The organism is Achromobacter sp. Marseille-Q4954 (assembly GCF_943737025.1).
Taxonomy (GTDB): domain Bacteria; phylum Pseudomonadota; class Gammaproteobacteria; order Burkholderiales; family Burkholderiaceae_B; genus Achromobacter; species Achromobacter bronchisepticus_A.
Genome location: NZ_CALSFQ010000001.1, coordinates 1 through 114,982 on the forward strand (window position 1 = coordinate 1; position 114,982 = coordinate 114,982).

The following is a 114,982-nucleotide window of genomic DNA, read 5'->3' on the forward strand; positions in this document are numbered from 1 at the left end:
CCATCACCATCGACACGATCGCGGGCGACGGCATCGTCAACGCCGAAGAAGCGGGCAAGGACATCGCTGTCACCGGTAAGGTCGGCGGCGACGTCAAGGTCGGCGACACCGTCACCCTGACCGTCAATGGCAAGGAGTTCACCGGCCAGGTCACGACTCGGCCCGACGGCTCGCTAGGCTACAGCATCAATGTTCCTGGATCGGACCTGGCCGCCGACAGCAATGTCCACGCCACCGTCACAGCCACGGACAATGCCGGCAACAGCAAGACTGCCAATGCCGACAAGCCGTACAGCGTCGACACGGCCCCTGAAGCTGCTGGCAGCACCATTACGGGCAAGGAAGATACTGCGCTTGCCATCAAGTGGAATGACTTCAAGGTCACCGACGACTCCCCCGAATCCCGCCTGGGTGTCAAGATCACCGGCTTGCCGGCTAATGGCACGCTCCAGTATCAGAACGCATCCGGGAATTGGGTTTCGGTGACCCAAGGACAGACCATCAGCAAGGCCGATATCGACAGCGGTAAGTTGCGCTTCGTCCCCGCTGCCAACGAATCCGGTGCCGATGGCTACAACAAGCCGGGCGTGGGCAACATGCATGACGACTACGCTCACATCAAGTTCCTGCCGGTCGACGGGCAGAACACCGGACGGGAAACCACGTTGACGGTGGACATCAACCCTGCCGCCGATGCGCCCACCATCAGCCTGAATCTGGGCAAGCCCGAGCAAACCACTACCGGTACCGTGATCGTCGTCGACGGCGGCGCTTCGGGCTCCGGGTTCACGGTGGAGAACGGCAAGGTCACTGCCGGCAGCGGCTCGAAGATCTGGACGAGCGCGACCGAGAACGGCGGAAATCTCAACGGCAGCGCCAACGTGCGCGACATCTTCGTCCTGGGTGACGCCAGCGGCCACCTTACCAATGCCACGCGCCCGAAGAGTATCGATGGTAACGGTTCCAAGCTCAGTGATGCCAAGGACTACATCTACCTCGGCCTGCCGAAGGGCAACTACACCATCACCTATGCCAGCGATCATCGCGCCACCGGTGGCGGGTATGACGGCGTCATGATCACGGACAAGGAGACAGGCGTCACCTTTGGACCGATCAACAACATTGAAGACATAGTCTTTGGCGACGGCAGCTCTTTCAGCAACGACGGTAGTACTGTCGTCCAGAACGTGCTTACCGGCTATGAGACCTACGATGTGCAAATAGCGGTCGAACTGACGGACAAGGATGGCAGCGAATCCCTGTCTCCGGTCACTCTCACCGGTTTCCCCGCGGGCGTGACGTTCAATCACGGCCAATCTGACGGCAAGGGCGGCTGGACCATTAACCAGCAGGACCTGGGTACGCTGAAGATGACGGTGCCGCTGGGTACTGGTAGTTTCGACCTGCATGCCAAGGTGACCTCCACGGAGAGCGTGGGCGGAGACAGTGCCACGGTCGACACGGAAATCGGTGTTACCTCCTACAACGTGCTCACGGGTTCGACCTACAACGACACTTTGACGGGATCCGACGGCAACGACATCATCATCGCCGACACGCAGGGTCTCCAGATCGTCCAAGGACAGAACTACAACCTGGCCTTCATGGTGGACACCTCAGGCAGTATGGGCGACCAGGCCGTGGCGGACGCCCGCGCATCGCTCATCACCGTGTTCCAGGCGCTCATCGACAGCGCAAAGCAGGGCAATGCGGGCAAGGTGAACGTGTTCCTGCTCGACTTTGACTCGGGCCTGAAAGCCAACATCGGTGTGGACCTGAAGGACCCGCAAGCGCTCACCAAGCTCATGGCTGTCCTCGACTCGATGCAGTCCGGAGGCGGGACGAACTATGAAGCAGCGTTCCAGGCGGCCACCAACTGGTTCAATGGATCCCAGGCGACTGGCAACACGAATGCGAAGAACCTGACCTACTTCATTACCGACGGCAAGCCGACGTTCCACTACTCGACGAATGGCACTGGCGACCCGACCGTCTACAACGGTTCGAAGCTCAGTTCCTTCCTGACGAACTACAAGATGGGCGACGTCGTCTCACGCTGGGGCACGACCATTATTGACAAGGACGGCCACGTCTATGCAGATAGCGGCTGGAACCGTAGCATCGTTGGTGTCATGACCATCGATGAGAATGGCCGGTATGTCTATCGCCCGCTGGGCGGCACTGGTTCCTCCACGAGCGGCGATACGCTGAGTGACTCCAACAAGGCCTATGCCGAACTCGCGACCAAATCCACGGTTGAAGCCATCGGTTTGGGCAAGGAACTGAATACCACCGACCTGAAGAACTTCGACAGCGACGGCAATGTCCTGGCCAACCTCGATCCTTCCGACTTGGCCGGAGCGATTTTGGGCACCAAGAACGTACTGCCTTCCGGCGCCGACACCATCGACGGCGGCACTGGTCACGACATTCTGTTTGGCGATGCCCTTAGTTTCGGCAGCCACGGCAATGGTGTATCCGGGTTGGAAGCGTATGTCGCAGCCCAGCTCGGCAAGAACGTGACCGATGTCACCAACCAGGATCTCCATCAGTACATCACGCAGCACAGTGCTGAGTTCGACAAGTCCAGCACGTCCGACGGCAACGACGTCCTCAGGGGCGGCGCTGGCAACGACATACTGTTCGGCATGGGTGGAGACGACAAACTGTATGGCGGCGAAGGCAATGACGTGCTGTATGGCGGCACAGGCAACGACCTGCTGGTCGGCGGCAAGGGCAATGACACCCTCATCGGCGGCGCAGGCAGCGACACGTTCAAGTGGGAACTCAACGACCAGGGCACAGTAAGCGCTCCGAGCGTGGACACGATCAAGGACTTCTCCATCCTGAAGCCGGCTGATGGCGGAGACATCCTCGATCTGAAGGAACTGCTGCAAGGCGAGAAGGACGGCACCTTGACGCAGTACCTGCATTTCACCAAGGACCCCGCCAATAGCAACAACACGGTCATCGAAATCAACACCCAGGGCAAGATTGCCAGCCAAGGTGCGGATCAGAAGATCGTGCTGGAAAATGTGGACCTGACCAACGGCGGCAAGCTCGCCACCGACCAGGCGATCATCAACGACCTGTTGCAGAAAGGGAAGTTGAACATCGACCACAGCTAAGCAGTAGCTACAGCCAGGCAGTACTTGCAGGGAAGGCCGACGACGGCCTTCCCTGCTTTGCATTGCGCACTTCTCGCCAGGCGTCTGGAACAACCAGAAAGTACATCTGAGTCAAACGCCTCTGTCACGCGGAATCCGTCCTGACTGGCCTTGCAAGCAACGGCTGGGAATTCTTAACCCTATCAACATCAACAGTATCGGGCCGAAGCAGCGCCCTCTAGTATCTGGCCATCTTGGACAACCCTTTGAAAGGGGGCCAACATGGTCAGAACTTCTTCCGCGATCGTCAACGAAATCTCCGGTCGCGCGTGGCTGCGCAACAGCGACGGATCCCTGACGGAACTCCATCAAGGCAGCAAGGTCCCCGCCGGCAGCGACGTCGTCACTGCGTCGGGCGCCACGGTTTCCCTCCAAGTCGGGAATGGCGTGCCGATCGTCATCGGCGAAGACCGCGAGTTCGCGCTCACCAGCGACGTCGCCGGCGCCCTGGCCGATCCATCCGAAGCCGCGGTGGCCTTGCCCTCGGGAACCGACTCCGAACGCCTGCTGGCGGCATTGGACGACGGCCGCGCCCCCTTCGATGAACTGGACCCTACCGCGGCCGTCACGGCCGGTGGCGATACCAGCAGCAACAGCTTTGTCCGGCTGGCCCGCATTCTTGAAACCACCAATCCGCTGGAACAGTCCTACTCTCCGCTCGGCCGCGGGGACGATATCCTGCCCCGCGTGCACAGTGTCGCTGCGGCCGGCTTAGACGACGAGACCTCCACGCCGCCCGTCGTCGGCGGCAACAGCGGCACCGGTTCCACCACCATTTCCGGCACGTCAGGGATCGACGCCCAGACCGGCGTGCGCTATGACGTCTCCATCCATTTCTCCGATCCGGGGGTGGATGGAGGCAGAGTCGGGGACCGCTGCCAACACCAGAAGCAGGCACCACGGCCCCGGCGACTACCTGTACCAGTTCGTTCTCAACGATGGCACCTCGACCAATAGTGAACTGCGCGTAGATATCGACAGTATCCGCACTTGGACCCCGCGCACCCCTGGCAACAAATCGGGACGTGCTGGCAGCGATGTTGGCCGCACGGGAAACTCGCAACTCGTACAGGATCCCTCAGACCTGGAAGCGGCGCTGGCCGGGGGCAATACCACCAACGAACCGGCTCCGCTCGGCAACGACGCCATCCTCGGTGGTGACGGCTTGGACATTCTTTTCGGCGACGCGATCAACACCGATCTCCTGCCCTGGGGCGTCAACGGCAACTCACCCAAACCGGCCGATCTGGCAGACGGGTCCGGTCTGGAAGCGCTCGATCAATTCCTATTTTTGAAGTATGGCGTCCAGCCCGCCGACGCCGATCTACACAAGTTCATCTCGGACAACCGCGCGCTTTTCGACGTGCAGGGCGATACGCGTGGCGGCAACGATGAACTGCATGGCGGCGCGGGCAACGACATTATCTACGGCCAGGGCGGAAGCGACCTACTCCACGGCGACGAGGGCAACGACGTCCTGTCTGGCGGCACCGGCAACGACACGCTGTTTGGCGATGCCGGCAACGATCTTTTGCTTAGGGGCAAGGACAACGACATCCGTTACGGCGGTTCGGGCAGTGACACGTTCAAGTGGGCGCTCGACGACCAAGGCGCCGCAGGCACGCCGGCCGTCGACACGATCAAGGACTTCTCGATCCTGAAGCCCGCCGAAGGCCGCGACGTTCTGGATCTACAGGGGTTGCTGGTCGGCGAGGATGACGGATCACTGGTCCGGTATCTCAATTTTCACAAGGAAGGCAACGATACGGTCATCGACGTGAGTACCCGGGCAAGCTGGGCACACTGGGCGCCGACCAGAAGATCGTGCCGGAGAACGTCGACCTCACCCACGATGCCTACGGCCAGTTCATGAACAACTAGGCCATCATCAACGACTTGCTGCAGAAGGGTAAGCTGAACGTTGACCACGGCTAAGCAGCAAGCCCCAAAAAGGCTCGCAATGGCCTTCTCGGCATGATGCCCTTTCCATCAAGTCGCTACGCTTTTGCTTAGCACTATTAGTATTGGCAGTATCGAGCGGCAGCGGCCCCCACTAGTATCGAACCATCTTGGACAACGCTCTTGATCGGGACCAACATGGCCAACACTCCCGCCGCAATCGTCAACGAAATCTCCGGTCGCGCATGGATACGCAATAGCGACGGTTCCCTGACCGAACTGCATCAAGGCAGCAAAGTCGCGGTCGGCAGTGACGTCGTCACAGCCTCGGGTGCCACGGTTTCCCTGCATATTGAAAACGGCATGCCTATCGTCATCGGCGAAGACCGCAACGTCGCGCTGACCAGCGAAATGACCGGCATTCTGGATGATGCGTCGGAAGCGGCGGTAGCGCCGCCCGCTGGCACCGACTCCGACCGATTGTTGGCCGCACTGCAAGACGGCCGCGACCTGTTCGACGAACTCGATCCCACCGCCGCCGTCGTGGCAGGTGGCGGTGGTGGAGGCGGCAGCAGCTTTGTCCGACTGGCTCGCCTTCTTGAAACCACCAGTCCGCTCGATCTGGCCTACTCGAATCCCGCACGCGATGAAGCAGTCTTGCCACGCATGTCCAGCATTGGCCCCGTCAATGGCGACGACCAGGCGCCCACTCCCGTCAGCGTCAACCATGCCCCCACCGCGCGGGACGATGCGAGGCAAGGCGATCAAAACGGCCAGGTACGCGGCAACCTGCTCTCGAACGACTCAGACCCGGACGGCGATCACCTGACGATAGCGTCGGTAGGTAGCCGGCCCATGACCGCGGACGGCATTTCAATCGCGGGCAGCAATGGCGGCACCTTCGCAGTCCTGCCTGACGGTAGCTATGTCTTCACGCCGGGAAACGAGTTTGACCGCCTGGCCGCAGGCGAAACCGCCACCAGCACCATTTCGTACACCATCACGGATCCCAGCGGCGCCACCTCCACGGCAACAGCCGTCGTGACGATCACCGGCACCAACGACGGGCCAGTCTCCACTGCCATTTCCGATATCTCCAGCCTGGACGCTCAGACCCACGTGAGCTATGACATCTCCGGCCGCTTCTCGGATCCGGACGCGAGCGACAAGCTTACCTACACCGCAACCGGTTTGCCGCCCGGCCTGAGCATCGATCCGCGCACCGGCATCATTAACGGTGATATCGATCCTTCGGCGTCGCAAGGCGGCAGTATCGGCGTATACAACGTCACCATCACCGCCACAGACCCCTCTGGCGCGACAACCTCGCAGAAGTTCGACTGGGCCATTGCCAATCCCGCCCCCCTGGCGGCTGGCGACTCGGGCGCTGTCAGCGAGGACTCGACTCTCGACGTCGGTGCTCAAAACGGCGTGTTGGCAAACGACAACGACCCAGACGGCGACGCACTTGTCGTTTCGCAAGTGAACGGCAACACAGCCGACGTAGGCGCCGCCATCGCGGGCTCCCACGGCGGCACGTTCACACTGAACGCCGATGGCTCCTACCGCTTCGACCCAGGCTCTGCCTTTCAACACCTCGGCGTCGGCGAGAAAGCCTACAGTTCGATCACTTATACCGTCTCCGATGGCGAGGGCGGTACCAGCTCGGCCGTCTTGACCGTTGAAATCACGGGCGCCAACGACGCGCCGATCCTCCAGGCACACGACAACCAGGTGTTAGAGGACCACGCGGCATCCGGCAACGTGCTCATCGGGGCAATCGATGTCGACAACGACGCGCTGACTGTCACAACGTTCACCCTCAATGGCACAACGTACTCCGCCGGCATCACTGCGTACATGGAGGGCGTGGGCTCAATCCTCGTGAAAGCCGACGGCAATTATGTGTTCACACCGGACGCAAACTGGAACGGAAATGTCCCGCAGATCACGTACACCGTGACGGACGGCACGCTCACGACCTCATCCACCTTGAACGTTCGAGTTCTGTCCGTCAACGATGCCCCGGTATCGCAAGACGCCTCTGGCAACGTCGTGGCAGGCGGCCGCTACACGTTCAGTCTGAATGACTTCCCATTCTCCGACCCAGGGGAGGGACAATCGATGAAGTCGGTGATTATCGACTCTCTACCCCAACACGGTCGGCTGCTCTTGAATGGCAAAGCGATTGTGCAAGGACAAGAAATCAGCACTGAAGATCTGGCCAGCGGAAAGTTAGTGTTCCAACCCGACGCTGTGACCTTCGACGGAAACAATACTTCATCGTCCTTCGACTTTCGCGTCAGAGATAACGGTGGCACTTCCAACGGAGGCGACGACCTATCCCATCAGCAGACATTCAAAATCAACGTAGGCCAGCTCATCGTCGGTGGCGACGACGATTACAACCGAGCCCAGATCATCGACAATTGGTACGGCGGAGACGGCAATGACGTGATACTAGGCGACCACGGAGGCATGCTCGGCCTTCCCCCTCCTCCCCCAAAACCTGCTGACTTTTGGATTTCTCAAGGCCGAGAAGCTGAGGCCGGCGACTTGCCAGGCCATGTACTGGCCTTGCCGGACACAGATTGGATCTCCGGAGGAAAGGGTTCAGACATCCTGTTCGGCGATGCGATCAACACCGATCAGTTACCCTGGGGCATCGATGGCAATCCCGCCAGACCTGAAGGTCTGCACGACGGGTTGGGCCTGGAGGCGCTCAAGCAATTCTTGTTTCTGAAGGTTGGCGTGCCGCCTACGGATGTAGATCTGCACAAGTTCATCTCGGAAAACCATGAAATCCTAGAAGTGCATGGAGATACGCGCGGTAGTTTCGATATCCTACACGGCGGCGATGGCGACGACATCCTCTACGGCCAAGGTAGCCACGACACCTTGTACGGTGGCAATGGCCGCGACATCCTGTCGGGCGGCACAGGCAACGACTATCTCGAAGGCGATGCAGGCAGTGATGTTCTGATAGGTGGCATGGGTAATGACCTCATGTACGGCGACGGCAATGGCGTCCGATATGACGACAACAGCGACACGTTCAAGTGGGGACTCAATGACCAGGGCACCACGGACGCCCCTGCTGTGGATAGGATCATGGACTTCTCGATTCAAAAGCAAGCCGACGGCGGCGACATTCTTGATTTGCAGGAACTACTCGTCGGCGAAAACGACGGCAACCTAACCAACTACCTGGGCTTCCGCAAGGAAGACAACGACACGGTCATCGATGTGAACACCCACGGCCAGCTGGGTACCCAGGGCGCGGACCAAAAGATCGTGCTGGCAAACGTGGATCTCACCCACGATACCTACGGCCAGTCCATGAGCAACCAGGCCATCATCAATGACCTGCTGCAGAAAGGTAAGCTAACCGTCGACCACGCCTGAGCAATAGCTCCCGGGAAGATCCGCAACGGATCTTCCCGCCCCCGCATGACGCATTTTTTCCCAGGGCGCGTCTAAGATGCCCGGAAAAATGTGAAAATCCGTTTCATGCCATCGTCCCGCCGTTTCCGCCGCACGCTGAATCTGTGCCGATTGGCTTTGCTATGCCTGGCTTGCGGCTGGGGCGGAAGTTCCGCCCTGGAAGTGAATGCCGACCGGCTGCAAAGCTTGTCGGCCAGTCGCTATGGCGCAAAAGGCTCCAAGGCGGTATCGGAATGGCTGCAATTGATGCGCAGTCCCCCCCCCGCCCAGGAAAGAGGCGCGCTGACACAGGCCAATGATTTCTGGAACCGCTCCCTGATGTCCGGCGAGGACATCACCATCTGGAAACAGGCCGATTACTGGGCCACGCCGTTAGAATCGCTGGGCAGGGGCGCCGGCGACTGTGAAGACTACGTCATCGGCAAGTACTTCACGCTGCTGGCGCTGGGCGTGCCGGCCAACAAGCTGCGATTCATCTATGTCCGCGCGCGCATCGGCGGCGCGGCCAGCAGCACCCAGATCGCCCACATGGTGCTGGGTTATTACGAAACCCCCAATGCCGTGCCGCTGGTGCTGGACAACCTGATCTCGACCATTTTGCCCGCCACGCAGCGTCGCGACCTGACGCCGGTATTCAGTTTCAATGCCGACGGCGTCTACGTGGACGGCAAGCCCGCCGCGCCGGTCGACCGTCTCAGCCGCTGGCGTGATCTACTTCAACGCATGGAACGGGAAGGCGTGCGCCCCTGATGTCCGGAAATAAGACTATGTCCATACTTCGACAGCTATTGCTCAGCGTTACCCTCGCCATCGGCGTCATCCTGCTGGGCACGCTCGCGCTCAGCGTGAATTCCGCTCGGGAGTACCTGTCCGGCCAACTGCAGGTGCAGAGCACGGACGCCGCCGTGTCGTTGGCGCTGTCGCTCTCGCAGCCAGCGAACAACGACCCGGTCGTGCAAGAGCTGCTGGTGTCGGCGCTGTATGACGGCGGGCATTTCTCGCTGGTGCGCTTGAGCGATCCGGAAGGCAAGGTTCTGATCGAACGGAAATCCACGGCCACCGCGGCGTCGGTTCCGGCCTGGTTTCAGGCGCTGGCCCCCTTGACTACGCAATCGGCCAGCCATGCCGTCAGCGATGGCTGGCGCCAGATCGGCGAGGTCACACTGATCGCCAACGACGCCTATGCATGGGAAGCCCTGTGGCGCAGCAGCCTCAAGATGATCGCCCTGGTGGTGGGCGCCGGCATCCTGTGGGCCGTGTTCGCCTTCATGCTGGTGGGCTGGATCAAGAACCGCCTGCTGCGTGAAATCAGCGACCACGTGCGCAGTATCGGCCAGGACTCCCCGACGGAACAGGTCGAGGCGCGCGTGCCTGAACTGTCCGGGGTGGTGCAGGCGCTGAACCAGACCCGCGAACGCATCCATGCCAGCGTCGAAGAACAGAACGCCAAGATCGAGTCGCTGGAGCTGGAGCTGAACCAGGATCCGGTCACGGGCCTGCCGAACCGCAAGTACTTCGTCAACGAGTTCCGCCGCGCGCTGGAGGCCCCTGCCCTCACAAGCGGCCGTGGCATCGACGGCGGCCACGTTCTGGTGTTCCGCCAACGCGACCTGGCGGACCTGAATCGCCATATGCCGCGCGAGTTCATCGACCAATGGCTGCGCACGGCTTGCGAGCGCATCCGCGGCACGCTCAAGAGCATGCACGTGGCCTCGCCCCTGCTGGCCCGCCTGAACGGCTCGGATTTCGCCTTGCTGCTGCCGGGCTGCGCGGCGCCCCAGGCCATGATGGTGGCCGAGCAGGTGCGCGCCGACCTGCACGCGTCCCGCATTCCCGTGGGCGAAGGACATCTGTGCCGCTGGGCGCAGGCCATGACCGACTATGGCCACGGCAGCCAGGCCGGGCCGGTGCTTGCACGCCTGGATTTCGGCTTGATGCGGGCGGAAAGCGCCGGCAACGACCATGTCGTGATCGCCGGAGCGACCGACATGCAGTCGCCTTCGGAATCGGGTGAACGCGCCTGGAAGGACGCGATCCAATCCGCTCTGGAAGAACATTGTTTCGAGCTGGCCACGGAAGACCTGCGAGCCACCGACGGCAGCACCGTCCGTACCGAAGCGATGCTGATGCTGCGGACCGCGGCCGACCAGGTGCCGATCCCCGCCACGCTGTTCATCCCGCCGGCCGTGCGCCTGGATCTGGTGGCTGATTGCGACCTGGAAGCCGTGAGCCTGGGGCTGGACTGGCTGGCCGCCAACCCGGGCGAACTGGCTGTGCGGGTGGCCCTGCCCTCGTTGCGAGGCCAGAAGTTCTTCCGCCAGTTGGCCCTGCTGCTGACCGAACACCGGCCTCTGGCGCGCCGTCTGTACCTGGAAATCGACGCGCACGGCCTGGTGGAATGCCACGAGCAGATCGCCACGCTGGCCCGCGTCGCATCGGAGTTCGGCACGCATATCGGCGTGCGCCGCCTGGCTCAGCAGTTCGGCGCAGTTGCGCAGCTGCACACCCTGCCCTTGTCGTACGTGAAACTGGGCGGCGGTTTCGTCGGCGGCATGTCGCAAAGCCCCGGCAGCCAACAGTTGACGGCATCGGTGCTGGAAACCGCGCGCGGCTTGAAGATAGCGGTCTATGCCGAAGATGTGCCGGATGCCGAAACGCAGCGCATCCTGGCCAGGCTGGGCATCGCTGTCATGCGCGGTCCCGGCGTCAGGACAGCCGCGTCATAAGGCAGCGATTCAAGAGGCGGCCGTAAAAATCACGGCCGCCGCAGCCGCCTTAGCGGGCGGCTTTACCCTTGGACTGTTCGTACAGCGGCAGCACCTGCTGGGCTGCGGCCTGCAGATCGCTGATGCGCGATGCGGCAGACGGGTGGGTCGACAGGATTTCAGGCGGCGCGCTGCCCTGATCTGCCGCGCCCATCTTCTGCCACAGCGTCACGGCGGCGCGCGGATCGTATCCCGCCCTGGCCGCCAGCTCCACACCCATGCGGTCTGCTTCGGTTTCGTGCGTGCGGCTGTTGGGCAGCGTGAACATGACGCTGGTGAACTGTTCGCCCAGGTCGGACGCCGCGGAAGACCCGGTGGCGATCGCCAGCACCGACAACCCCAGGTTGGTGGCCATCTGCTGGGATACGCGCTCGCGCGCATGCTCCCGCAAGGCGTGCGAAATCTCATGGCCCAGCACCGCCGCCAGCTCATCGTCCGTGGGTTTGATCTTGGCCAGCAAGCCCGTGTAGACCGCAATCTTGCCGCCCGGCATGCACCAGGCGTTGATCTCGTTGCTGGACAACACATGCACTTCCCATTTCCAGTTGGCGGCGTCAGGCCGGAAGACTCCTGCCTGCGCGATCAGCCGCTGGGAAATGGTGCGGACCCGCGCCACCTGTTGAGGGTCGCGGTCCAGCAGGCCCTTGGCTTGCGCCTGCTTGAGTATGTCGGCGTACTGCTGGGTCGCCTCTTGTTCCAGCGCCTGCGAAGGCACCATGCTGGACATGTACTGGGTCCGGTTGACGCCGATGGCGCCCGACTGCGTGGTATTCATGCCGGTGCAGCCCGCCAGGGCCGCCAGCGCGAGCGCCGCGCCCGCGTTGCGCAGCAGATGACGTTTCCGGTTCATGACGGACCTCCCAGACAATTCGAAGAGCAACAGCGTATCAGACTACCGGATCGCCGCACTGGCCGCGGTGGCGCAAGGCATGATCGATCAAGACCAGCGCCAGCATCGCTTCGGCGATGGGCGTGGCGCGGATGCCGACGCAAGGATCATGACGGCCCAGCGTCTGCACCATGACCGGGTCGTTGGCGCGGTTCACGGAGCGGCGCTCGACCCGGATACTGGAGGTCGGCTTGATGGCCAGCGAAACGGTGACTGGCTGGCCAGTGGAAATGCCGCCCAACACTCCGCCCGCGTTATTGGTCAGGAAACCGTCCGGGGTAATTTCGTCGCCGTGCTCCGAGCCTCGTTGAGCGATGCTGTCAAAACCCGCTCCGATCGACACGCCCTTCACGGCATTCAGGCCCATCATCACGTGTGCGATGTCGGCGTCCAGGCGGTCGTAGATCGGTTCGCCCCAGCCCGCGGACAGGTTCTCGGCCACGACCTCGATCCGGGCGCCCACGGAGTCGCCGTCGCGGCGCAACTGGTCCATGTAGGCTTCCAGTTCGGGAACGACCGCGGCGTTTGGCGCATAGAACGGATTATTGGGAACGTCGTCCCAGGAAACGAAGGGGATGGCGATGGGGCCAAGCTGGCTCATGTAGCCGCGCACCTTGACGCCGTATTGTTCCGCCAGCCATTTCTTGGCGATGGCGCCTGCCGCCACGGTCGGCGCCGTCAAGCGCGCGGAGGAACGGCCGCCCCCGCGCGGGTCGCGCACGCCGAACTTGCGCCAGTAGGCGTAATCGGCATGGCCCGGACGGAAGGTATCGGCAATATTGGAGTAGTCCTTGCTGCGCGCATCCGTGTTGCGGATAAGCAGACCGATGGGCGTACCCGTCGTCACTCCCTCGTAGACGCCCGACAGGATTTCCACCTGATCTGCTTCCTGGCGCTGCGTGACGTGACGTGACGTGCCAGGACGGCGGCGGTCCAATTCGAGCTGAATGTCGGAAGCGTCCAGCGACAGTCCCGGAGGACAGCCGTCCACGACGCAACCGATGGCCGGCCCGTGGGATTCGCCGAAATTGGTGACGGTAAAGAGGGTACCTAGGGTATTGCCGGGCATAGGGAGTCAACAGGTGGGGTTTGCAAGCAACCCCGATTATGACACCGCCGAGGCCAAAGCCTGGATTTCGGACGCCGGCGCGGGGCGTCCCAACAGGAAACCTTGCATCACCCGGCATCCCAGGGACTTCAGGATCTCGCGCTGCCCCTCGGTTTCGACGCCTTCGGCCACCACCGGCAGATGCATCGCCTGGCACAGGCCGAACAGCGCCGAGACCACTTCGCGGCTGCCGGCATCGGATTCCAGCGCGGAGATGAAGCTGCGGTCGATCTTGACCCAGTCGATCGGCAGGCAACGCAGATGGTTCAGACTGGAATAGCCGCAGCCGAAATCGTCCAACGCCACGCCGATGCCCATCGCACGCAGCGTGTTCAGGATCTTCACATGCCGTTCGTAATGCAGGATGAAGAGGGATTCCGTGATCTCCAGCACCAGCTTGCGCGGGGCCAGGTTTGCGGCCGCAAGCGCATTCGACACGAGTTCGACCAAGCCATCTTCGTTCATCTGCTTGACCGACAGGTTTACGTGCACGCGCCAGGTCGCCGGCCATAGCGCCGCCTGGGTACACGCCCGCTCCAATATCCAGGCTCCCAACGGCACGATCAGGCCGCTGCGCTCGGCCAATTCGATGGTCACCGCGGGCGAGACGCTGCCGAGCACGGGGTGATGCCAGCGCAGCAGCGCCTCGCAGCCCTGCACCATGCCGGTGCCGCTGTCACAGACCGGCTGGTAATACAGTTCGAACTGATCCATGTCCGGCGTGGTCAGCGCCAGCCGCAGGTCGTTTTCCAGCCCCTGCTGGTCGCGCTGGCGCGCCAGCATGCGGAAATCAAACAAGTTCCAGCCTGGGCCGCCGCGCTCCTTCAGCGGCAGCAGGGCCACCTGGACACAGCGCTGCAGTTCTTCCACGCTGCGGCCGTGCTCGGGATACAAGGCGGCGCCGACGCGGAACATGGCCATCAGCGGACGTCCGCCCAGCTCGTAGGGTACGCTCAGGGCTTCCAGCAGCTTGGCCGACACCTGGGCCGCCCCCGCCTCATCCACGTCGGGTGCGCAGACCGTGAAAGCATCCGCCCCCGAACGCGCCACCATGCCGCCCATCGACCGGCAGATCAACCCCAGGCGATTGGCCACCTGCACCAGCAGGGCTTGATCTTCGCCCGCGCGCAACATGGCGCTGATCTCGGCATATTGCTCGAAGCTCACCAGGAAGAACGCGCCGCGGCGCGAGCGGCCCTCTGCATTGTTGAGCCAGGCGCGGGCGCGCCGGTGCAATTCCTGCTGATTCAGGACACCGGTCAGTTCATCGCGCGTCAGGCGTTGACGCAGCAGGCGTTCCCTGCGTACGAAGACCCAGCATATCGCTACAAGTGCGCCCGCAAGCGTCAGGCACAGTGCGAGCAGGTAACTCTCACGCACGAAGCCCCCTATCCATAAGCCCCTGGCGTTGCGGTTCGAAAGGGAACCCAAGGACTGTAACATTTTTTAAAATATGCATTATTTTCGCAAAAAACGCCACACTTCAGAGGCAACGCACCTCTTTTCCCTGTATTCCTACGGTTACTTTGGTTGCTCACGGAGGGCTTCGGGATGAGCCACGGCAGACTGGCGCCGGCCCTCGCGCCATGCTCGCCTACTACTTACGACAGCTACACCCGAAAAATTAATACACCGTGTCTCGATAGTTGTCATTCAAAATCAGACAGCTTCGAAATAATTGCACAGCTTGGCCCCTTACGGCACGAATTTAGTAATATTCGGCACGTTCTGTGACATGTAGAATTGCTGTACCACTGATGTATTAGTGACTCGTATCACACCCGTATCCAGGCCCTCTAGCGCTGATCGCGATCCGACGCCATTCCATCCGGACAACTGGCAGTCCTCAGTTCAGGCCACGCAATGGCCAGGAAGGGAACCTCCAAATACATGTCCACTTTCCGCCGGCTCCTTTTCTTCACTGCCCTCCTGATCGGCCTGGTTCTGCTCGGCGCACAGACGGTGGGGATGCTGGCCGCGCACCGCTATCTGAGCGCGCAGTTGGCGCAGCAGAGCGACGACGGCGCCAACGCGCTGGCCTGGGCCTTGTCGCATGCGACTGCCACCCCCGATGAACGGACTGCGCTGGCGGATGAAATGTTCGCGGGAGGGGACTATGCGCTGGTGCGCATCACGGACGACAGGGGCGCGCCCGTCATCGAGCGCCAAACGCCGCAAACCGATCCGCAGACCAGAGAGTACGATTGGCGTGACGCCTGGCTGAACATGGTCGCCCCCGTCGTATCGCGGCCCTACTCGGCCCCGGACGGCAGTTCACGAGGTGTCGTGACCGTACAAGCGGATTCGCGGACTGCTCGCGATACGCTATGGCAAGGCGGCGTGCGGGTCCTCGGATTGATGCTGGCCGCGGGCCTGCTATGGGTCCTGTTCTCCGTGAACCTGGCGCGGCGGATTGAAGCTCGCACCTCGCGCGACATCTGTGAGCGCGTGCGCGCGCTGGCGCCGGGCAACCGCAACACATTGAACGGCGCCTGCGAACTGGCGGGCGTCGACCAGGCGCTGGTGGACGCGCAACGCATAGTCGCCGCCACGGTCCAGGAACAGAATGCGCGGATCGAATCGCTACAGAGCGAAATCTACAGGGATCCCGTCACCCGGCTGCACAACCGCAAGTATTTTGTCGACCAGTTCAGATTGGCGCTGGCGGACAAGGACCCTGACGCGGGCGGCCATCTGCTGATGTTCCGGCAACGCGACTTGGCGCAGATCAACCGGCATCTCTCGCGCGCCTTCACGGACCAGTGGCTGCGCTCGTCTTCCGACCGGCTGCGCAAGCTGGTCGCTGAATTCGGCGGTCCGGGAGCCATGCTCGCGCGCATCAGCGGTTCGGATTTTGCGCTGCTGCTGCCCCGCGCCTCGGCGCCTCAAGCCAGCCTGCTGGCCGAGCGGGTGCGGCGCGAACTGCGCTCGCTGCGCGTGCCCATGGACAAGCACGAATCCTGCCGCTGGGCCTTGGCGATGGCCTCCTACGCGCCAGGAGACGGCATGAGCGACACGCTGGCGCGGCTGGACCACGCCCTGATGTGCGCCGAAAGCGCCGACGACGACCAGATCGCCCCGGCCAGCCGCGCGCCGGACAGCACGCACATCGGCGAATACAGCTGGCACGACGCGCTGGTCACCGCGCTCGAACAGCACAGGTTCTCCTTGTCCGTGCAGCCTCTGCACGATCTTTCCGGCAGCCTGCTGCACCAGGAAGCCAGCCTGACCCTGCACGACACCAGCGACGCGGATCCCGTGCCGGCTACGATCTTCATGCCTCCCGCCGTCCGCCTCGGCCTGTCCGCAGAATGCGACATACAAGCCATCCGCCTGGGGCTGGACTGGCTGTACGCGCGCCCCGGCGCGCTGGCAGTGCCAATTTCGCTGGCATCGATCGCCCAGCCTTCGTTCCAGTCCAGGCTCCAACGCATGCTGGCCGACCGCCCCGCCCTGAGCGCGCGCCTGATCGTTGAAATCGACGCGGCGGCCCTGGCCGCGCAGGGAACCGACTTGCACCCGCTTTGCGACATCGTCGTGGCTGCAGGCGCCCGCGTCGGCGTAAGCCGACTGTCATACCAGTTCGGCGCCATCGAGCACCTGCACGAATTCCCCTTGTCCTATCTGAAGCTATGTGGCGGCTTCATCACCGGCCTGCTTCACAGCCCGGGCAGCCAACACCTCGCCGCCACGGTGGTGGCCACGGCGGCCGCACTGAATATCGCGGTCTACGCCGAGGACGTGCCAGACATTGCCACGCAGAATGTCCTGGCGGGCCTGGGCGTGCATGCCATGCGCGGGCCTGTCGTAAACTCCGCCCAGGCGCATGATCTCGCGCCTGCTCATCCATGGGTTTCCAGTTGACGGAAGGCATGCTGCTTCGCATCTGTTGGCTTTTTCGCGCTCTCTGGCCGTCCCGCCTGCGGCGCACCGGTAACGCCTCCGCGGTTCGGCAAGCCATGCTGCCTCGCGGGGGGATGCTGCTATGCGCCCTGCTCGGTCCCGACGCGGCCCTGGCCTACGGCATGGGCGTTTCACACGAAGACCTGCATCTGGGCCTGACCGCCGGTGTCGCCACGGCCTGTGCCGTAGCCTGCGCGGTCACATGGGCGGCCACCCGCAATGCCATTTTCGGCGCGGGACTGGCCTTCATGTTGGTCGAGGGAGTGTTCCGCTCCATACCCGCGCTGTTGCCGGCGGCGGCGCTACAGGCCGGCTCCTATGCCGCCCTGCTGGCGCTCACTGCACCAATCCTAAAAGAAACAGCCGCCGACAAGCTGGCGACAGCCTGCCGCTGGGCCAGCCTGGCCCTGATGATAGTGGCGATACTGGCGTTGATCCTCGCGTACGACCCAGGCAACGGTGTCATGTCCGCCGCGATCGCCGGGGCCTGCGCCATCGCCAGTCTGCCGCTGGCCACCTGGCTCATGGTCCGCGCCGCCAGCCCGTCGCCAGCAAGAGCGGTCGCGCTGACCTTGGCCGGCGCCTATGGCATCTCGGCCTGGTTGCTGGGGCAGGACGCCTGGCAGCCGCAGGCCGCAGCGGGAACGTTCGCCGAATTGGCGCGGTTGCTGCTGGTGTCGAGCGCCTTGATCCTGCTGGCGATCAATCAACAGGGCCACCCGCAACAGGGATCGAAACGCAAAGACCACGAACACACCGACGCGGAACACCTGGCCCAGGGCGAGCTGCGGCTGGCCGAACTGGCCGGCGCGCTGGATACGCAGCGCCAGATGAACGCACTGATCTCGCACGAACTGCGCGCGCCGCTTGCCACCGTCAGCGCGGCAGCCCAGTCCCTGGACATGATACTTGCCGAGAGCGGCGAGGCCGTGGACAACCGCTTGGCGCGCATACATCGGTCGGTCACCCGCATGACCGAACTCATGGATCAGCTGCTGAACCAGGACAGGCTGGGCGAACAGGCCTGGACGCCGCGCGGAGAGCAAACGGACATGGCGGATCTGGTGCTCGATGTCGTCACCGCCATGCAGCCCGACACCGCGCATGCGCTGATGGTGCAAGCCAGCGCCTCCTTGCCGGTCTACTGCGACCGCCCGCTGACCAGCGTGGTGGTGCGCAACCTGATTCACAATGCCATCAAATATTCGCCGGCGAATGAGCCCGTGCGCATAGAAACCGGTGAAGCCCGGGTGGGAGCCATTCCCATGGCGTGGGTCGCCGTCACCGACCGCGGCCCGGGCATAGGCTTGGAGGAGCAAGCCAAGATCTTCGAGCCACATTTCCGGCGTACGGCGCACCGCGAAACCCAGGGCATGGGTATCGGACTCTACCTGGCCCGGCGCATCTGCGAGAACCAGGGCGGCACACTGACCGTGGAAAGCGAAGTCGGCGTGGGCACGCGTTTCGTCGTCACCCTGCCCGCCAGCGCTCCGGCGGCTTGACCGCCCCTGGCGTCTTCAGGCCGCGAACACGTAACCCTGGCCGCGCACCGACAACACGGGCAGCTTCAGGCCCGCGCTTTGCGCCTTGGCGCGCAAACGGCTGACCAGCACGTCGATACGGCGCAATTCAAAGCCGCCCGGGCTGTCCGGCAGGAACAATTCCGCCAGGACCTGACGGCTGACCGCGCTGCCGGCGGCATCCATCAGGGCGACCAGGAAGGTCCGTTCCTGAGCGCTCAGGTGCAGCGAGGCGCCATCGGGCGCAACCAGGATCCAGCCTCCGTCCTGCAGAGACCACGACGTGTCGGCGGTGGCGCGCGTTTCCGCATCCACCGGCCGCGGAGCCTTCGCCAGGCGCATCCGGCGTGCCAAACTGCGGATGACGGAACTGAGTTCCAGCAGGTCCACAGGCTTGGTCATGTAGACATCGGCGCCGCCTTCCAGGCCGCGCACCCGGTCTTCCAGCGCGCTACGGCCTGTCAGCATGACGATACCGACGGGGCTGAGGGCGCGCAGGCGGGTCGCCACGGAGAAACCGTCTTCCCCGGGCAGGTGGGCGTCAAGAATGACGATGTCGCAGGGCTGTTCCTGCAACCGACGATAAAACGCCGCGGCATTATCACAGGCGAATGCCACCCGGAAACCATAGCCACCCAAGCCTAACGCCAACTCCTCCCGGAAGTCGGCGTCATCCTCAAGCAGACCGATACACAGCAAACCATCTGCGCCAGCCATATTTAGAGTGCTTTATTTTGAAGATTATCGACAAATGCCCCGCGGACGCAGCGTCCCGGGTATTCCGTTGGCGACAATCTTACGTCTTTTACAATGGAAACGAATGATTGCAAGGAAAAAAACTGCGATATTCCTTGTCCAAACGGTTATTTTCCCGTAAATCGCAGGAAAATCGCTTTCGCAAATGTCCCAGTTGTACGGCTGGCGGCCGGTTTCAAGACGAACAACTGACCTCCAGACTGCCCGCCCAATCCGGCGGTAAACCCGCATACCGCTCATATCCCCGCTGGGCCTCGTAGGGGTTGCGCAACAGCTTCATCAAGGTATCGATCTCGCTGGCGTCGCCCGTCTTGGCCGCCCGGATCGCCTCTTCCGCCAGGTGATTGCGCAGCACGTAGAGCGGATTCACGCGATTCATGCCGGCGGTTACATCCTGCATCAGCCGGCCGTCCTGTGCGTGCCGCGCCATCAGGCGATCCAGCCAAGCTCCTGCCGCGGGCCGGTCGATGAACAGGTCTTCGAACGCGCTGCGCTGGCCGGACAAGGCATCGGCAAGGCGACGCCAGGTCAACGTGAAGTCAGCCTGATTGGCGTCCATCAGCTTGAGCAGGTCGTCCAGCAGCGGTTCATCGGCCGGCGTCCAGGCGGCCAGCCCCAGCTTGGCGCCCATGCGGTCATGGAAGGCGCGCGTGAAGACCGGCTCGAATTCATCCAGGACGGCCCGCAGGCCTTCCACATCCTGCGCCAGCGTGTGCAGGCTGCCGCCCAGGCGATAAAGGTTCCAGAGAGCGACGGACGGCTGGCGGTTCCAGGAATAGCGCCCTTCCGAGTCCGAGTGATTACAGATATGGCCCAGCCGGAAACCATCCATGAAACCGTAGGGACCATAATCCAACGTCAGTCCCAGTATGGACATATTGTCGGTATTCATCACGCCATGGCAGAAGCCCACCGCCTGCCAGTCCGCCATCAGCAGCGCCGTGCGCCGGGTGACGGCACGCAGCAGGTTGATATAGGGCAGCGCCTCGTTCGAGGACTCGCCCGTTCCGGCTTCCCTGCATTCCGGGTAATAACGGTCTATGACGTAGTCCGCCAGCGTCTTCAGCATATCGGGCTGGCGCCGCGAGGACCAATGCTCGAAAGAGCCGAAGCGCACGAAACTGGGTGACATGCGCGTCACGATGGCGGCTGTTTCCACCGTTTCCCGCATGACCGGGTCGTCGGAAACCACCAGCGCCAGCGCCCGCGTCGTGGGCACGCCCAGCCCATGCATGGCCTCGCTGGCCAGGTACTCGCGCACCGACGAACGCAACACCGCGCGGCCATCGCCCATGCGCGAATACGGCGTCATGCCCGAACCCTTGAGCTGCAACTCCCAACTGCCCCGCGGCCCCTCGACCTCGCCCAACAGATGGGCGCGGCCATCGCCCAACTGGCCGGCCCAGACGCCGAACTGATGGCCGCTGTAGACCGCCGCCAGGGTGTCGCCGCCCGGCAGCGGCTGGGCCCCGGAAAACACGCTCAGGAACTCGGGCGTGGACAGGAGCGACGGGTCCAGGCCGATCAGTTCCGCCGCCTCCGCGTTACCGTGCAGCAGGCGCGGATTGTTCAAGGCCTGGGGCGCAAGCCGGGTATAAAAGGCCGCAGGCAAGGCGGCAAACGAGTTGACGACGCGCAGGTCGGACAGCGTACGGGCGCTCATGCGCGTTGCCTCCTGGCAGCCCGCTTGGCGGGCCGCACGTAGAAAATGGCGCTAAAAAAGAAAATGGCCGACAGCAGGATCTCTCCCCAGGCCATCAATACGGACAGCGGAGCCGGATCCGACATGGCCCGCACCGCCCCCTCCATCAGGTAGAGCAGCGACAGCATCGACGCCCACTGGTAGGTATAGAGATTGCCGCGCAGGATGCCGCGCAGCGGAAACGCCAGCGGCAGGGCCTTGAGCAGCATCCAGGAACCGCCCGGCCGCAACGGCGCCACCACGGTCTCCCAGGTGACGCAAAGCACGATCAGGGCGAACAGCGAAACCGAGGCCAACAGGCGCAAACGGGGGTTGAGTTCAGGGTTCATGCTGCTATTATCGCCTGATGAATCGCCCTGCCGAGCCTGCCGCCACGACGCCGGCGGCCACCGAGCACTCGACCTCGCGCTCTTCATGGATCGCGAGGGCCGGACGTGTTGTGCGCTTCAGCGCCGAACGCGCCAGCGAAGAGAAACTGCTGCAAGTCGCGTCCAGCCTCACCTTCACGACCGTCCTGGCCATCGTGCCGATGCTGGCCGTGGTTCTGTCGCTGTTCACCGCCTTCCCGGTATTCCAGGAATTCCGCGTCGCGCTCGAGGATTTCCTGACCAACAGCCTGATGCCGCCGTCCGTGTCGGACAACATCATGGACTACCTGAACCAGTTCGCGCGCCAGGCTTCGCGCCTGACCGCCATCGGCGGCGCGTTCCTGCTGATCACCTCGCTGTTGCTGATCATGACGATCGACAAGGCGTTCAACGACATCTGGCACGTGACGCGCCAACGTCCGCTGCGGCAGCGCGCGCTGGTGTACTGGGCCATCATCACGCTAGGACCGGTCGTGGCCGGCGCCAGTCTTTGGGCGACCTCGTTCGTGGCTCGCGAATCGCTGGGGCTGGTCCGGGACGTGCCCGAAGCCGTCAGCGTCGCGGTGTCGTTCATCCCGCTGGTGTTGACCGCGCTCGGTTTTGCCGCGCTGTTCGTCATGGTCCCGAACCGCGAGGTGCTCTGGCGCGATGCCCTGGTCGGGGGCTGCGTGACCGCGATCGTGCTGGAAATCATGAAGTCGGCTTTCGCCTACTACCTGACCCGCTTCCCCACCTACACCATTATTTACGGCGCATTCGCCACCCTGCCCATCTTCCTGCTCTGGATCTACCTGTCATGGTTGGCCGTGCTGCTGGGAGCGATCCTGGCGTCGAGCGCACCGCTGATCCGCCTGGGCCGCTGGGAAATCAACCGCTATCCCGGCGCTCCCTTCGTGGACGCCGTGGATGCGCTGCGCACGCTGCGCCAGGCGCAGACGGCGAATCCGCCAGGCCTGCCCGCCAATCTGCTGGCCGCGCAATTGCGCCTGCACCAGGACGAACTGAACGAAGTCCTGGAAACACTGGCTGAAATGGGCTTGGCGACGCGCAGTCCCGAAGGCCTCTGGGTTCTGACTTGCGACGCCCGCAAAACCTCGATGGAACCCGTGGTGGACAGTTTTCTGCTGGACCGCGGCCAGCCCCGGGTCCGCAATGACCCGGAAATATTGCGAGTCGCATCGGCCGTGATTTCCCAGCAAAATGCGCCCACGCTGGAAGAAGTCTGCGGAGAAGCGCAAAATACCGAAAATGGAATCGCTCCCGTGCTGCAGCTGGAAGCGAAAAAAAATTAGCAAATAGGATCAGGGCGCAGTCCGCCCAGGAGGAACCGATGTTGAAGGTCAGCGAGATTTTGCGCGTCAAGGGCGATACGCTCTATACGGCGTCGCCCGACATGCCTGTGTCCCAGGCCGTGCAAACAATGAGCGAGCAGGACATAGGCTCGCTGGTGATCATGGAATTCGGGACGCTGACCGGCATGCTCACGTTCCGCGAGATCATCCGCCACATGCATGCGCATGGCGGCGCCGGCGACACCACCATCCGCTCCATCATGGACGATGCCCCGGTCAGCGTGTCCCCAAACACCAGCGCCGACGAAGTGCAGCGCCTGATGCTCGAAAAACACGCGCGCTACATCCCGGTCATGGATGGCCCCACCTTGATGGGCGTCATTTCGTTCTACGACATGGCCCAGGCCATCGTCGCGGCCCAGCAGTTCGAAAACAACATGCTGAAGGCCTATATCCGCGACTGGCCCACGGAAAGCGCCGAACCGGCCAAGTCCTGAGCCCGCGGCCAGCGCTGCTGGCCCCCAGTCAAACCCCAGCCGGCGCCGCTTCGATCGCGGCGCCGCGCATATCCGGCGCATGCCGCTGGCTGCGCCAGGCGTCATAGATCAGTTCAGGGTTGTTCGCGGCCAGCAACGCCGGATCGGACAACATGCGACGCCAACGGCGCGCACCGGACTGGCCGTTCACCAGCCCCAGCATGGGCCGCGTCATCACCCGCAAGGGTACGCCCCGCGCGACCTGCCGCGTTGCGTATCCCATCATCGCGTCCACCACCTGCGCATCACTGGGCAACCGCAGCGACGGCCATAGCTGCAGAGACACCTCGGACAGCACCCGCGGCGTGTGCCAGGCAGCCCGGCCCAGCATGACACCATCGAAGTCGCCCGCGGCGCGCACGGACTGCTCGGCGTCGGCCAGACCGCCGTTGAGCACGAACGTGCAATCCGGAAAGTCGCGCTTCAATTGGCGCACCACGTCATAGCGCAGGGGCGGAATCTCGCGGTTGTCCTTGGGCGTCAGACCCTTCAGTACCGCATTGCGGGCATGGGCGATGAACACCCGGCAGCCGGTGTCGTAGATCTTGCCGACGAAATCACGGACAAACGCGTAGGACTCGTCATAATCCAGGCCAAGCCGGTGTTTGACGGTGACCGGGATATCCACGGCGTCCTGCATGGCCTTCATGCAATCGGCCACCAGGGCCGGTTCCGCCATCAGGCAGGCGCCGAACGCGCCCTTCTGCACCCGTTCCGACGGGCAACCGCAATTCAGGTTGATCTCGTCGTAACCCCATTTTTTGCCCAGCCTGGCCGAATGCGCCAGCGCGTCGGGTTCGCTGCCGCCCAATTGCAGGGCCACGGGATGCTCGGCCTCGTCAAAGTCCAGGTGCCGCTCGACATTGCCGTGCAGCAACGCGCCGGTGGTAATCATTTCCGTGTACAAGCGTGCGCGCGGCGCCAGCAGCCGGTGGAAATAACGGCAATGGCGGTCGGTCACATCGATCATCGGGGCGACGCACAGCCGCCAGTCGGGGGAGTCCAAGAATCACTCTACAAAACAAGGGGATGCGGTATTTTACGGTGCTTGGCGGCTTTGTGTCTGGCAGGCGGCTGCGTCCGCTCCGCCGGATGGCGGACGGACTGATCCGCCATGTGGTCTAAAATTGCGCCGCCGCAGCCGAAACAGGCTTGCACGCGCGCCCGTCCACCCGCCCGTCAACCCCTAAATCCCGCACATCAATGGCCGTATTCACCCCTGTCTCCGAAGACGACGCTCGCGCCCTACTGGCGCATTTCGATCTGGGCGAGTTTGTCTCGCTTCGGGGGATTACGGCGGGTATCGAGAATACCAACTACTTCCTGTACACGACCCGCGGCGAGTATGTGCTGACGCTGTTCGAGGTGCTGACGCAGGCCCAACTGCCGTTCTACATCGAACTGATGTACCACCTGGCCGAGCGCGGCATTCCCGTGCCCCGGCCCCAGACGCTGCGCGACGGCACCCGCCTGACCACCCTGCACGGCAAGCCCTGCGCCATTGTTTCGCGCCTGCCGGGCGGCTACGAACCCGCGCCCGGCGCCGCCCATTGCGCCCTGGCCGGCGCCACGCTGGCCCGCGCCCACCTGGCCGGACGCGACTTTCCGCTGCACCAGCCCAACCTGCGCGGACTGTCCTGGTGGCTGGAAACGGCCCCCAAGGTCATGCCCTTCCTGGAACCGGCGCAGGCTCAGCTGCTGTCGTCAGAGCTGGCCGACCAGCAAGCCGCCGCCGCGACGCCGGCCTGGCAGGCATTGCAGACCGGTCCGGCCCACTGCGACCTGTTCCGGGACAACGTCCTGTTCGCCGGCACCTTCGAGGATCCGCTCATGGGCGGCATCATCGACTTCTACTTCGCCGGCTGCGACACCTGGCTGTTCGACGTGGCGGTAAGCGTCAACGACTGGTGCATCGAACGCGACACCGGCGAATTCGTGCCCGAACTGGTCGAGTCCTGGCTGGCGGCCTATGCGGCCGTGCGCCCGTTCACCGATGCGGAACGCGAGGCCTGGCCGCTGATGCTGCGCGCCGCCGCGCTGCGCTTCTGGATATCGCGCCTGTACGACTTTTTCCTGCCGCGGCCGGCTCAGACCCTCAAACCGCACGACCCCCGGCATTTCGAAAGAGTGTTGCAAGCGCGCCACCGCCCGGGCCTGCCAATATTGCCGTAACCGTTGCTCCCCCCATAATGGGGCTAGAACGTCCCTTTTTGAGAGATCACCCCCTTTAAAGAGCCATGCAAGCAGCATTCCTCCCCGCGACATCCGGCTGGCAATGGGTCCGAGACGGTTTCCGTCTGTTCCGCAAGCAACCACTGGCCATGTTCACCTGGGCCATGGCCATCAGCCTCCTGGTCATCTTCGCCACGGCGACGCCGCCGGTCGGCCCCATATTGGTGGTGGCGCTGATGCCCATCATCACGCTGATGACGCTATCGGCGTGCAAGCACGTCGAAGCCGACCGCATCATGCTGCCCTCGATGTGGGCCAAGCCGCTCAAGCAGCCCGGCGTGTTCCGGAAACTGTTCCTGATGGGGTTGCTGTATGCAGCGCTCTGCATTGCGACCGGCCTGATCATCTTCCTGCCGTTCACGGACGCGATGGTCGAAGGCATGCGCATTGCCTCCGTGGAAAAGTCCATGGAACCCATCCTGTCTGCCATGGCCGTTCCGCTGACCTTGTTCGCGATCGTGTACGTCATAATCGCCGCACTATTCTGGCACGCTCCCGTCCTGGTCGCCTGGCATGGGCTGCGGCTGATCCAGGCCCTGTTCTTCTCCGGCATCGCCTGCTGGCGCAACAAACTGCCTTTCCTGGTCTACGGCGCCACCTGGATCCTGGTGTTTCTTTTCATTGACCTCTGCGCCGGCCTCCTGGTCGCCATCGGTCTGTCACCCCAGCTTGCCGGCACGCTGCAGATTCCGTTCAATATCGCCGCGGGTGGCGTGCTGTACTGCAGCTTCTATCCTGCCTATACCTCCGTGTTCGGTATCGAGAACGCCAGCGCGCATCTCGACGACGGCAACGGCGCCCAGGCATGACGCCACGCGGCAGGGCGCCAGCGCCCTGCGCACCGCAAGCACCCTTCCCTGCCGCGATATGAATGCCACGTCGATGGCATAGCGCATGCCAAAGGTATGCACCGCGGCGCAAGGCATCAACAAGATGCCGGACCGCGGCCCAGGCGGCTTGCGTCCCAGCAGGCCCCGCGCGCGGCCGTAGCAGCTGGCGACTTTGAGCAGCCTGAGTCCGCTGCGCGGCGCCGGCGGCTGGCCGCCAGTCATTGCACGCTCTGCAGCAATTGCACCATCACAGGAAAGGCCAGCACGATGAACGTGCAGGGGAAGATGCAGCCGATCAGCGGCAGCAGCATCTTTACCGGAGCCTGCATCGCCAGCTGTTCCGCCCGCACGTGGCGATCGCTGCGGGCTTGCGCCGCCTGTGCGCGCAACACTGGCCCCAGGCTTATCCCGAGAGCTTCGGCCTGCGCCAGGGCGGCCGCCCAGTTGCGCGCAAGCGGGCTATTGCTGCGTTCCGCCAAGGCCTTGATCGCCGCGGTCCTGGAGACTCCCGCACGCATCTCCGCCAATGCGTCGGCCAGGGCATCCCGCAGTATGCCCTCCGGCCCGCTCTGGGCTGCCATCTGCAATGCCCCGTGCACGCTCAGCCCCGCCTCCACGCACAAAGTCATCATGTCGAACACGAAAGGCAAGTCGCGTTCGATGCTGCGCCGCCGGTTGCGGCCCAGACTGCGCAGCCAAAGCCCGGGCGCGGTGCCTGCCGCCAGCGCGGACGCTACCATCCAAGGAATCCACTCCCAGGTCTGCGATTGCGCCAGAAGGATGGCTGCCGCCGCCGTCACCCCTCCGGCAGCCGCGGCCGCACTCCAGCACAGCGCCGCGACATGCGCGTAGCTGATGCCGGCGGGCAATGCCGCCCGCTCGATGGCGCGGGTCAGCCGTATGCGCCAACGCCAGGAACATAGAGGCCCCGCCACGGGCGCCACCGCCGAAATCCAGGGCCAGGCCGCTCGCCACCACCAAGGCAAGGCAGACGAAGCGCCCTCGCCATCCAACGACAATGGCTTCAAAACCACCCACGCCAGCCATCCCGCGGCCAGCGCGGCCGTCAACAGGCTCAAGTACAGCCACATCGCATCTGCTCCCGTCAGATATCGATCCGGACAATGCGCCGGATCAGCAGCATGCCCGCGGTCTCCAGTACCGCCACGATGGCCAACACGCCCCAACCCACGGGCGTATGCCACAGCAAGCCCATGATTTCCGGCTCCAGGCGGTCGAGCACGGCAAGCAGCAGCAAAGGCAAAGCCCCCACGATCCAGGCCTGCATGCGTCCTTGCGAGGTCAGCGCCTGCAGCTTCGCCTGCAACTGCAGGCGGGCGCGCAAGGTCTGCGCGATACTCTCCAGCGCCTCCGCCAGGTTGCCGCCCGTCTGCGCCGCAATGCGCATGGCCGCTACGACGAGCGCGGTCGAATCGGCCGGCATGCGGCCACGCAGGTTCTCAAGCGCGCTGTCCCATGGCACTCCCATGCGCTGTTCACGCAACATCAGGCCCAACTCCTGAGCCAAGGGCGCGCTGCTCTGCTCGACGACATGGCGCAGGCCTGTGGTCAATGCCACCCCCGCGCGCAAGGCAGAGGCGAGCATCAACAGCGCCATCGGCAGTTGTTGCTCGAACCGCCGGGCACGCCGGCGCCGCAACGCATTCACCAACGTCCGAGGCAGGTGCGAAGCAAGCGCCGCAGCGACGGTGGCGACAAAGCCGCTGCCCGTCGCGGCGAAGGCCAGTGCCGCCGCCATCGCCGCGCAAGCCACCGCGCCTGCCCACAATTGGGCTGGGTCTATGAACAAAAACACCTCGCTCAGACGCAGGCCCGCCTCCTGCGTGTAGACCTCGCGGTAGCGGCGCAGCGCCGGCGCAAACCAGTGTTGAGCACGCCACGCCAGTAGCAGCACGCATACCATGGCGGCCCCCGCAGATAGCCAGATCATGCCGTTCCTTGCGCAAAGACAGCGGTCCCCGGCGCCGCCTGCTCGGTGTTGGAGAACCAGGCGGGATCGAAGGCCTCCTCGACCTGCGTCCATTCGCGCATGAAGCCGGGCAAGGCCCCGCAGCCGGTGAAGCCGCGCACGCGGTCGTAGCGGAACAGATCCTGGAGCTGTATGCGTCCGCTTTCCATGCCCGTGATCTCCGCTATCGACGTCACGACGCGGCGCCCGTCGCCCAGCCTCGCCTGCTGCACCACGATGTCCACGCTGGCTGCGATATGTTCGCGCACCGCAACCAGAGGCAGATCGAGTCCCGCCATCAGAATCATCGATTCCAGGCGCCCCAGCGCGTCGCGCGGCGAGTTGGCATGCAGCGTCGTCAGGGAGCCTTCGTGCCCGGTGTTCATGGCGGTCAACATGTCGAATGCCTCCGCCCCGCGGCACTCGCCCACGACGATCCGGTCTGGCCGCATGCGCAATGCGTTGCGCACGAGCTCGCGAATGTCGATGCGTCCGCGCCCCTCCTGGTTGGCCGGACGCGCCTCCAGCGCCACCAGATGATCGTGGTTCAGGCGCAGCTCCGCCGCATCCTCGATGGTCACCACGCGCTCACCGTCGGGAATCTCGTTGGACAGGATGTTGAGCAACGTCGTCTTTCCCGCCCCGGTGCCTCCGGATACCACCAGATTCCTGCGCATCCTCACGCAGAGCGCCAGGAATTGCGCCATGGCGCCGCTCAGCGAACCCGCAGAGATCAGATCGGACATTCCGGGGCGCCGCTGCGGAAACTTGCGTATGGTCAGGCTGGCGCCCCTGAGAGCGACCGGCGGAATGATGGCGTGCACCCGGGACCCGTCAGCCAGGCGCGCATCCACCATGGGAGAACTTTCGTCGATGCGTCGCCCCAGGGGCGTGACGATGCGCTCGATGACCCAGCGCAGCGATTGCTCGCTGGTAAAGATCGCCTGATGGCGCGACAAGCGGCCGGCACGTTCGACATAGATCTCGTCGTGGCGGTTGACCATGATCTCTGTGATGTCGGCAGCGGCGAGCAAGGGCTCCAGCGGCCCCAGGCCGACCGCTTCGTCGAGCACCTCGCGGCAAAGCGCGGCCCGGTCCGCCCCGGGCGGCAAGTCGGTGTCCGTGGCGACGATGTGCGTCAACAGCCGTTCGGCCTCGGCGCGCAGCATGCTGTCGCTCATGCCCGCCACGTCAAGGCGGCGCAGATCCAGCGCCGCCAGCAGCGCCGCGTGCAGGCGCCGGCGCTCCTGCAGCGGATTTGGCAGCGGCAGCACCGGCATAGGCACTGGCATCGAAGCCGCGGGCAACATCGGCGATTCCTGCACGGCAGCCGTGTCGCGAGCCGCGCCGCCAGCCGCCGCGCCGTCCGATCCCCCGGCGCGCTCCGGGACGTCCGCTAACGACATCCGCAGCCGGCAGGGCCCGATCAGTATTTCGTCGTCGGGCAACACCGGCGCGTGGCGCACGATCCGCGTCCCGTTCACCAGGGTTCCGCCCAACGTGCCCAGGTCTTCGAGCACGATCCCGACCGCTTCGCGCGACAGACGGGCGTGCTGGCGCCCCACCCTCCAGTTCACGATGCGCACGCCGCAATGCGCGCCCCTTCCGATCAACACGGGAGCAGCCACCGTGGATCTGTGCACGGAGGCGTCCTCGAACATCATTTCCACGTCGATCATGGCCGAGTCTCCGAAGAAAAAATCGGCGCGCCGTCTTGCGGCGAGCCCCACTGCGAACCGGCGCCGGCGTGGGCATCCCACCCTGCCGCGGCAGGCACGGCGGTGCCCAGGCGAGGCGGCACGGGAAAAGCCGCTTCAAGTACGCCACGTCCTCGCCGCACCCGGTCTGCCATGGCGGGCTCGGCCTGCGTAATGAGTTTGGGCGTCACGAATATGGCGAGTTCGGTTTCCCGCAATTGATAGCGCCGGGACGAAAACAAGGCTCCCAGGACCGGGATGTCTTTCAGCCATGGCAGACCGTCGCTGGTCTCGTCCCGCTCGCGCGACAGGAAGCCACCGATGACCAGGGTATCGCCGGAGCGCACGTTGAACTCGGTGGATGCGCGGCGCGTGCGCAACGCCGGTCCGCCCGGCACGCTCAGCGCGTTGTCCACCGAACTCGCTTCTACCTCGATCAAGGATCGGATGACCCCGTTGCGGTCGATGCGAGGGGTGATCCTGAGCATGACGCCATAGGGCTTGAACATCGTGGTCGAGTTGCCGCGCGTGTCGGTCGACGCGTAGGGAACCTCTCCACCGGCCAGGAAGGTGGCGCTGGCCCCGCTGCGCGCAAGCAGTTGAGGTTGAGCCAGCATGACGGCCTCCCCGCTTTGCGCCAACATCGCTATCCGGGACGACAGCAACGCATTGACGCCGAAATAGCCAGCCGCCGAAGAGACCGGACCCACTGTTTCTATGATCCCTTCGCCCGGACGGTTCATCCGCCCCCGCGACCCCGCATCCCAGGCCAGGCCAGCGTTGATGCCGCCTTGGGACAGCCCGTCCCAGCGCACGCCCAGATCCCTCAGCCTTGAGGTGGGGATTTCCACGACCTGCACATCCAGCTGCACCATGCGGTCCCAGCCCACTTGCCCGGTAAAGTCCAGTACGGCGGGATAGCGGTCCGCCAGGGCCGTGATGCGCAATCGATCATCGTCGGACAGGTCGTCGCCTTCGATCAGGATGCGGCCGCCCACCTCGGTACTGCGCGCGCCGGGGATGCGGGCAAGCAAGGCCTCGACCTCCGCGCGCAGACGCGGCGCTCCGGCCGGCACGACCCTCAGTTCATAGGCCTTGGCGCGCCCGCCATTCGCCCAGACGTGCAGGGACGAAACACCCTCGGCACGGGCAAAGACCACGACCTCGCGCCCTTCGGCCTCGATGGCGCCGATTACCTGGCCATTGCCTATCGCCACGCGCTTGACCCCGGGGTGCGACAGAATCCGCGTTTCACCCACCTGAAGTTCGATTGCCTCATCCTCCGCGCGCACTGCGGGACTGGCCAGCCAGAGCACGCAGGCAAGCATCCTGACGACGACGCGTCTCATGGCCGCTCCCGTTGAAGTCGAGCCGCGACTGCACTTTCCACATCCATTGCTCCTGCGCCTGCCGAGGGGTCCAGCCTGTCTCCGTACAGGATGGCCACACCCGGCGCATTCCGGGGTTCCTGGTCCAGTCCGACCAGCGAGGCAAGGTCGCCCTGCGCTGCACCGCTGACCACTGCGGCATCGTCGCGATGGCGCAACATCGCTGTCAGCGCCCCGCTCTGCCGCGCCGCCACGAATCGCATGGCCTCATCCGGCGTTGCGGCCAAGGTGATATTGCCGCCCTTGCTTTCACCCTCGGCGTCGCCCCCCACCATCAGCACACGCATGCCTTGCAAGAGAGGCACCGTCAGCTCCCGCTGCCGATGCGAAAAACTCACGTAGATATCGATGGCATCGCCCACGCGCAATACATCCGCCAAGCCGCCCAGGTCCGTCGCCGCCACCGTCAGCGCGCGTTGCCCGCTGCGCAAGCGGGACGCCAAGGCAGGGGCCGGAGGACTGAACGTCAAGTGTCCCCGCAGCAAGGGCTCGCCATTGGCGACATCGGCGAGCAAGGTGGCGCCAAGCAGGCTGGAAAGATCCAGGGGATCGATGCTGGCCCGGGACACCCAAGGCTGCGGAATCTCGCGCACGGCCAGGTGCACCTCTTCGAGTTGCGTGCCAGCGGGCAGGTCGTACGCCGCGACCAGCCGGCTGACCATCGGCGTGCGCGCCTCCGCCTCCAGCGCCTGGACCCGCTGCTGCACGTGTTCCCGCACCGCCCACGCGGATACCAGACCCGCGATCAGCGCAATGGCATACACGCCCATTCGGCGCAGGCGCGGCACGACCTGGGTGATCCAGTGCGTCATGGCGCTCTTCCGCTGACCAGAAGCCCGCTGCCGCCGTCCAACGGCACCAGCGACAGCCGCATGCGCGAGCCAGAGCGGACCCACCAATGCGCCGAATCCTCGGAGACGGGCAGGCGACGCCAGCCGTTCTGAAGCAGACGCTCCTCCAGCTGCGCAGCCAACTGTCCCGGGGGCTGCGCATATTGCCAGATTCGCTCGGAAACGCGCACGCCCTCCTCCGTCAAAGCAACGTCCAATCTGAGACGCCCCCCGGCGGGCAGCCAGGCAGGGGTAGCGCTGTCAGGCGCAGCCAGCAGGCTGACCGCTGAAATGCTTCCGGCTGTCCGACGCGAGCCCAGGCCTTCAAGGTGGACGACCCATTGCTCCTGCCCCACCTGCCCCGAGAGGATGGCCTGGCCGGAAAACACGTTGAGATTGGCCAAGGCCGGCTGCTGGGCGGACAGATAGCGGATCAGCTCCGGCGTGCTGAGCGGCGCATCGAATACCAACACGCGCGCCGGGATTCCATGCAGCCAGATGCTCTCCGCCAACAATCCGCGACGCGAACCTGCCGGAAGACGCAATGCCTCCAGCGCAGCAACGCCTGGCCGGTTTCTGCCGCCGCCCCCGAACTCCCCGCCGCCCGTCGCAAGATCCTGAGCTGCCGCGACATTGCGCCCCCCTACCGCCGCGACAGCCAGGGCGCCGGCCATCAATAGGCGCAGCGTCTTTGCCATGGCCAAGTTTCGCCGGCCGTCTTCCCTCTGCAGGGCCGAACCGGCAAGAGACGCAGACCAGCGCAGTCCGATCATTTGCCCGCTCCCTTGCGGCTGACCAGCCGCTCCCCAGGCACCACATCCGCCCATTCGGACAACCAGTCCAGCGACAGGCCGGGCCTGCGCCAGGGTCCGTCCAGGCGATCGACAACAGGTTTCAAGCGTCGGGCCTCGGCCAACGAGGCGCGTTCCGCCCTGTTCCAGGATGTAGGCGCCCGGCCGATCCTGCGCTGCGTGTCGGCATCGCCGTGCGCATAGCCGGCGCCGCTTGCCACATGCGTGCGGCGGGCGATGCGCAACCAGGCCGCGCTATCCCGATCGAAGCGCGCAGCGCTTGCCGTTACCGACAGCAGTTTCAGATCCGCGCCGAACCATTCGTCCTGCAAGGCCTTGACCTGTGCCGGCGCGATACCCGATAACGCGCTGGCCCTGCCCGAGAGCGCCATGCCGCCGGGTACGGACGAATTCCGCACGGGTTGTCCCAAGGCGCCGGCCATCGCGGTCTTGCGGCTGGCCTGCGCCATTTCCTGCGCCGTGAACTGCAATCCGCCAATCCAGGACGCTGCCCAAAGCAGCAGGGCCAGCAGCGGCAGCATCAGCAACGCTTCGACCAGAGCCTGCCCTTGCTGGCGCGCGGGAATCCGGTTCATGGCGCCCGCCTTGCCTGCGCGGCCTCTGCGGCGCTGACGGCGGACAAGCGCGCCTGCCAGTAAGGGCGAAAAAGCGTGGCAAGTTCATCACGGCCATCGGCCCGCCGTTCCGGCCGCGCAAAGTAGGTTTCCGCCGCAGAAGTGACGGTGACGGCGTCTTCCGGTCCCAGCGCGGCATAACGGAACGCCCCCAAGGGCGTGCGGACTGCGCTGTCGCCATTCGTGGTTTTCAAGGATGAACCGGCAAGCCCGACGGCCACCGCGAAACGCAGGGGACTGCTGCTGCGTGGCAAGGCGATGTCGCGATAAGCTGGCAGACCCCGCCCCGGCCAGCGCTGAACGGCTGCCATGGCGTACGAGTTGGCCAACGGATTGGTGACGTCGTCGAGCAGGTCCCATCTGGCCAACAGCTCCACCCAGCGCCAGAAATCCTGCTCGGAAAAATCGAACGGCGGCTCTTCCACGTACGTCAAGCCTTCGGGCGCCTTGATCTTCTGGCCTTGCGCCGTGCCCCAGCCCATGGCGTATTCGCGGAAGTAGCAGCCTCTCCAGCGATTGAAACGCAGCGCATGGTAGGACTGGGTATCGAGAGCGCCCCACCGTCCATCCGGCCCCAACCAGGTGGAACCCCGGCGCCGCAACTCGTGGCGATACAAAGGGCATAGCGGATGCACCATCCACGGATTGCGGCGCGTGGCGCTGCGGCGGTCGAGAAAGCCATAGCGTGCCGCCGCTTGCTCGACGGCCGGCCGCAAACCCGCCTCGCGTGTGGCCAGACGACGCCCCACGAACCCAGGCCATTCATCGGTCAACAGCCGCAGGCTTGCGCCCCGGACATGCGCAACATCGACGCCCGGCGACGGACCATCGTCCGACAGATTGGCAAACAGCACCTTCTTCATGATGCGCTCACGCGAAGCCGCCAAACCTGCGACAGCGGACGCCGCGGCAGCCTCCAGGACCTGGTGAACCACCCTGTCATGCTCGCCAAACGCGGACGCGAGTCTCTGCTCGGCCTCGGGCACGGCCCGCACCGTTTGGTAGGCTGCCCCCACATCGGGGCCGAACAACATGGCGATCAGGCCCGCGGGCGGATTGCGCCGATCGCGCTGCGACTGCATGGTGCGGGCATACTGCGCCGATGCAGCCAGCGTGACCAGATGCGCCATGGCGACCTGATGCGCGATCTGTGTGCGGTTGATATAGGCCAGGGCGTTGAGCGCGCGCGCTTGCTCCAGCGCCCCGCTGTAGGCGGCCGCGTCCGCGGCATGCGTCAGCCGCTGCCGCGCTCCCACGGTTTGCCCCAAGTTGTACAGCACGACCAGGGACATGCCTCCCACCGCGGCCATCAACAGGCCCAGGACCAGCGCCTGGCCGCGCTGGTGGGCAAGCGGTGCGCAAGAACGCGTGTTCACTTCGCATCCGTGGCATTGCCGGTGAAGGATTTGAGTGAACGGGCCTTGGTCTGCGCCGCCGCCTTTTGCGCCGCCTGTTGTGCCGCGCGGCTCTGCGCGCCGCCGTCTTCGCCGGCCAGTTCACGCGCCATGGCGGCGGTCTGCGATCGCACCACCTGGCCGAAGTACTGATACACCGCGATGGCCGCCACCGCGACCAAAGCCACGACCACCACGTATTCCGTCATACCCTGTCCCGACTGACGCTTGCGCAACCCTGACATATCCGTTCTCCGGCACTGTGAAGACAGGCTTCAGTGTCGGCGTCCGCCCCCGGCGTCGCTATTCGCGGATGCCGAGGCGGATAAAGTGATCACGGGTTCGTTGACAGTTCACGGACAGCAGCGGCCGGCGCAGGCTGGCCGCCGCGCAAAACGACATGAATCTTGTAACCCTTTAATATTCAAGGGTTTTCCCTATTGCCCGACCTATGGCTCAGCAGTAGATTTGAGTTGCCGGGCTGTCTGACACCCATCGCGTGCGAAGCCGGGCAGGAGCGCCTCAGACTCACCTTGAGCTGGGGCGCTCTTCCATTTTGCGGCGCGCAAATGCTCGTCCCTCAGGGCAACAGTTCCGACGCGCCCCGCCTCTACAAGGCGCTAGGCGACCCGCAACACCCCATTGTCGATAACGATTGCGTCGCGCTCGACGACCTTCGCCCGGAAGGAGCCGTCCTCCCAGACGTCTATGCTCAGCGTCTCGCCGGGGTACATCGGCCCGGAAAACCGCAGCGACACGGAACGCACCGCCCCATTGCCCGCAGGCTGCAGCTGCTTGGCGACGGTGTGAGACACCAGGCCAAACGTGCACAGGCCGTGCAGTATGGGGCGGGGAAAGCCGGCTGCCTGGGCGACCTGCGGATCGCAGTGCAGCGGGTTGTAGTCGCCGTTGAGGCGATACACCAACGCCTGCTCGGGCCGGGTGCGCGCCTGCACGGTCCAGTCCGGCGGCCCGTCGGGCATGGCGTGCGCTGGGCGCGCCAGCCTGCCGGCATTCGCCATGCCGCCATCGCCCCTGAGCACGTGGGTGGCGGAAGTCCGCGCGATGAGCAGTCCCGTACCGGTATCCGTCAAGGTTTTCTCGGAATACAGCAACAGGCCCTTCTCGCCCTTGTCGACAACCTCCACCACGCGGGTCTTGCCTGTCAGTTCGCCGGCGGCGGGTATGGGATGGAACAGTTCCATTCCCTGCTCGCCGTGCAGCAAGCGCACCGTATCGGCCCCGATATCGGGCGCATCCAGCCAGAAGCCCGGATAGCCAAGCACCACGGCCATGTAGGGCAGCACGAGCGGATCGTGCCGCCTGCCCACATAGGCCAGGTCGGACTCATTCACGGGATCCTGCCCCAGGCCCACCGATAGCGCGTACAGCATGACATCCCGCTCGGTGTAGCGCTGCCTGATTTCCGGCAGTTCATAGTTCAACAGTTGTTCATGGCTCAAGCGCATGACGTTCCTCTCCTTGGTCCCGAAAACACATCCATGACCATGGCGTCCGGGTCAGATCGGATCCCAGCTCATCACGTCGGGCGAGCGCTCCAGCGGATAGAAGTGCTTCTGCATCGCCGGAATGGCGACCTCGGCAATGCGCTGCGGCGTCCAGCCTTCGCTGAAGTGCACGGAACGCATGGGACGTGGTTGGCTCATCAACATGATCTCGTTGGCGCGCACCGCGAATATCTGACCGCTGACCTCTCGCGCGGCATCGCTGAGCAAGTACACGGCCATCGGCGCAATCTTGCCGGCCTCCATCTTCTTGAGTTTTTCCACGCGGTCCCGCTGCTGCGGCGTATCGGTGGGGATGGAACTGGTCATGCGGCTCCAGGCTGACGGGGCGATGCAGTTGGAGCGCACGCCATAGCGGCCCATGTCCAGCGCAATCATCTTGGACAAGGCCACGATGCCCAGCTTGGCCGCTCCGTAGTTGGCCTGGCCGTAGTTGCCGATCAGCCCCGACGTCGAGGTCATGTGCACCATCGCGCCGCTCTCCTGTTCGCGGAAGTACGTGGCCGCCGCCCTGCTGACGAAGAATGTGCCATCCAGATGCACCGCAATGACGGCCCGCCATTCTTCCTCGCTCATCTTGTGAAAGGAGCGGTCGCGCAGGTTGCCCGCGTTGTTGACCACGCCATCGATGCGTCCGAAGTGATCCATGGCGCACTGGATGATGGCGTTGGCGGACGCGTGCGTCGCGACCGAATCGAAGTTGGCGACGGCCGTCCCGCCCGCGCCGCGGATCTCGGCAACGACTGCGTCCGCGGGCGCCACTGCGGCCGACAGGTCATCGCCATTGAGCGCAACCCCGATATCGTTGACCACGACCTTGGCGCCCTCGGCCGCCAGTTGCAAAGCGATCTCGCGGCCGATGCCGCCTCCGGCTCCGGTCACCACCGCCACCTTGCCTTCCATCATGCGTTCCATGCCCATGTCTCCTCAAAACGGGCCCGCCGGCTGTCTGCGGCAGGCCCAATGCTGTCGATTGCCTACTCGGTCGTTACGTTGGCGCGGCGCACCACCTCGGCCCACTTCCTGCCCTCGCTGCCGATAAAGGCGGCGAACTCCGCGGGCGTATCGGGATTGGGCACCGCTCCCTGGTCGCGGATCTGCTTCTGCATGTCGGGTGTCTGGATGATGGCGACCACCTGCTTGTTGATCTCCGACACGACGTCGTCCGGCGTCTTCGCGGGCGCCCACAGGCCGAACCACGACACGACCTCGTAGCCGGGCACGCCCGCCTCCGCCACAGTGGGCACATCGGGTAGCTGGTCACTGCGCTGAGCCGAGGTCACTGCCAGCACCTTCAGCCGGCCCGCCTTGATGTGCGGTAGCGCCGAAGGCAGGTTGTCGAAAATCATGGAGATCTGGCCGCCCAGCAGATCCGTCACTGCCGGCGTGCTGCCCTTGTAGGGCACGTGCACCATGTCGACGCCGGTCATCATCTTGAACGTCTCGCCTGACATGTGCAGCGTGCTTCCGTGTCCGGAAGAGCCAAAGGTGAGCTTGCCCGGGTGGGCGCGGCCGTAGGCGATCAGCTCCTTCACGGTGTCGTACGGCGCGTTCTTGGGCACCACCAGGGCGTTCGGCACCATGGCGGTACGCGTGATCGGCGCGAAGTCCTTGATCGCATCGTAGGGCATGGATTTGTAGAGACTGGGGTTGATGGCGTGCGTGCCTATCGTGCCCATCACCAGCGTGTAGCCGTCCGGCGCCGCGCGCGCCACTTGCGCGGTGCCGATGTTGCCGCCCGCGCCGGGCTTGTTCTCGACCACCACGGAAACGCCCCAGCGTTCACTCAGGCGCTGGCCTATCACGCGCGCCAGGATATCGGTCGTGCCGCCCGCCGAGAACGGCACGTTTATCGTCACCGGCTTGTTGGGAAAGCCCTGCGCCGTCTGCGCGCCCGCCGCGCCAGCACCCAGCAGGGCCGCCAGTCCCAGCAATGCCAGGAACTTCAGGGGACGCTTGCGCGCAGAAGCTGCGGGCGCGTCTTTTTTGATTGTCTTGAACATAGTCTCCTCGCTCTTTTATCCAGGTTCAGAGGCGGTCCGCCTCAATCCAGCACAGCAAGATCCTGCCCTTCCTCCACTTCATCGCCAACCGCCACCAGAATCTTGGCGATACGGCCTGCTGCCTCGCTTTCCACGGGAATCTCCATCTTCATGGACTCGACCTTGAAGGCCTCGTCGCCCGTCTGAATCCGTGCGCCCTCTTCCACGCAACACGCGACCACGCGGCCCGCGACGTTGGAGACGATTTTTTTCATGCCAGCTCCTTTACCGACTCTGTTGAAATCACTGCCTGCAAGCCGTCGACGGTCATCGTGCCGGCCTGGAACCGCTCCGACGCGAGCACCTGAAGCATCATCGGAATGTTGGTCTTGATGCCCTCTACCCGCATGCTGCCCAGTGCACCGCTCAACTCCCGGATCGCGGCAGCGCGATCGCCTGCATGCGCGATGACTTTCGCCACCATGGGGTCGTAGTGGCTGGAAACCCGGTTGCCCTGCGCGTAGCCTGTTTCTATCCGTAGGCCTGGGCGGGAGGGCGGTAACTCGAACGTTTTCAGGACGCCGGGCGAAGGCAGGAAACGCACGGGATCCTCGGCATACACGCGCGCCTCGATGGCATGCCCCGCCACGGCCGGTTGCCTGCCGATCACCGACGACAGCTTTTCGCCCGCAGCCAGGCGGATCTGCGCCTGCACGATGTCCACGCCGGTGACCGCTTCCGAGATGGCGTGCTCGACCTGCAGGCGCGTGTTGACCTCGAGGAACGAAAAGCCGCTGCCCGGCGTGTACAGCATCTCCACCGTGCCTATGACGTCGTAGCCGATTTCTCCCAGGATGGCCGCCAGCCGCTCGGCCATGGCGGCGACCGTCTGGCGGTCGATGGCCGGCGCCGGCGCCTCCTCGATCACCTTCTGGTATCTGCGCTGGGTGGAGCAGTCCCGTTCGAACAGGGACAGGACATTGCCAAACCTGTCCGCCAGGAACTGGAATTCGATATGCCGCGGCGATGGCACGAATCGCTCCATGTACAGGGCGGGATTGGCGAACGCCTTTTCCGCCATGCCGCTGGTCCGTTCCCAGCTGTCGGACAGCGACTGAGGATCGTGGACGGGGATCATGCCTATGCCCCCGCCGCCGCCCGCAGGCTTGATCAGCACCGGATACCCGAGCGCGCCGGCGGCCTGGCGTACCGCGACCATGTCATCGCGAGGCAGGATGCCGGTGCTGCCGCCTGCCTGCAAGCCGTGCCGTTGCATCAACTCGCGCGCACTCGCCTTGTTGCCCAGCACATCGATCCACCTGGACGAAGGTCCGATGAAGCAATGCCCCGCCGCTTCCACCCGGCGCGCGAACTGCGCGTTCTCGGACAGGAATCCGTAGCCGGGATGCAGCGCGTCGGCGCCACAACCCGCCATGACCTCGAGCAGCAGGTCCTGGTTGAGATAACTGGCCCGCGCAGGCGCAGGCCCGATGCAGTAGCTTTCATCGGCTTGGCGCACGTATGGCAGGTCAGCATCGGCCTCGGAGTACACCGCCACGGATTGCAGGCCCAGCGCCTTCACGGCGCGCAGAATGCGCGCGGCGGCGGCGCCCCGGTTGGCAATCAGGATCTTCTTCATCTGTATCCCCTCAGGGCCGGTATCCGGTGGCCACCATGCCGGGCTGGCGCAGCGGCGCGGCCAGATTGGCGAACTCGACCAGGCGCGCGCGCGTGCAGGCCGGATCGATGATGTCCTCGATGACGAAGGCTTCCGCGCTGCGGAACGGGGACGTCAGGGCCCGCACTCTTTCCTCGATCTCCGCGCGCTTGGCTTCTGGGTCGGCGGCCGCCTCGATCTCGGACCGGTACGCCACCTCCAGGCCGCCCTCGATCGGCAGCGAACCCCATTGCGCCGATGGCCACGCATAGCGGAAGTTGAAGCGGCTGGAATTCTGATGGCCGCCCGCAGCCACGCCGAAAGCGCGCCGCATGATCAGCGAGAACCAAGGCACCGTCGACTGCGAGACCGCCGTCAGCGCCCTCACGCCGGCGCGCATCACGCCGTCCTTCTCGGCTTCCAGGCCGATCTGGAAACCCGCGATGTCCACCAGGTTCACCACCGGCAGGTGAAAGGTCTCGGCCAGGTCGAGCAGGCGGGTGAACTTCTCGGCGGTATGCCGGTCCCAGCCGCCTCCATAGTGATAAGGATTGCTGGCGGCGAACAGCACCGGCCAGCCATCCACCCGAGCCAGCCCGCCCACGATGGCCTTGCCCCAATGCCGGCCAATTTCGAACACGCTGCCGGGATCGAACAAGGTTTCCAGTATGGGCCGGATCTTGTAAACCTTGCGCGTGTCCTTCGGAATGGCCGTGCGCAGCCATTCCTGCTCCGCCGCCGCGGCCGGAACCTCGCCCCTGGGCGCAAGATCGTGCACGGAGGCAGGCATGTACGACAGGAAGCGCCGCGCGGCCGCGAAAGCCTCGTCCTCGGAACCCACCTCGTCGTCGACCACGCCATTACGGGTGTGGATGGCGCTTCCGCCGAGTTCGTTCTTGCCCAGATGCTGGCCGATCTTGGCCACCACCGGGGGACCCGCGATGAACAGCTGCGACGTGTCCTTCACCATGACGGAATAGTGGCTGCCCGCCACGCGCGCAGCCCCTTGGCCCGCCACCGACCCAAGAGCCAGCGACACCACCGGGACCTGAGCCAGGTTGCGCGCCACATAGGCCCAGATCTTCATTTTCGGCAGCAGCGCATGCCCCATCTTCTCGATGTTCTTGACCGACCCGCCGCCGCCCGTGCCGTCGATCAAGCGCACCAGCGGAATGCGCAGGTCGAACGCCATCTGCTCGGCGAATATCATCTTGTCGCCCACGGCGCCGTCGTTCGCGCCGCCGCGCACGGTGAAGTCGTCGCCAACGACCACGACGTTTTTGCGGTCCAGCGCCGCGCGCCCCATGATCACGTTCGAGGGCATCACATGGACCAGGCGGCCCTGCGCGTCATACTCGCCGCTGCCGGCCAATCCGCCGACCTCGACGAACGAGCCGCCGTCGACCAGCCGTTCGATCCGTTGGCGGATGTCCAGCTTGCCCGCGTCATGCTGACGCTTCACCTTGTCCACGCCCCCCATGCTCAGGGAAAACTCCTTGCGGCGTGCCAGCTCGTCCAACTCCTGCGTCCAGCTCATTACTTCCTCCCATGACGGCGCCAGCCTGAGGCTCAGGGCGCCAGTTCGATCCACGCCTCGTCTAGCGTCAAGTCCACCGCGGTCCGCGCCTGCAACGCCGCAAAATCCAGGCCCCGCACCATCGCCCGCACCCGTAGGCCACCTGGCGTGATGTCCAGAATTGCCAGATCGCTGTAGATGCGATCGACCACGGCCTTGCCGGTAAGGGGGTAGGTGCATACGGGCACGATCTTCGGCCGGCCGTCGCGGTCCATGTGCTGCATCATCACGAAGATGCGCTTGGCGCCCGCCACCAGGTCCATGGCCCCGCCGACCGCCGGAATCGAGTCTTCGCGCCCCGTATCCCAGTTGGCCAGGTCGCCGTCGGCCGATACCTGGAAGGCGCCCAGCACGGTGAGATCGATATGGCCGCCGCGCATCATCGAAAAGGACACTACGTGATCGGTGATCGACGCCCCGATATCCAGCGCGACGGGCTCCTTGCTGGCATTGAGCAGATCCCTGTCGATCTCGGCGCCTGGCGGCAGGCCTTTCATGCCCAGGATGCCGTTTTCGCTGTGCAGCACTACGCCGCGCTCGGGCTTCAAGTGATCCGCCACCGACGTCGGCATGCCTATGCCCAGGTTGACGTACGAGGCGGGCGGAATATCGTCGGCGACGATCTGCGCCATGCGCGCGCGGGACAGCCTATTGATGCTCATTGGGACACTCGACGATGCGTTGAACGAAGATTCCAGGCGTCATGACCTGCTCCGGCGCCAGCTCTCCCAGCGGCACCACCTGGTCGACCTGGGCCACCGTGAGCCTTGCGGCCATGCACATCACAGGTCCGAAATTGCGGCTGGCGTAGCGGTAGGTCAGATTGCCCGCGCAGTCGCCGTACTGGGCCTTCACGAAAGCCACATCGCCCGGCAGCGGCTCTTCCAGCACATAGCCCCGGCCATTGATGGAGCGCGTTTCCTTGCCTTGCGCCAGCCGCGTTCCATAGGCGGTGGGCGTGAAGAAAGGTCCCATGCCCGCGCCGGCGGCGCGCAGGCGTTCGGCCAAGGTGCCTTGCGGCACCACCTCCAGTTCGATCCTGCCCGCCGCATACCATTCGCCGAACGCGGCGGCATTGGGCTTCTCGGGATTCGAGGAACGGGCGAAGGAGCAGATCACCCTGCGCACCCGGCCCGCGCGGATCAACTGGCTCAAACCCTGCTCGCCATTACCCGCGTTGTTGTTGACGATGGTCAGTTCGCGCGCGCCGGTCTCCAGCAGCGCCTGCAGCAGTTCCGTCGGCACGCCGGATGCGCCGAATCCGCCAATCAATAGCGTGGCGCCATCCGCCACGCCGGCCACGGCCTCCTCCAGGGAAGGCACGATCTTGTTCAACATTGCTCACCCCATGACGGCAGACGCGCTCACGGCGCCTCCACCGCAGACTTATCGGACGGTCAGAGCGCAGGCAGCGCGCTCAGGATCGCGGTGGACTGACTGGACAAGGTGCCGCCATTGCCATGCACCAGGGCCAGGTTCGGATCCTTCAACTGGCGCTCGCCGCACTCGCCGCGCAACTGCCTGACGGCCTCCACCATGAGAAACACGCCGTACATGCCCGGATGCACGCAGGACAGGCCGCCGCCGTTGGTATTGACCGCCAGCCGCCCGCCGGGCGCGATCCCACCGTCGTCCACGAACGCGCCGCCCTCTCCCTTCTGGCAGAAGCCCAGGTCTTCCAGGAACAGGATGGTGTTGATGGTGAAGGCGTCGTACAGCATGGCCAGGTCCATATCCTTCGCGGACACGCCGGCCATCTCGTAGCAGCGCTTGCCCGATTCAAACGCCGCCGTCACCGTCAGGTCATGCATGGACGAAACCTGCCGGTTCCACACCGCGGTCGCATTGCCCATCACGTATACCGGCTTCCTGGCGCAATCGCGGGCCCGGTCCGAGCGGGTCAGCACGAAGGCGCCGGCGCCATCGCTGACCATGCAGCAGTCGCGCACCGTAAAGGGCGCGCAGACCGGACGGGCCGCCTCCACGTCCGCCAGCGATAGCGGCTCGCGCATGCTGGCTTCGGGGTTCAACTGCGCCCATTTCCGCGCGGCCACCGCGACCTCCGACAGCTGCTTGCGCGTGGTGCCGTACTGGTGCATGTGGCGGCTCGCGGCCAACGCATAGGCCGCCACCGGCAGGGGCGGGTCATAGGGCGTTTCGTAAGGCTGAGGGTCGAGGGATTTCCGCGCGCGGGTCAGATCGGCGCGGTTGAACTTGGCGGTGCGCTGGGTGCTGCCGTAGCAGACGAGGACCGCGTTGCACTGCCCGGACGCCAGCGCGTGCATGGCGGGCAGCAGATGCGCCACGTAGCTGGAGCCGCCTATCATGGTGCTGTCCAGGAAGGTCGGCCGTATGCCGAGATACTCGACCACAGACATCGCCCACATGGGCGACAGGGAACTGCAGGTCGTGATGCCGTCTATGTCCTTGAGGCTCAGGCCGGCGTCCGCAATCGCAGCCATGGCGGCCTGCGCCAGCACTTCCTGCTCGGTATGACCGCGGGCCTGGCCCAGCCCGGCCTGCCCGACGCCGACCACGGCGGTCTTGCCTCTCAAATCGCGCAGCGTCATGCATCTGCTCCCGTAGGCACGAAGACCACTTGCGCCGCCTCGCCGTCCCCGACGATTCTGGCGCTGACGCGCATGCCGATCCGCACATGCCCGGGCGCGATCTCCGCGACACGGCTCATCATCCGCACGCCTTCCTGCAGATCAACGAGGCAGACGTTGTAGTCGCCGCCCTGCTCCGTGTTGCGATACACGGTGGTGCTGGCGTACACCACGCCCTCCCCCGTGGGACTGAACCAATCCAATGCCGCACCGCCGCAATGGGGACATACGCAGCGGGGATAGAACACCGCCTGACTGCAATCGGCGCAGCGTTGGATCTGAAACCGGCCAGCCGCCAGGCCCTCCAGATAAATCTGCTCGGGTCCGCCCGCCGCCTGCGCACTGCTCTGGATCTCCACCCTTGCCTCCTGTCGTGTCGTCTTTTTCAACCTGCCAACATTGCGGCTCAGTGTAGGGACAGGAACGCGGCAGATAAACGGACCCTAGGGCAAATCACTTTTAACTTTGCGCGCGAGAATGGCTAAGATGGCGTGCACCCATCAGCCCGACAGCCATGTACATCCTGATAGACCATCTCAAGCATGTTCTGAATTTCGTACGCGTCGCGGACAGCGGCAGCTTCACGGCCGCGGCGCACCGGCTCGACATTTCAACCGCAGCGGTAAGCAAGAGCGTTTCGCTGCTTGAAGCCAAGTTGGGCGTGAAGCTGCTCAACCGCACCACGCGAAACCTGTCGCTGACCGACGATGGCGAGTTGCTGCTGCAGCGCTGCCGCCACATCCTGCTGGAAGTGGAAGCCGCCGAGGCCGAAGTGACGGGAGCCAGCGTGAGCCCGCGCGGCAAGCTGCGCGTGCATGCGCCGGTCGGCTTGGGCAGAAAGGTCATCATGCCCGCGCTGCTGTCGCTGACCGCGCGCTATCCGGAGCTATCGATCAACGCCGATTTCAGCGACCGCATGCCCAATCTGGCCGAAGAAGGATTGGACGCCACCATACGCATCGGCGTTACGGCCGATTCGCGCGTGATCGCCAAGACCTTGTCCCGGCTGCGCTACGTCACCTGCGCCAGCCCCGCCTATCTGGCCACGCATGGCGCACCGGCCACGCCCGACGAGCTGGAACGGCACAATTGCCTGGCCTACGTCCAATGGCAGACCGGCCGATATCACGAATGGGATTTCCAGAAAGGTGATGAGCGCTACACGATCACGCCCGGCGGCAATCTGAACGTGAACCATCCGGAAGCCATCCTGGACGCCGTGGTGGCAGGCGCCGGCATTGCCCGCATGGCCAGCTTCATCGCGGAGTCCGCCGTGCTGGACGGACGCCTGAAACTGGTGCTGACCGATTGGATGGCGCCCGGCGCGCCGGTCCAGCTGGTCTATCTGCCGAACCGGCACCTGTCGCCGCGCATCCGCGCTTTTGTAGATGCGATGGTGGAAGCCCTGCCGCCCCAATTACCTTGGGAGCAAGCCATGGGCTTATGAGGCGCGCGCGCCTCTTACAACAGCAGCGGTGAAATCTTGCTGCCGTCCACCGACACTCCGGCCATGAGGCCGCCATTGTTCAAGACGAAACCGACGATGGGTTGCTGCGCGGTGTAGGTATCGATGCTGCCGTTGACGCCCACATTGGCCACGGCGACGGTAGCATCCGCCCCCACCGTCCAGCCGCTGCTGGCCCGGAACTTGGCCAGGGCGCCCTCCGTCATGAACAGCACCACCATCGCCTTGGACTGCGCGCCGGCCTGCAAGCCGATGGAGCCGCCCGTGATGCTGTAGTAGCCGGTATCCGACCCGCCTACGCGCAGCACGCCGGTTCCATGCTGGGCTCCCACAATAAAGCTCGCGCTCAGCACGCCCGGAAACACCAGCACGCCGCGCGCGCGTTCCACCAATTGCTTGGCCTGGGACGAGGACTGATAAAGCTTGGTCAGGGTCGCGTCGGCCGCGGTATCGAGTTCCTGCCGCTTTTCCGCGGCCGTGGCCGAGGATTGGGCGGTGGTCGTGGTGCAGCCGGTGAACACCAGGCTTGCCACGCCGAGCATCGCGGCGATCACGCCGGCCCGGCCTGCCTTGGGGAGAGTATCAAGCATGTAGCGCTCCTTATTGTTGTTGGACGCCCCTTCCAGGCACACCCGAAAGGAACGCCACCATCCTACCTGGGATTTCCGGCCCTGGCGCCCTGCAAGCGGGCTCTGCGTTACCTCCTGTTCCAATACGAGCAAGTGTCATTACACTTGGCCAGCATTTCCCCAATAATCGGCGGGGAGACACAGAGCAGAATGCCGCCTGCGCCAGGCATCGTGCACATTTTCTTCAGAAGCAAATCTGCGTCTGGACATGACCAACATCGACGCCGTGCGACACCGCCAGCCCGTACCCAGGCCGCGCCTTGATCAATTTTTTCCGAGCACGTCCGATGAAGTGGATTCTGGTCTCAATGCTATGCATGTTCGCTTCCGGCTGCGGTGTCGTCGCCGCCCCTTGCCGCATTGCATCTGCCGCCATCAAGATCGTGCCGGTCGTCGGCGACGTCGCTGCCGCGCCGACGGATGCTTGCGCGGAAGTCATCGACTGATGCACTGCCTGCCTTGTTCCCTTGCCTGCGGCAGACGCAGTTCCTTGATCCCACTTAGCTGCATGTGACAACGCTGACCATGCTCAATGCACTGGTCAGGTATTGGATTGCGGCAACTTTCTCCGGAGTCTGGTGAACGGACGAACTTTCCAGCTTCACCAAGGCATGCCTCATCAGCTCACTGGGAGACATCATTGAGATGTCAGGCGCCATTGGGCGAACGCCGCTCCACGCCAGGGCTTCCGCCTCGAAAGCCAGCGGGTCCAGGGCAGTACCAGGCAGGGCTTTGGATTTCATCGGAGTTCTCCATTGCAGTCGTGCACAAAGAGAGATCAGAGCAAAGGCCAATACGAAAGTTCCGGAGTAACGGCAGGCCGTGGCTCAGTTCCAAGCATACGGATCTGGGTGCAGCCCACGCGATCTGGTGAACAAACTGGTGGCCATAGAGAGGGACCGGAACCCGCGATGGTTTGGTCCTAATCGCCCACTGCCCAACAAATTCGTCCTGACGGCATGCGCGCTGTCTTCCTGTGCCAACGCGATAAGGGAACCGCAGAAGCCCGCCCAACCATTTGCGATGATGCGGGGCCTCGGCGAAGTACTCAAAGAAGTTGATGTATAGCGCGTCACGACCGCCCCACAGCCCGCCTCGAGCGGTCTTTTGTTGCCGCACGGTCTATGCAGTAGCACTTACGCAAAAGCAGGTGCGAGCATTATTGCAACTTATGCCGCAAAACCATTGCCAGTCCGTTCTCTACAGCAGCTTTCGCCGAAACATCCGATAGAGTTACGACGAACGCCCCTCCCGCCTTGGAGGTCAACGTGCTGAACACGTGCGGACCTTGATCGATGAAGACCGCAATGGCCGAAAACGGGAAGTCCTTGTCCAAGTTATGGCGCAGGCCTGTGAAAGGTGTACGAGACCCGGCGGTTGCGGGTCCGAATGAACTTCTCGCCAACATCGAAATAGGCATCGAGCCACGGCACAGAACGGATCGCCTGCTTGATCTCCTCCATCGAGGAGTCTTCTGGGCTATTCATGTACTCCCGGCCGCACAGGATCACGCCCGAGACTCCGGCCTGGGCGAACATGTAAGCCCGCACTGCCGTCACCTGCGCCTTCGAACAGCTCCGATAGATCAAAGCCCGAAAGATACTGGTGCCATACCCTGGGCCATTCGCTAACCGGCTTCAACTCCATCCGGTCGGTCATGATGTCCAGCACATCCATCTGGTCGATCTCAACCATTCGGGCAAGAACGTAGTCGGCGTCGATCTTCACCCGAGCGGACCTCTCATGCTGAGCGGCGGCAAGAGCAGCAGCAATCTCAACATTTCTCAACAGGCGTTCGCCTTGAGAAGAGGCAGTCTTCCGGCTGTACCCCGCCCTTATCGCCGCTTGCGTGGCGTTGAGGTCAACGAGGTACTCATCCACGAAGCGGCGCTGTTTGTCTGTCAGCGGCATATTTCGCCCATCAAATGTTACATTTAAAAACCACTGTCGGCCACACCCCTAAACTTCCAATGGAACAGCCTTACAAATGTCTCAGTACGCAATAACGCCCCAAGACGACAACGATCCGTGGCATGACGACGTTTTGGAACGTCGTAATCTTGCGGAAATGCTCGAGAAACACATGGTGACCCGCTTTGAGGCGAGCGGCGGTGCACCCTTGTCTATTGCTATAGATGGGCGGTGGGGGTCAGGCAAGACGTTCTTTGTTGAGCGATGGATGGCCCAGCTACGCGCCAACCGGCTCTGCGTCATCGAATTCGACGCATGGCAACATGATCAAGCGGGAGATCCCGCTTTGGCCTTTATGTCGGAGATCAGCCGACAAGTAAAAGATCAAACTACTCGAGTGATCGACACGGCGGCGACAGCCAGAGAGATAGAAAGCGCCCTCAGCGATACCATGGCCAGCATGAAGCGAGCCATCAAACCTGTGGGTAAAGCTCTCTTGAGCGCGACTGTCAAGAAACTCGTAGGTATGTCCGTTGATGAGATAGCAGAAGCGGCAACAGGCGGCGAAGCCGAGAATGAATATTCGGAAAAGATCGTTAGCAGCGCATTCGACCAGGCAGTAGCAAAATACCTTGATCAGATCATGGCAGACCACGAGCTAAGGCATGCCTCTGTCAAGAAATTTCGGGAAAATCTGGAGAGACTTGCGAGCTCGCTGGCAAAGGCGTCTGAGGGGCCAGTTTTCGTCGTCATTGACGAGCTCGACAGATGTAGGCCTAGCTTCGCCATACAGCTACTTGAAGGAGTGAAGCACCTCTTCAGCGTTCGTAATGTCTGCTTCGTGTTCTCCACAAACCTGTCTCAGCTTGCCGCGTCCATTCAGGCAGTTTACGGGCCGCACTTCAATGGGCGAGATTATCTTGGGAGATTCTTTGATCAGGAACTGCGACTGCCACTGCCCTCCGGTGATCAATTTGCAAGACTATTGTTCCAGCAAAGCAATAGCGCTTCCAAGTCTCGACGGCTCTATGGCAGTTTTTACTTCCCCGCCTACCACAAAGAATCTCGTGGCGTCGAAGTGTGGGCGGGGATTTGCCAAGCCTTAGGCGTGACGTTGCGTCAGCAACAACAGGCTTACACCACCTTCCTTTTTAGCTGCGACTTCTATCCGTCGAACGCCCCAATACCTGCTCTGTGGCTAGCCTTTCTATCGCTTCTACATCGGTCCTATCCTCTAGTGTTCGAGACTCTGCTCCACGCCCAAGGACCTGAATGGGATTATCGCAAGTTCGCCGACACCTTGAAACAAACCGCCTGGACGGAACAGTCCCTCCAACATTCTTCCGCTCGGTTAAACGACCAATCTGGAAAGCTATCGCTTAGCGAGCTTCTATTTTGGTACTTCAGCACTTCCAAGGTCGCCGTGCCTGCAGTCTATGACCATATTCGGACAGCGCGAACTGAAATCCGTAGCGACCTTCAGGATGTTATTGTGTCGGGCCGCGACGCTCAGTGCACTCTGCACTTGCCATTCGACGTTGTTTCAACTGCCGGCTTGTTTTCGCAGGAAAATAACGACCACGACCAGTAGGTCATGCAAACTCCCCTCCTTCGCCCGCCCGGGAGAGCCTCGCGTATTTGACAATCGGCTCTCGCAACACTCGAGAACCTAAACTAAGCGGAAGTTGGAGTGTGATACCTGGCAACGAGGCTGCGCGGGGCGTCAAACGCTCCAATTGCCCCCCTCGCTGGAAACAAAAAAGCCGCCCGGACGCGGCTATTTTCGACGGAATCTTTCTAGAAGCAGCGCTGCGTGTCTGTCACCACCCGAAAACCTGAGCCCATCAGTGACTAACGATCGAGGACTACCCATGTAACTGCGTGTTATAAGTCTCGTCTTCCAATTGATCCGTCACGCTATATGTCGAGCCTCGAAAATACAGCCGCCCGTTTGCTCGCCCTTCTCCGCGCCATGGCTAAACACCCGCAGAAGATAGCTCACGCGAACAGCTCCCACGAAGACTGGAGCCAGTTCCTGCAATCTTATACAGGCGTAGAAGGCTGGGACTCCTTGAAGGTGACCCAATACATCCTGACAGCTAATGATCAAGTATCTCAACTTGAAAAGCAGCTCAGTCGGAGAAGCGTCCCAAAGTCTGCGTATCGTCACGCCATCAACCAAGCCCGCGCAGTTCTCTCTGCCGCGACCTTCAGCAATCCATGGAGTTCCCTGAAGCCAAAGATTGATGAACTAACCACTGTTAGTCTGGAATGGGCGGTAGTTGTTCTTGATAAAGTCGAAAGCCAGTTGTCCGAAGATCAACTTACTGAAATGTACGGACTCATCGTTGAACTGGAGCAGCTGCTCAACGAGGACGATGTGCCCCCTGCACTGAAAGTAGCTATCGAAAGACATTTGAGCGGTGCTAGGGATGCGCTTGATACGTACACTATCGGAGGCGCAGAAAAACTGAAAGAATCCATCGAAAAATCGATTGGTGCAATTCACTCAGACAAAGAAGTACTCGCCGCGGCGGCCCAGAGCGATGATGAAGTTCAAACCACCATCCTGGATAGGTTCGGCCGTTGGTTTAACAAATCAGTATCCGCAGTAAATGCGGCGACAAACGGCATGACTTCCCTAGTCAAGCTTGGCAACAGCGCCGCAGACTTTACGAAGATGCTGGGCATGGGCTAAGAACCGCAACGCTCATTTCCTCAGGACGCAAGAGCCCGGACGTATTGTCCCGCTTCTTGTCCCGCTTTTGTGGGGCTCACGTCCCGGAAGCGGGACACGGAGTACTCAGCGGATGCGCCTGATACTTCCGCCGGGTGGGTGATCGACACCGCGCCGGTTGCAATCAGCGCATCCCGCACTCGCTTCACCACCTTACGGGCGGCTTCACGCTCTGCTGCGGCAAGCAACCTACCGCGCGTGGCATGCCGCACCAACTCCCCTGCCCTGAACGACCGCGCCGGGTAAGCTTCCATCAAGTCCAGCACTTCGTGCGCGTACTTCACGCCAGCCTCCTTTCTACCTGGCTGCGGAAGAGCCCTAAGTACAGTTTGTATTCGGTGTCGGTTAGGGCCACGCCCGTGGTATTGGCGATCCATTCGCGCGCAGCCTTGACCCGTGCCCTGGCGTCCAAGTGGCCGAACATGGCGTTCTTCTGTGGGTACTCGGCGATGATCACCATGCGCTCATGCCAAGGTACCCAAACGTTCTCAGCGATAGAGGTTGATGTTGACCTCAGTGAGCTTGATGAAGATGCACTGGTGGGAGAGCAGGAATCTCGTGGCTATGGGGTTCACGAGTTTGACCCGCCAACCCCGGACATGGATTTGATGCGCCAGATTCACCAGCACCTGGCGATGAACCAGGAACAGCAGGCGCTCGGAGTTCTGCGCCCCTACAAGCACCGCGCCACGGTGGCGATCAAGCCTGCGACGAAGAATCGATATCTGGCCACTATTCGGCGCATCCTGTCCCTGTGCGTTGAATGGAACTGGATCGCCAAGCTGCCGAAAATCACGCAGTTCGAAGAGCCTGACGTGCGCGTGCGCTGGGAGCCGCGGCCGGTCATCACCACGCTGATCCAGGCGATCGCCATGGACTGGCTCAAGGAGGTGGCCCTGTTCGCCGTGGCCACCGGCATGCGTGCAGACGAGATCCTCTCTCTGACCTGGTCGCAGGTCGACACGGCGCGGAGCCATGCCTGGGTCACCCACGGGCGCGCGAAATCCAAACGGGCGCGTGCGGTGCCACTCAACGCGGACGCCTTGGCAGTCCTGGAGCGCCGGCGCGGGATTCACGATTCCCTGATCTTCACGCGCGCGGCACGCGCTGGCCGAGAGGTCGCCAAGATCAGCCAGGTAGACGCCCGCATGTTCGAGCGGACATGCTGCGCCATCGGCATCGAGGACTTCCATTTTCACGACCTGCGCCACACCTGGGCATCGTGGCACGTCCAGGCCGGCACACCGCTGATGGTCCTGAAGGAACTGGGCGGTTGGGAGCGAATCGAGATGGTCCAGAAGTACGCCCACCTGGCGCCGACACACCTTGCCGCACACGCCGAAACGGTCACGTTTTGGTCACAGCAGACGCCGGAAAAGAAACAGCCGCCATTGCTGGCGGCTGTAGGTGCCTGAATTAACAGGACTTTCTTGGTAGGCCCCCCGAGAGTCGAACTCGGCACCAACGGATTATGAGTCCGCTGCTCTAACCAGGCATGAGCTAGAGGCCCAGAAAACGATTACTGCCCTTCCAGGAAGCTCTTCAGCTTATCGGCCCGGCTGGGGTGACGCAGCTTGCGCAGCGCTTTCGCCTCTATTTGGCGGATGCGCTCGCGCGTGACGTCGAACTGCTTGCCCACTTCTTCCAGGGTCTGGTCGGTGCTCATTTCGATGCCGAAACGCATGCGCAGGACCTTGGCTTCACGCGGGGTGAGAGAGTCTAGCACTTCCTTGACCACATCGCGCATGGAACCGTGCAAAGCCGCGTCGGAAGGCGCCAGCGTGGACGTGTCTTCGATGAAATCGCCCAGGTGCGAGTCGTCGTCGTCACCGATAGGCGTTTCCATGGAGATCGGTTCCTTGGCGATCTTCAGGATCTTGCGGATCTTGTCCTCGGGCATGTCCATCTTCTGCGCCAGGGTCGCGGGATCCGGCTCGGCGCCGGTTTCCTGCAGGATCTGGCGGCTGATCCGGTTCATCTTGTTGATCGTTTCGATCATGTGAACCGGAATACGGATGGTGCGCGCCTGGTCGGCGATGGAACGCGTGATGGCCTGACGGATCCACCAGGTCGCGTAGGTCGAGAACTTGTAGCCGCGACGGTACTCGAACTTGTCCACGGCCTTCATCAGGCCGATGTTGCCTTCCTGGATCAGGTCCAGGAACTGCAGGCCGCGGTTCGTGTACTTCTTGGCGATCGAGATCACCAGGCGCAGGTTGGCCTCGGTCATTTCGCGCTTGGCCTTGCGAGCCTTGGCTTCGCCGGTGGCCATGCGCTTGTTGACGTCCTTCAGGTCCTTCAGCGGCAGCACGACGCGCGTTTGCAGGTCGATGAGCTTCTGCTGCAGTTCCTGCACGGCGGGAATCTGACGCTCCAGCGTTTCGGCGTACGGATGGCCAGCGGCCACTTCGTCGACAACCCACTGCATGTTGGTTTCGTTGCCCGGGAACACCTTGATGAAGTGCGTGCGCGGCATGCCGGCACGGTCCACACACGTGTGCAGGACGGCGCGTTCGAGCTGGCGCACTTCCTCGACCTGCTGACGCAGGGTGTCCGCCAGCTTCTCGACCATCTTGGCCGTGAAGCGGATGCCCATCAGTTCGTTCTGGATGGATTCCTGGGCGCGCACGTAGACGTCCGACTTGTAGCCGTCCTTCTCGTACGAGTGGCGCATCTTTTCGAACTGCTTGCCGACTTCGTCGAACTTGGCCAGGGCCTTCACGCGCAGGTCTTCCAGCTGCTTGCTGGACATGCCGCCGGCGGGGCCGTCATCGCCTTCGTCTTCCTCGGCGGAAACGCCGGCGCCGGCGTACTCTTCGCCGTCTTCCGGATCGACCAGGCCGTCGACCACTTCGTCGATCTGGGCTTGACCTTCGCGCACGCGCAGGATGTGGGCCAGGATCTCGTTGATCGTGGTCGGGCAGGCCGAGATGGCCATGACCATGTGCTTCAGGCCGTCTTCGATGCGCTTGGCGATTTCGATTTCGCCTTCGCGCGTCAGCAGTTCCACCGAGCCCATTTCACGCATGTACATGCGCACCGGGTCCGTGGTGCGGCCGAAATCCGAATCCACGGTCGTCAGCGCGGCTTCGGCTTCGTCTTCGACGTCGTCGTCGTTGGACGCGACCGGCGCGTTTTCGCTCATCAACAGCGTTTCGGCATCGGGCGCCTGGTCGTAGACCGCGATGCCCATGTCGCTGAACGTGCTGATGATGCCGTCGATCGCTTCCGCATCGACCAGGTCGTCGGGCAGATGATCGTTGATTTCGCCGTAGGTCAGGTAGCCGCGGTCCTTGCCCAGCTTGATCAGCTGCTTCAGGCGGTTGCGGCGCGCTTCGTATTCTTCGGGCGTGACGGGACCGCGGGCGATCAGGTCCTTGGGATCGGCCTTGCCGCGCTTGCCGCCGCGCTTGGGCGGCTTCAGATCGGGCAGAACTTCGCCGTCGCCGTCCATGGTGTCGTCAAAGCCGTCGGAGTCGTTGTTCGCGTTCTTGGCGGGACGTCCCGGGCGGCGGCCGCTGGGCGCGGGGCGCGCGCTGCCCACCAGGTCGGCGAGCTTGTCTTCGGCCTTCTTGGCGCGAGCCTTGGTCACCTTCTCGGGCTTGTCAGCCGCGGCAGCCTTGGTCGCCTTTTTGGCGGCCGTCTTGGCTGCGGGCTTGGCGACCTTCACCGCCGTCTTGGCGGGCGCCTTTTCCGCTGCCATGCTTACGACGCGCTTGGCCGTGGTGGCCTTGGTTTCGGCCGCATCAATTGCAGAGGAGGATTTGCCGGTGGATTTGGTCATAGTCGCTTCCGTGGTCGTCGCAACCCGTTCGGGCATGTTGCACCGCATGAAGCCGCTTTGGACGGCAGCCCAACACGGCGCTTATACGGGTAAATCAGGTAAATCAGCGGAGATCACGCGGCTGCGTTGTTCGCAGCGCCAACTCTTGCGAGCCCGCTTGGCGCCGTTCCGGTGCGATACCGTACTTGCGCCTTGCGTGCATGACCTCATCCTGCGGAGGCTCCCGGGCGTCGGGGGGGCTGCCTGCCTATAAATAGGCTTTGCTTGCTTATCGGGCCTTTGCCCCAAGCAGCTGAGTAGACACAGCACCCAAACCACTAACGCCATGCGGAGATAACCGCCGCCGGACTGCTTGATTCACCGCTTAGCTATATTAATTAACTATGTAACAAATTTGACGCGCGCATCCGCTTTTATTTCTGCCGTTGCGCATCCAACGTTCCATTATCTGGAGCATCCGCCGCGTCCGGATCGCCGGTACCGCGTCAAACCCTATACATCCATTAGATTCCGGCTGCCGGAATAGATTCCGCCCGCCGAATGCATTTCTTGTTGCCTGCGCACCGTGGCACGAGGATTACCGCCAAATTCAGCAAGAATCAGGCCGCAATCAACTGCCAGCACCACAATCCGCGTACATCAAAGACAGATCAGGCAGGTTCGCGCAATGCACACACCCGCCCAGTTCTATCCGCCCCGCCCCCAAAAACACGCTTTGCGAACGGACAACCTTTGATTTTAGCGCATTTAGCGCACGCCAGCACCTTTCAGCACTACCATGCGGCTGGATAGCTCCTGATAGCGCTTGCGCGCATCTTCCGTGGCCAGACCCGCCGCAGCGAGCTTGGCCATTTCCAACTTGGCCGAGTCAAACTCGATGCGCCTCAAGGCATCGTCCCATTCCGTTTGCGGATCAGGCAGGTCTTCCTGGGACAGGATGTCAGCCCGCAGGCCCTTCAGCACTGTGGCCAGATCCGAATCCGGCTCCGCGGCTTCCAGCAAAGCGCCGACGTGGCGGGCGCCGCTGGATTGCGCCAGCATGATCAGGTCTCTTACAAGACCTAGATGGGGGCCGTGGTCGATGACTTCAAGCTGCTGGTCACCCATGGAGTCGACCAGTTCGGGATGCGCCAGCAACAATCCCAGCAGGCGCTTGGCCAGCGACGGCATGGTGCGGCGGCCTTCGAACCCGCCCACATCATTGTCGCGCTTGCCTTTCCAACCGCCCTTGCCGCCCTTCCAGTCGCTCTTGCCCTTCCAGTCGCTCTTACCCTTCCACTCCTGCTTGCCGCCGCCGCGCTGAGCTCCTGCCCCACCAAAGTCGGAACTTTGGGACGGCAGATGAACCTGGTCCGCGTAGTCGGACTCATCGGCCGGAATGTCATGAAAATCGTGTCCGGCGAAGTCGTAGCCCGTGTCCGGATAGCCCGGCTCGTGGCCAGGCGCCGCAGCAGCGCCTGCATCGCCTCCCGCGACGCCGGGCTTGGGCGCGGGCGCGAAGGGCTTGGCGGGCTGCTGAGCCAGCACCTGAGCCATTTCCTCCGGCGTCAGCTGCACCAGCTTTGCCATTTCCCGCTCTATCTGCACACGCAGCGCGCATTCGGGAATGGCGGCCAGCAAGGGCTTGGCCTCGTGCAGGCAACTGGCCCGCCCTTCGGCTTCGTTCATGTTGTGCCGCGAGGCCAGCTCGTCCAGCAGGAAGCGGGACAGCGCGACGGCCTCTCCCAGGCATGCCCGGAAAGCTTCCGCGCCCAGTTCGCGCACATACGAGTCGGGATCGTGCTCCGACGGCAGAAACAGGAAGCGGATCGCAATGTCGTCGCGCAGCACCGGCAGGCAAGCCTGCAGTGCGCGCCACGCGGCGCGCCGGCCTGCGCCGTCTCCGTCGAAGCTGAAGATGACCTTGTCGCTGGCGCGCAGCAGCTTCTTGACGTGGTCCGGCGTGGTGGCCGTGCCCAGCGTCGCTACCGCGTTGGCGATACCTTGCTGCGCCAGGCCGACCACGTCCATGTAGCCTTCGACCACAATGACCTGCCCTTCCTGGCGTATGGCCTGGCGGGCCTCCCACAACCCATAGAGCTCGTGCCCCTTGGAAAACAGCGGGGTCTCGGGCGAATTCAGGTACTTGGGCTCGCCCTTGCCGATGATGCGTCCGCCGAAACCGATGAGACTGCCCCGCGCATTGCGGATCGGGAACATGACACGTTCCCGAAAACGGTCGTAGCGGCGGCCGTCCTCGGATTCGATGACCAGCCCGGATTCCACCAGGACGGGGTCCTCGTAATTCGGAAAGACCTGCGACAGGCCATGGCGGTCTGTGCCCGACCATCCCAGGCCGAAATGCGCTGCGATTTCACCGGTCAGGCCACGCTGCTTCAAATAGCGGATCGCCGCGGGCGAAGCCCGCAACTGCTTGAGGTAATGCGCCTGGGCGGCATCCAGCACCTGCGTGTGGCGGGATTCCTCGGCCTTGCGGCGCGCGGATTCCTGCTGCTGGCGTGGACTGCGATTTTCTTCGGGGACCGTCATTCCCGCCGACGCCGCGAGCGTACGCACGGCATCGGGGAAACTGGCGCCCGTGTGTTCCATCAGGAAGGTGATGGCGCTGCCATGCGCCCCGCAACCGAAACAGTGATAGAACTGCTTGGTGGGGCTGACAGTGAACGAGGGACTTTTTTCGTTATGAAAAGGGCACAGGCCAAGCAAGTTGGCCCCGCCCTTTCTCAACTGCACGTATCGCCCGACTATGTCGACGACGTCGACTCGGGCGAGCAAATCCTGGATGAATGATTCTGGAATCAATAGATTCGGGAATCAAAGATCAATACAGGCGCGGGGGCAGTTGTTGGCTACGGATGCGCTTGTAGTGGCGCTTCACAGCGGCGGCGTGCTTGCGCTTGCGCTCAGCCGTGGGCTTCTCATAGAACTCGCGCGAACGCAGCTCGGTGAGCAAACCGGTCTTTTCGATGGTGCGCTTGAAGCGGCGCAGAGCGGCTTCAAACGGTTCGTTTTCCTTCAGTCGAACGATAGGCATAAAGTGATTGGCCTGCTTGTAGGGTAACAAAAGTTGATGACAAACCTGGCTTGCTTACCAGCAACGCTGCGCGGGTCCAGGTACGCGTAAACGGCCTCGTCGATACTGAAATCATACCAACAGAGGCAGGTACCGCGAACGGGGAACCTTGAAAGCGCAATCCAGGCGCCGGACCGGCTTCAGCGCTGCTTGGCAGCCCTGAACCACAGACCCATCCCGGATTTCCGCTGGCTGTTTCCGTTACCCAAAGACTACCCAAAGAGTAACAAGCCAAGTTCGGTTTAGCGATAACCAGCGATTCTAGCATGGTCACGGCCACTTTGACTACTGGAGGGACAGTCTGGCGCCCTGGGCGGCCAGAATGCCCTCTCCTGCCGGAACGCCATGCTCAGCTCTTGGAGCCCTTGCGGATCCAGGCCTCGAGCTGATGCGGACGCAGGCTGTCGTAATCTTCGAACGGCTGGTGGATCCAGGGGTTCGTCGGCAGCTTGTCGACGTAGTAGTCCGGCGTCGCCTGGGAATGGCCCTTCCACCACAACACCGCGCTGCGCAGCTCGGTAATGTCGGCAAACTGGCTTTTCAGGTGATCGTAGACCTTGCTGAAGGTCTTGCCGGTATCGACCATGTCGTCCACCAGCAACACTCGCCCGGACAGGGTGCCGCGCGTGATGGTGATGAACTGGGCGATATCCATGTCGCCCTGCTTGGTGCCGGCCGCTTCGCGATAGCTGCTCGTGGCCAGGATGCCCAGGGGTACGTCAAAAATACGGGACATAACATCACCGACGCGCATGCCGCCGCGCGCCAGGCAAAGAATCTTGTCGAACTTCCAACCCGATTGATGCACCTGCAAGGTTAGGCGCTCGATCAGGCGGTTGTAGTCGTCCCACGTCACCCACAGATGGCTGTCATCATTGGTCGGCGTGCTCATAGGCAAGCATCTCCTGCTTAATAAATACGAAAAGGCCGCCGCCGGTATGAGACCGGCGGCGGCCTTGCGAATAATAACCCGATGTCAGCCCTTCAGGGGATGACGCAGCACAATGGTTTCATTACGGTCCGGGCCGGTCGACACCAGGTCGATGGGCACGCCGCAAACTTCGGCCACGCGCTCCAGGTAGCGACGCGCTGCCTGGGGCAGCTTGTCGTACTCGGTGATGCCGACGGTGGATTCGCTCCAGCCGGGCAGTTCTTCCAGCACCGGTTGCGCCTGCGCCACGGCATGCGCGCCGTACGGCAGCACGTCGCGGAATTCGCCATTGACGCGGTAGCCGACGCCCAGCTGGATGGTTTCCAGGCCGTCCAGCACGTCCAGCTTGGTGATGCACAGGCCGGTGATGCCGTTCAGGCGGACCGAGCGCTTGAGCGCGGCGCCATCGAACCAGCCGCAGCGGCGCGGACGGCCCGTAACGGAACCGAATTCCTTGCCGATCGTGGCCAGGCGGGTGCCGATCTCGTCGACCAGCTCCGTGGGGAACGGGCCCGAACCGACGCGGGTCGTGTAGGCCTTGGTGATGCCCAGGACGTAGTCCAACTGCTGCGGACCGACGCCTGCGCCAGCCGACGCCGCGCCAGCCACGCAATTGCTGCTGGTGACGAAGGGATAGGTGCCGTGATCGACGTCCAGCAAAGCGCCCTGCGCGCCTTCGAACAGCAGGCGCTTGCCTTCCTGTTGCATGGCATACAGGTTGCTCGACACGTCCTTGACCATCGGGGCGATGGCCGGAGCCAGCGCCATGGCCTGGTCGCGCACTTCGTTGGCGGAAACCGCCTCGGCGCCCAGGTACTTGGTCAGCACGAAGTTGTGGTAATCCAGCACTTCGGCCAGCTTTTCGTCGAACAGCGCGGGATTGAACAGGTCCTGCACGCGCAGCGCGCGGCGGGCGACCTTGTCTTCATAGGCGGGGCCGATGCCGCGACCGGTCGTGCCGATCTTGCCGTCGCCCTTGCGCGCTTCGCGCGCCTTGTCGATGGCGACGTGGTACGGCAGGATCAGCGGGCAGATTTCGGAAATCTGCAGGCGCGAACGCACGTCCAGACCGGCGGCCTCAAGCTCTTCGATTTCCTTGAGCAGGGCTTCCGGGGACAGCACGACGCCGTTGCCGATGAAGCAGGTGACGCCGGGATGCATGATGCCCGACGGGATCAGGCGGAGAATCGTCTTCTTGCCGTTGATCCACAGCGTATGGCCGGCGTTGTGACCGCCCTGGAAGCGGACCACGCCCTGGACGGATTCCGCCAGCCAGTCGACGATCTTGCCCTTGCCCTCGTCACCCCACTGGGTGCCGATTACGACTACGTTCTTGCTCATGTTACGAATCAATATCGAGTTTCTCGGGAAATCCGGAAATCTCCCCGCGGCCCTCTCGTTGCCGAGAGGGGGTTAGTCACAGCGTTCTGACCGTCCAGGCGCCATCCTGCAGCGCCAGCTCGCGATCGCAAACGAATTCGTCCTGATCCTGCTCGTGACCGGGCAATACCTGAACGACAATTTCCCCCGACCGGCGCAGGCGGCGCACCGCCTCGGTCAGGGCGGGGGCTTGCCCCCAGGGCGCGCGTACCGCACGCGCCCTTTCCGCCGGCGGCAAACCCGCCGCCAGCTTGCGTAAATCAAGACTGAAGCCGGTGGCGGGGCGGGCCCGGCCAAACGCACGGCTGACATCGTCATAACGGCCGCCGCTGACCAGCGCATCGCGCCAGCCTTCGGCATACAGCGCGAACTTCACGCCGGAATGGTAGCCATAGCCCCCGACGTCGGCCAAGTCCACGCCAAACGCCACATTGGGCATGGCGTCGACCACCAATTGCAGGGCGTCCAACGCCGCCACGACGCCCGGCAGCAGGGGCAGCTCACGGCGCGCCTCCTTCAGCACTTCCGGCCCGCCGTACAGCTTGGGCAGCAATTGCAAGGCCTTCAGGGTCTCTGCACGCAGGCCGGGAGCCCGTTCGGCCAGTTCGCCCAGCCCCGGAACGTCCTTCTCGCGCATCAGCAGGATGACGTCCTGCGACAGGGCCGTTGCCGCCGGATCGGACTCCAGGAGCGCGCGCAGCACGCCCGGATGACACAGATCGAGCCTCGGGTTACGCACGCCGGCAATTGCCACCGTTTCCAGCACCAGCTGGATGATCTCCAGGTCGGCCTCGAAACCGGCATGGCCGTAGATTTCAGCGCCGATCTGCAGCAGCTCGCGACTGGCCAGCAGGTCCGCCGGGCGGGCATGCAGCACATTGCCGCAATAGCACAGGCGGGTAACGCCAGCCCGGTTCAACAAGTGCGCGTCAATGCGCGTAACCTGGGGCGTCATGTCCGCGCGCACGCCCAGCGTGCGTCCGGACAATTGGTCGACCAGCTTGCAAGTGCGCAGATCCAGATCGCTGCCCGTGCCGGACAGCAATGAATCGATGTATTCGACCAGGGGCGGCGCGACCAGCTCGAAACCGTAAGTGCGATACAGATCGAGAAGTTCGCGGCGCAATTCCTCGATGCGCCGGGCCTCTGCCGGAAGTACGTCGGCAAGGCTCTCGGGCAGCAACCAGTTACCCATGAATGTTTACCTGAAGAACGCCAAGTGATGCGTGGGCGTCGCCCAAACGAAAAAGCGGCTGAGGGGGCGTAAGCCCGCTCAGCCGCTGCGGAATGTTTTCTAGCTTACGGGGTATTGTACATGGTTCGGCGACCAACGCCAGCCGGGACAGCACAACCGTCCCTTATTGCGGGGGATCCCAGGATGCCGCCCTGCCCGCAAGCAAAAAGCCCCTTGGACTTCCAAGGGGCTTTTTTCCGCATTACCGTCGCCGCGTCACTTGGCCGGCACGGTGACCGGCGCCAGGGCGTCGCCGGTGGGGTCCTTCATGAACTGAAAGAAGCTGGAGCTGGGGTCGACAACCAGCACGTCGCCCGGCTTCGAGAACGAAGCGCGGTAGGCTTCCAGGCTCTTGTAGTACGTGTAGAACTGCGGGTTCTTGCCGTAGGCCTGCGAATAGATCGCGGCGGCCGCGGCATCGCCCTCACCCATGATGCCCTGGGCCTTGGCGTAGGCCTGGGCCACGATGACTTCACGCTGGCGGTCGGCTTCGGCGCGGATCTTTTCGCCTTCGGCGGCGCCGATGGAGCGCAGCTCGTTGGCGACGCGCGTACGCTCCGCTTCCATGCGGCGGTACACCGATTCCGAAATTTCCGGCGCGAACTCGATGCGGCGCAGGCGCACGTCGACGATCTGGACGCCCAACGGCTCGGCGCGCTTGGCGACGTTGGTCAGAATTTCGGCCATGATCTTGTCGCGTTCGGTCGAGACCACGTCGCGCACCGTGCGCACGTTGACCGAGGCGTTCAGCGCGTCGCGGATCAGCGCCTGCAGGCGCTCCTGCGCCACACGCTCGTTGCCGCCGGTGGACACGTAGTACTGGCGCGGATCCAGAATGCGCCACTTGACGTACGAATCGATCAGCAGGTTCTTCTTTTCGGAAGTCTGGATGCGTTCGGCTTCGTTGGTTTCGATGGTCAGAATGCGCTTGTCAAGCGTCACGACATTCTGGAACGGAGGCGGCGCCTTGAAGTAGAGGCCGGGTTCGCTGATGGTCTTGCGTACTTCACCCAGCGAGAACACCAGGGCATAGTCGCGCTCGCGCACGACGAAGACGCAGGAAGAAAGGGCGGCCAGCACGATGAGCAGGCCGACCAGGATAGGCATGAGACGTTGCATGATCAGGACTCCTCCGGGTTAGCGCGACGTACGGTCGCGAGGCAGCGTGTTGCTATTGCTGCTGCCGGAAGACTGAGGCACCGGCGCGGCGCTACCGCGCGCCGGCGACTGCGCGGGCGGAGCCAGCGTGGTCGAACCGGAACCGGCGACACCGGACTTGCTGGCGTCCTGAGCGGCCAGATGCATGATCTTGTCCAAGGGCAGGTACAGCATGTTGTTGTTGCTCTTGGTGTCGACCATGACCTTGCTGGCGCGCGTGAAGATCTCCTGCATGCTTTCCAGATACATGCGCTGGCGCATGACCTGCGGCGACTTCTCGTATTCGCCGAGGATGCTGGTGAAGCGCGAGGTATTACCCTGGGCGTCGCCGACAACCTTGGCCTTGTAACCCTCGGCCTGCTCCGTCATGCGGGAGGCCTGGCCGCTGGCCAGCGGCACGACCTGGTTGGCGTAGGCCTGGCCTTCGTTGATCTGGCGCTCGCGGTCCTGACCTGCCTTGACGGCGTCATCGAACGCGGCCTGCACCTGTTCAGGCGGCTGCACGTTCTGGATCGCCACGGTGCTGACCTGCACGCCGGTCTGGTAGCGGTCCAGGATCTGCTGCATCAGGGTTTGCACTTGCGTGGCCACCGTGGTGCGGCCTTCGTAGAGCACGAAGTCCATGGACTGCTTGCCCACGACTTCGCGCATGGCCGTTTCTGAGGCCTGGCGGACGGATTCGTCCGGGTCGCGCGTCATGAACAGGTAATCGGGCGCGCCGTCGGCACGCAGGCGGTACTGCACGACGAACTGCATATCGACGATGTTCTCGTCCGTCGTAAGCATCAGCGCTTCAGGCAGGACCTTGTTGCGCGCGCCGCCACGGAAACCGACTTCGAACGTGCGCAGTTGCGACACGTTGACCATTTCGTGGCTTTGAATGGGATACGGCAGGCGCCATTGGAAACCGGCTTGCGACGTCGACTTGTACTTGCCGAACTGTGTCACAACCGCGACCTGGCCTTCCTGCACGATGTAGAAACCGCTGGCCAACCAGATGCCGGCCGCGACCAGGGCGATCACCCCCAGGCCGATGCGCGCACCGCGCGGCGACGGCGGCGTCATGCCGCCGCGGTTTCCGGGGCGGTTATTGCCGCCCCCGCCCTTGCGCCCGAACAACGATCCGATGCGATTGTTGAAATCGCGCCAGACCTCGTCCAGGTCGGGAGGGCCGTCTCCGTTGCCTTGGGGCCGCTTGGGCGGCGGCTCGGAGCCATTGTTGTTCCCACGACCCCAGCCGGGGTCATTCAGATTGAAGAGTTTGATAATTCGCGGCATTGTTTCCCACAATCTGTCCGGTTTCCGCAATTGCCCCGCGCAACGCATCCAAACCGGCGCGCTCGGTGGCGCTTACAAATACTCGCGCAATCGTACCATGTGCATCGCGTTCCACCCGCGGCTCCAATCCGGCAAGATCGATCTTGTTGTAGACCAGAATGGTGGGAATCGCGGCCGCGCCGATTTCGGCCAGAACCTTGTTGACCTCGAAGATCTGTTCGTCGCGCTGCGGGCTGGCGGCATCGACCACGTGCAGCAGCAGGTCGGCATGCACGGTTTCTTCCAGGGTGGCGCGGAACGCCGCAATCAGGCCGTGGGGCAGATCGCGGATGAACCCGACCGTGTCGGACACCACCACCGAGCCCGCCCCTTCGATCCAGATGCGGCGCGTGGTCGTATCCAGCGTCGCGAACAACTGATCGGCGGCGTAGCTGTCTGCGCGCGTCAGGGCATTGAACAAGGTGGACTTGCCGGCGTTGGTATAGCCGACCAGCGATACCGACAGCGCACCGCCGCGCGCGCGCGCCCGGCGCTGGGTCACGCGCTGGCGTTCGACCTTGTCCAGACGTTCGCGCAGCACCTTGACCTTGGCGCCGATCATGCGGCGGTCCATTTCCAGCTGGGATTCACCCGGCCCGCGCATGCCGATACCGCCACGCTGCCGTTCCAGGTGGCTCCACATGCGGGTCAGGCGCGTGGCCAGATGCTGCAGCTGGGCCAATTCGACCTGCAGCTTGCCTTCATGGCTCTTCGCGCGCAGCGCGAAGATGTCGAGAATGAGCGCAACGCGATCCACCACGCGCAGGTTGAAGGCGCGTTCCAGGTTGCGTTGCTGCGCGGGGGACAGCGGCTGGTCGAAAAGGACGATGTCGGCCAGCAAGGCCTGGGCCATCGCCACACCCTCATCGGCCTTGCCTGAACCGATGAAGAACTTGGCGTCGGGTCTGTCCCGCCGCGCCGTCAAGGTGCCGACGATTTCCGCGCCAGCGCCCTTGGCCAGCATGGCGAATTCCTCGGCATGGGCCGCGAAGTCCGGATCTCCCAGATCGACGCTGATAATCAGAGCGCGCATACATGCACCATATTGGAGCCAAAGCGAAAATGCCCGCCGAGGAGGACCGTCCGGCGGGCAATAAAAGGTAAAGCTGGAGCGAGATTACTCAGCAGGGACCTTCCACCTGGAAATTCACGGCACGCGCGGGAACGACGGTCGAAATGGCGTGCTTGTAGACCATTTGCGTGACCGTATTGCGCAGCAGCACCACGTACTGGTCGAAGGATTCGATTTGCCCTTGAAGCTTGATGCCGTTCACCAAGTAGATCGACACGGGCACATGGTCCTTGCGCAGCGTGTTCAGGAACGGATCTTGCAGAGTTTGCCCTTTATTGCTCATTGGCCAGGCTCCATTTGTTTGTTATTGAGTGGTGGCGTACTTCTGTACTGGTGGGGTACGCCGAAACTTGTACTCTACAGGGTTTTCCCGGCCCGTGCTACTTGGGCAGGAAGCAAAAGTGACACCAGAGTTTTCCGACTGGAAAGCTGCTGCCGCTCAAGCCTGCAGGACCTCCGCAAGCGCCTTCAACAGCAGTTCGCACTGCTCATCGGTGCCCACGGTAATTCGCAAAAACTGATCGATGCGTTCATGGCGGAAGTGGCGCACGATGATGCTGCGCTCGCGCAAGGCGGCGGCCAGGCCGGCGGCATCCTTTGAGGGGTGCCGCGCAAACACGAAGTTCGCGGCCGAGGGCAGCACTTCGAAGCCCAGGGATTGCAGGCCCGCCGTCATCCGCGAGCGGGTTTCGATCACGGCCTGGCGAGTGCGTTCAAAGTACTCCACGTCTTCCAGGGCCGCCACCGCACCCGCGGAGGCAAGACGGTCGATGGGGTAGGAGTTGAAACTGTTCTTTACACGCTCCAGCCCGTTGATGAGCTCGGCGCTGCCCACGGCAAAACCGACGCGCAAGCCCGCCAGCGAACGCGACTTGGACAGCGTCTGCACGACCAGCAGGTTGTCGTAGCGGTCCACCAAAGGAATGACGGACTCTCCGCCAAAATCCACGTAGGCCTCATCCACCACGACGACCGCGTCGGGATTGCCGGCCACGATGCGCTCGACTTCCGCCGCGCTGAGCGCGCGGCCGGTGGGCGCATTGGGATTCGGGAAGATGATGGCGCCCGCCTGCCCCTTGCCGCCGGGCAGATAGTCTTCGACGGCGATCCTGAAATCCGCCGTCAGCGGCACCGTTTCGTACTGGATGCCGTACAGACCGCAATAGACCGGATAGAAGCTGTAAGTGATGTCCGGAAAGCGCAGCGGGCGCTCATGCTTGAGCAGCGCCAGGAACACATGCGCCAGCACTTCGTCGGAACCGTTGCCCACGAAGACCTGGCCCGGCTGCACGCCGACCGTGCCGGCAATGGTCTGCCGCAGGCGGTCGGACGAGGGGTCCGGGTAGAGCTTCAGCGTGTCGTCGCAGGCAGAGCGGATCGCGTCGAGCACCTTGGGCGACGGCCCATACGGATGCTCGTTGGTGTTCAACTTGACCAGGTTCTGAAGCTTGGGCTGCTCGCCCGGAACATACGGACTGAGCGTCCCGACCACGGGACTCCAGAAGCGGCTCATGGATCAGCTTTCCTGCGTGTAGGGGTTGTGCGAAGACTTGAATTCGATGCGCAGCGGCGTACCGGCCAGATCGAACGCGTTACGGAAACGCGTTTCCAGGTAACGGCGATAGGAGTCCGGAATGGCGTCCAGCGCGTTGCCGTGGATGATGACCAGCGGCGGGTTCTGTCCGCCCTGGTGCGCGTAGCGCATCTTGGGACGGAAGATGCCCTTGCGGGGCGGCTGTTGTTGCTCGACAGCGATCTGCAGCTCGCGCGTCAGCTTGGGCGTGGACAGCTTGGCGAACGCCGCGGCGTGCGCCGCGTTGATCGACTTGAGCAAAGGCTTCACGCCCTGCCCGCGCAGCGCCGAAATGGTGTGCATGCGCGCGAACGACAGGAAGCGCAGCTTGCGCTGGAATTCGCGTTCGATGCGTTCCTTGGCTTCGCTGTCCAGGCCGTCCCATTTGTTGATGGCCACGACCACGGCGCGCCCCGTTTCCAACACGAAGCCGGCGATGTGCGCATCCTGCTCGGAGATTTCGGTCTGCGCATCCAGCATCAGCAGCACGACGTTGCTGGCCTCGATGGCCTGCAGCGTCTTGATGACGGAGAACTTCTCGACCGCCTCGAACACCTTGCCGCGCTTGCGCAGGCCGGCGGTGTCGATCAGCGTGTAGCGGCGGCCGTCGCGCTCGAAGTCGATCTCGATGGCGTCGCGGGTCGTGCCCGGCATGTCGAACGCGATCACGCGCTCTTCGCCCATCAAGGTGTTGATGAGCGTGGACTTGCCCACGTTGGGGCGGCCGACGATGGCCAGCTTGATGCGGTGATCGTGCTCAGCCTCTTCGAATGCGTCTTCTTCGGCGGGCGGCTCGGCCAGATCTCGAAGCGCCAGCTCGATCAGGTCGACGATGCCGTCGCCGTGCGCCGCGGAAATCGGATAAGGCTGGCCCAGCCCGAGTTCATGGAACTCGGAAATGGCGCCGCTGGCGCCCATGCCTTCCGCCTTGTTCACCGCCAGCAGCACGCGCTGCTGGCCGGATTTGCGCAGCAGCTGGGCGATTTCGTGGTCATGGGCGTTGATGCCCGCGCGGGCATCAACCAGGAACACCACGACATCGGCCTCGGCGATGGCCTGCCGGGTCTGGCGCGCCATCTCCAGCAGGATGCCGTCCTTGGCGACGGGTTCGAAACCACCGGTATCGATGACGATGAAGGGGATCTCGCCTACCCTGCCCTCGCCGTAATGGCGATCGCGGGTCAGGCCGGAGTAATCGGCCACCAGCGCGGCGCGCGATCGCGTCAGGCGGTTGAATAGGGTCGACTTCCCCACATTGGGGCGGCCGACCAGGGCGACGACAGGCTTGAAAGACACGGTGTAAGGCTTTGTTCTATAGGTTTTAGTTGGCGCCGATCAGGACGAGGTTGCCATTGCCCGTCTGGATCAGCACTCCCTGGGGGGTGGTCTGCGGCGGCGACACCACGGGACCGCCGCCTACCGACAGGCGCGCCATCAGGCTGCCGTCGCTACGCGACAGGAAATGCACATAGCCTTCCAGGTCGCCCACTGCCAGCGCACCGCCCAGCATGGCGGGCGCGGTGACCTGGCGGTTCTTCAATGCCGCCTGCTTCCAGACGTTGCCGCCATTATCCAGCGCAAATGCGTTGACCACACTGTTCTGGTCCGCCGCATAGGCGAAGCGTTCGTCCAGGGACAGGCCGCTGACGCTGGAGAAGTCCTTGGCCCACAACGGGCGGCCGCCGGCGGTGACGTCGAAGCAGACGATGCGTCCCTGATAAGCCACGCCGCAAAGCAGATTGCCCGCGATACGAGGCGCGCCGACCACGTCGGTCAGGCGCTCCAGGTCGCTGGCGCCACGCGGCGTCGCCACGGTGCCTTCCCATTGCACGTTACCACTGTTGGACGCGATGGCCATCAGTTTGCCGCCCGGCAGGCCGGTAATGACCAGGCCTTCGGCCAGGACCATCTGCGACACGCTGCGCAGGGCCAGCGAGGGACCCGGGCGCTGCACGTTCCAGACGCGTTCGCCGCTGTTGGCGTCGAAGGCCTGGATGCGGTAGTCGCCGCTGCGGACCACGACGATGCCATAGCCCACGACGGGCGGAATGGTCACGTCGCTGGTGGCACGGACTTTCCACTTCACCTTGCCGGTGTCGTCAAAGGCGACGACGTCGCCGTTCGGCGCGGCCACGGCGGTAGTGGTGCCATCGCTGCCGGCGCCGGCTGACAGCTTGCCGTCGACCTTGGCTTTCCAGATGGCGCGGCCGCTCTGCAGGTCGAACTTGCCCACCGAACCATCGGGCGTGGCGGCGTAGACGGCGTCGCCCAGCACCGTGGGCGCAAAGCCCAGTCCCGAGCCGCTGCCGACCGAGACGCTCCAGACTTGGCGCACGGACATGCCGGCCTTGTATTCGGTCAGGGGCGCGGGATCGTAGCGGCCGTCATCATGGGAGAACATGCCGCATCCGCCCAGGGCCAGCAAGCCCGCCAGGCAAACGGCGCCACGCCACATACGACCAGGTGCAAATTTACGCATTACAGTCACGCTCCGCTCAGGGCATCCAGTTTCAGTTGCACAACCTGGGTCAGGGGATTTGCCGTGCCCAGGCCATCGATGGCGCTTTGCCAGGCGGCGCGCGCTTCCTCGCGCTTGCCTTGCGCGGCGAGGATATCGCCGCGGCGATCCGCGTACAAGGCGGCGAAGGCTGCCGGCGGATTGTTCAGCTGTGCCAACGCGGCATCGTATTGCTTCTGGTCCAGCATCATGCCGGCCAGGCGCAGGCGCGCCACCGATTGCATGGACGGGTTCTTGCTCTGGGCGGCCAGCCATTCCAGCTGCTCGCGGGCGCCAGCGTCATCCTTCTGTGCCTGCAGCGCCTGAGCCGCCACCAGCGCACCGCGCGCGGCGTAGCCGGTGGACGGATATTGCTCGCGCAGCGTGGCCGCGGCCGTCTTGATACGCACCGAGGAATCGGCGCCGCCCAGGCGGGCCGCGTCTTCCAGCGCTTCGAAGTAACCCATGGCCTGGTTGGCGCGGTGCGATTGGTAGGCCTTCCAGCCCCACCAGCCGCCCCAGGCCAGCGCGACCGCCGCCACCAGCGTAACCACCAGGGTGCCGTAGCGCGCCCACCACGCCTTGATGGCGTCGAGTTTTTCCTGTTCTTCGAGATCGTATGCCATGCATTAACCCTTGTTATTCAATACGTCGGCCAATCCCGCCAACGGGACTTGCTGTTGGGCCGCTTCGCCCTGCGCCTCGGCGCGCAGGAACTTGACGCTGGCCGTCTGCGCAGCCACTTCGTCGGCGCCAAGAATAACCGCAACGCGGGCGCGGCTGGCATCGGCGCGCTTGAATTGCGACTTGAAGCTTGCGGAACCCGCATGCACGATGACCGACAGGCCGGCATCGCGCAGGTCTTCACCGACCCGCGCAGCCAGGCGCTGCGCCTCTTCGCCCTGATGGACGACGTAGACGTCGCACTCGGCCGGCTGTTCGACCTGCACGCTCTGCTCCCAGAGGTCCAGCAGGCGCTCCATGCCGATCGCAAAACCCACTGCGGGCGCGGGCTTGCCGCCCAGCAGTTCGATCAGACCGTCGTAGCGGCCGCCGCCGCACACGGTGCCCTGGGAACCGAGGCGGTCGGTAACCCACTCGAACACCGTGAGGTTGTAGTAGTCCAGACCGCGCACCAGGCGCGGATTCAGGCGGTACTCGATGCCGGCGTCGGCCAGGAGCTGGCACACGCCGTCGAAGTGTGCACGTGACTCTTCCCCCAGGAAGTCGAACAGGCGCGGCGCGCTGTCGGCCATTTCCTGCATGGCGGGGTTCTTGGTATCCAGCACGCGCAGCGGATTGCTGTACATGCGGCGCTGGCCGTCTTCGTCCAGGATGTCGCGGTGCTTTTCCAGGTGCTCGATCAGGGCGGCGCGGTGAGCCGCGCGTTCGGCCGGCTGTCCCAGCGAATTCAGCTCCAGTCGCACGTCGGTCAGGCCCAACAGCTTCCACAGGCGCGCCAGCATGACGATGAGTTCGGCGTCCACGTCGGGACCGGCGAAGCCCAGGGCCTCGACGTCGATCTGGTGGAACTGGCGGTAGCGGCCGCGTTGCGGGCGCTCGTGGCGGAACACGGGACCGATGGAATAGACGCGCTGCGGACGGTCATAGAGCAGGTTGTGCTCGATGGACGCCCGCACGATGCCGGCCGTCATTTCCGGACGCATGGTCAGCGATTCGCCGTTGAGCGCATCGGTGAAGGTGTACATCTCTTTTTCGACGATGTCGGTCACTTCGCCGATGCCGCGCGCGAACAGGCGCGTATGCTCAAGCACGGGCGTACGCACATTGCGATAGCCGTAGCCGCGCAGCCAGCCGCGCACGATTTCCTCGAATTGTTCCCAGCGGGCGCTGGCCCCTGGCAACAGATCATTCATGCCGCGGATGGCGGCGACTTTCTGGAAAGCTTGAGTCATCTTGATCATGCCGCATCGCGCGCCGGCAAGCGCGCTAGCGGCCACACCCTTACTTTAATGAGAGGCGGGCGCGCCATAGCGGCGCGCGACGTAGTCTTCGACAATGGCCTGGAACTCTTCGGCAATATGGTCGCCCTTGAGCGTGACCGTGCGTTCGCCGTCGACGAATACCGGCGCCGCCGGCACTTCGCCGGTGCCGGGCAGGCTGATGCCGATATCGGCATGGCGGCTTTCGCCCGGCCCGTTGACCACACAGCCCATGACCGCGACGTTCATGCTTTCGACGCCGGGGTACTGAGCGCGCCAGACAGGCATCTGCCGGCGCAGGAAGGTCTGGATGCTGTCGGCCAGTTCCTGGAAGAACGTGCTGCTGGTGCGGCCGCACCCGGGGCAGGCAACGACCATGGGCGTGAACGCGCGCAAGCCCATGGTCTGCAGGATTTCCTGCGCCACGACGGCCTCGCGGCTGCGGTCGCCGCCGGGTTCGGGCGTGAGCGAAATGCGAATGGTGTCGCCGATGCCCTGCTGCAGCAGCACGGCCAGCGCGGCGGTGGACGCCACAATGCCCTTGCTGCCCATGCCGGCCTCGGTCAGGCCCAGATGCAGCGGATAGTCGCAACGCGCGGACAGGTCGCGATAGACCGCGATCAGGTCCTGCACGTGGCTGACCTTGCAGGACAGGATGATCGCGTCGCGCCGCAGGCCGAGCTCTTCGGCGCGCTGCGCGTTGCTGATGGCGGACACCACCAGGGCGTCGCGCATCACGGCCTGCGCTTCCCAGGGTTGGGCGCGCTGGTTGTTCTCGTCCATCTTGCGCGCCATCAGCTCGTGATCCAGGCTGCCCCAGTTCACGCCGATGCGCACCGGCTTGTCGTAGCGGCAGGCAACCTCGATCATCTGCGCGAAGTTGTCGTCGCGCCGCTTGCCCCCGCCCATATTGCCAGGGTTGATGCGGTACTTGGACAGCGCTTGCGCGCAGTCCGGGAACTGCGTCAGCAGCTTGTGGCCGTTGTAGTGGAAGTCGCCCACCAGCGGCACGTTCACGCCCATGCGGTCGAGCTGTTCGCGGATGGCGATGACTTCGCGCGCGGCTTCGGGCGTATTCACGGTGATCCGGACGAGCTCGGAGCCGGCCTGGGCCAGCTCCTTGACCTGGATCGCGGTGGCGATCGCGTCCGCCGTGTCGGTGTTGGTCATGGACTGAACCACGACCGGGGCATCGCCGCCTATTTTCACGACACGATCGCCCCACTTCACCGCCACCGAACGCGTGGCGCGGCGCTCAGCCGCTCCCACGGAGGGAGGCGGGGCATCCTGGCAAGGCAGAGAAGATTCTTGCATCGGTGGAACCGGGTTGTTACTTGGCCGACTTCGGCAGCCAGTCGGACGGCAGCCAGTGCTGCGGCAGCCAGCCTTGCCAGAAGGCATACGCCACGCCGGCGGCCAGCACCAGCACGATGGCGATGAGCCAGCCCCACGAGGTCGAGGACGAACGGTCGTCGTCGGCGCTGGACTGGGGAATGGAATGCGCCGAATGCAGGGCGCCGGGGCTGAGCTTCACCGGACCGGTGACGCGCGCCTTGGGGTCGAGCGAATCGACGATGGCCTGCGAGTCCGCGCCCAGCAGGCGCGCATAGTTGCGAACCAGGCCGCGCAGCGAAACGCCGGTGGGCAGGTTGGCCCACTGCTCGTTTTCCAGGGCTTCGATCTGCTTCGTGGAAAACTTGATGCGGCTGGACACTTCGTCGAGCGACCAGCCCTTGGACTGGCGCAGCGCGCGCAATGCCGAGCCGATGCCACCCACAGCGCCGGCGGGCGTTTCTGAAACTGCAGAAGCGAAATCCTGCGTCATGCGTGCACCTGTTTAATTGGTATGGTCTGGCGCTGTGCGGCGTTCCGTTCGGTGATACGGGTACGGTCGCGCACTTCTCCGGCCAGTTGGCCACAGGCCGCATCGATATCGTCGCCCCGGGTCTTGCGGACGGTGGTGATGATGCCGGCGTCCATCAGACGCTGGGCAAACACCTTCACCCGCGCCGAGTTCGAACGCTTCAGGCCGGACTCGGGAAAGGGGTTGAACGGGATCAGATTGAGCTTGCAGCGCAGCTGGCGTGCAATTTGGATCAGTTCCTTGGCGTGCTGGTCGGTATCGTTGATGCCGTCCAGCATGCAGTATTCAAAAGTGATGAAGTCGCGCGGGGCAAACGCCAGATAACGTTCGCAGGCCGCCAGCAATTCCTTCAACGGGTACTTCTTGTTCAGCGGCACCAGCTCGTCGCGCAATGCGTCGTTCGGCGCATGCAAGGACACGGCCAGGGCCACGGGACAGTCCTGCGACAGGCGGTCCATCATGGGAACCACGCCGGAGGTGGACACCGTGACGCGGCGGCGCGACAGGCCGTAGGCGTTGTCGTCCAGCATCAGGCGCAAGGCGGGCAGGACCTGGTCGTAGTTGAGCAGGGGTTCGCCCATGCCCATCATGACCACGTTGCTGATGACGCGAGTGTCTTCGGTGGCGCGGGCGCTTTCCAGGCGGGCGGTGCCGATGTCGGCCTCCAGCACGCGCTTGGCCCACCACAGCTGGCCGATGATCTCGCTGGTCTTCAGGTTGCGGTTGAAACCTTGGTGCCCGGTCGAGCAGAAGCGGCAGTTCACCACGCATCCGGCCTGGCTGGAAATGCATAGCGTGCCGCGGTCGTCTTCGGGAATGAAGACGGTCTCGATGGCATTGCCCTGCCCCACGTCGAACAGCCACTTGCGGGTGCCGTCGGTCGAGCGCTGCTCGATGTTGACGGGCAAAGCCTCGATGCGGCAATGCTGCGCAAGCTGGCCGCGGAAATCGCGGGCCAGGTCGGTCATGGCGTCGAACGAATCGGCGCCGCGCTGGTGCATCCAGCGCTGCAACTGGCGAGCCCGAAACGGCTTGCCGCCCCACTTTCCGACGAGTTCGGACAGGGCGGAGCCGTCAAGCCCCAGCAGATTGATTCGTTCGACGGATTCCATGACCTGGGTAAAACTCAAAAGCTAGAACAGATGTTCCGCAAAAATCAACGGCTGTGGATGTTGATTTCGGGGAAGAAGAAAGCGACTTCGACAGCGGCCGTTTCCGGAGCGTCGGAGCCGTGCACGGCGTTGGCGTCGATGCTGTCGGCGAAGTCGGCGCGGATGGTGCCAGGAGCCGCCTTCTTGGGGTCCGTGGCGCCCATCAGGTCGCGGTTCTTCAGGATGGCGTCTTCACCTTCCAGCACTTGCACGAACACCGGGCCGGAGATCATGAAGTCGACCAGGTCCTTGAAGAAGGGGCGTTCCTTGTGCACGGCGTAGAAACGCTCGGCGTCGGCGCGCGACAGCTGGGCCAGGCGGGCGGCGATGACCTTCAGGCCGGCTTGTTCGAAACGGCCGACGATCTGGCCGATGACGTTCTTGGCGACGGCGTCGGGCTTGATGATCGAGAGGGTGCGTTGAATGGACATAAGAACTCCGAAAACTGATTTCTGACTTGGTTTCTGATGAATTGCCTGGCGTGGATCTGCGCTTGTCGGTGTCACCCTTGAAGCGTCATCGCGCTGTTGGCGCACGGGCGGTCCGAAACGAATGCATGTTTCGGGCCGGCCCGAACCACTGGTCCAAGGCAGGGATTCGACACTGCCTACCTGTTGGACTCACCCGGAATCCTCAATGAATTCAGGGACTTCTAAAAGGTTTACAGTAACCCGGTATTCTAACACGCTGAGAAGACCGCATTACATCTTAAAATGTGCGGTTTGCCGTCCGCGTCCCTAGCCCGGGCGCCCCTGTTTGCCGGAACCCTGCAATGACTCAAGCTGCTCCCCCGAACGCCGCGAACGCCGCGAGCGACTCCCAGGAACTCTCCAAGAGCTTCGAACCCTCCGCGCTGGAATCCCGCTGGTACGCCGAGTGGGACAAGCGCGGGTACTTCCAGGCGGGTCAGCATGTAAAAACGGGGACTGAAAGCCAGCCCTACGTCATCCAGTTCCCGCCGCCCAACGTGACGGGCACCCTGCACATGGGCCACGCCTTCAACCAGACCATCATGGACGGCCTGGTGCGCTACCACCGGATGCTGGGCGATGACACCGTATTCATCCCCGGCACCGACCACGCCGGCATCGCCACGCAGATCGTGGTTGAAAGACAGCTGGACGCCGATAAGGTTTCCCGCCACGACCTCGGCCGCGAGAAATTCGTGGAAAAAGTGTGGGAATGGAAGGAAAAGTCGGGCAACGCCATTACCGGGCAGGTGCGCCGCCTGGGCGCCTCGGCCGACTGGCCGCGCGAGTACTTCACCATGGACGACCGCATGTCGCGCGGCGTGGTGGAAACCTTCGTGCGCCTGCATAAACAGGGACTGATCTACCGTGGCAAGCGCCTGGTCAACTGGGATCCGAAGCTGCTGACCGCCGTGTCCGACCTGGAAGTCGTTTCCGAGGAAACCGACGGCCACATGTGGCACATCCTCTACCCCTTCGTCGATGGCCCCCAGACCATCACCGATAAAGACGGCCAGAGCGTCACGCTGCGCGGCCTGACCATTGCCACCACGCGCCCCGAGACCATGCTGGCCGACGGCGCGCTCTGCGTGCATCCCGACGATCCGCGCTACAAGCACCTGGTCGGCAAGCTGGTCGAACTACCCCTGTGCGACCGCAACATTCCCATCATCGCCGACGATTTCGTCGATCCTGAATTCGGCACGGGCTGCGTCAAGATCACCGGCGCCCACGATTTCAACGATTACGCCTGCGCGCTGCGCCACGATCTGCCCATGATCGTGATCTTCACGCTGGACGCCCACATCAACGAGAACGGTCCCGCGCAGTTCCAGGGCATGGAACGCTACGAGGCCCGCAAGGCCGTGGTCGCGCAACTGGAAGCCGAAGGCTATCTGGTCAAGGTCGAGGCGCACAAGATGATGCAGCCCAAGGGCGACCGCACCGGCGTCGTGCTGGAGCCGATGCTGACCGACCAATGGTTCGTGGCGATGAGCAAGCCCGCCCCCGAAGGCACGCTGAATCCGGGCAAGAGCATCACCGAAGTCGCGCTGGAAGTCGTGGCCGACGGCCGCATCCAGTTCTATCCGGACAACTGGACCACCATCTACAACCAGTGGCTGAACAACATCCAGGACTGGTGCATTTCGCGCCAGCTCTGGTGGGGCCACCAGATCCCGGCCTGGTACTCGGAAGACGGCCAGATCTTCGTCGCGCACGACGAAGCCGAAGCCATGGCGCAGGCCCGCGCGGCCGGCGTGACCGGCGAGCTCAAGCGCGACCCCGACGTGCTGGACACCTGGTTCTCGTCCGGCCTGGTCCCCTTCACCACGCTGGGCTGGCCGGAAAACACCCCGGACCTGCAACGCTACCTGCCGTCAAGCGTGCTGGTCACGGGCTTTGACATCATCTTCTTCTGGGTGGCGCGCATGGTCATGCTGACCACCCACCTGACCGGCCACATCCCGTTCAAGCACGTCTACGTGCACGGCCTGATCCGCGACGCGGACGGCCAGAAGATGAGCAAATCCAAGGGCAACACGCTGGATCCGGTCGACCTGATCGACGGCATCGACCTGGACGGCCTGGTGGTCAAGCGCACCTACGGCCTGATGAATCCGAAGCAGGCCGGCGCCATCGAGAAAGCCACGCGCCGCCAGTACCCGGACGGCATCCCGGCCTTCGGCACCGACGCGTTGCGTTTCACCATGGCGGCCTACGCCACGCTGGGCCGCAACATCAACTTTGACCTGAAGCGCTGCGAGGGCTACCGCAACTTCTGCAACAAGCTGTGGAACGCCACGCGCTTTGTGCTGATGAACACCGAAGGCCACGACCTGACCGGCCCGGAAACCGGCGAAACATCCTTTGTGGACCGCTGGATCGTCAGCCAGCTGCAGACGCTGGAAGCCGACGTGGCGCGCGGCTTTGCCGACTACCGCTTCGACAACATCGCCAACTCGCTCTACCGCTATGTGTGGGACGAGTACTGCGACTGGTACCTGGAACTGGCCAAGGTCCAGATCCAGACCGGCACGCCGGCCCAGCAACTGGGCACGCGCCGCACGCTGATCCGCGTGCTGGAAGGCGTGCTGCGCCTGGCGCACCCGATCATTCCGTTCATCACGGAAGAGCTCTGGCAAAAGGTGTCGCTGGTGGCTGGCAAGCGCAAGGAAGGCGTCGCTGACAGCGTCAGCGTCCAGCCCTATCCGCAAGCCAACCCCGACGCGGTCGACACCGCTGCCGAAGCCGACGTCGCCGAACTGAAGGCACAGGTCGAAGCCGTGCGCGCGCTGCGCGGCGAAATGAACCTGTCGCCTGCCCAGAAGGTGCCGCTGTGCGCCCAGGGCGATGCGCCCACCCTCACCCGCAACGCGCCGTACCTGGCCGCCCTGGCCAAGCTGAGCCAGGTCGAGGTGCTCGACGCCCTGCCCGACGCCGGCGCGCCGGTCCAGGTCGTTGGCGGCAGCCGCCTGATGCTGCACGTCGAAATCGACGTGGCAGCGGAACGCGTGCGCCTGGACAAGGAAATCGCGCGCCTGGAAGGCGAAATCGCCAAGGCCAACGGCAAGCTGTCGAACACCAGCTTCGTCGAGCGCGCGCCTGCCGCCGTGGTCGAGCAGGAAAAGGCGCGCATGGCGCAATTCGGCGAGACCCTGGACAAGGTGCGCGAACAGCGCGCCAAGCTGGGCAACTAAGCCCTCGCGCTGAAAACAAAAACCCCGGAACCTGGTTCCGGGGTTTTTTATTTGCCCGCCGCGGCAAGATGCGCCCGACACAGGCATAGCCGGCAGCGGCTGATAGATCTCTCAGGAAGTCTTGGGCGGCTTGGGACGGGAGGTCCGGCGCCGCCTGGCAGGCTCCGGCAGCGGAGTGCCCGCCAATTCGGCCAGGTAGCGTGCGTCGACCGGGGTCAACGCCCCTTTTGCGCGAGCAGCCTCGATCAATTCCGGGCGCCGGGCAGCAGTCAGCTCCAGCGAACGCTCACGCCGCCAGCGGGCGATGTTTGCGTGATGCCCGCTAAGCAAGGGCGCGGGCACCGGCTCGCCTTCGTAGACCTCGGGGCGCGTGTAGTGCGGACTATCCAGCAGGCCGGACAAGGCGTCGTTGAATGAATCCTGCAGCGCGGATTCGCCATCGTTGAGTACGCCGGGCAACAACCGCACGGCGGCGTCGATCACGGCGAGCGCCGCGATCTCTCCGCCGGACAGCACAAAATCGCCCAGCGAGATTTCCTGCGTGACGCAGCGCGCAATGAAACGCTGGTCCACGCCTTCGTAGCGGCCGCAAATGAGGATAAGACCTTCGCTTGCAGCCAGGGATTCGGCGCCCGCCTGATCGTAGCGCCGGCCGACCGGAGCCAGCAGCGCGACAGGGGCGCGGCCCAGGCCAAGCGCAGCGCGCGCGTCCTGGGCGGCGTTGACGGCGGCTTCCAGAGGCCCCGCCATCATCACCATTCCGGGGCCGCCGCCGTACGGGCGGTCGTCCACGGTACGGTGCACGTCATGCGTGAAATCACGGGGATTCCAGGCATGCAGGGACCACCGGCCCTGGGCATGCGCCCGGCCGGTGACACCCAGGTCCCGCACTACCCCGAACATTTCGGGAAAGAGCGTAACGACGTCTATACGCATCAAGTATCCGCCGGCCAGTCGCTGTCTATGCGGCGAGCTGACAGATCGACGGCGTGTATGTGCGCGCGCACGAACGGAACAAGCATTTCGGCGGGCCGACCCTTGGCGTTCAGGACGGGCTCGGGGCCAGCGGCCCCTGCCTTCTGGCGCAAGACCCTCAGCACGGCATGAGCGCCGTTGTCGAGAACCTCGTCGACCACGCCCAAAAGCGCAGACTCACCGTCGGCGCTGGTATACAGCGCGCAACCGATGAGATCGACCCAGTAGTATTCGTCTTCCTCGGGCGCAGGGAAAGATCCCCGCGGCGCCTGCACGGAACAACCGCGCAGGGCTTCGGCCTGGTCGCGATCCGCAATGCCCGCCAATTGAGCCACCACGGTGGCCCCTTGCGAACGGACTTGCACGACCTTGTATGCGACAGGCGCAGACGCGACAACGCCCCGCGCCAATTCAGGCACAGGGCGAGTCAACCACCATTGAGATGCTGAGAGCAGCACTTCGGCATTGGCCGAATGTGGCTGCACCTTGACCCAGCCTTTCACACCGTAGGCTGCACTGATGCGGCCCAGCTCGATCAAATCCGTCGGCGCCGCGTTGGAGGTTGCGGCATCAGGCATGTATCGTGCTCTTGGTAACTATGAAGCAGCTATGAATGGCAGCTTTTAAAGCGCGGTAAAGCTCAGGGCTTGGTCTGCGACGCGGGCAATTAAGCCGCGGCGGAAACCTTGGCCGAGTACTCTTTGACCAGACGCTCGACAGCGGGCGACAGTTGGGCGCCGTTGCTGGTCCAGTGCTGCACGCGATCCAGCGCAATGCGCAGGGCTTCCGTGCCTTCGCTGGCTACGGGGTTGTAGAAACCCACGCGCTCGATGAAACGGCCGTCGCGACGGTTACGCGAATCGGTGGCCACCAGGTTGTAAAACGGACGCTTCTTGGACCCACCGCGGGCCAGGCGAATCACCACCATAGGTAATCCCTTGAATTAGTTGTGAAAAACGGGAAATTCTAGCACTTAAACACGCCTGCTGGCAAATGGCAGTGCTGAATTGTGCGTAGCGGCGCGATTTGTATCCTAAAACACCACATCCGGGTATTCTACAAACACGGGCCGGGGCCCGCGCCGCAATCCGAAGTGTAGCCGCCCCGCCCCTCTCGTGCTTGTCTTAGTGCGTCAGAACTCAGTGCGTGTGAAGAAATAACCCGATTGAGGAGATCGGTTTTATGTCGACCTACGCAAGACCCCGCGCTTCGATCCTCCCTGCCGCCTGTCCACGGCGCCGCCACCGCACCCGCTTCAAGCCATCTCCGTGAGAGCGGCCCTTCGGCCGCCTGCCCCCACTTTTTCGGCGTTTTTTCCCCAACTTCCTCTAACCGGAGGGTGCACCACCATGAAGAACCAGAAATCAGTCTTCACCCCTGTTGCGCGCCTGGCCTTGGCGGGCTTGCTGGCGGGTACGTTGGCCATGCCGCTGGCCGCCTCGGCCCGAGTCGTAGGCGCTGCCCTGACGACCGCCTCCGGCAAGGTCACTGCAGTGGATCCGGCCACCCGGACCATCACGCTGCAAGGCGAAAACGGCAATAGCGTGGACATCCAGGCGGGTCCCAATGTCCGCAACTTCCAGCAGATCAAGCCTGGCGACACGCTGACGCTCGACTACTACGAGTCGGTGGCGGTCGACGTACGCCCGGCCGGCTCCGGCATTCCGGAAGTGAAAACCGAAACTGCGGCAACCCGCAGTGCCAAGGGAGCCATGCCTGGCGGCGCGGCCGGAAGCCAGACCACCATCACCGCCGAGATCTGGCACATCAACAAGAGCGCCAATCTGGTGACACTGAAGGGGCCGCAAGGCGGCATGCGCACCATCCAGGTCCAGGATCCCGCCCTGCAGGCGCGCCTGCAGCAATTGAAGGAAGGCGATCTGGTTGACTTCACGATCACCCGGGCAGTGGCCGCCGCCATCCGCAAGTAACCTCGGGCTCGCCCCAAGTAAGAGGGCCCGCCTTGCGGCGGGCCCTCTTACTTGGCGAATACAGCCGGCAAGCGGATCAGCGCCGCCGCAGGAAATGCACCCCGCGGCCGTCGATCTCCTGCTGCGCGACCAGCGCATTGCCAGTCTGACGGGCGAAAGCCTGGAAGTCGCGGACCGCGTTGCGATCCGTGGTGATGACGCGCAGCACTTCGCCGCTGGCCATCTGCGCCAAGGCCTTCTTGGCACGCAGGATGGGCAGCGGGCAGGTCAAGCCGCTGGCATCGACTTCCTGCTCGAAGGACGGCGCCTGCGCGCCGCCATCAAGACTGGTATCCGCCCCGCTCATCACAGACGCTCATCCACCCATTTCTGCACGCTGGCGATCGCCGCGGGCAAGGCAGCCAGGTCGGTGCCGCCGCCCATGGCCATGTCGGGACGGCCGCCTCCCTTGCCGCCCACCTGGGCCGCAACGAAGCCAACCAGATCGCCCGCCTTGACGCGGCCGGTCAGGTCGGCGGTGACGCCGCCCACCACGCTGATCTTGCCGTCGGCCGAACCGGTGGCCAGCAGCACGACTGCGGGCTTCAGGCGGTCCTTGAGATTGTCGACCATACCGCGCAAGGCCTTGGGATCCACATCGCCGATGCTGGCGGCCAGGACCTTGATGCCCTTGACCTCGACCGCGGCGCTGGTTGCCAGGTCGTTGCCGGCGCTGGCTGCAAGCTTGTTGCGCGACTGTTCCAGATCCTTTTCGAGGCTCTTGACCTGCTCCTGCACCTGCGCGATGCGCGCCGGCAGATCCGCCGGCGTGCTGCGCAGCATGCCGGCAACCTGGGTCAGCAAGGCATTCTGGTTTTGCACCCAGGCCAGCGCGTTGTCGCCAGTGATGGCTTCGACGCGGCGCACGCCTGCGGCCACGCCGCCTTCGGACACGATCTTGAACAGGCCGATGTCGCCCGTGCGGCTGACGTGCGTGCCGCCGCAGAGTTCGCGCGAGAAGCCGATATCGAGCACGCGGACGGTGTCGCCGTATTTTTCGCCGAACAGCGCCATGGCGCCGCCCTTGACGGCATCGTCATAGCCCATGACCTGCGCCACGGTGGGCTGGTTGGCCAGGATCTCGGCGTTGACGATGGCTTCGACGCGCGCGATCTGCTCGGCCGTCAACGGGGCGTCCTGGGCGAAGTCGAAGCGGGTCTTGTCGGGATCCACCAGCGAGCCGCGCTGCTGCACGTGCGCGCCCAGCACCTGGCGCAGCGCCTTGTGCATCAAGTGGGTGGCCGAGTGGTTGCGCACGGTGCGGGCGCGGCGGACCGCGTCCACGCGCGCAAGCAGCGTATCGCCCACCGACAGCGTGCCGGACTCCAACTCGCCGTGGTGGCCGAAGACGCCAGCCTGGATCTTCAGGGTGTCGGCCACGGCGAAACGCACGCCGTCGGCTTCCAGCAGGCCGGTATCGCCAACCTGGCCGCCCGACTCCGCGTAGAACGGCGTGGCGTCCAGCACGACGACCGCGCTCTGGCCCGCCTTGACCTGCTGCACCTGCGTGCCGTCGACGTACAGGGCCGTGACCTTGACGCCATCCAGTTCCAGCTTTTCGTAGCCTTCGAAACGCGTGTCCGCGCCTTCGTAGCTCAGGCCTTCGGCCATCTTGAACTTGCCGGCGGCGCGCGCCTGGTCGCGCTGGCGCTCCATGGCGGTTTCGAAGCCGGCCATGTCCACGTCCACTTCGCGTTCGCGGCAGATGTCGGCCGTCAGGTCCACCGGGAACCCGTAGGTGTCGTACAGCGTGAACAGGGTCGTGCCGTCCAGTTGGCCGCCCTTGGGCACGTTGGCCAGGGCGGAATCCAGAATGCGCATGCCGTGTTCCAGCGTTTCGCCGAAGCGTTCTTCTTCCTGCTTGAGCACCTGGGCGACGCGGTCGGCCGTGGCGGCCAGTTCCGGATAGGCCTCGCCCATTTCGGCGACCAGGTCCGGCACCAGGCGATGGAAGAACGGCTTGGTCTGGCCCAGCTTGTAGCCGTGGCGCAGCGCGCGGCGGACGATGCGGCGCAGCACGTAGCCGCGGCCTTCGTTGCTGGGGATCACGCCGTCGACGATCAGGAACGAGCAGGCGCGGATGTGGTCGGCGATGACCTTGAGCGAGTTGTCTTCCAGGTTCTTGATGCCGGTCTCGCGCGCGGCGGCGGCGATCAGGTGCTGGAACAGGTCGATTTCGTAGTTGGAATGCACGCCTTGCAGCACGGCGGCGATGCGCTCCAGGCCCATGCCGGTATCGACACAGGGACGCGGCAGGCGCGGCATGTTGCCGGCGGCGTCGCGCTCGAACTGCATGAACACCAGGTTCCAGATCTCGATGTAGCGGTCGCCGTCTTCCTCGGGCGATCCCGGGGGGCCGCCCCAGATTTCGGGACCGTGGTCATAGAAGATTTCCGAGCACGGGCCGCAAGGACCGGTGTCCGCCATCTGCCAGAAGTTGTCCGAGGCGTAGCGCGCGCCCTTGTTGTCGCCGATGCGGATGATGCGCTCGGCCGGCACGCCGACTTCCTTGGCCCAGATGTCGTAGGCCTCGTCGTCTTCCTGGTAGACCGTGACCCAGAGCTTCTCGGCGGGCAGCTTGTAGACCTGCGTCAGCAGCTCCCAGGCGTACTGGATGGCGTCGCGCTTGAAGTAGTCGCCGAAGCTGAAATTGCCCAGCATTTCGAAGAACGTATGGTGGCGGGCGGTATAGCCCACGTTCTCCAGGTCATTGTGCTTGCCGCCGGCGCGCACGCTGCGCTGCGACGAGGTGGCACGCGTATAGGACCGCGATTCCTTGCCCGTGAAGACGTCCTTGAACTGGACCATGCCCGAATTGGTGAAGAGCAGGGTTGGGTCGTTGCCGGGGACGAGCGACGACGAGGGAATAATGGTGTGTCCCTTGGACTTGAAGAATTGCAGAAACTGCTGGCGAATCTCGGAGGATTTCATCGTGGGCGAAGCAGAATTTAGGCGAATTTTTGATTATAGAGGGTTGGCGGGCATCCCAGGAAAAGAGGCGGCGCGGCAGTCTTAGCGCACGCAGACGTAGCCGGTGGTAACGCCACCGGATTCAAACGAATCGCCCCGCTCGGAAACTACCATGGGCGTATAGCCAGCAGGGCAGGAGCAAGCGCCGGAGCGGGGATTCGGTCTCCATGTGCCGCGGGTATCGTAACAACCATACCGGCTATTAATGCTGAATGCGCCGCCAAAGCCGCCGCTGGCCGGCGCCCAGACTCGGGACTGACATGTCAGCAGTTCCCCCTGTTCCGAGGTGGCCACGGCGCCGTTCGCGACGCTGCATGGCTGCCCCGCGCTGGCGCGCGCGCCGACCTTCAGATACGAGCCGACCTGCGCCGAGGCCGCGACGCTCAATTCCCCCTGCAGCTGCGGATCGCGCGTGTCCCGTATCCGGACATAGCGCTCCAGATCCGGCGCGCCCGTTCCGGCTCCCGCCCACAGTGCGAGCGTGCCGGGCGCGTACGCCGGCGCCCCGGGCGCCAGGGGATTGGCGAAACTGAATGCCGCGCCGCGCACCAGTCCCGGCGCCGCCGGCCACACCGCCCCGCCGTAGCCGCCGGCGGCATCGATCACGGCGGCGATGCCGGTCAGGTCCGGTGTTTGCGTCCCCGTTTTCATCAAAGGCGTGGCGCTGTAGACCAGTCCGTCCACGCGGCAGCGTTCGCCCGGACATGCCTGCGACCTGGCGATCCTGATCTGCGCGGAGAAGCCCAGGGCGGAACGGTCGGGAAAATCGGCGGGCAACAGCCCCAGTCCGCGTAATTCGCCCAGAGTGGGCGCCAGCGGATCCGCGAACAGCGGGTTCCCCTGTTCGCTGCGCGGCACGCCTCCCTTGGCAAGGGTGGCGGAGTGCCGTGCCAGCATCTCCGTCACCGCCAGGCGGATCTGCGTCAACCATACGCCAGCGGCACGGGCCGCGGCGTCTTCGATCCGCTGCACCACCTGGCCGGACGCCCAGATAGCCGCCATGGTGCTCAAGGCCAACACCAGCACCAGGCCCGCCAGCGAGAATCCACGCTGCCTCGGCCACATCGCCGCAGCATGCGATCGGGCCATCAAGAAGCTCGCGCACCGGTTCATTTTGCGACGAACAAGAAGGTGTTGACATCGCCCGGACTGCATTGGGCCTGAGCCAAAGCCGCGCGGTAGGGCACACTGGGCGTTGCGAACGCATCCTTCACGACTCTGAGGCCGCCTCCCCCGCCGCCTATCGAGATGGTCTCGGACATCCGTTGCAGCACCGAGGCCAGCGACGGACATGCGGCCTGGCTGACATTGGTCAGCTTGATGGAGAATGCCGAACCCTGCCCCGCGCTGCCGAACGAGGCGGCGGCGACCTCGACCACCCCATTGCCCCCAACGCCGCTGCCGCCCAGGCCATGGGCGATGCGCGCCGCGCCCCCTGTCCCGTCGACGGCCAAAACGCTGGATTCCCGCAGCGCATTGGCCATGGCGCCGGTGTCGAGACCGGCATAGGGCGTGACCCCGCCGCCTTGCGCATTGGTCTTCATGCTGGCGATGAAACGCTGCAGTTCCTCGCCCACCTTGGGAACCTTGTTCTCGACGACATAGGCGCCAATGGCCGGAATGCCGACGATCGCTATCAGCAGGACGATGGCTGTGACGATGGACACCTCCATCAGGGAAAAGCCCCGCTGCCGGTTGGCGCGTAGCAGGACTGCGTGGACATGATGCATGCTTGCTCTCCTTGTGAAAAAAAGCATGCAGGCGGACAAGCGCCGCATGCCTGATGCAGCCCCTATTGGCTGGCGTAGAAATTGGTCAGCGCCTGGCGCAGTTCGTCGATCACGGCGTAATGCCAGAGCGTGATACCCAGCACGGCGGCCACGGACGAGAGCAGCAACGTCCAGCGCAACACCGATGCCTGCCGGCGCACCCGCGCCAGCAGGCGCGACTCGACGCGCAGCCGTACTTGCGCAAGCCCAGCCTCCATGCCCAGGCAGTCCATCATGTCGGCCATGTACCACCAGGTATCCGCGTCCAGCAGCCCAGTGCCGAAGATCTCCGGCCCCGTCTGACCACCGTCTATCCGCCCCAGCATGTCCAGCAGATGCGCATGCATCCAGGGAGCCGTATCCCGGGCCTGCACGGCCAGGGCTCGTCTGAGGCGAGTGTCGGCCGCGCCGTGCTGCCTGACCAGCACGGCCAGCAACGCAAGAAAGCGGATGGCGTGGAAATCCCGGTAGAGCCGCCACAACAGCCAGCGATCCAGCCGCGGCCGCGCGGCGCCGGTGTAACGCGGCAACGACCACAGGCACAGCAAGACCAGGCCCAACAACAGCACCAGCCACAGGGCCAACCATTGCCTCAGGCCTTGCGACAGCGCGAACAGCGCACGGGTCAGGCCACCGTACTCCTCCGCCGGCACGACCTGGAACACCTGCTGCAAGCGCGGCACGCTGAAGAAGGGAATGGCGCACAGCAAGGCGAATGCGACGGCTGCCGCCGCGAAGCCGGCCGCCGCGGCCGAGACCAGGGCCAGCCACGCATCCGACGCCAGCCGTACGGCCCGCGCCACGTCCCGCAACGCGGCGGGCAGATCTCCGCCCTCTTCCTGCACGCAGCTGAGCAGCACGCATTCGCTGGACGGCAGCGTGTCCGTCCAGGCGGCGCCCAGATCGCCGCCGGCCTCCAGATACATGCCCGCCCAATGCCTCGACAGCCGGCCCCGCACGGTGTCCTCGCCATGACGGCGCGCGTCATCCTCGAAGACATCGCGCAGGTTCTTGCGGCCCTGTGTTCCTTCGACCAGGTCGGCCAGATATTCGTAATAGTCCGCTCGCCCTGCACGAAAGCGCAGCGCGTCCAGGCGCAGCGACAGAGTGCGGCCGGAGGGCAGGCTGAGGAAAGAACGCGGCGACAGCGGTTCAGCCATGGCCGCCCCCGCCGGATCCGGGGTCCTGCGCAGGCAAGACCGCAGGAAAGTCGAAGCGGCGCAGCAGCGCGCGGGGATCGACTTCTCCGCGGCTGACCTTGTACAGGGCGCAGTCCCGCGCCAACGCGCCGCGCGCGGCCTCGTTGCGCCAGGCGGCGGGCCCGGCAGCCTCGGCCTGACGCTTGAGCCCCACGTTGTCGCGCGTGCGCACCCTTTCAAGAAAGCCGTCGACGCGCTCGGGCTCAAGCATTTCCGCCGCCACGCTGCGGCCTGCGATGCCGTTCAACTCAGGCAATTGCGCACGCCTGCAAGCACTGCAGCCTGCGGCATTCCTGACCCTGAGCGTGTCAGGCTCCAGCAGGAACTCATGCCGCATCCGCTTCAACCATGCCTGCCATTCGAGACGCTTGCCGCCCCCGGCGGATCTGGACCACAGACTGTCCACGGGCAGTGAGCAGCGGCTGCACAAACGCGGCAGCAAGGTCTGGTAGACCAACAACTTGAGGATGCCTGGCGTCGCCAGAAAATCGCGCGACACGCCGATCGAATCCGACGCCAGGCGTTCGGGTATCAGCACGGCGCCAGCGGCGTGGGTGGTGGTGTACAGGCTGACGCCCGAACCGGCGAGATCCATGAACGCGCGACCGGTGTCGACGTCCCGGATCTCGCCGATCAGCAGATCGTTCATTGCCGAGCGCTTGATGGTCTTGAGCTTGGCATCGAACGCCGGCCAGGCGGATTCGGCCAGAGCGCCTCCCAGGGTGTTCTGCAAGGCGTTCTCAATGATGTACTCGACCGGATCTTCCAGCGTGATGGCCTTGCGCGTGGGCGCGATGCCGCGCATCAGCGTCGCGATGGTGGTGGATTTGCCGGAACCGACCACGCCCGCCAGCACGATGGCCCCGCCCTCGCGCTCGCGCGCCCGCGCCAGCGTTTCGACCTGCGCGGGCAGATAGCCCAGCGCGAGCAGATCGGCATTGGCGGTTGCGTCCAGCCGCAATATGCGCAAGCACACCGACGGCCCCGCATCGGCGGCCAGCGAGGCCCAGCGCAGCACGATAGGTACGCCATCGATGTCCAGCCCGATGCGCCCCTGCTGCTCCAGCGCGGGGTCGAACACCGCGCCATTTCCCCCCCTGACATCCATCCAGGCCACCGCCAGAACCTCCAGCAGCGTCGCATTGGACAGGCCCGCAAAGCGTTCCGTGCCGACGTATTCCCCGCCGATGGTGTAGCGGATATCGCAGGCAGCGCGTCGCCGGTTCACGTTGATGTGCACGTCGCTCGCTCCCTGCGCCACGCCCCAACGCACGATGTCCAGGAACAGGGCGGCCAAGGCCGAGGCGCGCTCTTCCCGCCGTTCCCTGCCGCGCCCGGCCAGCGCTGGCGCGGCCAATTGACCGCGCGCGATCATCAGCAGCAGCGGCGCGGGCAACTGATAACGGGACACTTGCGCCAACCGGTAACCGCGTGCCTGCACCATGCGCTCGACCTCGTCGATCTGGTCGCCCACCGTGTAGTCCTTTACGGCGAACACGGCGGCCTCGCCGCTCTCGAGCAACACGGGACACAGCCTGCCGGCGAGCGCCGCAAGATCGAAATCGCGTCCGAGCGCACGCGCGAATGCGGGCTGCAAGCGGGCGATGTCTTCGGCCGTTTGCAGCTGGGGCGGCTCCCAAGCCGCCGCCATGGGAAGCACCACAGCCGGATGCGCCGCGACGGGCTGCAAGGCATGCACAGTCATGGCCGCCCCCTGCCCGCATCGACGCAGGCAGTGCGTTCCGTATCGCCGCGGCGCAGCCTCACGCAGCTGTCATCGATCGCCAGCAGCTGGTAGGCGCGGCCGTCGACGGCACCCGCGACGGGTTCGCCCCTGCCGGTCTGGTAGCGGAGCACGGCGCCATTGACCGCGACGTCGGCGCTCAAGCGTCGCGCAAGGCCGAAAATCGCCATCACCCGGATATCGTCGGATGCCCTGGCGGGCGGCGGCGCCTGCCCCACGGACTCGGGTCCAGGACGGCACAGGCCGGGGACCCGGCAGTCCGCCAATGCGGCCGCAGCATCCGCGCGCAGCAAGGCGCGCACGGTTTCCGTCTCTGGCCATGGCCGCGGTTCGTCGGCGCCTTGCGGTGACGGTTGGCCGTGAGCGGCCGGCACCAAGGCGGCCGACAAGAGCAGACGCCCGATGAATCCTGCCACGGGATTCGAGCGCGTGACGGCGCCCCTATTCCTGTTCATAAAGTTCTCCCTGTAATTCGGCCACCAGCGTGCTGGAAACCAAGGTGGGCCTGGGTTGCGCCTGGATGTCCAGCGACAGGCGGGACCATCGGGCCGCCGCGACAGCGCCGTCGAGCAGCGCGAAGGAACGCAGAGGTCCCCGCAAGGTGATGGCGCGGCTGCGGATGGCAGGCTGCAGCGGGATGGCGACGCCGGGTTGACCTGCGCCGGGTTGACCTGCGCCGGGTTGACCTGCATCGGGTAGGCCGGCGACGCGTTGACCAGCGGGTTGGGACTGCACCGGCAAAGGCAGCGGCAATGCGGCCGCAAGGATCACGGAAGTAAACGCCGCCCGCATGCGTTGCAACGCCGCGATCAACCCGGTATCGACCTGCAGCGACGTGGGCAGGACCAGGTCCGCCAGCTCCACCGGCGAGGACGCCATGCGCCATGACAGCGTGGCTTCCTCCAGCGGCTGGAATGTCACTTGCCAGCCCGCGGGCCGCAGCGCATGCAACACATCGTTGGCAGCCTGCGGATGCGCCCTGACATAGACCGCGGAGCAGTTCCACGACTGATCCCCGGCCAGACAGCGTGCGCGGCTCAATGCCCAGCCGCGCACCTGCATGGGGAGCCTGCCGAAGCCGTCCAGCAAGCGGGTGACCTCGGCGGGAGCATGAGCCACGGTGTTTTGCAGCAGGGTCAGATACGGATCCCGTTGCGGCGGGATATCCTGCGCAGCGGGCTGATCGGGCGATGCGCGGTCCGGCCGCAATCCGAGCAAACCGTCCCACATTGGCGGCGCAATGGCGGCAAGCGCCACGCAGCCCAGGAACAGGCGGAACGCGAGCGGCAGCTCGGCCCAACGCGAGGACAAGGCGAGCAGCTGCGCGGCCGGGTCCGCCGCCTGCATCAGCAAGGCCCAGGCCTCGTCGGCTTCCCGCGCCGGCAAGGCGGGGCGCCGGGCGCGCAACAGCGCCTGTTCACGCAAGGCTTCGTCGAGCGTGGCGTATACCCGGTCCGCCTGCGACAACACGGTGCCGCGCTGCGCCGCCACCAGCCAATGCCCGCCGCTGGGCAGGCTGATCAGGCTATGGCCCCCGTCCGGATACAACAACGCGTACAACTGCGCGGCAGCCTGGATGTGTCCCTGCCTGCGCCGCCCCGCCCGCGCACCGCCGCGCCACGGCGAGCGCATGCGGCCATAGCCGGCCACCATGGCCGGCGCCCCGCCCACGACATAATGGCTGGCCCGCAAGCGGCGTCCGCGCGAACGGGCCAGCGCGGGAATGTTGGAACCGATCAGGGCGAACCAGCGCAAGCCGAATGCCAGCGTACGGCCGGTGCCTGGAACGTCGAACAACAAGGTGGGAGGGACGCGTTCCATGCCTAGTACCCTTCCTCGACCTGGGCGGTTACCAGCACCAGGGTCGTCGTGCGTTCCGAGGCGGCACTATCCAGGCCGCCGGCGATGAGCGGCAGCCCCGGCGCAAGCCGTTGGCGGTCATGCTGTTCCTGGCCGCGATCGAAGCCGGAGACGATGATGGGCTGGCCGGGCCGCAGCTCGACCTGCTGCACCGTGCCGTTGCCGTCGATCGTGACCTGCTGGACCTGCACCTGGTTGCCGCGCTCGCCGAACGTGATGGTCTTCAGGGGTTGGGCGACCGCGTTGTCATAGGCCAGCGACAACAGGATCTGGCCGTCCTCCTGGATGTCCGGCAACAGCGTCAGGAAGGAACCTACCGTTTCTTCCTTCTGGCTGATGGACACCGCGGGCAGCGAACCGTTGGCGCCTCCTGCCGTGGTGCCTGGGACAGCAGTGCTCTGCACCCGGTCGATGTAGCTGAACGTCGTTCTGACCGCATGGGTAACCGGGCGACGGTTCAAGGTCAGGATGGGAACCTTGTTGTGCCGCACGACAGCGCCCATCGTGCTGAGCGCGGAGATGATGGCCTGCGAGCCTTCGAATGGCCCCCTGGCCGTGGAAGCATCCAGGCTGCCCCCGCCCGATCCGGCCCCGGGCAGCGCCAGCCGCGCCGCCGCTCCCGCCGCGGCGTAGACGATGTTCCAGTCGATGCCCCCCGAAACGGCGTCGTTGGCAACGACCGTGATTTCCTCGAACACCAGCCGCACCCGACGGGTCAAGGCCTTGTTTTCACGTTCGAGGTAACGGGCGACACGCTCCAGCGCCTCGGGCGTATCCGTGACGACGATCGAGGTGGAGCCCTCCACCGCTTCGGCGACCACGCCGGAACGCGTCAGGAACGGCATGACGTTGGCGCGCAGGATGGCCAACGCGTCGTGCTGCCCCGCCGACAGGGAAGTGTTGGAGGTGCTTTCAAAGCCTTCGCCCTCCGGGCTGCCTTCGCGGCCCAGGCGCACGTCCACCTTGCTGCTCAGCGACAGTGCGCGCAAATCGAACACGCGGGTCTCGGTGCGGTAGAACTCGAGCGCGTTGTGCTCGTAGCGCCAATGCACCGAGAAGCGCGCCGCCAGCGTGTCGAGCAAGTCGGCCAGCGGCTGCGCGCCCGCGCGGATCTCCAGGCTGGCCGGCGCCGGCACGGACAAGGCGCCATTGACGGCCAGCCGGGGCAGGAACAGTTCCAGCGGCAGCAAGGCGTCCGGACGCACTCGCACCGCGATGCCGGTGATGGCGCTCAGGCGCTGGGCCAGGGTCGGCAGATCGGCGTCGTCGGCCAGTATCAAGGTGGTCCGCACGTTCTCGCGCAATGCGGGCGGCAGCGCCACTTCCCGCGCCAACGGCTGGGGCTTGCCGGCAAGCCAGGGCATGGCGACATCCTGGGCCGCGACGCGCGCGGCCCGGTCCGACAACCCTTCGGTGAAAGCCCTATGACTGGCGGCCACCTGAGCCTGACGCGCGTTTGCCGCACGGCGCTGATCCGCGACCTGTTGCGACACCGCGCAACCGCCCAGAACGCCGCACGCCGCCACACTCAAAAACAATAAGCGCATCATGCCGCGGCCCCTCCTGGCGTGGCCATGCGCGTGCAGGACTGCGCCAATGGCACAACGCGCAGCACCCGGTTGCCGTAGAAGCATGGCTGCAGAGGCCTTTCGGCGAGTTCTGTGGCGCCCAGCAGTTCGCGCACGGCCGACTTGAAGTCGCCTGAGAATTCGGCCGTCGCCGACAAGGGGATGTCCACGTCCACGGCCCAGTGCTGCGGCTGGAAGGTCCAGCCCGCCAGGTCCGCCCAGCGCGCCAGCACGGCTCGCAGCGTGGCGTCCGGCGGCGCCGCGCGGTAGACGGGCTGCGGCGCCGAGACCGGTGCCGACGCGACGCCAGCAGCCGGGGCCAACGCAACGCCCGCGGCGGAAGCCGCGCCCGCCAAAGGCCCGGCGGCTTGCAACGCGCCGATGGCGGACGCCGCCGTTTCGGCAGGCCGCGCCGCCCCGATGCGCTCAGCCAGGACCGCCGGCGCCTGGGCTGCGGGTTCATCCTGCGGCCTGCCCCCCGCCCGGGCGTCGGCGACCGCCTGCAGGCGCTGCGCGCGGGCGCTCAGACGCCCGCCGCGAAACAGCAGCCCGCTCCACCCTCCCGCCAGCACGACATAGGGGTCGCGCCGCAAATAGGGCAAGGCGCGCTCGCCGTCGCTGCCTACGCCGAAAATCGCCGGCAGCGGCTGGCCCGGCGCGAACTGCAGCCAGGTTTCCTTGCCGTCGTCGAATACCTGCATGGGCGCGACCGAGGGATCGCCGGACAATTGCCAGTCGAAGCGGAAGCCTTGAGCAGCCTGCCGCGAGGCTTCCCATGAAGTTGCGGCCGGACTCTTGCCGGACCCTGCGCAGGCCCCCAGGCAGGACAGCCCTGCCGCCAGGAAGAAGAAACGAACCATGCCTCACCGCGAGCAAAAGGCGCACCGGAATCGATACGCATGAGAGGCATGGTGGATGAGCGCCCTCCGCGTCGCCAGACTGGCATGTACGCATGGATGGTTTGGTCGCGCGGCGGACGGACGAAAAAAAACCCGGTCCAGGGACCGGGTTTGCGTCAGGGCGTGGCGGCGTTTGCGCCGCCCGCCTGAATCAGCGTTGCGCTGCGATGCTGCGCGCCTGCGTGGCGGCGTTGTTCAGCGCCGCGACCGGCGGCACCTTGCCTTCGAAGGCGTCATCCAGCTGCTGGTTCAGCACCGGCTCGATGCGCGTGTAGTTGGCCATGCGGAAACCGCGGCTGTTGGCCGTGGGCGGGGTGCGCATGGACGCGATCAGCGCCTGAGCGCCCGGAATGCGGTCATAGAACGACACGTCCGAAGCGCGGAAAGCGGCTTCCGTCAGCGGCAGGAAGCCGGTGCGCTGGTGCCATTCCGCGGCGACGACGGGCTTGGACAGCCAGGCCAGGAACTGCGCGGTGGCCTTTTCCTCGGCCTGGGGATGGCCTTCCAGCGCCCACAGCGCCGAACCGCTCACGAACGGCTTGCCGCCGTCCTTGGTGACCTGGTCGTAGTAAGGCAGGGGCGCCACGCCGAAGGACAGCGACTTGGTGTTGATGAACTGGCCGAACGCGCCGGTGTTGGCGGTCAGCACGGCGCATTCGCCCTTGGCGAACAGCTTGTCGCTGGCGTTGTCGGCGGAATGCGCCGTGAACAGCAGCGAACGCTTCCAGCTCACCATGAGCGAGATGTGGCGCATGTACAGCGTGTCGAACTGCATGGCCGGCGCCGCCGACTTCTTGGTGACAGCGTCCAGGCCGTTGTTGTTGCTGGTGAACTGCTGGTTGTTGATCGGCGCCAGGTTCTCCAGGTGGACCGTGACCTGGTCGCTGGAGGCGTAAGGGCAGTCGATGTCGGCCACGTCGCGCAGCTTCAGCAATTCGCCTTGCAGGCCGGCCCAGGTGCGCGCGGGCTTGTTGGGATCCAGGCCCGCCTTCTTGTAGGCGGCGGTGTTGTAGAACATCACCGGCACTTCGGCCATCCAGGGGAAGGCCAGCAGGCGGCCCTTGCTGTCGCGCGTGAAGCTGCTGGTGGCCGGCACGAACCAGTTCAGGTCCTTGATCGGGTACTTGGCCAGCAGTTCGTACAGCGGCAGCACGGCCTTGTGCTGGGCGACGACTTCAGGCGAATGGTTGTCGGTCAGCTGCAGCAGGTTCGGGCCCTTCTTGGCCTTGACCGCCGTGACGGCTTCCTGTTCCAGCGCGCTGGGTGAGGCGAAGCCGCGCAGCGTCACGCGGACCTGGTCCTGCTCCTTGTTGTATTGCTTGGCGAGCTTTTCGAACTCGGCCTTGTTTGCGTCGGTCAGCGTGTGCCAGACCTGGATCTCGACCGCGGCGGCATTCGCCGCCCCGGCCATCGCCATGGCGGCGCCGAACAACCATGCACGCCGGCTGGCGAACATCGCGCGGGCAACGCCCGCCAATTGCAGATTCTTCATAGGTTCACAGACCAAGAAAAGGAAACTCCGGTTCCGGCCGCCTTCCGCTGAGCAGATCGGCCAAGGCCCGGCCCGAGCCAACGCCCATGGTCCAACCGAGCGTACCGTGTCCTGTGTTGACGTACAGGTTGGGGATACGGCTGCGGCCGATGATGGGCACGTTCGAGGGAGTGGACGGGCGCAAGCCCGACCAATAACTGACGCGCTCGAAATCGAGCGCGTCGGGAAAAAGTTCGCGCGCCAGGCGGGTCATGGCTTCGCAGCGTCCGGTGTTCAGGCTGCGGGAATAGCCCGACAGCTCGGCGGTTCCGGCCATGCGCAGGCGGTCGCCCAGACGCGAGAAAACCACCTTGTGGCTGCTGTCCGTCAGGCTGACCGTGGGCGTGGCGTCCGGCTTGATCACCGGGAAGGTCGCGGAATAGCCCTTGGCCGGATAGACATTGCAGGGCACGCCCAGCGGCCGCAGCAGGTAAGGGCTGAAACTGCCCATCGCCACGACGTAGGCATCGGCCGACAAGACGCCGTAACGGCCGTCGGGTTCGATGATCTCGACGCTTTGCACCGTGCCGCCGTTGGTCAGCAGGCGCGTGGCGCGCGTGCTGTAGCGGAATTCGACGCCGGCCCGGGCGCAACGCTCGGCCAGGGCCACGGTGAACAGGTGCACGTCGCCGCTCTCGTCCTCGGGCGTGTAATCGCCGCCGACGATGGTCTGGCGGTGCGGCGCCAGCGCGGGCTCGATGGCGATGACCTCGTCGGTCGAGACCACGCGGCGTTCCACGCCGAAGTCGCGCATCAGGCCCGCAGCGCGCTGCGAGTTTTCGAATTCGTGCGGATCGCGGTAGAAATTGAGGATACCGCGTTCCAGGTGATCGTACTGGATGCCCAGTTCAGCGCGCATGCTGCGCAGGGTCGCGCGGCTGTATTCCGCCATGCGGACCATGGCACGGATATTGGGAGCGAGGCGGCTGGGCAGGCACTCGCGCAGGAACGCCAGCCCCCACATCCATTGCCGCCAGTCCAGCTGCGGACGGAACAGCAGCGGGGCGTCGTCCTGGAACATCCATTTGAGCAGCTTGAGCGGGGCCTGCGGATTGGCCCAGGGTTCGGCGTAGGAGACCGAGATCTGGGCGCCATTGGCCAGACTGGTTTCCTGGGCGGGACCGGTGCAGCGATCTATGACGACGACGTCATGGCCGGCCTGGTTCAGCCACCAGGCGCTGGAGATTCCGATGATGCCGCCACCCAATACCGCTACTTTCATGCCCGCATTGCTCCTTGCGTGCCAGCTCGGTTCGCCGACCCTATGTCCGCGCCCCATGGCAAGCTGCTGCCACGGCAGTTTACCCCGGCGCTTTGCCCGCGCCTATGGAATAAAAAGGGGCGGAAGTCACAAACCTTTCCAGGCCCGCTCGTTCCACCCCGATTCGCTCATGCCCTGTTACTCAAGACTGGGTTGCAGCCCGGGCCAGGTCCGCTTCGGACGTGAAGGCGTCGGCGTAGAACTCCTCGGGCGGCAAGCCATTCTGGGCGCTGAATTCGCGCCTTGCGGCGTCCACCATCAGCGGCGTGCCGCAGGCGTAGACCTGATGGCCCGAGAGGTCGGCGATGTCCTGCATGACGGCTTCGTGGACGAAGCCGGTGCGTCCGGTCCAACCGTCTTCCTGCAAGGCATTGGAGACGACCGGCACATAGCGGAAATCGGGCAGCATGCCGATCCACGATTGCGCCAGCGCGTCCATGTAGAGGTCGCGCGGACGGCGTCCTCCCCAATACAGCGCCACGGGGCGCTTGATGTTGTTGTGGATCATGTGCTCGACGATGGCCTTGACCGGGGCGAAGCCCGTGCCGCTGGCCAGGAGCACGACGGGCTTGTCGCTGTCTTCACGCAGGAAGAACGAGCCGAACGGCCCTTCCAGGCGCAGGATCTCGCGCTCTTTCATCTGCGTGTCGCCGGCGCCGAACACGTGGTCGGTGAACACGCCGCCGGGCATGTGCCGGATGTGCAGTTCGAGGGGGCTGCCGGTGTGGGGCGCGCCGGCCATCGAATAGCTGCGCCGGCGGCCGTCCTTCAGGATAACTTCGATGTACTGGCCGGCGTAGTAGCGGAACTGCTCGGAGGCGGGCAGTTGCAGCTTGATCACGGTGACGTCCGGGGCCACGCGTTCCAGCGCCTGCACGCGCGAAGGCAGCTTGCGGATCTGGATGTCGCTGGCCAGGCGGACTTCGGTGGATTCGACCACCATGTCGGATTCAGGCCGAGCCTGGCAGAACAGCGTGTAACCGCCGGCCAGTTCCTCGGGTGAAAGAATCTGTGCGGGATACTGTCCCGCGTCGAACTCCCCGGACACCACGCGGCCCTTGCAGGTGGAGCAGGCGCCGTTGCGACAGCTGTACGGCAGAACGATGCCGGCGGCCAGCGCGGCATCGAGCACGGTCTGGCCGGGTTCGACCGGAAATTGGTGCTGGCTGGGTTGGATGATGACCTGGAAGCTCATGATGAAACGGTTCAGGGTTTTAGCGGAGCGCCTCGCTCGCGAAGCGCTCCGCCCGGCCCGGCCTCAGGCCGGGAACTTGCGGATTTCCTTGACGCGGTTGGCGTCGTCGACCAGCACCACCAGCGGCTTGTGCGTGGCCGAATCGGCCTCGGACATCGGGCCGTAGGTGCAGATGATCATCAGATCGCCGACCTGGGCGCGGCGCGCGGCGGCGCCGTTCAGGGAGATGGCGCCGCTGCCGCGGGCCGCCTTGATGATGTAGGTGTCGAAACGTTCGCCGTTGGTGACGTTGTAGAGCTCGATACGTTCGAACTCGCGCATGCCGGCAGCGTCCAGCAAGTCTTCGTCGATGCCGCAAGACCCCTCGTAGTGGAGGTCGGCTTCGGTGACCGTGACGCGGTGCAGTTTTGCCCGCAGCATGATGCGTTGCATGATAAATATCCTGGTTTCGCGGCCCGGAACCGCGAAGTGTTGCAAGAGTGATGCCCGGCACCCGGTTTTGCCGTAGTAACCCGGTATTCTATAATTTTTGCCGCAGCGGGACGGCCCGCTGCCGCGCGCGGCCGCAAGGCTGGTGCGTTTGATTCTGGGGACGGCCCCTCGCGCCGGCGGCACGCCGGCAGCACAAGGTAGGAGTCGTAATGACCTGGATCATCCTGGTACTCGCAGGCCTGTTTGAAATCGTCTGGGCCGTAGGCCTGAAATATACCCACGGATTCACCCGTTTCTGGCCCTCGGCCATCACCGCGGGAGGCATGGCCATCAGCGTCTGGCTGCTGGCGGTAGCCATGAAATCCCTGCCCCTGGGCACGGCCTATGCGGTATGGGTGGGCATCGGCACGATCGGCGCCTTCGTGGCCGGCATCGTGCTGTTCGGCGAATCCACCAGCTGGATGCGCATCGCCAGCGTGGCCCTCATCGTGCTGGGCCTGGTGGGCCTGAAGCTGTCCTCGGCCTAAGGCCCCGGCGGTGGGGCCCGCGGATTCAGAAATCCAATTCGATCCCGACCTCGTCGCCGACTTTCAGGCGCGCGCCTGCGGGCGCGTCCAGGATCGCGTTCTGGCCGAACACCACGCCGATTTCCAGATTGCGGTAGCCGGCCAGAGTACGGCCAGGCTCTTCATACTGTTGGGCGGTGTTCTGGTCGATATCGGGAATCGAGCAACGGGTGCAAGGCTTGACGAAAGCCATCTTCACGCCCGCGGCCTCGATCATGGCGGTGTGGTCTTCCTCGAAGGCCTCCCATTCGCCCTGGACCACGATGTTGGGCCGGAAGCGGTCCATCGGCACCGGCGCCACGCCCTTGGCCTGCAGGCGGGCGTTCAGGTCGTCCAGCGAGGCCTGGTTGGCCACCAGCAGCGGGAAGCCGTCGGCAAAGCCGAAACAGTGCTGGCCCGCGAACGGTTCGGCCAGGTCGGGATGAGCATCCAGCCAGCGCGACACCCAGTCCGGCTTGGCGTTGCGTTGCGCGGCCGCGTCCACCTTGTACAGGCGGCACGGCGTCTTGAGAAAATCGGAAAACCACTGCCCCGCCGCCGCGCTTTCGCGCCGGCCGGAAGTGGTATCGCTCCACACGGCCACGGACTGCGCCTCTTGTTCCAGTCCCGATCCGTCCAGGGCTACGTCCAGATCAGGCATGCCCGGCGCGGACAAACGCAGCGTATCGGCCGTGAGCGCCGTGCGGATCAGCGCCATCGCGGGCCATTGCCGTTGCGTCATGAACTGGCCGTCGGCGCCGATCAGCATCCAGCGGCGGTCATGGGCCAGGCCCGCGCGGTCGATGGACGATTCGTTCAAGGCGATGCCTGCGCAGGACTTGACCGGGTAGATGTGCAGGCTGAGGATGCGGGCGGACATGGCGTGCGGAGTCTCGATGAGGCGAAGTGCGCAGAGAATAGCAGACGCCCGGAAGAAAAAATGCCCAGGCAGCGCCTGGGCATTTTCACAGGGGCCTCAGCCTCCCACCAGCTTCAAGGTATCCAGCGGGGTGACCGCCTTGAATCCCTTGCGCGTCGCGATGTGCTCGGGACGCGGCGTGAGCCCATACTTGGGCGGATTCAAGGTGTTCTCCATGCTGTTGTAGACCATGAAGACGTTGGCGCGCGGCCACGGCGAGATGTTGCTGTTGGAGCCGTGCATCGTGTTGCAGTCGAAGAACACCACCGAACCGGCCTTGGCCGTCATGGAGCGGATGCCGCCCTGCTCCACCAGCAGTTGCAGGCTGACGGGGTCCGGCACGCCGTACTCCTGTTTCTTCAGCGACTGCTTGTAATGTTCGTTGGGCGTTTCGCCCACGCACGATATGAACTGACGATGCGATCCGGGCACCAGCATCAGGGGGCCGTTGCATTCGTTGTTGTCGGTCAGCAGCACCGAGCAGCTCAGCGCACGCATCGCCGGCATGCCGTCTTCGACGTGCCAGGTTTCGAAGTCGGAGTGCCAGTAGAACTCCTTGCCCTTGAAACCGGGCTTCATGTTGGCGCGCGACTGGTGGATGTACACCTCTGACCCCAGGATCTGCCGCGCCACGTTGACCAGGCGCGGATCGCGCACCAGGCGCGACAGGATGGGGTTGAGCACGTGCACCATGAAGATCGAGCGCACCGCATTGCTGCCTGGCTCGGTGATGGACTCTTCGCGGCGCACGATCGAGGGGTCGCGCGTCATGCGCTCGACCTCGGTGGACAGCGCGCGGATTTCATCGTCGGAAAACAGGTTCTCCAGCAGGATGAAGCCGTCGCGCTCGTATTGCTCGACCTGGCCGGCGTTCAACGCGCTGGCGTACTGGCCGTTTTCATAGACCACCGGATCCTGGCGGGCGATGATGGCGGAACTTCGATCCGTACGGGAGGCGTACGGATCCTGTGCAGGTGAGATCATGCGAACCTCCTTGTATTTCAGGCCGCTTGGGCTTCGGCTTCAGGCAAGGCGTAGACGCCTTCTTTATCGTGCACTTCCTGGCCGGTCAGCGGCGGGTTGAAGACGCAGATGACGCGCAGCGGCTCCTTGCCGCCGCACAGCCAGTGCTCATCGTGTTCGTTCAGGGCGTAGACCACGCCGGGTCCCAGTTCGTACTTCTTGCCGTCGGCGATGGTCTCGATGGAACCGTCGCCTTCGATGCACCACACCGCTTCAAGATGGTTCTTGTAGTGGATGTGGGTGCGGCCGCCCGGAAAGATGGTGGTCTCGTGAAAGGAGAAGCCCATGCCGTCCTTCTTCAGCAGCACGCGGCGGCTGACCCAGGTATCCGTGCGGACTTCGTCGGCGGTGCCGATCACATCTTTGACATTGCGTACGATCATTGACGTTTTCCTCCAAATTTCAGGATGCGGGCGGACTGCCCTTCTTCGGCGAGCGCTTCCGCGACGCTGGCTTCGATCACGTCCAGGCCCTTGCCCAGCAGTTCTTCCTCGATGGTCAGGGCGGGCAATAGCTTCAGCACCTCATCGTGCGCGCCGGACGTCTCGATCACCACGCCCTTCTTGAAGGCGCTTTGCGCGATGCGGTTGGCCAACGCCGGCGTGGCATTGCAGACCAGCCCCTGGATCAGGCCGCGGCCGCGCACCGACAGGCCGGCATTGGGATAGCTATGCACCAGGTTCTCCAGCCAGTCGCGCACCTGGCGCTCCTTGCGCTGGATCTCGGCGGTGAAGGCTGTGTTGGCCCAATAGGTTTCCAAGGCCTGGGCCGCCGTGACGAAAGCCAGGTTGTTGCCGCGGAAGGTGCCGCTGTGGGCGCCGGGTTTCCAGATGTCCAGCTCGGGCTTCATCAGCACCAGCGACATCGGCAGGCCGAAGCCGGACAGCGATTTCGACAGGGTGATGATGTCGGGGCGGATGCCGGCGGCCTCGAAGCTGAAGAAGGTGCCGGTGCGGCCGCAGCCGACCTGGATGTCGTCCACGATCAGCAACATGTCGTGCCGCTTGCACAGCTTTTCCAGTTCCTTCAGCCAGCGCAGCGTTGCCACGTTGACGCCGCCTTCGCCCTGCACCGTTTCCACGATGACGGCCGCCGGCTTGTCCATGCCGCTGCTGGGGTCCTCCAGCATGCGCTCCAGATAGGCCATGGTGTCCACGTCCGGACCGAAGTATCCGTCATAGGGCATGAAGGTGGTGTTGCCCAGCGCATAGCCGGACGCGTCGCGGAACTTCATGTTGGCCGTCACGGCCAGCGAACCGCCGCTCACGCCATGAAACCCGTGAGTGAACGAGATGACGTTGGGACGCCCCTTGACCTGGCGCGCGATCTTCAGCGCGGCTTCCACCGCGTTGGTGCCGGTGGGACCGGTGAACTGCAAGGTGTACTGCCAGTTGCGCGGCTTGAGCAGCACGCGGTCCACCGTCTCCAGGAAACGCTTCTTCGCGCTGGTGGCCATATCCAGGCCGTGCACCACGCCGTCCGACTGGACGTACTCCAGCAGCTTTTCCTTGAGAACAGGATTGTTGTGGCCATAGTTCAGCGTGCCGGCGCCGCTGAAGAAATCGATGTATTCGGTGCCGTCTTCATCGATCAGGGTCGAGCCCCTGGCCTGGCTGAATATCACGGGGAACGACCGGATGTAGCCCCGTACCTCCGACTCCATCCGGTCAAAGATCTTCAAGTCCATGATTAATCCTCCCTTTTTCATCTCATAAGTGGACGGACGGCCAGAACCCCTCCGGGTGCGCTTGCGCATCCGGATCTGCCAACCATCCCGGTATTCGATAAGACCGCTGGGCTTGCGCCGCCCCTAGGGGGCCGGCAAGGCGAACGGACCTATCCTCAACAACATCTCGTCGTCGTGGTCCGCGCCGCCGAACAGTTGCCGGTCGAAGAACGGCTGCTCGGAGACGTGGGCGCCAAGTTCGCCGGCCAGGCCGGCAAAGCTGCGGCGCGATGCCTGGTTGTCAGGCCCCACCGTGGTTTCGAGATAGCGGACATGCTCGAGACCCTTGCGGCGCAAGAGCTCGCGAAGCATGGCGCGGCCCAGTCGATGGCCGCGTGCGCGGGTGTGCACCGCGACCTGCCAGACAAACAAGGTGTCGGGCCGGTCCGGGATCACATATGCGGAGATAAAACCGTCGATGCGTCCGCCGGCGCTTTCGGCCAGGACGCAGGTGTCGCGAAAATGCTCAGCGAGGAGCAGGTACGCGTAGAGGGAATTCAGGTCGAGCGGCGGGCACTCGGAAATGAGGCGGTGGATGGCGGCGCCGTCTTTGCGGTCGGGCAGACGCATGGTATGGGTCTGCGCGCTGACCGCCGGCGCCACGGCACTTGAGAGGGTTGGGGTATCCAGTTCGGTTTTCTTCATGCAACGATTCCCGATTCAGGGGGTGCCCCGCCCGTGGGCACTTCAAGGATGGGCGACGACACGTCGCCATGCGTGTCGGCGGCGGCCTGGCCGTCCTGTTCCATAAGCGCCACGATGCGCTCCAGGGACAGCGTGATGGTGGCCTGTTCCAGTTCGGGCAAGGCATTGAGCGCGTCGGCCAGATGCTTTTGCAGCGGCGACGGCGCGCCTTGCGCCAACTCGCGGCCCGCGTCGGTGGCCGTGACGAATACGATGCGGCGGTCTTCGCGGCCGCGTTCGCGGCGGATCAGGCCCTTGTCTTCCAGGCGATCCAGGATCCCGACCACGGTGCTGGGACTGACGTGCATTTCGCGGCTGATCGCGGTGGCCGTCATCGGGCCGTTGGCGATCACGGTGCGCAGGCACATCAGCTGCGGCGCCGTAATGTGGCTGACCGCGGATAGCTGGCGCGAATGCAAGGCGATGGAACGCGTGATGCGGCGCAGCGCCCGCAAGATGCGCAAATCGTATTGCTGTGAGGGATCGGATTTCGCGGCGTCAGTCATGGGAAAAAGCGTGTTCGGTCAAATTCATTTCTACACAAATGATATGCGCACGATTCATTCCCGTCAAACAAAAATCCCGTTGCATGATGTAAGTAAATAAGCGCCTATTTGCTGGAATTGGCAGCGAATTTCAAGGACTTACCTGAGAATAGCCTTGCCTTCGCTGACAAGCGTTCTAGGTGGAAATCCTTATAAAAACATATGTTTTTTTATCGAACACGGATTTATCATCTGTTTTTTACGCACTCCAGCCGCCGTACATGTCCTTGCCGTCCGACCTCCTTCTGACCCTCCAGGAAAAACTGGAACAACTGCCGCCGGAACTGCAGCGGGCGGCGCACTGGGTCGTGGCACACCCCGCCGAGGTCGGCCTGTGGTCCATGCGGCGCCAGGCCCAGACCCTGGGCGTGGCGCCGGCAACCATGCTGCGGCTGGCGCGGGCCGTCGGCTTTTCCAGCTACGAGGATTTCCGCCAACCCTTCCAGCAGGCCCTGGCCGGACAAGCCACGCCAGGACTGCGTGACCGCGCCGCCGCGCTGCAGGCGGCGGCGGGCGAACCCGCGGCGGCCGGGCACGACGTGCTCACCGACTATCAGGTCCAGGCCATGAGCTCAGTCTGCGCGCTGAACCCGCCCTCCGCCTTCGACGCTGCGGTGCAGACCCTGCTGGAAGCCAGGCAGGTCGGCTTCCTGGGTACCCGCTCGGCTTTCGGCATCGCATTCCAGATGCGCTATGCGTACCAGCTGGTGCGGCGCAACAGCGTGCTCATCGACGGTCTGGGCGGCGCCCCCGCCGAACAGGCCGACAACCTGGGAACCGGCGATGCGCTCATCGTGATCTCGCAGGCGCCCTATCCCACCGCCACCGTGCAGCTGGCCCGCCAGGCCGTGCAGCGCGGCGTGGCGCTGATCGCGCTGACCGATGACCCCTTGTCGCCGCTGGCGGTCGACGCCCGCCACACCTTGCGCTTCGCGCCCCCGGATCGCGAAGGCGTGCGGGCGCGCCCGGCGCGCCAGGGCCCCGGGTCGTTCTTCCACACCACCGCCGGCCTGCTCGGCCTGGCCGAGCACCTGATCGCCCGCCTGACCGCGCGCGGCGGCGAGGAAGTGCTGAACCGCCTGACCGAAGTGGAGCAGCGCCTGCTCAACGACAACGTTTACTGGAGCAGCGCGCCGCCGCGCCGCCCCGCCTGACATCCCGTCCGGATTCGCCTTCAACCTCCTGCATTGCGGAATCGCCCCATGAGCCACACCCATGTCATGCATCGTTCATTGCGCCAGACGCCTCCCGTCGCAGTCCGCGGCCAGGGCGTGTGGGTCTATGACAGCTCCGGCCGCTCCTACCTCGACGGTTCGGGCGGTGCGGCGGTCTCCTGCCTGGGACACAACCATCCCGACATCCAGGCCGCCATGCACGCGCAGATCGACGCGCTGGCCTATGCCCACACCAGCTTTTTCACGACCGAGGTCGCGGAACAACTGGCCGAGCGCCTGGTAGCCGATGCGCCGCCGGGCATTTCCCACGCCTACTTCGTCTCGGGCGGCTCGGAAGCCGTCGAAGCCGCGCTGAAAATGGCGCGGCAGTATTTCGTGGAAATCGGCCAACCGGAACGCCGCCACATCGTCGCGCGGCGCCAGAGCTATCACGGCAACACGCTGGGCGCGCTGGCGGTGGGTGGCAATGCCTGGCGCCGCGCGCAGTTCGCGCCGCTGTTGATCGAGGTCGAGCACGTGTCGCCCTGCTACGCCTACCGCGACCAGCGCGAGGACGAAAGCCCCGAGCAATACGGCGAGCGCCTGGCGCAGGAACTGGAACAGACCTTTGAGCGCCTGGGTCCGGGCACGGTGATGGCTTTCGTGGCCGAGCCCGTGGTCGGCGCCACCGCCGGCGCCGTCACGGCGGTGCCGGGCTATTTCCGCCGTATCCGCGAAGTCTGCGACCGTCACGGCGTGCTGCTGATCGCCGACGAGGTCATGTGCGGCATGGGCCGCACCGGCACGCTGTACGCGGTGGAACAGGAAGGCGTCACGCCTGACCTGATCACCATCGCCAAGGGCCTGGGCGGCGGCTATCAGCCGATCGGCGCGGTGATGGTGCAGCAGCGCATCGTGGAGGCCATGCAGCAAGGCAGCGGCTTCTTCCAGCATGGCCATACCTACCTGGGCCATGCGATCGCCTGCGCCGCGTCGCTCGCCGTGCAGGAAGTGATCCGGCGCGACGGCCTGCTGGCGCGCGTGCAAGCGCAGGGCGCGGGCTTGCGCCAGCGGCTGGACAGCGCGCTGGGCGCGCATCCGCACGTCGGCGACATCCGCGGCCGCGGCCTCTTCATGGGCATCGAGCTGGTGCAGGACCGCGCCAGCAAGCAGACCTTCGACCCCGCGCTGTCGCTGCACGCCCGCATCAAGCGCGAGGCCATGGCGCGCGGCCTGATGGTCTACCCAATGGGCGGCACCATCGACGGCCGCCACGGCGACCACGTGTTGCTCGCCCCGCCCTTCATCATCTCCGACGATGAGCTGGACCAGTTGACCGAACGTCTGAGCGGCGCCATCGACGCCGCTATCGCGCAGGCGCGCGCCTAGCCGCCTGCAGCAAGCGCGGCGCAAGGGATTGCGCCGCGCCGCCCGCCTGGCGCGGGCTCGTGATGATACGCACAGGGTGCTCCGCGGCTCGCGGGGCGCACCAACCGCCGGCCAAGACCGGCAATATCACGGGGAAAAACCCCAAAAGGAGTTTGCATGACCACGTCCGTCAAACACCCCTTGGGCCATCGCAACGCCTGGACGCTCGCAGCCGCGGGCCTCGCCACGGCCTTGCTGTCCACGGCGCCGGCGCCCGCCGCCGCTCAACAGAAGTTCGTCAGCATCGGCACGGGCGGCGTCACCGGCGTCTACTATGCCGCCGGCGGCGCCATCTGCCGCCTGGTCAATAAAGACCGCTCCAGCCACGGCATCCGCTGCTCGGTCGAATCGACCGGCGGCTCGGTCTTCAACGCCAACACCATCAAGGCCGGCGAACTGGACCTGGGCGTGGTGCAATCCGACGTGGGCTTCAACGCCTACAAGGGCGAAGGCCAGTTCAAGCAGGCCGGGCCGTACACCAAGCTGCGCTCGGTGTTCTCCATCCACCCCGAGCCCTTCACCGTCGTGACGCGCAAGGAAGCGAACGTCAAGAGCTTCGAAGACCTCAAGGGCAAGCGCTTCAACGTCGGCAACCCTGGCTCGGGCACGCGCGCCTCGATGGAGGAGTTGCTGAGCACCATGGGCTGGACCCTGAAGGACTTCTCGCTGGCGTCCGAACTGCGTCCCGACGAGCACGGCTCGGCGCTGTGCGACGGCAAGATCGACGGCTTCTTCTATGGCGTGGGCCACCCCTCGGCCAACATCCAGGACCCCACCACCAGCTGCGGCGCCAAGCTCGTGTCGCTGACCGGCCCGGCCGTGGACAAGCTGGTCGAGAAGTACCCGTACTACGCCCACGCCTCGATTCCGGCCGGGCTGTATCCGAACAACCCGACGGAAACCAAGACCTACGGCGTGACGGCCACCTTCGTCACCTCGGCCGACGTGCCCGAAGCCACTGTCTACACCGTGGTCAAGGCGGTGTTCGACAACTTCGACGACTTCAAGAAGCTGCATCCCGCGTTCGCCAACCTGAAGGCGGCGGACATGGTGAAGAACGGGCTGTCGGCGCCGCTGCATCCGGGCGCCGAGAAGTACTTCAAGGAAAAGGGCCTGCTCTGAGGCCCGGGCCCAAGGGCCGCTGAAACGGCACGCCAGCGGAGCCCGGTCCAGCCCGGCCACGCAGGCTGCCGTCCCTGACGCACAGCAAGCGCGGGGACTCAACGCGCGCCGCGCCGCCGGCGCGCGCCATGACACGTAGGGGAATTTCATGAATAAAGAGCCGCATACGCCGGCCCCGGACCTGGAACAGCTGGTCGCCGACGCCGACCGCGGAGGCCGCAATGTGCGCGGCCTGGCGGGCGCCACGTTGGCGGCGGGCGCGCTGATCTGGTCCCTCTTCCAGCTCTGGTACGCGTCGCCGCTGCCGTTCTCCCTGAATTGGGGCATCTTCAACGACACCGAGGCGCGCGCCCTGCACCTGGGCATCGCCATGTTCCTGGGCTATCTGGCCTACCCGGCCAGCAAGCGCTCGGCGCGCGACCGCATGCCCTGGTACGACTGGGCGCTGGCGCTGATGGCGGGCTTCTGCGGCAGCTATCTGTACCTGTTCTACAACGAGCTGGCGGGCCGCCCCGGCCAACCCACGACCATGGACGTGGCCACTGCCGCGATCGGCCTGGCCCTGCTGCTGGAGGTGACGCGCCGCGCGCTCGGCCTGCCCATGACGGTGCTGGGCCTGGTGTTCGTGGCCTATGCCTTGGCCGGGCCCTGGCTGCCCGACGTGCTGGCGCACCGCGGCGCTTCGCTGGAGCGCCTGATGTCGCACATGTGGCTGACAACGGAAGGCGTCTATGGCGTGGCGCTGGGCGTATCGGTGTCGTACATCTTCATCTTCGCGCTGCTGGGCTCGATGCTGGACAAGTGCGGCGCCGGCAACTACATGATGCAGGTGTCGTTCGCGCTGCTGGGGCACCTGCGCGGCGGACCGGCCAAGGTGGCGGTGGTGTCCTCCGCCGTCAACGGCCTGGTGTCGGCGTCGTCGGTGGCCAATGTGGTGACCGGCGGCATCTTCACGATTCCGCTCATGAAGAAGGCCGGATACGGCGGCGTGCGCGCCGGGGCCATCGAGACCGCCTCGTCCGTCAACGGCCAGATCATGCCGCCCGTGATGGGCGCGGCCGCCTTCCTGATGATCGAGTACGTAGGAATCCCCTATACCGACATCATCCGCCACGCGATCCTGCCGGCCGCGATCTCCTACATCGCGCTGTTCTACATCGTCCACCTGGAAGCCCTGAAACTGGGCATCCAGCCCATGATGGCCTCGGGCCCCGCCCGCACGCCGCTGCAGAAGCTGGCCGGATGGGGCATGGGCATCAGCGGCACCTTGCTGGTGATGGGCGCGGTCTACTGGATAGGCACGGGCGTGCAGGCCGTGGCGGGCGCCGCGGCCATCTGGGTGCTGCTGGCCATCCTGGCCGTGCTCTATCTGTGGCTGCTGCGCGTGGCGGCGCGCCACCCCGATCTGCCGCAGGACATCGACATCAACCACCCCGTGCGCCCGCAGCCCTGGCCCACGGTGCGCGCCGGACTCTACTTCCTGATACCCATCGGCATCCTGGTCTGGTGCCTGAGCGTGGAAGAGCTGTCGGCCGGACTGTCGGCGTTCTGGGCGGCGATGGCGATGCTGTTCCAGATGGTGACGCAGCGTCCGCTGATCGCCTGGTTCCGCAAGCAGCCGGTGTCCGCGGCCTGGCGCCATGGCTGGCGCGACGCCATCGGCGGCCTTGAGGACGGCGCCCGCAACATGATAGGCATCGCCATCGCCTGCGGCACCGCCGGACTGATCGTCGGCGCCATCACACTGACCGGCCTGGGCCTGCGCATGACGGCCTTCGTCGAGCTGGTGTCGATGGGCAACGTGCTGCTGATGCTGATCTTCACGGCGGTGGTGTGCCTGATCCTGGGCCTGGGCATGCCGACCACGGCCAACTACATCCTGATGGCGACGCTGATGGCGCCCGTGGTGGTGGAGCTGGGCGCGCAGAGCGGCCTGGTGATTCCGCTGATCGCGGTGCACATGTTCGTCTTCTATTACGGCATCATGGCCGACATCACGCCGCCCGTCGGCCTGGCGACCTTCGCGGCCGCCGCCATCTCGGGCGAGGACCCGATCAAGACCGGCATCCAGGGCGTGACCTACGCGGCGCGCACGGCCATCCTGCCGTTCATGTTCGTGTTCAACCCCATGCTGCTGCTGATCGACGTCACCTACGGTTGGGAACTGGCGCTGGTCGTGACGGGCGCCACGATCGCCTCGCTGACCTTCGCCGCCGCCACCATGCGCTGGTTCCGCGTGCGCTGCACGCTGGCCGAGGTCGGGGTACTGCTGCTGATCACGTTCATGCTGTTCCGTCCGGACTGGTTCATGGACCATTTCGCGCCGCGCCATGAAAGCCGTCCGGCGTCCGAGATGCAAGCCATCGCGGGCGCGCTGCCCGACAACGGACGGCTGACGGTGGTGCTGCGCGGCATCAACCTGGAAGGCGATGAACTGACCAAGACCGTGGCCGTTGCCCTGCCCGAATTGACCGGCGACGCAGCCGGGCAGGACGCGGGCCGCAAGCGCCTGGCCGAAGCCGGACTGACGCTGATGAGCCTGGGCGACCAGACGCAGATCGGCGGCGTGCGCTTCGGCAGCCGCGCCCAGCGCGCCGGCTGGGAACAAGGCTGGGACGTGCTGGAAGTGAAAGCGCCCAACCCGCAGCGCTGGTCCGACTTCTGGGTCTATGTGCCCGCATTGCTGCTGCTGGCGGGAATGTGGGCACGCCAGGGCCGGCGCGACGGCGGCGCCCCCGTCGGCCGGCTGCGCGCCAAGCCGGTCTGATCAGTCTGTCCGCGCGCGCCGCCAGGCCGGCCAGGCGCCGATGGTGAGCGCGCGCAGGAACCACTCGACCGGGCCGTAGGCGTGGCGCCGCAGCCACCAGGCGGACAGCGGCAACTGCGCCGCGAATATCGCCACGGCAATGCAGAATGTCGCCAGCGGCGACACCGAGCCGAACAGGCGCAGGCCCCAGGCGGTGAAGAGAAAAGCGCAGACCACGGATTGCATCAGGTAATTGCTCAATGCCATCCGCCCGGCGGGCGCGAGCCAGCCCGCCAGCCGCGCCCCCGGCTGCGTGCGCATGGCCAGCAGCAAGGCTGCCGCGTACGACATGCTGAGCAGCGGCGCGGTCAGCAGGTCCACCGCCAGGCCCGGCAATTCCCAGGCTGTCCCCGCCGACGGCAGCGTGCTGAAGGCATAGGCCGCGGAACCGGCCAGGCCTGGCGCCAGTCCCAGCGCGCACAGCAGCCACAGCGCCCGCGGCTGACGCCAGGGATCGGCCAGCGCGTTGCGGCGGCCCAGCGCGTAGCCCGCCAGGAACATGGCGAACGCGAACGGCCCCTGCACGAACAGCACCGTGAACCACACGCCCCCGGTCAGCTCATTCCAATGCTGCGCAATGGTCGTGCCGATGGTGCCCCGGTATGCATCGATCGCCGCCAGGGCGTCCGCGTGATACTGCGCCTCGTACCCGGGCGCCACCGGGTCCAGGTAGCTCAACGCGCCCAGAATGGCCCACAACGATGCCGTCAGCACGATGAGCCACAGCGAAATGCGCAGCGCCCGCCGCGGCTCCATCCGCCGGCATAGCAGCAACGCCAGGCCCAGCAGCGCGTAGGTCAGGAGTATGTCGCCCTGGTAGAACAGCACCGCGTGCGCCAGCCCCAGCAAAGCCAGGCCCGCCAAGCGGCGCAGGAAGCGCGGCGCGAAAGCCGCCTGGCCGCGTTCGGCGGCGCTCATCTGCAAGGTGAAGCTGTAGCCGAACAGGAAAGAGAACAGCAGATAGAACTTGGTCTCGAACAGCCAGGCGATCAGCCAGCGCACGGTCAGATCCAAGGGCTGCGAGTACGCCGGGTCGGCCACGCCGGCGCCATAGAACGGCGAAGAAAACACGCCGATATTGACCACCAGTATGCCGAAGAGCGCGAAACCGCGCAGCGCATCGACCTGCGCCAGACGCGCGTGGGTTGCCGGCGCGTTCATGCCCGCCTCCCTGCGGCTGAGCCTTGTTGCGCGCCATCAGGCAGACACCGCGACAGGGCCTGCTCCAGGAGACGGCTGCCCGCCGCCGCGCCAAAGGCGGGGTCCACCACCGACCGGCTGTAGACGCCGTCCAGCAGCAGCAATAGCGTATCGGCCATCTCGGCTAGGGGCTGCGGCGGCATGCGTTGAGCCCAAACCGTTTCCAGCAAGGCCACCAGGCCGGCCTTGCGCGCCGCCTCGTTCTCCATCACCAGGGCGTGCACGCGCGGGTTGCGCACGGCCTCGGCCAGGATCTCCATGCCCAGCCTGACGTAGGCCGGATCTTGATGCTGCGCCAACTGCGCCGCGACCCAGTCCGCCAGCGCCCGCCTCGCGTCGGGCGCGGCGCACGCTTGCCGCATGCGGTCGCGCGCGGACTCCGTATCCGACGCGATCATCGCTTCGATGATTTCGGCCTTGCTGCCGTAGTAGTGGAACAGGTTGCCGGGACTCATGCCGGCGCGGGCGCAGATCTGCGCCGTCGAGGTCGAGTGGAAGCCGTGCTCGGCAAAGCAATCCGCCGCGGCGGCCAATATCTGGTTGCGCCGTTCCTGCTGTTTGATGGGGTCGATCTTGCGCATCTTATTAATAGACTGAATGATCTATCTATTAAATGCCGGAATCGTGCAGCCAGTCAACAGACGAAAAAAATGGCGGGCCGCAGCCCGCCATTCTCTTGCCTGCCCGACGCCTAGCCCAGCACCGGCGACAGCACCGGCTGCTTGGGCCGCACATCCAGCGCCCGGCCCTTGCGGGCGCGCTTGCCGATGTAAGGCGCCAGCGCGTCGCCCGCCAGGATGTCCTCGGTGTGCTTGTTGCGGTAGATGCCGGCCGCACGCAGGCCGCCCGCGCCGATGGGTACGGTCTGGTCCAGCTTGTCGCTGCCGTCCAGCCCCATCAGGATGGTGCCGCGGCCGCCGCCGGACAGCGTCTTGACCTCGTCCAGGCCGAACACCAGGAACTTGCCCTTGTGCGACAGCAGCGCCAATTGCTTGGCGCCGTCGAACAGCGGCACCGGACGCAGCAGTTCGTCGCCCTCTTCCAGGGTGATGAACTGCTTGCCGGCGCGCTGGCGGCTGACCATGTCGGACAGCTTGGCGGCAAAGCCGTAGCCGCCGCGCGTGGCCAGCAGCCAGCGGCTGTCGGCCGCGGCAGCGATGGTGTGGACGATGCGCGTGCCGCTGCCCAGGTCGATCATGGTGGTGACCGGCTGGCCGTCGCCGCGCGCCGAAGGCAGCCCGGCGACCGGCACCGAATAAACGCGGCCGTTGTCGCCCACGGCGATCAGCGTGTCGGTGGTGCGGCACTCGAAGGCGCCGTACAGATCGTCGCCCTGCTTGAAGCCGAATTGCGACGCATCATGGCCGTGGCCCTGGCGGGCGCGCAGCCAGCCCTTTTGCGACACGATCACGGTGACGGGTTCGTCCAGCACCTTGGTTTCGAGCACGGCGCGTTCGGCGGTCTCGATCAGCGTACGGCGGTCGTCGCCGTATTGCTTGGCGTCGGCTTCGATTTCCTTGATCAGCAGGCGCTTGAGCGAGGCGGGGTTGTCCAGCAGTTCCTGCAGGCGCACCTGCTCGTCGCGCTTGTCGGCCAGTTCCTGTTCGATCTTGAAGCCTTCCAGGCGCGCCAGCTGGCGCAGGCGCATTTCCAGGATGTCCTCGGCCTGGCGTTCGGACAGCTTGAAGCGTTCCATCAGCGCGGCGCGCGGCTCATCGGATTCGCGGATGGTCTGGATGACTTCGTCCACGTTCAGGTAGACGACCATGCGGCCTTCCAGCACGTGGATGCGGTCGATGACCTTGTCCAGGCGGAAACGCGTGCGGCGCACCACGGTATTGGTGCGGAACGCCAGCCATTCGACCAGGATGTCGCGCAGGCCCTTCTGGCGCGGCCGGCCGTCGGTGCCGATGCACACCAGGTTGATGGACGAGCTGCTTTCCATACTGGTCTGCGCCAGCAGCGTGTTGACGAATTCGTCGCGGTCCACGCGCGAGGTCTTGGGTTCGAAGACCAGGCGCACGGCGGCATCCTTGCCCGACTCGTCGCGCACGGCGTCCAGCAGGTTCAGCATCACGGCCTTGGCCTGCGTCTGCTCGGGCGTCAGGCTCTTCTTGCCGGTCTTGACCTTGGGGTTGGTGATTTCCTCGATCTCTTCCAGCACCTTCTGGCCCGAGGTGCCCGGCGGCAGCTCGGTGACCACCAGTTGCCATTGGCCGCGCGCCATTTCCTCGAACTGCCAGCGCGCACGCACCTTGAGCGAACCGCGGCCGCCCGCGTAGATCTGGGCGATGTCCTCGGCCGGCGTGATGATCTGCCCGCCGCCCGCGAAGTCCGGCCCCGGGATCAGGGCGTGCAGCTCGGCGTCCGGCATCTGCGGATGCTTCAGCAGCGCCACGCAAGCCTGCGCCACTTCGCGCAGGTTGTGCGGCGGGATCTCGGTCGCCATGCCGACCGCGATACCCGAGGCGCCGTTGAGCAGCATCACGGGCAGGCGCGCCGGCAGCATCTGCGGCTCTTGCTGGCTGCCGTCATAGTTGGGCACGAAGTCCACGGTACCTTCGTCCAGCTCGTCCAGCAGCAGCTTGGCGATGGGGGTAAGGCGGGCTTCCGTGTAGCGCATGGCGGCGGCGTTGTCGCCGTCGCGCGAACCGAAGTTACCCTGGCCGTCGATCAACGGATAGCGCAGCGAGAAATCCTGCGCCATGCGCACCATGGCGTCATAGGCGGCCTGGTCGCCATGCGGGTGATACTTGCCCAGCACGTCGCCCACGACGCGCGCGGATTTGACGGGCTTGGCGCCAGCCGCCAGCCCCATCGCCTGCATGGCGAACAGGATGCGCCGCTGCACGGGTTTCTGCCCGTCGCCCACGTCCGGCAGGGCGCGGCCCCGCACCACGGACACCGCGTAGTCCAGATAGGCTTGCTCGGCGTAGCGCGCCAGGGTGATGGCGGCATCGCCATCGCCGCCGCCATCGCCGCCGGGCGGGTTGGAATCGAACAAGCCGGGTTGATTGCTGTCGGTCATGATGTATTCAGGTAGACAATTTCATCGAAACGGCGTCAAAGCGCCTGCGCGGACGACATCAGCTGCGTATCGGCGACATGCGCGCGCAACTGGGTCCGCACCGCATCCAACGTGGCGGCATCCTGCCCGCGCTTGGGGATGATCACGCCTTGCAAGGTGCCGAGAATGACATAGAGATGTTGCGGAGTTTCCTCGACCCGCCGCACATCGGACCAGTCCATGCGTCCGGAGGCGGTGGCAGTGGTATCCGTGATGCCATCGGGGCCGAAATCCAGCTGATGGCGGCCCAGGAACAATTCGTCGGGCTGTCGCTTCAACATGCGGCGCGTGTTCATCCTGACCAGCGAGGGCAGGACGTACTCGTAGGCCAGCGCCAGGAGCGCAAGTATGCCCAGGCCCACCGCCAAGCCCTGGAAATACACGGGCAGGATCCGCCCCCAGTTCGGCGTATTGCCGTCCCAGGTCTGCCAGATCAGGTAGGCCAGCAGGGCCACGATCATCAGGACCGCGAAACGCAGATGGGACCGGTAGCGGCGGCGGCGCAGCTCCGGCCGCTTGTACACGTAAGCGGCGAAGTCGGCGTAGTCGTCGGCCGTCATCTGGACGTCCATGCGGGCCGAGCCGGGCGCGGACCCGGCCATCAGATGTCCAGCTCCGCCAGGTTGCCCTTCTCTTCGATCCAGGCGCGGCGCTGCGAGGACTCGCCCTTGCCCATCAGCATGTCGAACATGCGGGTGGTGTCCTCGGGAGTCTGGTCGCCGTAGCCCACGGGCAGCAGGCGGCGCGTGTCCGGATTCATGGTGGTTTCCCACAGCTGCTCGGGGTTCATTTCGCCCAGGCCCTTGAAGCGGCTGACGGCCCAGGCGCCTTCACGCACGCCTTCCTTGCGCAGCTTGTCCTGCGCGGCTTCGAGTTCGCCTTCGTCCAGGCAGTAGATCTTGCGCGCCGGACGCTTGCCCTGCGCCGGCACGTCCAGGCGGAACAGCGGCGGCTTGGCCACGAACACGTTGCCGGCCTCGACCAGCTTGGGGAAGTGCTTGTAGAACAGCGTCAGCAGCAGCACCTGGATGTGCGAGCCGTCGACGTCCGCATCGGACAGGATGCAGATGCGGCCGTAGCGCAGGCCCGACAGGTCCGGCGTGTCGCCGGGGCCGTGCGGGTCCACGCCGATGGCGACGGAAATGTCATGGATTTCGTTGTTGGCAAAGAGCCGGTCGCGGTCCACTTCCCAGGAGTTGAGCACCTTGCCGCGCAGCGGCAGGATGGCCTGGAATTCCTTGTCGCGGCCCATCTTGGCCGAACCGCCGGCGGAGTCGCCCTCGACCAGGAAGACTTCGGTGCGGGTCGCGTCGCTGGACTCGCAATCGGTCAGCTTGCCCGGCAGCACGGCCACGCCCGAGCTCTTGCGCTTTTCGACCTTCTGCGCCGAACGCTGGCGCGCCTGGGCCTGGCGGATGGCGAGTTCGGCCAGCTTCTTGCCGTACTCGACGTTGCTGTGCAGCCACAGGTCCAGCGCGCTCTTGGAAAAGCCGCCAACCAGGCGCACCGCGTCGCGGCTGTTCAGGCGTTCCTTGATCT

At 64.6% G+C, this 114,982-nt stretch carries 100 protein-coding genes, 1 tRNA gene and 3 pseudogenes (1 of these 104 cut by a window edge); 24 read left to right on the forward strand and 80 right to left on the reverse strand.

Annotated elements, in window-relative coordinates:
* The 6 genes and pseudogenes from NGK62_RS00005 to NGK62_RS00040 form a co-directional block, all read left to right on the forward strand.
* Positions 1-3,128 (forward strand): Ig-like domain-containing protein (locus NGK62_RS00005; RefSeq protein WP_286012306.1); only part of this gene is annotated, 3,128 nt, incomplete at its 5' end.
* 261 nt (positions 3,129-3,389) lie between these two features.
* Positions 3,390-3,905 (forward strand): annotated as a pseudogene (locus NGK62_RS00020) (retention module-containing protein); the annotation flags it as partial.
* Positions 3,906-4,017: 112 nt separating this feature from the next.
* Positions 4,018-5,048 (forward strand): annotated as a pseudogene (locus tag NGK62_RS00025) (type I secretion C-terminal target domain-containing protein); the annotation flags it as partial.
* Positions 5,049-5,264: 216 nt separating this feature from the next.
* Positions 5,265-8,471, forward strand: coding sequence for a retention module-containing protein (locus tag NGK62_RS00030; protein WP_251876986.1), 3,207 nt, complete (start codon positions 5,265-5,267; stop codon positions 8,469-8,471).
* A 105-nt stretch (positions 8,472-8,576) separates the two neighbouring features.
* Entirely contained in the window at positions 8,577-9,260 is a 684-nt protein-coding gene (locus NGK62_RS00035) for a transglutaminase-like cysteine peptidase (RefSeq protein ID WP_059379043.1), read from the forward strand.
* Between the two features lie 17 nt (positions 9,261-9,277).
* A complete protein-coding gene (locus tag NGK62_RS00040) occupies positions 9,278-11,236 on the forward strand; it encodes a bifunctional diguanylate cyclase/phosphodiesterase (RefSeq protein WP_059379017.1) in 1,959 nt (652 codons plus the stop codon).
* A gap of 49 nt (positions 11,237-11,285) precedes the next feature.
* Here the strand turns inward: NGK62_RS00040 and NGK62_RS00045 are convergent, their stop codons facing one another.
* The 3 genes from NGK62_RS00045 to NGK62_RS00055 are packed head-to-tail and all read right to left on the reverse strand — an operon-like array spanning position 11,286 to position 14,652.
* Positions 11,286-12,125 (reverse strand): M48 family metallopeptidase, encoded by an 840-nt coding sequence (locus tag NGK62_RS00045; protein WP_059379015.1) that lies wholly within the window; start codon positions 12,123-12,125, stop codon positions 11,286-11,288.
* Positions 12,126-12,162: 37 nt separating this feature from the next.
* Entirely contained in the window at positions 12,163-13,233 is a 1,071-nt protein-coding gene (aroC, locus tag NGK62_RS00050; RefSeq protein WP_251876988.1) for a chorismate synthase, read from the reverse strand.
* A 36-nt stretch (positions 13,234-13,269) separates the two neighbouring features.
* On the reverse strand, positions 13,270-14,652 hold the full coding sequence (locus tag NGK62_RS00055) for a putative bifunctional diguanylate cyclase/phosphodiesterase (protein WP_059379010.1): 1,383 nt from the start codon (positions 14,650-14,652) through the stop codon (positions 13,270-13,272).
* 510 nt (positions 14,653-15,162) lie between these two features.
* Here NGK62_RS00055 and NGK62_RS00060 point away from each other — a divergent pair.
* Complete coding sequence (locus NGK62_RS00060; protein ID WP_059379008.1) at positions 15,163-17,136, forward strand: bifunctional diguanylate cyclase/phosphodiesterase; 1,974 nt, start codon at positions 15,163-15,165, stop codon at positions 17,134-17,136.
* Positions 17,137-17,231: 95 nt separating this feature from the next.
* Positions 17,232-18,677 carry a sensor histidine kinase gene (locus tag NGK62_RS00065; RefSeq protein WP_251876990.1) on the forward strand — a complete coding sequence of 482 codons (1,446 nt, stop codon included), beginning with the start codon at positions 17,232-17,234 and terminating at the stop codon, positions 18,675-18,677.
* Positions 18,678-18,692: 15 nt separating this feature from the next.
* On the opposite strand, the gene NGK62_RS00070 is transcribed toward NGK62_RS00065, so the two are convergent.
* The 3 genes from NGK62_RS00070 to NGK62_RS00080 all read right to left on the reverse strand — a co-directional run bounded on the left by NGK62_RS00070 (position 18,693) and on the right by NGK62_RS00080 (position 21,482).
* Positions 18,693-19,412 (reverse strand): response regulator transcription factor, encoded by a 720-nt coding sequence (locus NGK62_RS00070; RefSeq protein ID WP_054458575.1) that lies wholly within the window; start codon positions 19,410-19,412, stop codon positions 18,693-18,695.
* Between the two features lie 214 nt (positions 19,413-19,626).
* Positions 19,627-21,114 carry a protein adenylyltransferase SelO gene (locus NGK62_RS00075; RefSeq protein ID WP_118933145.1) on the reverse strand — a complete coding sequence of 496 codons (1,488 nt, stop codon included), beginning with the start codon at positions 21,112-21,114 and terminating at the stop codon, positions 19,627-19,629.
* Entirely contained in the window at positions 21,111-21,482 is a 372-nt protein-coding gene (locus NGK62_RS00080; protein WP_118933146.1) for a DUF2069 domain-containing protein, read from the reverse strand. Before NGK62_RS00080 ends, NGK62_RS00075 begins: the two co-directional genes overlap by 4 nt.
* A 17-nt stretch (positions 21,483-21,499) precedes the next feature.
* Between NGK62_RS00080 and NGK62_RS00085 the strand changes: the two genes are divergently transcribed.
* Both NGK62_RS00085 and NGK62_RS00090 read left to right on the forward strand, forming a co-directional pair.
* Positions 21,500-22,813 (forward strand): YihY family inner membrane protein, encoded by a 1,314-nt coding sequence (locus tag NGK62_RS00085; protein ID WP_251876992.1) that lies wholly within the window; start codon positions 21,500-21,502, stop codon positions 22,811-22,813.
* A gap of 38 nt (positions 22,814-22,851) precedes the next feature.
* On the forward strand, positions 22,852-23,310 hold the full coding sequence (locus NGK62_RS00090) for a CBS domain-containing protein (RefSeq protein WP_054458582.1): 459 nt from the start codon (positions 22,852-22,854) through the stop codon (positions 23,308-23,310).
* Positions 23,311-23,338: 28 nt separating this feature from the next.
* Here the strand turns inward: NGK62_RS00090 and dusA are convergent, their stop codons facing one another.
* Positions 23,339-24,355: a tRNA dihydrouridine(20/20a) synthase DusA gene (dusA, locus tag NGK62_RS00095; RefSeq protein WP_082401337.1), complete on the reverse strand. Its 1,017-nt coding sequence runs from the start codon at positions 24,353-24,355 to the stop codon at positions 23,339-23,341.
* Between the two features lie 197 nt (positions 24,356-24,552).
* Here dusA and NGK62_RS00100 point away from each other — a divergent pair, with 197 nt between their 5' ends.
* Positions 24,553-25,521, forward strand: a complete 969-nt coding sequence (locus NGK62_RS00100; RefSeq protein WP_059379000.1) for a homoserine kinase — start codon at positions 24,553-24,555, stop codon at positions 25,519-25,521.
* 65 nt (positions 25,522-25,586) lie between these two features.
* Entirely contained in the window at positions 25,587-26,390 is an 804-nt protein-coding gene (locus NGK62_RS00105; RefSeq protein WP_059378995.1) for a BPSS1780 family membrane protein, read from the forward strand.
* 9 nt (positions 26,391-26,399) lie between these two features.
* Here NGK62_RS00105 and NGK62_RS32370 read toward each other — a convergent pair.
* From NGK62_RS32370 to NGK62_RS00205, 20 genes and pseudogenes are all read right to left on the reverse strand, one after another.
* Positions 26,400-26,633: pseudogene (locus tag NGK62_RS32370) on the reverse strand (DUF192 domain-containing protein); the annotation flags it as partial.
* Positions 26,630-27,502, reverse strand: coding sequence for a type II secretion system F family protein (locus NGK62_RS00115; protein ID WP_251876994.1), 873 nt, complete (start codon positions 27,500-27,502; stop codon positions 26,630-26,632). The pseudogene NGK62_RS32370 and the gene NGK62_RS00115, both read right to left, overlap by 4 nt.
* Positions 27,503-27,516: 14 nt before the next feature.
* The gene (locus tag NGK62_RS00120; protein WP_251876996.1) at positions 27,517-28,362 is read right to left on the reverse strand and encodes a type II secretion system F family protein; all 846 of its coding nucleotides are present in this window, start codon (positions 28,360-28,362) and stop codon (positions 27,517-27,519) included.
* Positions 28,359-30,059 (reverse strand): TadA family conjugal transfer-associated ATPase, encoded by a 1,701-nt coding sequence (locus NGK62_RS00125; protein WP_251876998.1) that lies wholly within the window; start codon positions 30,057-30,059, stop codon positions 28,359-28,361. The genes NGK62_RS00120 and NGK62_RS00125 overlap by 4 nt, the downstream gene beginning before the upstream one ends.
* The gene (locus NGK62_RS00130) at positions 30,056-31,426 is read right to left on the reverse strand and encodes a type II and III secretion system protein family protein (protein ID WP_373428988.1); all 1,371 of its coding nucleotides are present in this window, start codon (positions 31,424-31,426) and stop codon (positions 30,056-30,058) included. Before NGK62_RS00130 ends, NGK62_RS00125 begins: the two co-directional genes overlap by 4 nt.
* Positions 31,423-32,277, reverse strand: a complete 855-nt coding sequence (gene cpaB, locus NGK62_RS00135) for a Flp pilus assembly protein CpaB (RefSeq protein WP_251877000.1) — start codon at positions 32,275-32,277, stop codon at positions 31,423-31,425. The genes NGK62_RS00130 and cpaB overlap by 4 nt, the downstream gene beginning before the upstream one ends.
* Positions 32,274-33,068: a hypothetical protein gene (locus NGK62_RS00140; protein ID WP_251877002.1), complete on the reverse strand. Its 795-nt coding sequence runs from the start codon at positions 33,066-33,068 to the stop codon at positions 32,274-32,276. Before NGK62_RS00140 ends, cpaB begins: the two co-directional genes overlap by 4 nt.
* A complete protein-coding gene (locus tag NGK62_RS00145; protein WP_251877004.1) occupies positions 33,065-33,682 on the reverse strand; it encodes a pilus assembly protein in 618 nt (205 codons plus the stop codon). The genes NGK62_RS00140 and NGK62_RS00145 overlap by 4 nt, the downstream gene beginning before the upstream one ends.
* Entirely contained in the window at positions 33,679-35,097 is a 1,419-nt protein-coding gene (locus NGK62_RS00150) for a pilus assembly protein TadG-related protein (RefSeq protein ID WP_286012307.1), read from the reverse strand. Before NGK62_RS00150 ends, NGK62_RS00145 begins: the two co-directional genes overlap by 4 nt.
* The gene (locus NGK62_RS00155; protein ID WP_054458606.1) at positions 35,094-35,360 is read right to left on the reverse strand and encodes a hypothetical protein; all 267 of its coding nucleotides are present in this window, start codon (positions 35,358-35,360) and stop codon (positions 35,094-35,096) included. Before NGK62_RS00155 ends, NGK62_RS00150 begins: the two co-directional genes overlap by 4 nt.
* Positions 35,361-35,735: 375 nt before the next feature.
* Entirely contained in the window at positions 35,736-36,584 is an 849-nt protein-coding gene (locus NGK62_RS00160; RefSeq protein ID WP_251877008.1) for a MaoC/PaaZ C-terminal domain-containing protein, read from the reverse strand.
* Between the two features lie 51 nt (positions 36,585-36,635).
* Positions 36,636-37,556, reverse strand: a complete 921-nt coding sequence (locus NGK62_RS00165; RefSeq protein ID WP_251877010.1) for an SDR family oxidoreductase — start codon at positions 37,554-37,556, stop codon at positions 36,636-36,638.
* Positions 37,557-37,618: 62 nt separating this feature from the next.
* On the reverse strand, positions 37,619-38,644 hold the full coding sequence (locus NGK62_RS00170) for a Bug family tripartite tricarboxylate transporter substrate binding protein (protein WP_118933157.1): 1,026 nt from the start codon (positions 38,642-38,644) through the stop codon (positions 37,619-37,621).
* A gap of 41 nt (positions 38,645-38,685) precedes the next feature.
* The gene (locus NGK62_RS00175; RefSeq protein ID WP_059378983.1) at positions 38,686-38,898 is read right to left on the reverse strand and encodes an acyl-CoA carboxylase biotin carboxyl carrier protein subunit; all 213 of its coding nucleotides are present in this window, start codon (positions 38,896-38,898) and stop codon (positions 38,686-38,688) included.
* Positions 38,895-40,262 carry an acetyl-CoA carboxylase biotin carboxylase subunit gene (locus NGK62_RS00180; RefSeq protein ID WP_251877012.1) on the reverse strand — a complete coding sequence of 456 codons (1,368 nt, stop codon included), beginning with the start codon at positions 40,260-40,262 and terminating at the stop codon, positions 38,895-38,897. Before NGK62_RS00180 ends, NGK62_RS00175 begins: the two co-directional genes overlap by 4 nt.
* Before the next feature lie 10 nt (positions 40,263-40,272).
* Positions 40,273-41,817: an acyl-CoA carboxylase subunit beta gene (locus NGK62_RS00185; protein ID WP_059378980.1), complete on the reverse strand. Its 1,545-nt coding sequence runs from the start codon at positions 41,815-41,817 to the stop codon at positions 40,273-40,275.
* 32 nt (positions 41,818-41,849) lie between these two features.
* Positions 41,850-42,518: a 3-oxoacid CoA-transferase subunit B gene (locus NGK62_RS00190; protein WP_251877014.1), complete on the reverse strand. Its 669-nt coding sequence runs from the start codon at positions 42,516-42,518 to the stop codon at positions 41,850-41,852.
* The gene (locus NGK62_RS00195; protein ID WP_251877016.1) at positions 42,505-43,194 is read right to left on the reverse strand and encodes a 3-oxoacid CoA-transferase subunit A; all 690 of its coding nucleotides are present in this window, start codon (positions 43,192-43,194) and stop codon (positions 42,505-42,507) included. Before NGK62_RS00195 ends, NGK62_RS00190 begins: the two co-directional genes overlap by 14 nt.
* A 59-nt stretch (positions 43,195-43,253) precedes the next feature.
* Complete coding sequence (locus NGK62_RS00200; protein WP_251877018.1) at positions 43,254-44,426, reverse strand: thiolase family protein; 1,173 nt, start codon at positions 44,424-44,426, stop codon at positions 43,254-43,256.
* A complete protein-coding gene (locus NGK62_RS00205; protein WP_251877020.1) occupies positions 44,423-44,824 on the reverse strand; it encodes a Zn-ribbon domain-containing OB-fold protein in 402 nt (133 codons plus the stop codon). The genes NGK62_RS00200 and NGK62_RS00205 overlap by 4 nt, the downstream gene beginning before the upstream one ends.
* A gap of 155 nt (positions 44,825-44,979) precedes the next feature.
* Here NGK62_RS00205 and NGK62_RS00210 point away from each other — a divergent pair, with 155 nt between their 5' ends.
* Positions 44,980-45,912, forward strand: a complete 933-nt coding sequence (locus NGK62_RS00210; protein ID WP_059378974.1) for a LysR family transcriptional regulator — start codon at positions 44,980-44,982, stop codon at positions 45,910-45,912.
* Positions 45,913-45,926: 14 nt separating this feature from the next.
* Here NGK62_RS00210 and NGK62_RS00215 read toward each other — a convergent pair whose 3' ends face one another.
* Positions 45,927-46,520, reverse strand: coding sequence for a BPSL1445 family SYLF domain-containing lipoprotein (locus NGK62_RS00215; protein WP_059379036.1), 594 nt, complete (start codon positions 46,518-46,520; stop codon positions 45,927-45,929).
* 326 nt (positions 46,521-46,846) lie between these two features.
* Here NGK62_RS00215 and NGK62_RS00220 point away from each other — a divergent pair, with 326 nt between their 5' ends.
* A complete protein-coding gene (locus NGK62_RS00220; protein ID WP_054458630.1) occupies positions 46,847-47,005 on the forward strand; it encodes a DUF6726 family protein in 159 nt (52 codons plus the stop codon).
* A gap of 54 nt (positions 47,006-47,059) precedes the next feature.
* Here NGK62_RS00220 and NGK62_RS00225 read toward each other — a convergent pair whose 3' ends face one another.
* Together NGK62_RS00225 and NGK62_RS00230 are read right to left on the reverse strand one after the other, a co-directional pair.
* Positions 47,060-47,302 (reverse strand): hypothetical protein, encoded by a 243-nt coding sequence (locus NGK62_RS00225; protein WP_251877022.1) that lies wholly within the window; start codon positions 47,300-47,302, stop codon positions 47,060-47,062.
* Positions 47,303-48,038: 736 nt separating this feature from the next.
* A complete protein-coding gene (locus tag NGK62_RS00230) occupies positions 48,039-48,470 on the reverse strand; it encodes a terminase small subunit (protein ID WP_251877024.1) in 432 nt (143 codons plus the stop codon).
* Positions 48,471-48,546: 76 nt separating this feature from the next.
* Between NGK62_RS00230 and NGK62_RS00235 the strand changes: the two genes are divergently transcribed.
* Together NGK62_RS00235 and NGK62_RS00240 are read left to right on the forward strand one after the other, a co-directional pair.
* Complete coding sequence (locus NGK62_RS00235; protein ID WP_251877026.1) at positions 48,547-50,061, forward strand: KAP family P-loop NTPase fold protein; 1,515 nt, start codon at positions 48,547-48,549, stop codon at positions 50,059-50,061.
* 330 nt (positions 50,062-50,391) lie between these two features.
* The gene (locus NGK62_RS00240) at positions 50,392-51,168 is read left to right on the forward strand and encodes a hypothetical protein (protein WP_251877028.1); all 777 of its coding nucleotides are present in this window, start codon (positions 50,392-50,394) and stop codon (positions 51,166-51,168) included.
* A gap of 20 nt (positions 51,169-51,188) precedes the next feature.
* On the opposite strand, the gene NGK62_RS00245 is transcribed toward NGK62_RS00240, so the two are convergent.
* Both NGK62_RS00245 and NGK62_RS00250 read right to left on the reverse strand, forming a co-directional pair.
* Entirely contained in the window at positions 51,189-51,491 is a 303-nt protein-coding gene (locus NGK62_RS00245) for a hypothetical protein (protein WP_251877029.1), read from the reverse strand.
* Positions 51,488-51,667, reverse strand: coding sequence for a hypothetical protein (locus NGK62_RS00250; RefSeq protein ID WP_251877031.1), 180 nt, complete (start codon positions 51,665-51,667; stop codon positions 51,488-51,490). Before NGK62_RS00250 ends, NGK62_RS00245 begins: the two co-directional genes overlap by 4 nt.
* Here NGK62_RS00250 and NGK62_RS00255 point away from each other — a divergent pair.
* Entirely contained in the window at positions 51,657-52,622 is a 966-nt protein-coding gene (locus NGK62_RS00255) for a tyrosine-type recombinase/integrase (RefSeq protein ID WP_251877033.1), read from the forward strand. The two genes, NGK62_RS00250 and NGK62_RS00255, sit on opposite strands and share 11 nt — an antisense overlap.
* A 16-nt stretch (positions 52,623-52,638) precedes the next feature.
* Here the strand turns inward: NGK62_RS00255 and NGK62_RS00260 are convergent.
* From NGK62_RS00260 to ndk, 20 genes are all read right to left on the reverse strand, one after another.
* Positions 52,639-52,717: transfer RNA gene (locus NGK62_RS00260), tRNA-Ile, on the reverse strand.
* 9 nt (positions 52,718-52,726) lie between these two features.
* Positions 52,727-54,991 carry an RNA polymerase sigma factor RpoD gene (rpoD, locus tag NGK62_RS00265; RefSeq protein WP_059378969.1) on the reverse strand — a complete coding sequence of 755 codons (2,265 nt, stop codon included), beginning with the start codon at positions 54,989-54,991 and terminating at the stop codon, positions 52,727-52,729.
* A 747-nt stretch (positions 54,992-55,738) separates the two neighbouring features.
* Entirely contained in the window at positions 55,739-57,793 is a 2,055-nt protein-coding gene (dnaG, locus tag NGK62_RS00270) for a DNA primase (RefSeq protein WP_251877034.1), read from the reverse strand.
* Between the two features lie 19 nt (positions 57,794-57,812).
* Positions 57,813-58,025 carry a 30S ribosomal protein S21 gene (gene rpsU / locus NGK62_RS00275; protein ID WP_006218592.1) on the reverse strand — a complete coding sequence of 71 codons (213 nt, stop codon included), beginning with the start codon at positions 58,023-58,025 and terminating at the stop codon, positions 57,813-57,815.
* A 388-nt stretch (positions 58,026-58,413) separates the two neighbouring features.
* Positions 58,414-58,956, reverse strand: a complete 543-nt coding sequence (locus tag NGK62_RS00280; RefSeq protein ID WP_042792860.1) for a phosphoribosyltransferase — start codon at positions 58,954-58,956, stop codon at positions 58,414-58,416.
* An 84-nt stretch (positions 58,957-59,040) separates the two neighbouring features.
* The gene (locus NGK62_RS00285) at positions 59,041-60,336 is read right to left on the reverse strand and encodes an adenylosuccinate synthase (RefSeq protein WP_042792859.1); all 1,296 of its coding nucleotides are present in this window, start codon (positions 60,334-60,336) and stop codon (positions 59,041-59,043) included.
* 76 nt (positions 60,337-60,412) lie between these two features.
* Positions 60,413-61,570 (reverse strand): ATP phosphoribosyltransferase regulatory subunit, encoded by a 1,158-nt coding sequence (locus NGK62_RS00290; RefSeq protein WP_118933164.1) that lies wholly within the window; start codon positions 61,568-61,570, stop codon positions 60,413-60,415.
* Positions 61,571-61,825: 255 nt separating this feature from the next.
* Positions 61,826-62,728, reverse strand: a complete 903-nt coding sequence (hflC, locus tag NGK62_RS00295) for a protease modulator HflC (protein WP_059378965.1) — start codon at positions 62,726-62,728, stop codon at positions 61,826-61,828.
* A gap of 18 nt (positions 62,729-62,746) precedes the next feature.
* Positions 62,747-64,045 (reverse strand): FtsH protease activity modulator HflK, encoded by a 1,299-nt coding sequence (hflK, locus tag NGK62_RS00300; protein WP_054458647.1) that lies wholly within the window; start codon positions 64,043-64,045, stop codon positions 62,747-62,749.
* The gene (gene hflX, locus NGK62_RS00305; RefSeq protein WP_059378961.1) at positions 64,011-65,117 is read right to left on the reverse strand and encodes a GTPase HflX; all 1,107 of its coding nucleotides are present in this window, start codon (positions 65,115-65,117) and stop codon (positions 64,011-64,013) included. The genes hflK and hflX overlap by 35 nt, the downstream gene beginning before the upstream one ends.
* A gap of 88 nt (positions 65,118-65,205) precedes the next feature.
* Positions 65,206-65,439 (reverse strand): RNA chaperone Hfq, encoded by a 234-nt coding sequence (gene hfq / locus NGK62_RS00310; protein ID WP_251877036.1) that lies wholly within the window; start codon positions 65,437-65,439, stop codon positions 65,206-65,208.
* A 156-nt stretch (positions 65,440-65,595) separates the two neighbouring features.
* Positions 65,596-66,669: a histidinol-phosphate transaminase gene (gene hisC, locus NGK62_RS00315; RefSeq protein WP_251877039.1), complete on the reverse strand. Its 1,074-nt coding sequence runs from the start codon at positions 66,667-66,669 to the stop codon at positions 65,596-65,598.
* A gap of 3 nt (positions 66,670-66,672) precedes the next feature.
* Positions 66,673-68,025, reverse strand: a complete 1,353-nt coding sequence (gene der / locus NGK62_RS00320; RefSeq protein ID WP_059378959.1) for a ribosome biogenesis GTPase Der — start codon at positions 68,023-68,025, stop codon at positions 66,673-66,675.
* A 25-nt stretch (positions 68,026-68,050) separates the two neighbouring features.
* Positions 68,051-69,208: an outer membrane protein assembly factor BamB gene (gene bamB, locus NGK62_RS00325; protein WP_059378957.1), complete on the reverse strand. Its 1,158-nt coding sequence runs from the start codon at positions 69,206-69,208 to the stop codon at positions 68,051-68,053.
* Between the two features lie 5 nt (positions 69,209-69,213).
* Positions 69,214-69,852: a YfgM family protein gene (locus NGK62_RS00330; protein WP_059378955.1), complete on the reverse strand. Its 639-nt coding sequence runs from the start codon at positions 69,850-69,852 to the stop codon at positions 69,214-69,216.
* Positions 69,853-69,855: 3 nt separating this feature from the next.
* On the reverse strand, positions 69,856-71,142 hold the full coding sequence (hisS, locus tag NGK62_RS00335; RefSeq protein WP_251877041.1) for a histidine--tRNA ligase: 1,287 nt from the start codon (positions 71,140-71,142) through the stop codon (positions 69,856-69,858).
* A gap of 54 nt (positions 71,143-71,196) precedes the next feature.
* Positions 71,197-72,483: a flavodoxin-dependent (E)-4-hydroxy-3-methylbut-2-enyl-diphosphate synthase gene (ispG, locus tag NGK62_RS00340; protein WP_059378952.1), complete on the reverse strand. Its 1,287-nt coding sequence runs from the start codon at positions 72,481-72,483 to the stop codon at positions 71,197-71,199.
* 16 nt (positions 72,484-72,499) lie between these two features.
* The gene (locus tag NGK62_RS00345; RefSeq protein WP_059378951.1) at positions 72,500-72,994 is read right to left on the reverse strand and encodes a helix-turn-helix domain-containing protein; all 495 of its coding nucleotides are present in this window, start codon (positions 72,992-72,994) and stop codon (positions 72,500-72,502) included.
* Positions 72,991-74,145: a dual-specificity RNA methyltransferase RlmN gene (gene rlmN, locus NGK62_RS00350; protein ID WP_088139580.1), complete on the reverse strand. Its 1,155-nt coding sequence runs from the start codon at positions 74,143-74,145 to the stop codon at positions 72,991-72,993. Before rlmN ends, NGK62_RS00345 begins: the two co-directional genes overlap by 4 nt.
* Before the next feature lie 44 nt (positions 74,146-74,189).
* Positions 74,190-74,615, reverse strand: coding sequence for a nucleoside-diphosphate kinase (ndk, locus tag NGK62_RS00355; protein WP_006393972.1), 426 nt, complete (start codon positions 74,613-74,615; stop codon positions 74,190-74,192).
* A gap of 341 nt (positions 74,616-74,956) precedes the next feature.
* Between ndk and NGK62_RS00360 the strand changes: the two genes are divergently transcribed.
* Positions 74,957-77,851 (forward strand): valine--tRNA ligase, encoded by a 2,895-nt coding sequence (locus NGK62_RS00360; protein ID WP_251877043.1) that lies wholly within the window; start codon positions 74,957-74,959, stop codon positions 77,849-77,851.
* 111 nt (positions 77,852-77,962) lie between these two features.
* Here the strand turns inward: NGK62_RS00360 and trmD are convergent, their stop codons facing one another.
* The 3 genes from trmD to rpsP form a co-directional block, all read right to left on the reverse strand.
* Positions 77,963-78,787, reverse strand: coding sequence for a tRNA (guanosine(37)-N1)-methyltransferase TrmD (gene trmD / locus NGK62_RS00365; RefSeq protein WP_251877045.1), 825 nt, complete (start codon positions 78,785-78,787; stop codon positions 77,963-77,965).
* Positions 78,787-79,404, reverse strand: coding sequence for a ribosome maturation factor RimM (rimM, locus tag NGK62_RS00370; protein ID WP_118933168.1), 618 nt, complete (start codon positions 79,402-79,404; stop codon positions 78,787-78,789). The genes trmD and rimM overlap by 1 nt, the downstream gene beginning before the upstream one ends.
* 89 nt (positions 79,405-79,493) lie before the next feature.
* Positions 79,494-79,754 carry a 30S ribosomal protein S16 gene (gene rpsP, locus NGK62_RS00375; protein ID WP_054458672.1) on the reverse strand — a complete coding sequence of 87 codons (261 nt, stop codon included), beginning with the start codon at positions 79,752-79,754 and terminating at the stop codon, positions 79,494-79,496.
* A 421-nt stretch (positions 79,755-80,175) separates the two neighbouring features.
* On the opposite strand from rpsP, the gene NGK62_RS00380 reads away from it, so the two are divergent.
* Positions 80,176-80,757: a hypothetical protein gene (locus NGK62_RS00380; protein ID WP_059378945.1), complete on the forward strand. Its 582-nt coding sequence runs from the start codon at positions 80,176-80,178 to the stop codon at positions 80,755-80,757.
* 76 nt (positions 80,758-80,833) lie between these two features.
* Here NGK62_RS00380 and NGK62_RS00385 read toward each other — a convergent pair whose 3' ends face one another.
* The 14 genes from NGK62_RS00385 to panD all read right to left on the reverse strand — a co-directional run bounded on the left by NGK62_RS00385 (position 80,834) and on the right by panD (position 97,224).
* Entirely contained in the window at positions 80,834-81,103 is a 270-nt protein-coding gene (locus NGK62_RS00385; protein ID WP_059378944.1) for a sulfurtransferase TusA family protein, read from the reverse strand.
* Positions 81,103-83,727 (reverse strand): alanine--tRNA ligase, encoded by a 2,625-nt coding sequence (gene alaS / locus NGK62_RS00390; protein ID WP_251877047.1) that lies wholly within the window; start codon positions 83,725-83,727, stop codon positions 81,103-81,105. Before alaS ends, NGK62_RS00385 begins: the two co-directional genes overlap by 1 nt.
* 81 nt (positions 83,728-83,808) lie before the next feature.
* Positions 83,809-84,855 carry a prepilin gene (locus NGK62_RS00395; RefSeq protein ID WP_251877050.1) on the reverse strand — a complete coding sequence of 349 codons (1,047 nt, stop codon included), beginning with the start codon at positions 84,853-84,855 and terminating at the stop codon, positions 83,809-83,811.
* Positions 84,856-84,875: 20 nt separating this feature from the next.
* Positions 84,876-85,496, reverse strand: a complete 621-nt coding sequence (locus tag NGK62_RS00400; protein ID WP_059378940.1) for a type 4 pilus major pilin — start codon at positions 85,494-85,496, stop codon at positions 84,876-84,878.
* A 62-nt stretch (positions 85,497-85,558) separates the two neighbouring features.
* The gene (locus NGK62_RS00405) at positions 85,559-86,695 is read right to left on the reverse strand and encodes a general secretion pathway protein (RefSeq protein ID WP_251877052.1); all 1,137 of its coding nucleotides are present in this window, start codon (positions 86,693-86,695) and stop codon (positions 85,559-85,561) included.
* The gene (locus NGK62_RS00410) at positions 86,688-88,439 is read right to left on the reverse strand and encodes an ATPase, T2SS/T4P/T4SS family (RefSeq protein ID WP_502802947.1); all 1,752 of its coding nucleotides are present in this window, start codon (positions 88,437-88,439) and stop codon (positions 86,688-86,690) included. Before NGK62_RS00410 ends, NGK62_RS00405 begins: the two co-directional genes overlap by 8 nt.
* Positions 88,436-88,933 carry a hypothetical protein gene (locus tag NGK62_RS00415; protein WP_059378935.1) on the reverse strand — a complete coding sequence of 166 codons (498 nt, stop codon included), beginning with the start codon at positions 88,931-88,933 and terminating at the stop codon, positions 88,436-88,438. The genes NGK62_RS00410 and NGK62_RS00415 overlap by 4 nt, the downstream gene beginning before the upstream one ends.
* Positions 88,920-90,299 (reverse strand): hypothetical protein, encoded by a 1,380-nt coding sequence (locus tag NGK62_RS00420; RefSeq protein ID WP_251877054.1) that lies wholly within the window; start codon positions 90,297-90,299, stop codon positions 88,920-88,922. The genes NGK62_RS00415 and NGK62_RS00420 overlap by 14 nt, the downstream gene beginning before the upstream one ends.
* Positions 90,300-90,301: 2 nt before the next feature.
* Entirely contained in the window at positions 90,302-91,888 is a 1,587-nt protein-coding gene (locus tag NGK62_RS00425; protein ID WP_251877055.1) for a hypothetical protein, read from the reverse strand.
* Positions 91,885-92,766 (reverse strand): TrbG/VirB9 family P-type conjugative transfer protein, encoded by an 882-nt coding sequence (locus tag NGK62_RS00430; protein ID WP_187774059.1) that lies wholly within the window; start codon positions 92,764-92,766, stop codon positions 91,885-91,887. The genes NGK62_RS00425 and NGK62_RS00430 overlap by 4 nt, the downstream gene beginning before the upstream one ends.
* 190 nt (positions 92,767-92,956) lie before the next feature.
* Positions 92,957-94,297 (reverse strand): extracellular solute-binding protein, encoded by a 1,341-nt coding sequence (locus NGK62_RS00435; protein ID WP_059378931.1) that lies wholly within the window; start codon positions 94,295-94,297, stop codon positions 92,957-92,959.
* 4 nt (positions 94,298-94,301) lie between these two features.
* Complete coding sequence (locus tag NGK62_RS00440) at positions 94,302-95,558, reverse strand: D-amino acid dehydrogenase (protein ID WP_059378930.1); 1,257 nt, start codon at positions 95,556-95,558, stop codon at positions 94,302-94,304.
* A gap of 181 nt (positions 95,559-95,739) precedes the next feature.
* Positions 95,740-96,792, reverse strand: a complete 1,053-nt coding sequence (locus tag NGK62_RS00445; protein ID WP_251877057.1) for a CDP-6-deoxy-delta-3,4-glucoseen reductase — start codon at positions 96,790-96,792, stop codon at positions 95,740-95,742.
* 63 nt (positions 96,793-96,855) lie between these two features.
* Entirely contained in the window at positions 96,856-97,224 is a 369-nt protein-coding gene (panD, locus tag NGK62_RS00450) for an aspartate 1-decarboxylase (protein WP_013392804.1), read from the reverse strand.
* A 209-nt stretch (positions 97,225-97,433) separates the two neighbouring features.
* On the opposite strand from panD, the gene sugE reads away from it, so the two are divergent.
* A complete protein-coding gene (gene sugE, locus NGK62_RS00455; RefSeq protein ID WP_013392803.1) occupies positions 97,434-97,751 on the forward strand; it encodes a quaternary ammonium compound efflux SMR transporter SugE in 318 nt (105 codons plus the stop codon).
* Positions 97,752-97,776: 25 nt separating this feature from the next.
* Here sugE and NGK62_RS00460 read toward each other — a convergent pair whose 3' ends face one another.
* The 6 genes from NGK62_RS00460 to NGK62_RS00485 form a co-directional block, all read right to left on the reverse strand.
* Positions 97,777-98,649 carry an MOSC domain-containing protein gene (locus tag NGK62_RS00460; protein WP_251877059.1) on the reverse strand — a complete coding sequence of 291 codons (873 nt, stop codon included), beginning with the start codon at positions 98,647-98,649 and terminating at the stop codon, positions 97,777-97,779.
* Positions 98,650-98,745: 96 nt separating this feature from the next.
* Positions 98,746-99,672, reverse strand: a complete 927-nt coding sequence (gene thpD / locus NGK62_RS00465; protein WP_059378925.1) for an ectoine hydroxylase — start codon at positions 99,670-99,672, stop codon at positions 98,746-98,748.
* A 17-nt stretch (positions 99,673-99,689) separates the two neighbouring features.
* The gene (locus NGK62_RS00470) at positions 99,690-100,094 is read right to left on the reverse strand and encodes an ectoine synthase (protein WP_006387829.1); all 405 of its coding nucleotides are present in this window, start codon (positions 100,092-100,094) and stop codon (positions 99,690-99,692) included.
* Positions 100,091-101,398 (reverse strand): diaminobutyrate--2-oxoglutarate transaminase, encoded by a 1,308-nt coding sequence (gene ectB / locus NGK62_RS00475; RefSeq protein ID WP_118933598.1) that lies wholly within the window; start codon positions 101,396-101,398, stop codon positions 100,091-100,093. Before ectB ends, NGK62_RS00470 begins: the two co-directional genes overlap by 4 nt.
* A gap of 123 nt (positions 101,399-101,521) precedes the next feature.
* Positions 101,522-102,082: a diaminobutyrate acetyltransferase gene (gene ectA, locus NGK62_RS00480; protein WP_059378922.1), complete on the reverse strand. Its 561-nt coding sequence runs from the start codon at positions 102,080-102,082 to the stop codon at positions 101,522-101,524.
* Positions 102,079-102,627 carry a MarR family winged helix-turn-helix transcriptional regulator gene (locus NGK62_RS00485; protein ID WP_059378921.1) on the reverse strand — a complete coding sequence of 183 codons (549 nt, stop codon included), beginning with the start codon at positions 102,625-102,627 and terminating at the stop codon, positions 102,079-102,081. Before NGK62_RS00485 ends, ectA begins: the two co-directional genes overlap by 4 nt.
* A 260-nt stretch (positions 102,628-102,887) precedes the next feature.
* Between NGK62_RS00485 and NGK62_RS00490 the strand changes: the two genes are divergently transcribed.
* The 4 genes from NGK62_RS00490 (at position 102,888) to NGK62_RS00505 (ending at position 109,137) form a co-directional block, all read left to right on the forward strand.
* Positions 102,888-103,820, forward strand: coding sequence for a MurR/RpiR family transcriptional regulator (locus NGK62_RS00490; protein ID WP_059378917.1), 933 nt, complete (start codon positions 102,888-102,890; stop codon positions 103,818-103,820).
* 48 nt (positions 103,821-103,868) lie between these two features.
* A complete protein-coding gene (locus NGK62_RS00495; protein ID WP_118933600.1) occupies positions 103,869-105,209 on the forward strand; it encodes an aspartate aminotransferase family protein in 1,341 nt (446 codons plus the stop codon).
* A 156-nt stretch (positions 105,210-105,365) separates the two neighbouring features.
* On the forward strand, positions 105,366-106,370 hold the full coding sequence (locus NGK62_RS00500) for a TAXI family TRAP transporter solute-binding subunit (protein ID WP_059378914.1): 1,005 nt from the start codon (positions 105,366-105,368) through the stop codon (positions 106,368-106,370).
* A gap of 148 nt (positions 106,371-106,518) precedes the next feature.
* Positions 106,519-109,137 carry a TRAP transporter permease gene (locus NGK62_RS00505; RefSeq protein WP_251877061.1) on the forward strand — a complete coding sequence of 873 codons (2,619 nt, stop codon included), beginning with the start codon at positions 106,519-106,521 and terminating at the stop codon, positions 109,135-109,137.
* Here NGK62_RS00505 and NGK62_RS00510 read toward each other — a convergent pair whose 3' ends face one another.
* The 5 genes from NGK62_RS00510 to NGK62_RS00530 form a co-directional block, all read right to left on the reverse strand.
* Entirely contained in the window at positions 109,138-110,337 is a 1,200-nt protein-coding gene (locus NGK62_RS00510) for a DUF418 domain-containing protein (protein WP_251877064.1), read from the reverse strand. It abuts the gene before it with no gap.
* On the reverse strand, positions 110,334-110,957 hold the full coding sequence (locus NGK62_RS00515; RefSeq protein WP_251877066.1) for a TetR/AcrR family transcriptional regulator: 624 nt from the start codon (positions 110,955-110,957) through the stop codon (positions 110,334-110,336). Before NGK62_RS00515 ends, NGK62_RS00510 begins: the two co-directional genes overlap by 4 nt.
* A 110-nt stretch (positions 110,958-111,067) precedes the next feature.
* Complete coding sequence (parC, locus tag NGK62_RS00520) at positions 111,068-113,404, reverse strand: DNA topoisomerase IV subunit A (protein ID WP_251877068.1); 2,337 nt, start codon at positions 113,402-113,404, stop codon at positions 111,068-111,070.
* Between the two features lie 35 nt (positions 113,405-113,439).
* Positions 113,440-114,045: a YcxB family protein gene (locus tag NGK62_RS00525; protein WP_054458717.1), complete on the reverse strand. Its 606-nt coding sequence runs from the start codon at positions 114,043-114,045 to the stop codon at positions 113,440-113,442.
* Positions 114,045-114,982: the final stretch of a DNA topoisomerase IV subunit B gene (locus NGK62_RS00530; RefSeq protein ID WP_054458719.1), read on the reverse strand. The gene runs 1,024 nt beyond the window's last position; only the last 938 of its 1,962 coding nucleotides appear in the window; its start codon lies off the right edge, out of view; its stop codon occupies positions 114,045-114,047. Before NGK62_RS00530 ends, NGK62_RS00525 begins: the two co-directional genes overlap by 1 nt.

Excerpts from the sequence above, each read along its gene's own strand:
- NGK62_RS00405 (WP_251877052.1), bottom strand. The coding sequence starts at position 86,695 with ATGGCTGAACCGCTGTCGCCGCGTTCTTTCCTCAGCCTGCCCTCCGGC.
- NGK62_RS00155 (WP_054458606.1), bottom strand. The coding sequence starts at position 35,360 with ATGTCAGGGTTGCGCAAGCGTCAGTCGGGACAGGGTATGACGGAATAC.
- NGK62_RS00125 (WP_251876998.1), bottom strand. The coding sequence starts at position 30,059 with ATGATCGACGTGGAAATGATGTTCGAGGACGCCTCCGTGCACAGATCC.
- alaS (WP_251877047.1), bottom strand. The coding sequence starts at position 83,727 with ATGAAATCCTCCGAGATTCGCCAGCAGTTTCTGCAATTCTTCAAGTCC.
- NGK62_RS00045 (WP_059379015.1), bottom strand. The coding sequence starts at position 12,125 with ATGAACCGGAAACGTCATCTGCTGCGCAACGCGGGCGCGGCGCTCGCG.
- NGK62_RS00120 (WP_251876996.1), bottom strand. The coding sequence starts at position 28,362 with ATGATCTGGCTATCTGCGGGGGCCGCCATGGTATGCGTGCTGCTACTG.
- ndk (WP_006393972.1), bottom strand. The coding sequence starts at position 74,615 with ATGTCCATTCAACGCACCCTCTCGATCATCAAGCCCGACGCCGTCGCC.
- ectB (WP_118933598.1), bottom strand. The coding sequence starts at position 101,398 with ATGGACTTGAAGATCTTTGACCGGATGGAGTCGGAGGTACGGGGCTAC.
- NGK62_RS00485 (WP_059378921.1), bottom strand. The coding sequence starts at position 102,627 with ATGACTGACGCCGCGAAATCCGATCCCTCACAGCAATACGATTTGCGC.
- NGK62_RS00220 (WP_054458630.1), top strand. The coding sequence starts at position 46,847 with ATGAAGTGGATTCTGGTCTCAATGCTATGCATGTTCGCTTCCGGCTGC.
- NGK62_RS00080 (WP_118933146.1), bottom strand. The coding sequence starts at position 21,482 with ATGAACCCTGAACTCAACCCCCGTTTGCGCCTGTTGGCCTCGGTTTCG.
- NGK62_RS00285 (WP_042792859.1), bottom strand. The coding sequence starts at position 60,336 with ATGAGCAAGAACGTAGTCGTAATCGGCACCCAGTGGGGTGACGAGGGC.
- NGK62_RS00075 (WP_118933145.1), bottom strand. The coding sequence starts at position 21,114 with ATGAGCGCCCGTACGCTGTCCGACCTGCGCGTCGTCAACTCGTTTGCC.
- NGK62_RS00230 (WP_251877024.1), bottom strand. The coding sequence starts at position 48,470 with ATGCCGCTGACAGACAAACAGCGCCGCTTCGTGGATGAGTACCTCGTT.
- NGK62_RS00385 (WP_059378944.1), bottom strand. The coding sequence starts at position 81,103 with ATGAGCGGGGCGGATACCAGTCTTGATGGCGGCGCGCAGGCGCCGTCC.
- NGK62_RS00470 (WP_006387829.1), bottom strand. The coding sequence starts at position 100,094 with ATGATCGTACGCAATGTCAAAGATGTGATCGGCACCGCCGACGAAGTC.
- rlmN (WP_088139580.1), bottom strand. The coding sequence starts at position 74,145 with ATGGAATCCGTCGAACGAATCAATCTGCTGGGGCTTGACGGCTCCGCC.
- rpsU (WP_006218592.1), bottom strand. The coding sequence starts at position 58,025 with ATGCCTATCGTTCGACTGAAGGAAAACGAACCGTTTGAAGCCGCTCTG.
- NGK62_RS00445 (WP_251877057.1), bottom strand. The coding sequence starts at position 96,792 with ATGAGCTTCCAGGTCATCATCCAACCCAGCCAGCACCAATTTCCGGTC.
- NGK62_RS00345 (WP_059378951.1), bottom strand. The coding sequence starts at position 72,994 with ATGACGCAGGATTTCGCTTCTGCAGTTTCAGAAACGCCCGCCGGCGCT.
- parC (WP_251877068.1), bottom strand. The coding sequence starts at position 113,404 with ATGACCGACAGCAATCAACCCGGCTTGTTCGATTCCAACCCGCCCGGC.
- hfq (WP_251877036.1), bottom strand. The coding sequence starts at position 65,439 with ATGAGCAATAAAGGGCAAACTCTGCAAGATCCGTTCCTGAACACGCTG.
- NGK62_RS00145 (WP_251877004.1), bottom strand. The coding sequence starts at position 33,682 with ATGAACCGGATTCCCGCGCGCCAGCAAGGGCAGGCTCTGGTCGAAGCG.
- NGK62_RS00500 (WP_059378914.1), top strand. The coding sequence starts at position 105,366 with ATGACCACGTCCGTCAAACACCCCTTGGGCCATCGCAACGCCTGGACG.
- NGK62_RS00035 (WP_059379043.1), top strand. The coding sequence starts at position 8,577 with ATGCCATCGTCCCGCCGTTTCCGCCGCACGCTGAATCTGTGCCGATTG.
- panD (WP_013392804.1), bottom strand. The coding sequence starts at position 97,224 with ATGCAACGCATCATGCTGCGGGCAAAACTGCACCGCGTCACGGTCACC.
- NGK62_RS00360 (WP_251877043.1), top strand. The coding sequence starts at position 74,957 with ATGACTCAAGCTGCTCCCCCGAACGCCGCGAACGCCGCGAGCGACTCC.
- NGK62_RS00060 (WP_059379008.1), top strand. The coding sequence starts at position 15,163 with ATGTCCACTTTCCGCCGGCTCCTTTTCTTCACTGCCCTCCTGATCGGC.
- NGK62_RS00210 (WP_059378974.1), top strand. The coding sequence starts at position 44,980 with ATGTACATCCTGATAGACCATCTCAAGCATGTTCTGAATTTCGTACGC.
- NGK62_RS00380 (WP_059378945.1), top strand. The coding sequence starts at position 80,176 with ATGAAGAACCAGAAATCAGTCTTCACCCCTGTTGCGCGCCTGGCCTTG.
- trmD (WP_251877045.1), bottom strand. The coding sequence starts at position 78,787 with ATGCGTATAGACGTCGTTACGCTCTTTCCCGAAATGTTCGGGGTAGTG.
- NGK62_RS00030 (WP_251876986.1), top strand. The coding sequence starts at position 5,265 with ATGGCCAACACTCCCGCCGCAATCGTCAACGAAATCTCCGGTCGCGCA.
- NGK62_RS00105 (WP_059378995.1), top strand. The coding sequence starts at position 25,587 with ATGCAAGCAGCATTCCTCCCCGCGACATCCGGCTGGCAATGGGTCCGA.
- NGK62_RS00410 (WP_502802947.1), bottom strand. The coding sequence starts at position 88,439 with ATGACTGTGCATGCCTTGCAGCCCGTCGCGGCGCATCCGGCTGTGGTG.
- NGK62_RS00185 (WP_059378980.1), bottom strand. The coding sequence starts at position 41,817 with ATGAGCTGGACGCAGGAGTTGGACGAGCTGGCACGCCGCAAGGAGTTT.
- NGK62_RS00160 (WP_251877008.1), bottom strand. The coding sequence starts at position 36,584 with ATGCGCTTGAGCCATGAACAACTGTTGAACTATGAACTGCCGGAAATC.
- NGK62_RS00165 (WP_251877010.1), bottom strand. The coding sequence starts at position 37,556 with ATGGAACGCATGATGGAAGGCAAGGTGGCGGTGGTGACCGGAGCCGGA.
- bamB (WP_059378957.1), bottom strand. The coding sequence starts at position 69,208 with ATGCGTAAATTTGCACCTGGTCGTATGTGGCGTGGCGCCGTTTGCCTG.
- NGK62_RS00440 (WP_059378930.1), bottom strand. The coding sequence starts at position 95,558 with ATGAAAGTAGCGGTATTGGGTGGCGGCATCATCGGAATCTCCAGCGCC.
- hflX (WP_059378961.1), bottom strand. The coding sequence starts at position 65,117 with ATGCGCGCTCTGATTATCAGCGTCGATCTGGGAGATCCGGACTTCGCG.
- sugE (WP_013392803.1), top strand. The coding sequence starts at position 97,434 with ATGACCTGGATCATCCTGGTACTCGCAGGCCTGTTTGAAATCGTCTGG.
- hflC (WP_059378965.1), bottom strand. The coding sequence starts at position 62,728 with ATGCAACGTCTCATGCCTATCCTGGTCGGCCTGCTCATCGTGCTGGCC.
- NGK62_RS00180 (WP_251877012.1), bottom strand. The coding sequence starts at position 40,262 with ATGAAGAAGATCCTGATTGCCAACCGGGGCGCCGCCGCCGCGCGCATT.
- NGK62_RS00525 (WP_054458717.1), bottom strand. The coding sequence starts at position 114,045 with ATGGCCGGGTCCGCGCCCGGCTCGGCCCGCATGGACGTCCAGATGACG.
- NGK62_RS00280 (WP_042792860.1), bottom strand. The coding sequence starts at position 58,956 with ATGAGCACGCCGACCAATGATGACAGCCATCTGTGGGTGACGTGGGAC.
- NGK62_RS00510 (WP_251877064.1), bottom strand. The coding sequence starts at position 110,337 with ATGAACGCGCCGGCAACCCACGCGCGTCTGGCGCAGGTCGATGCGCTG.
- NGK62_RS00085 (WP_251876992.1), top strand. The coding sequence starts at position 21,500 with ATGAATCGCCCTGCCGAGCCTGCCGCCACGACGCCGGCGGCCACCGAG.
- hisS (WP_251877041.1), bottom strand. The coding sequence starts at position 71,142 with ATGACTCAAGCTTTCCAGAAAGTCGCCGCCATCCGCGGCATGAATGAT.
- NGK62_RS00255 (WP_251877033.1), top strand. The coding sequence starts at position 51,657 with ATGATCACCATGCGCTCATGCCAAGGTACCCAAACGTTCTCAGCGATA.
- NGK62_RS00190 (WP_251877014.1), bottom strand. The coding sequence starts at position 42,518 with ATGAGCATCAATAGGCTGTCCCGCGCGCGCATGGCGCAGATCGTCGCC.
- NGK62_RS00200 (WP_251877018.1), bottom strand. The coding sequence starts at position 44,426 with ATGACGCTGCGCGATTTGAGAGGCAAGACCGCCGTGGTCGGCGTCGGG.
- thpD (WP_059378925.1), bottom strand. The coding sequence starts at position 99,672 with ATGATCTCACCTGCACAGGATCCGTACGCCTCCCGTACGGATCGAAGT.
- NGK62_RS00425 (WP_251877055.1), bottom strand. The coding sequence starts at position 91,888 with ATGATGCGCTTATTGTTTTTGAGTGTGGCGGCGTGCGGCGTTCTGGGC.
- NGK62_RS00090 (WP_054458582.1), top strand. The coding sequence starts at position 22,852 with ATGTTGAAGGTCAGCGAGATTTTGCGCGTCAAGGGCGATACGCTCTAT.
- NGK62_RS00415 (WP_059378935.1), bottom strand. The coding sequence starts at position 88,933 with ATGAACAGGAATAGGGGCGCCGTCACGCGCTCGAATCCCGTGGCAGGA.
- cpaB (WP_251877000.1), bottom strand. The coding sequence starts at position 32,277 with ATGACGCACTGGATCACCCAGGTCGTGCCGCGCCTGCGCCGAATGGGC.
- rpsP (WP_054458672.1), bottom strand. The coding sequence starts at position 79,754 with ATGGTGGTGATTCGCCTGGCCCGCGGTGGGTCCAAGAAGCGTCCGTTT.
- NGK62_RS00040 (WP_059379017.1), top strand. The coding sequence starts at position 9,278 with ATGTCCATACTTCGACAGCTATTGCTCAGCGTTACCCTCGCCATCGGC.
- NGK62_RS00435 (WP_059378931.1), bottom strand. The coding sequence starts at position 94,297 with ATGAAGAATCTGCAATTGGCGGGCGTTGCCCGCGCGATGTTCGCCAGC.
- hflK (WP_054458647.1), bottom strand. The coding sequence starts at position 64,045 with ATGCCGCGAATTATCAAACTCTTCAATCTGAATGACCCCGGCTGGGGT.
- NGK62_RS00115 (WP_251876994.1), bottom strand. The coding sequence starts at position 27,502 with ATGTGGCTGTACTTGAGCCTGTTGACGGCCGCGCTGGCCGCGGGATGG.
- NGK62_RS00130 (WP_373428988.1), bottom strand. The coding sequence starts at position 31,426 with ATGAGACGCGTCGTCGTCAGGATGCTTGCCTGCGTGCTCTGGCTGGCC.
- NGK62_RS00290 (WP_118933164.1), bottom strand. The coding sequence starts at position 61,570 with ATGGGTAACTGGTTGCTGCCCGAGAGCCTTGCCGACGTACTTCCGGCA.
- ectA (WP_059378922.1), bottom strand. The coding sequence starts at position 102,082 with ATGAAGAAAACCGAACTGGATACCCCAACCCTCTCAAGTGCCGTGGCG.
- NGK62_RS00240 (WP_251877028.1), top strand. The coding sequence starts at position 50,392 with ATGTCGAGCCTCGAAAATACAGCCGCCCGTTTGCTCGCCCTTCTCCGC.
- NGK62_RS00250 (WP_251877031.1), bottom strand. The coding sequence starts at position 51,667 with ATGGTGATCATCGCCGAGTACCCACAGAAGAACGCCATGTTCGGCCAC.
- NGK62_RS00515 (WP_251877066.1), bottom strand. The coding sequence starts at position 110,957 with ATGCGCAAGATCGACCCCATCAAACAGCAGGAACGGCGCAACCAGATA.
- NGK62_RS00395 (WP_251877050.1), bottom strand. The coding sequence starts at position 84,855 with ATGGCCCGATCGCATGCTGCGGCGATGTGGCCGAGGCAGCGTGGATTC.
- NGK62_RS00070 (WP_054458575.1), bottom strand. The coding sequence starts at position 19,412 with ATGGCTGGCGCAGATGGTTTGCTGTGTATCGGTCTGCTTGAGGATGAC.
- aroC (WP_251876988.1), bottom strand. The coding sequence starts at position 13,233 with ATGCCCGGCAATACCCTAGGTACCCTCTTTACCGTCACCAATTTCGGC.
- NGK62_RS00430 (WP_187774059.1), bottom strand. The coding sequence starts at position 92,766 with ATGGTTCGTTTCTTCTTCCTGGCGGCAGGGCTGTCCTGCCTGGGGGCC.
- NGK62_RS00420 (WP_251877054.1), bottom strand. The coding sequence starts at position 90,299 with ATGGAACGCGTCCCTCCCACCTTGTTGTTCGACGTTCCAGGCACCGGC.
- NGK62_RS00065 (WP_251876990.1), top strand. The coding sequence starts at position 17,232 with ATGCTGCCTCGCGGGGGGATGCTGCTATGCGCCCTGCTCGGTCCCGAC.
- NGK62_RS00215 (WP_059379036.1), bottom strand. The coding sequence starts at position 46,520 with ATGCTTGATACTCTCCCCAAGGCAGGCCGGGCCGGCGTGATCGCCGCG.
- NGK62_RS00400 (WP_059378940.1), bottom strand. The coding sequence starts at position 85,496 with ATGCATCATGTCCACGCAGTCCTGCTACGCGCCAACCGGCAGCGGGGC.
- rimM (WP_118933168.1), bottom strand. The coding sequence starts at position 79,404 with ATGCCTGATGCCGCAACCTCCAACGCGGCGCCGACGGATTTGATCGAG.
- ispG (WP_059378952.1), bottom strand. The coding sequence starts at position 72,483 with ATGCAAGAATCTTCTCTGCCTTGCCAGGATGCCCCGCCTCCCTCCGTG.
- NGK62_RS00490 (WP_059378917.1), top strand. The coding sequence starts at position 102,888 with ATGTCCTTGCCGTCCGACCTCCTTCTGACCCTCCAGGAAAAACTGGAA.
- NGK62_RS00330 (WP_059378955.1), bottom strand. The coding sequence starts at position 69,852 with ATGGCATACGATCTCGAAGAACAGGAAAAACTCGACGCCATCAAGGCG.
- NGK62_RS00195 (WP_251877016.1), bottom strand. The coding sequence starts at position 43,194 with ATGTTGAACAAGATCGTGCCTTCCCTGGAGGAGGCCGTGGCCGGCGTG.
- NGK62_RS00100 (WP_059379000.1), top strand. The coding sequence starts at position 24,553 with ATGGCCGTATTCACCCCTGTCTCCGAAGACGACGCTCGCGCCCTACTG.
- NGK62_RS00495 (WP_118933600.1), top strand. The coding sequence starts at position 103,869 with ATGAGCCACACCCATGTCATGCATCGTTCATTGCGCCAGACGCCTCCC.
- NGK62_RS00225 (WP_251877022.1), bottom strand. The coding sequence starts at position 47,302 with ATGAAATCCAAAGCCCTGCCTGGTACTGCCCTGGACCCGCTGGCTTTC.
- NGK62_RS00140 (WP_251877002.1), bottom strand. The coding sequence starts at position 33,068 with ATGATCGGACTGCGCTGGTCTGCGTCTCTTGCCGGTTCGGCCCTGCAG.
- NGK62_RS00505 (WP_251877061.1), top strand. The coding sequence starts at position 106,519 with ATGAATAAAGAGCCGCATACGCCGGCCCCGGACCTGGAACAGCTGGTC.
- hisC (WP_251877039.1), bottom strand. The coding sequence starts at position 66,669 with ATGAGCCGCTTCTGGAGTCCCGTGGTCGGGACGCTCAGTCCGTATGTT.
- NGK62_RS00170 (WP_118933157.1), bottom strand. The coding sequence starts at position 38,644 with ATGTTCAAGACAATCAAAAAAGACGCGCCCGCAGCTTCTGCGCGCAAG.
- NGK62_RS00175 (WP_059378983.1), bottom strand. The coding sequence starts at position 38,898 with ATGAAAAAAATCGTCTCCAACGTCGCGGGCCGCGTGGTCGCGTGTTGC.
- NGK62_RS00460 (WP_251877059.1), bottom strand. The coding sequence starts at position 98,649 with ATGTCCGCCCGCATCCTCAGCCTGCACATCTACCCGGTCAAGTCCTGC.
- NGK62_RS00235 (WP_251877026.1), top strand. The coding sequence starts at position 48,547 with ATGTCTCAGTACGCAATAACGCCCCAAGACGACAACGATCCGTGGCAT.
- rpoD (WP_059378969.1), bottom strand. The coding sequence starts at position 54,991 with ATGACCAAATCCACCGGCAAATCCTCCTCTGCAATTGATGCGGCCGAA.